76 protein-coding genes and 3 pseudogenes are annotated in these 90,889 nt (G+C 68.5%); 31 read left to right on the plus strand and 48 right to left on the minus strand.

All coding sequences use genetic code 11. The features are described from left to right. Positions 1-151: pseudogene (locus MKK51_RS10465) on the plus strand (TetR/AcrR family transcriptional regulator); the annotation flags it as partial. A 445-nt stretch (positions 152-596) separates the two neighbouring features. Here MKK51_RS10465 and MKK51_RS27190 read toward each other — a convergent pair. From MKK51_RS27190 to MKK51_RS10480, 4 genes are all read right to left on the minus strand, one after another. Then, positions 597-722, minus strand: a complete 126-nt coding sequence (locus MKK51_RS27190) for a hypothetical protein (RefSeq protein WP_279601069.1) — start codon at positions 720-722, stop codon at positions 597-599. 218 nt (positions 723-940) lie between these two features. Beyond that, positions 941-1,840: an NAD(P)-dependent oxidoreductase gene (locus MKK51_RS10470; RefSeq protein WP_243976918.1), complete on the minus strand. Its 900-nt coding sequence runs from the start codon at positions 1,838-1,840 to the stop codon at positions 941-943. Between the two features lie 46 nt (positions 1,841-1,886). Beyond that, positions 1,887-5,069: an FAD-binding and (Fe-S)-binding domain-containing protein gene (locus tag MKK51_RS10475; protein WP_243976920.1), complete on the minus strand. Its 3,183-nt coding sequence runs from the start codon at positions 5,067-5,069 to the stop codon at positions 1,887-1,889. Positions 5,070-5,270: 201 nt separating this feature from the next. Continuing rightward, positions 5,271-6,704: an MFS transporter gene (locus MKK51_RS10480; protein WP_243976922.1), complete on the minus strand. Its 1,434-nt coding sequence runs from the start codon at positions 6,702-6,704 to the stop codon at positions 5,271-5,273. Between the two features lie 501 nt (positions 6,705-7,205). On the opposite strand from MKK51_RS10480, the gene MKK51_RS10485 reads away from it, so the two are divergent. Beyond that, complete coding sequence (locus MKK51_RS10485) at positions 7,206-7,940, plus strand: GntR family transcriptional regulator (protein ID WP_243976923.1); 735 nt, start codon at positions 7,206-7,208, stop codon at positions 7,938-7,940. 168 nt (positions 7,941-8,108) lie between these two features. Here MKK51_RS10485 and MKK51_RS10490 read toward each other — a convergent pair whose 3' ends face one another. The 3 genes from MKK51_RS10490 to MKK51_RS10500 all read right to left on the minus strand — a co-directional run bounded on the left by MKK51_RS10490 (position 8,109) and on the right by MKK51_RS10500 (position 10,987). Then, positions 8,109-9,014 (minus strand): amino acid ABC transporter substrate-binding protein, encoded by a 906-nt coding sequence (locus tag MKK51_RS10490; RefSeq protein ID WP_243976925.1) that lies wholly within the window; start codon positions 9,012-9,014, stop codon positions 8,109-8,111. 65 nt (positions 9,015-9,079) lie between these two features. Beyond that, positions 9,080-10,288 (minus strand): aminotransferase class I/II-fold pyridoxal phosphate-dependent enzyme, encoded by a 1,209-nt coding sequence (locus MKK51_RS10495; RefSeq protein ID WP_243976927.1) that lies wholly within the window; start codon positions 10,286-10,288, stop codon positions 9,080-9,082. Between the two features lie 27 nt (positions 10,289-10,315). Further along, complete coding sequence (locus MKK51_RS10500; protein ID WP_243976929.1) at positions 10,316-10,987, minus strand: RraA family protein; 672 nt, start codon at positions 10,985-10,987, stop codon at positions 10,316-10,318. Between the two features lie 93 nt (positions 10,988-11,080). Between MKK51_RS10500 and MKK51_RS10505 the strand changes: the two genes are divergently transcribed. Beyond that, complete coding sequence (locus tag MKK51_RS10505) at positions 11,081-11,983, plus strand: LysR family transcriptional regulator (protein WP_243976931.1); 903 nt, start codon at positions 11,081-11,083, stop codon at positions 11,981-11,983. 424 nt (positions 11,984-12,407) lie between these two features. On the opposite strand, the gene MKK51_RS27545 is transcribed toward MKK51_RS10505, so the two are convergent. The 5 genes and pseudogenes from MKK51_RS27545 to MKK51_RS10525 all read right to left on the minus strand — a co-directional run bounded on the left by MKK51_RS27545 (position 12,408) and on the right by MKK51_RS10525 (position 17,573). Next, the gene (locus MKK51_RS27545) at positions 12,408-12,590 is read right to left on the minus strand and encodes a hypothetical protein (protein WP_409565658.1); all 183 of its coding nucleotides are present in this window, start codon (positions 12,588-12,590) and stop codon (positions 12,408-12,410) included. Between the two features lie 44 nt (positions 12,591-12,634). Continuing rightward, positions 12,635-13,222 (minus strand): annotated as a pseudogene (locus MKK51_RS10510) (helix-turn-helix domain-containing protein); the annotation flags it as partial. Positions 13,223-13,710: 488 nt separating this feature from the next. Further along, the gene (gene gyrB / locus MKK51_RS10515) at positions 13,711-16,164 is read right to left on the minus strand and encodes a DNA topoisomerase (ATP-hydrolyzing) subunit B (RefSeq protein WP_409565660.1); all 2,454 of its coding nucleotides are present in this window, start codon (positions 16,162-16,164) and stop codon (positions 13,711-13,713) included. Between the two features lie 340 nt (positions 16,165-16,504). Continuing rightward, a complete protein-coding gene (locus MKK51_RS10520) occupies positions 16,505-16,774 on the minus strand; it encodes a hypothetical protein (RefSeq protein WP_243976935.1) in 270 nt (89 codons plus the stop codon). 154 nt (positions 16,775-16,928) lie between these two features. Continuing rightward, positions 16,929-17,573 carry an MBL fold metallo-hydrolase gene (locus MKK51_RS10525; protein WP_243976937.1) on the minus strand — a complete coding sequence of 215 codons (645 nt, stop codon included), beginning with the start codon at positions 17,571-17,573 and terminating at the stop codon, positions 16,929-16,931. Between the two features lie 332 nt (positions 17,574-17,905). Between MKK51_RS10525 and MKK51_RS10530 the strand changes: the two genes are divergently transcribed. Then, a complete protein-coding gene (locus MKK51_RS10530) occupies positions 17,906-19,540 on the plus strand; it encodes an AarF/ABC1/UbiB kinase family protein (RefSeq protein ID WP_147829494.1) in 1,635 nt (544 codons plus the stop codon). Between the two features lie 18 nt (positions 19,541-19,558). Here MKK51_RS10530 and MKK51_RS10535 read toward each other — a convergent pair whose 3' ends face one another. Next, positions 19,559-19,858, minus strand: a complete 300-nt coding sequence (locus tag MKK51_RS10535; RefSeq protein ID WP_243977008.1) for a HigA family addiction module antitoxin — start codon at positions 19,856-19,858, stop codon at positions 19,559-19,561. A 26-nt stretch (positions 19,859-19,884) separates the two neighbouring features. Then, positions 19,885-20,034: pseudogene (locus MKK51_RS10540) on the minus strand (type II toxin-antitoxin system RelE/ParE family toxin); the annotation flags it as partial. Between the two features lie 143 nt (positions 20,035-20,177). Here MKK51_RS10540 and MKK51_RS10545 point away from each other — a divergent pair. Together MKK51_RS10545 and MKK51_RS10550 are read left to right on the plus strand one after the other, a co-directional pair. Continuing rightward, positions 20,178-23,225 carry a penicillin-binding protein 1A gene (locus MKK51_RS10545; RefSeq protein WP_243976939.1) on the plus strand — a complete coding sequence of 1,016 codons (3,048 nt, stop codon included), beginning with the start codon at positions 20,178-20,180 and terminating at the stop codon, positions 23,223-23,225. A 41-nt stretch (positions 23,226-23,266) separates the two neighbouring features. Further along, positions 23,267-24,334 carry a hypothetical protein gene (locus MKK51_RS10550; protein ID WP_243976941.1) on the plus strand — a complete coding sequence of 356 codons (1,068 nt, stop codon included), beginning with the start codon at positions 23,267-23,269 and terminating at the stop codon, positions 24,332-24,334. 10 nt (positions 24,335-24,344) lie between these two features. On the opposite strand, the gene MKK51_RS10555 is transcribed toward MKK51_RS10550, so the two are convergent. Continuing rightward, a complete protein-coding gene (locus MKK51_RS10555; protein WP_243976943.1) occupies positions 24,345-24,551 on the minus strand; it encodes a hypothetical protein in 207 nt (68 codons plus the stop codon). 238 nt (positions 24,552-24,789) lie between these two features. Here MKK51_RS10555 and MKK51_RS10560 point away from each other — a divergent pair, with 238 nt between their 5' ends. From MKK51_RS10560 to MKK51_RS10595, 8 genes are all read left to right on the plus strand, one after another. Beyond that, positions 24,790-25,038: a hypothetical protein gene (locus MKK51_RS10560; RefSeq protein ID WP_026175816.1), complete on the plus strand. Its 249-nt coding sequence runs from the start codon at positions 24,790-24,792 to the stop codon at positions 25,036-25,038. 272 nt (positions 25,039-25,310) lie between these two features. Then, positions 25,311-26,111, plus strand: a complete 801-nt coding sequence (locus MKK51_RS10565) for a Crp/Fnr family transcriptional regulator (protein WP_243976944.1) — start codon at positions 25,311-25,313, stop codon at positions 26,109-26,111. Positions 26,112-26,365: 254 nt separating this feature from the next. Further along, positions 26,366-28,267, plus strand: coding sequence for a PAS domain S-box protein (locus MKK51_RS10570; RefSeq protein ID WP_243976945.1), 1,902 nt, complete (start codon positions 26,366-26,368; stop codon positions 28,265-28,267). A 318-nt stretch (positions 28,268-28,585) separates the two neighbouring features. Beyond that, positions 28,586-29,908 carry a S8 family serine peptidase gene (locus MKK51_RS10575; RefSeq protein WP_243976946.1) on the plus strand — a complete coding sequence of 441 codons (1,323 nt, stop codon included), beginning with the start codon at positions 28,586-28,588 and terminating at the stop codon, positions 29,906-29,908. Between the two features lie 7 nt (positions 29,909-29,915). Then, positions 29,916-30,173, plus strand: coding sequence for a hypothetical protein (locus MKK51_RS10580; RefSeq protein WP_243976947.1), 258 nt, complete (start codon positions 29,916-29,918; stop codon positions 30,171-30,173). A 208-nt stretch (positions 30,174-30,381) separates the two neighbouring features. After that, on the plus strand, positions 30,382-33,345 hold the full coding sequence (uvrA, locus tag MKK51_RS10585; protein WP_243976948.1) for an excinuclease ABC subunit UvrA: 2,964 nt from the start codon (positions 30,382-30,384) through the stop codon (positions 33,343-33,345). A 486-nt stretch (positions 33,346-33,831) separates the two neighbouring features. Next, positions 33,832-34,803: a transporter gene (locus MKK51_RS10590; protein WP_243976949.1), complete on the plus strand. Its 972-nt coding sequence runs from the start codon at positions 33,832-33,834 to the stop codon at positions 34,801-34,803. A gap of 314 nt (positions 34,804-35,117) precedes the next feature. Beyond that, entirely contained in the window at positions 35,118-35,630 is a 513-nt protein-coding gene (locus MKK51_RS10595) for a fasciclin domain-containing protein (RefSeq protein ID WP_243977010.1), read from the plus strand. Between the two features lie 191 nt (positions 35,631-35,821). Here the strand turns inward: MKK51_RS10595 and hflX are convergent, their stop codons facing one another. The 4 genes from hflX to MKK51_RS10615 all read right to left on the minus strand — a co-directional run bounded on the left by hflX (position 35,822) and on the right by MKK51_RS10615 (position 41,467). After that, positions 35,822-37,231: a GTPase HflX gene (gene hflX, locus MKK51_RS10600; RefSeq protein ID WP_243976950.1), complete on the minus strand. Its 1,410-nt coding sequence runs from the start codon at positions 37,229-37,231 to the stop codon at positions 35,822-35,824. A 143-nt stretch (positions 37,232-37,374) separates the two neighbouring features. Continuing rightward, on the minus strand, positions 37,375-37,629 hold the full coding sequence (gene hfq, locus MKK51_RS10605; protein ID WP_003600267.1) for an RNA chaperone Hfq: 255 nt from the start codon (positions 37,627-37,629) through the stop codon (positions 37,375-37,377). 149 nt (positions 37,630-37,778) lie between these two features. Beyond that, complete coding sequence (locus MKK51_RS10610) at positions 37,779-39,149, minus strand: sigma-54-dependent transcriptional regulator (RefSeq protein ID WP_243976951.1); 1,371 nt, start codon at positions 39,147-39,149, stop codon at positions 37,779-37,781. After that, on the minus strand, positions 39,146-41,467 hold the full coding sequence (locus tag MKK51_RS10615) for a sensor histidine kinase NtrY-like (protein ID WP_243976952.1): 2,322 nt from the start codon (positions 41,465-41,467) through the stop codon (positions 39,146-39,148). The genes MKK51_RS10610 and MKK51_RS10615 overlap by 4 nt, the downstream gene beginning before the upstream one ends. A gap of 215 nt (positions 41,468-41,682) precedes the next feature. Here MKK51_RS10615 and MKK51_RS10620 point away from each other — a divergent pair, with 215 nt between their 5' ends. The 3 genes from MKK51_RS10620 to oxlT all read left to right on the plus strand — a co-directional run bounded on the left by MKK51_RS10620 (position 41,683) and on the right by oxlT (position 45,546). Then, positions 41,683-43,281 carry a gamma-glutamyltransferase family protein gene (locus MKK51_RS10620; RefSeq protein WP_243976953.1) on the plus strand — a complete coding sequence of 533 codons (1,599 nt, stop codon included), beginning with the start codon at positions 41,683-41,685 and terminating at the stop codon, positions 43,279-43,281. A 52-nt stretch (positions 43,282-43,333) separates the two neighbouring features. Further along, positions 43,334-44,209 carry a class I SAM-dependent methyltransferase gene (locus MKK51_RS10625; RefSeq protein WP_243976954.1) on the plus strand — a complete coding sequence of 292 codons (876 nt, stop codon included), beginning with the start codon at positions 43,334-43,336 and terminating at the stop codon, positions 44,207-44,209. A 62-nt stretch (positions 44,210-44,271) separates the two neighbouring features. Next, entirely contained in the window at positions 44,272-45,546 is a 1,275-nt protein-coding gene (oxlT, locus tag MKK51_RS10630) for an oxalate/formate MFS antiporter (protein WP_243976955.1), read from the plus strand. Between the two features lie 90 nt (positions 45,547-45,636). Here the strand turns inward: oxlT and MKK51_RS10635 are convergent, their stop codons facing one another. Genes MKK51_RS10635 through dusB form a run of 4 tightly spaced genes read right to left on the minus strand, consistent with a single transcriptional unit; the run spans position 45,637 to position 49,897 of the window. Then, positions 45,637-46,245 carry a DUF6886 family protein gene (locus tag MKK51_RS10635; protein WP_243976956.1) on the minus strand — a complete coding sequence of 203 codons (609 nt, stop codon included), beginning with the start codon at positions 46,243-46,245 and terminating at the stop codon, positions 45,637-45,639. Then, entirely contained in the window at positions 46,242-47,705 is a 1,464-nt protein-coding gene (gene ntrC / locus MKK51_RS10640) for a nitrogen regulation protein NR(I) (protein ID WP_243976957.1), read from the minus strand. The genes MKK51_RS10635 and ntrC overlap by 4 nt, the downstream gene beginning before the upstream one ends. A gap of 9 nt (positions 47,706-47,714) precedes the next feature. Continuing rightward, positions 47,715-48,854 carry a two-component system sensor histidine kinase NtrB gene (locus MKK51_RS10645; RefSeq protein WP_243976958.1) on the minus strand — a complete coding sequence of 380 codons (1,140 nt, stop codon included), beginning with the start codon at positions 48,852-48,854 and terminating at the stop codon, positions 47,715-47,717. After that, positions 48,851-49,897 (minus strand): tRNA dihydrouridine synthase DusB, encoded by a 1,047-nt coding sequence (gene dusB, locus MKK51_RS10650; protein WP_243976959.1) that lies wholly within the window; start codon positions 49,895-49,897, stop codon positions 48,851-48,853. Before dusB ends, MKK51_RS10645 begins: the two co-directional genes overlap by 4 nt. A 134-nt stretch (positions 49,898-50,031) precedes the next feature. Here dusB and MKK51_RS10655 point away from each other — a divergent pair, with 134 nt between their 5' ends. The 4 genes from MKK51_RS10655 to MKK51_RS10670 all read left to right on the plus strand — a co-directional run bounded on the left by MKK51_RS10655 (position 50,032) and on the right by MKK51_RS10670 (position 54,241). Beyond that, positions 50,032-51,318, plus strand: a complete 1,287-nt coding sequence (locus MKK51_RS10655) for a bifunctional 2-C-methyl-D-erythritol 4-phosphate cytidylyltransferase/2-C-methyl-D-erythritol 2,4-cyclodiphosphate synthase (protein WP_243976960.1) — start codon at positions 50,032-50,034, stop codon at positions 51,316-51,318. Continuing rightward, a complete protein-coding gene (locus MKK51_RS10660) occupies positions 51,315-51,824 on the plus strand; it encodes a CinA family protein (protein WP_243976961.1) in 510 nt (169 codons plus the stop codon). Before MKK51_RS10655 ends, MKK51_RS10660 begins: the two co-directional genes overlap by 4 nt. Positions 51,825-52,127: 303 nt before the next feature. After that, positions 52,128-53,915, plus strand: a complete 1,788-nt coding sequence (locus tag MKK51_RS10665; RefSeq protein WP_243976962.1) for an ABC transporter ATP-binding protein — start codon at positions 52,128-52,130, stop codon at positions 53,913-53,915. Then, a complete protein-coding gene (locus MKK51_RS10670; RefSeq protein ID WP_243976964.1) occupies positions 53,912-54,241 on the plus strand; it encodes a low molecular weight protein tyrosine phosphatase family protein in 330 nt (109 codons plus the stop codon). The genes MKK51_RS10665 and MKK51_RS10670 overlap by 4 nt, the downstream gene beginning before the upstream one ends. Before the next feature lie 41 nt (positions 54,242-54,282). Here the strand turns inward: MKK51_RS10670 and MKK51_RS10675 are convergent, their stop codons facing one another. From MKK51_RS10675 to MKK51_RS10685, 3 genes are all read right to left on the minus strand, one after another. Then, a complete protein-coding gene (locus MKK51_RS10675; RefSeq protein ID WP_243976966.1) occupies positions 54,283-54,738 on the minus strand; it encodes a type II toxin-antitoxin system RatA family toxin in 456 nt (151 codons plus the stop codon). A 6-nt stretch (positions 54,739-54,744) separates the two neighbouring features. After that, entirely contained in the window at positions 54,745-55,713 is a 969-nt protein-coding gene (gene lipA / locus MKK51_RS10680) for a lipoyl synthase (protein WP_243977011.1), read from the minus strand. Between the two features lie 104 nt (positions 55,714-55,817). Next, the gene (locus MKK51_RS10685) at positions 55,818-56,108 is read right to left on the minus strand and encodes a GlsB/YeaQ/YmgE family stress response membrane protein (RefSeq protein WP_018043105.1); all 291 of its coding nucleotides are present in this window, start codon (positions 56,106-56,108) and stop codon (positions 55,818-55,820) included. A gap of 401 nt (positions 56,109-56,509) precedes the next feature. Between MKK51_RS10685 and MKK51_RS10690 the strand changes: the two genes are divergently transcribed. After that, positions 56,510-57,721 (plus strand): SDR family oxidoreductase, encoded by a 1,212-nt coding sequence (locus MKK51_RS10690; RefSeq protein ID WP_243976968.1) that lies wholly within the window; start codon positions 56,510-56,512, stop codon positions 57,719-57,721. Between the two features lie 87 nt (positions 57,722-57,808). Next, positions 57,809-59,155 carry a PQQ-dependent sugar dehydrogenase gene (locus tag MKK51_RS10695; RefSeq protein ID WP_243976970.1) on the plus strand — a complete coding sequence of 449 codons (1,347 nt, stop codon included), beginning with the start codon at positions 57,809-57,811 and terminating at the stop codon, positions 59,153-59,155. Positions 59,156-59,210: 55 nt separating this feature from the next. Here the strand turns inward: MKK51_RS10695 and MKK51_RS10700 are convergent, their stop codons facing one another. From MKK51_RS10700 to MKK51_RS10735, 8 genes are all read right to left on the minus strand, one after another. Next, positions 59,211-59,852, minus strand: coding sequence for a L,D-transpeptidase (locus MKK51_RS10700; RefSeq protein ID WP_243976972.1), 642 nt, complete (start codon positions 59,850-59,852; stop codon positions 59,211-59,213). 79 nt (positions 59,853-59,931) lie between these two features. Then, positions 59,932-60,171, minus strand: a complete 240-nt coding sequence (locus tag MKK51_RS10705) for a hypothetical protein (RefSeq protein WP_243976973.1) — start codon at positions 60,169-60,171, stop codon at positions 59,932-59,934. 223 nt (positions 60,172-60,394) lie between these two features. Next, a complete protein-coding gene (lpdA, locus tag MKK51_RS10710) occupies positions 60,395-61,834 on the minus strand; it encodes a dihydrolipoyl dehydrogenase (protein ID WP_243976974.1) in 1,440 nt (479 codons plus the stop codon). 464 nt (positions 61,835-62,298) lie between these two features. Further along, positions 62,299-63,723: a pyruvate dehydrogenase complex dihydrolipoamide acetyltransferase gene (locus MKK51_RS10715; RefSeq protein WP_243976975.1), complete on the minus strand. Its 1,425-nt coding sequence runs from the start codon at positions 63,721-63,723 to the stop codon at positions 62,299-62,301. 44 nt (positions 63,724-63,767) lie between these two features. Further along, entirely contained in the window at positions 63,768-64,058 is a 291-nt protein-coding gene (locus MKK51_RS10720; protein WP_018043098.1) for a DUF5076 domain-containing protein, read from the minus strand. Between the two features lie 142 nt (positions 64,059-64,200). Next, positions 64,201-65,646, minus strand: a complete 1,446-nt coding sequence (locus tag MKK51_RS10725) for a pyruvate dehydrogenase complex E1 component subunit beta (RefSeq protein ID WP_243976976.1) — start codon at positions 65,644-65,646, stop codon at positions 64,201-64,203. A 135-nt stretch (positions 65,647-65,781) separates the two neighbouring features. Further along, a complete protein-coding gene (gene pdhA / locus MKK51_RS10730; RefSeq protein WP_243976977.1) occupies positions 65,782-66,867 on the minus strand; it encodes a pyruvate dehydrogenase (acetyl-transferring) E1 component subunit alpha in 1,086 nt (361 codons plus the stop codon). A gap of 134 nt (positions 66,868-67,001) precedes the next feature. Then, positions 67,002-67,313, minus strand: a complete 312-nt coding sequence (locus MKK51_RS10735; protein ID WP_243977014.1) for an FtsB family cell division protein — start codon at positions 67,311-67,313, stop codon at positions 67,002-67,004. Between the two features lie 69 nt (positions 67,314-67,382). Between MKK51_RS10735 and MKK51_RS10740 the strand changes: the two genes are divergently transcribed. Both MKK51_RS10740 and mntR read left to right on the plus strand, forming a co-directional pair. After that, a complete protein-coding gene (locus MKK51_RS10740; RefSeq protein ID WP_243976978.1) occupies positions 67,383-68,318 on the plus strand; it encodes a LysR family transcriptional regulator in 936 nt (311 codons plus the stop codon). A 66-nt stretch (positions 68,319-68,384) separates the two neighbouring features. Then, entirely contained in the window at positions 68,385-68,837 is a 453-nt protein-coding gene (gene mntR, locus MKK51_RS10745) for a manganese-binding transcriptional regulator MntR (RefSeq protein WP_243977016.1), read from the plus strand. Positions 68,838-68,940: 103 nt separating this feature from the next. On the opposite strand, the gene MKK51_RS10750 is transcribed toward mntR, so the two are convergent. From MKK51_RS10750 to MKK51_RS10780, 7 genes are all read right to left on the minus strand, one after another. Continuing rightward, positions 68,941-69,516 carry a hypothetical protein gene (locus tag MKK51_RS10750; RefSeq protein ID WP_243976979.1) on the minus strand — a complete coding sequence of 192 codons (576 nt, stop codon included), beginning with the start codon at positions 69,514-69,516 and terminating at the stop codon, positions 68,941-68,943. A gap of 122 nt (positions 69,517-69,638) precedes the next feature. Next, positions 69,639-70,937 (minus strand): type III PLP-dependent enzyme, encoded by a 1,299-nt coding sequence (locus tag MKK51_RS10755; protein WP_243976980.1) that lies wholly within the window; start codon positions 70,935-70,937, stop codon positions 69,639-69,641. Then, positions 70,930-72,420: an AMP-binding protein gene (locus MKK51_RS10760; protein ID WP_243976982.1), complete on the minus strand. Its 1,491-nt coding sequence runs from the start codon at positions 72,418-72,420 to the stop codon at positions 70,930-70,932. Before MKK51_RS10760 ends, MKK51_RS10755 begins: the two co-directional genes overlap by 8 nt. Positions 72,421-72,423: 3 nt before the next feature. Continuing rightward, entirely contained in the window at positions 72,424-72,693 is a 270-nt protein-coding gene (locus MKK51_RS10765; RefSeq protein ID WP_243976984.1) for an acyl carrier protein, read from the minus strand. Positions 72,694-72,792: 99 nt separating this feature from the next. Further along, the gene (locus tag MKK51_RS10770) at positions 72,793-73,710 is read right to left on the minus strand and encodes a transglutaminase family protein (RefSeq protein WP_243976986.1); all 918 of its coding nucleotides are present in this window, start codon (positions 73,708-73,710) and stop codon (positions 72,793-72,795) included. Beyond that, the gene (locus tag MKK51_RS10775; RefSeq protein ID WP_243976988.1) at positions 73,707-76,250 is read right to left on the minus strand and encodes a circularly permuted type 2 ATP-grasp protein; all 2,544 of its coding nucleotides are present in this window, start codon (positions 76,248-76,250) and stop codon (positions 73,707-73,709) included. The genes MKK51_RS10770 and MKK51_RS10775 overlap by 4 nt, the downstream gene beginning before the upstream one ends. Then, complete coding sequence (locus MKK51_RS10780) at positions 76,247-79,516, minus strand: DUF2126 domain-containing protein (protein ID WP_243976990.1); 3,270 nt, start codon at positions 79,514-79,516, stop codon at positions 76,247-76,249. The genes MKK51_RS10775 and MKK51_RS10780 overlap by 4 nt, the downstream gene beginning before the upstream one ends. Before the next feature lie 372 nt (positions 79,517-79,888). Between MKK51_RS10780 and MKK51_RS10785 the strand changes: the two genes are divergently transcribed. Further along, the gene (locus tag MKK51_RS10785) at positions 79,889-81,037 is read left to right on the plus strand and encodes a putative zinc-binding metallopeptidase (RefSeq protein WP_243976991.1); all 1,149 of its coding nucleotides are present in this window, start codon (positions 79,889-79,891) and stop codon (positions 81,035-81,037) included. A 9-nt stretch (positions 81,038-81,046) separates the two neighbouring features. Here MKK51_RS10785 and MKK51_RS10790 read toward each other — a convergent pair whose 3' ends face one another. The 6 genes from MKK51_RS10790 to MKK51_RS10815 form a co-directional block, all read right to left on the minus strand. Further along, on the minus strand, positions 81,047-81,457 hold the full coding sequence (locus MKK51_RS10790; protein WP_243976992.1) for an acyl-CoA thioesterase: 411 nt from the start codon (positions 81,455-81,457) through the stop codon (positions 81,047-81,049). A 169-nt stretch (positions 81,458-81,626) separates the two neighbouring features. Beyond that, positions 81,627-81,926 (minus strand): hypothetical protein, encoded by a 300-nt coding sequence (locus tag MKK51_RS10795; RefSeq protein WP_243976993.1) that lies wholly within the window; start codon positions 81,924-81,926, stop codon positions 81,627-81,629. Positions 81,927-82,105: 179 nt separating this feature from the next. Continuing rightward, a complete protein-coding gene (locus MKK51_RS10800; protein WP_243976994.1) occupies positions 82,106-82,291 on the minus strand; it encodes a YegP family protein in 186 nt (61 codons plus the stop codon). 164 nt (positions 82,292-82,455) lie between these two features. Beyond that, positions 82,456-83,946 (minus strand): DEAD/DEAH box helicase, encoded by a 1,491-nt coding sequence (locus tag MKK51_RS10805; RefSeq protein ID WP_243976995.1) that lies wholly within the window; start codon positions 83,944-83,946, stop codon positions 82,456-82,458. 290 nt (positions 83,947-84,236) lie between these two features. After that, complete coding sequence (locus tag MKK51_RS10810; RefSeq protein ID WP_243976996.1) at positions 84,237-84,590, minus strand: hypothetical protein; 354 nt, start codon at positions 84,588-84,590, stop codon at positions 84,237-84,239. Positions 84,591-84,592: 2 nt separating this feature from the next. Continuing rightward, a complete protein-coding gene (locus MKK51_RS10815) occupies positions 84,593-84,835 on the minus strand; it encodes a hypothetical protein (RefSeq protein ID WP_243976997.1) in 243 nt (80 codons plus the stop codon). Positions 84,836-84,969: 134 nt separating this feature from the next. On the opposite strand from MKK51_RS10815, the gene sseA reads away from it, so the two are divergent. Together sseA and MKK51_RS10825 are read left to right on the plus strand one after the other, a co-directional pair. Further along, positions 84,970-85,818 carry a 3-mercaptopyruvate sulfurtransferase gene (gene sseA, locus MKK51_RS10820; protein WP_243976999.1) on the plus strand — a complete coding sequence of 283 codons (849 nt, stop codon included), beginning with the start codon at positions 84,970-84,972 and terminating at the stop codon, positions 85,816-85,818. Between the two features lie 28 nt (positions 85,819-85,846). Further along, positions 85,847-86,722 carry an urease accessory protein UreD gene (locus MKK51_RS10825; protein ID WP_409565659.1) on the plus strand — a complete coding sequence of 292 codons (876 nt, stop codon included), beginning with the start codon at positions 85,847-85,849 and terminating at the stop codon, positions 86,720-86,722. Positions 86,723-86,731: 9 nt separating this feature from the next. Here the strand turns inward: MKK51_RS10825 and nikR are convergent, their stop codons facing one another. Beyond that, positions 86,732-87,250, minus strand: a complete 519-nt coding sequence (gene nikR, locus MKK51_RS10830) for a nickel-responsive transcriptional regulator NikR (RefSeq protein ID WP_243977000.1) — start codon at positions 87,248-87,250, stop codon at positions 86,732-86,734. Between the two features lie 102 nt (positions 87,251-87,352). On the opposite strand from nikR, the gene MKK51_RS10835 reads away from it, so the two are divergent. Genes MKK51_RS10835 through MKK51_RS10845 form a run of 3 tightly spaced genes read left to right on the plus strand, consistent with a single transcriptional unit; the run spans position 87,353 to position 90,443 of the window. Then, positions 87,353-88,369: an ABC transporter substrate-binding protein gene (locus tag MKK51_RS10835; RefSeq protein ID WP_313898805.1), complete on the plus strand. Its 1,017-nt coding sequence runs from the start codon at positions 87,353-87,355 to the stop codon at positions 88,367-88,369. Beyond that, positions 88,366-89,517, plus strand: a complete 1,152-nt coding sequence (locus tag MKK51_RS10840) for an ABC transporter permease (RefSeq protein ID WP_243977004.1) — start codon at positions 88,366-88,368, stop codon at positions 89,515-89,517. The genes MKK51_RS10835 and MKK51_RS10840 overlap by 4 nt, the downstream gene beginning before the upstream one ends. Beyond that, positions 89,514-90,443 (plus strand): ABC transporter ATP-binding protein, encoded by a 930-nt coding sequence (locus MKK51_RS10845; RefSeq protein ID WP_243977006.1) that lies wholly within the window; start codon positions 89,514-89,516, stop codon positions 90,441-90,443. The genes MKK51_RS10840 and MKK51_RS10845 overlap by 4 nt, the downstream gene beginning before the upstream one ends. Positions 90,444-90,889: the final 446 nt, after the last annotated feature.

A 90,889-nucleotide genomic window follows, 5' to 3' on the forward strand; every position in this document is an offset into this window, starting at 1 on the left:
CCAGCCAGTCGATGCCGAGGCCGCGGCGCGCCTGATCAACGGCGCGGCTCTCAACGCCGCGCTCTGGGTCGCTGCGTCCGACGATCCGCCGGCCGTCCTCGCGAGGGCCAGCGAGGCCTTCCGGTGCTTGGCGAACGGCCTTCTGAAGTAGGCCGCCCTGCTGGCTAGGACGCGTCACCCGCAGGTGTGACGGTTTGGTCGGGGACACTCTGCAAGGTTGCCGGCGCGCAAACAGCACGAGAGGAGACGATCACGACGTCGGCTTCGATACAGTTGCCGCTCGAAAGCAGACGGTCTCGAAACCACCCAACCCGGTCGTAGAGCGGACGGACGGGTCCCGACCCAACCCAGTCATTTGGACACTCCGCCTCGGTGCCTGACAGCGGACGTTGCACGAAATCCCATGCACGGACAAAGCAACCCGAGAGGGCTACGCTTGCTTCTGGTGCCAGTAACCTGCGAAGCGCGACGCTCACCTTCTGACAGGGCGCCTGTCTGGGCGTCATTTGCCACTTGAAGGTAATAGCGGATGAACCGGGCGAGGCGGACGAGCCGGGTCATTGGCCAAAGTTCTTTCGATGATTTCGTGATCCCATTCAAAGCTCGGCGTCGTTCACGGACGTATCCACGACGGCGACGCCACGGGCATTCGCGCCGAGTTCGGCCATGCCGGCGAGCGTCACCTGATTGTTCGTCCCGTAAGCGGAGGGGGTGACGACCACGTTCCGCTGCGTGCGGATCCAGCTCTGGATCTTGCGATAATCGTCAGGGAACGCCCCGGCAGGGCCGCCGTGAGGGTCAGGCCCGCGCCGGCCGTGAGCAGCTGACGCCGACTGACGTCCGAAGCGTGATGATCAGGCATGTTTCTCTCCCGATACTTTCGTTCGATCTCAAAAAGATCCTCGGTATTCGAACCGCCTGTTCGAACGTGATCGCGAGCTCAGGCCCTTGCGAGGGCGGCCGCGACCGCATCCATCGCTTCGCGGTGGTTGGCCGGCTCGACGCCTTGCAGGGTTTCCTTCAGCCCGAGGTCGGCCTTCCAGCGCAGGCGGGCGGCGACGGCACGGGCCATGATCGGGTCGATGCCGGCGTCGGCGACGGCCTCGGCCGACATCTCCAGCTCCTCGGCACGACGCTTGGCATGGATCACGCCGGAGGGGATCAGGGCCTCGACCGTGTCCATCCACGGGCGCGCCAGCGTCTTGCAAGCGGAGGCCAGCACGATCTCGTCCACGCCGTAGTGCCGGGCGGCGAGCAGCATCTCGTCGGTCAAGGCCTCGATGCCCTTGATCAGCACCGAGCGCAGGATCTTGATGCCCGAGGCGGTACCCAGTGTCTCACCGACGCTGGTGATCTGCATGCCGAACGGCACGAGGAGGTCGCGCACGCGCTCGCCGGACGGGCCGCTGACCAGGATCGGCATCGCGTAGCCGTTCTTCGGCGTTCCCTCGATCGAGCCGTCGCCGAGGAGGGCGCCGCTCCCGGCCAGACGCGCGGCGACGCCCTGCTTGATCTTCGGGGTCGCCGAGGCGAAGTCGATGAACGTGTGCCGGTCCATGAGGCAGCCGACGAAGGCGGCGGCGCTGTCGAGTGACGCGGATCCCGGCGTGACGCTGACGATCACGTCCGCCGCATCGGCCAGCTCCTGGTTCGAGTGCACCAAGGTCACGCCGGCGTCTCGGGCTCGGTCTTGGATCAGGTTCGCGAACGGGCCGTCGAAGGCGTACTTGTCGTAGGCCGCGATGCTGTCGAGGCCCGCCCCGCGCAGGCCGCGGCCGAGTGTGCTGCCGATCTCGCCGTAACCGACGAAGCCGAGACGGAATTGTTGTTTTGCCGACATGATCTCACTTCCATGCTTCGGGTGTGTCGTGGGAGGGGGGATCCGTTCAGGCGGACTTCCGGGAAGATCGCGCCGCCGGCTCCATGGCGTCGAGCAAGGCCTGGATCGGATGGAGCAGGCCGACCCCGTCGATCAGTTTGACCTGGGACCGGCAAGAATAGCCGTCGGCCAGGAGCCGGCCGGACGATCCCGCGCGCTCCACATGCCCGGCCCAGCTCAGGCCGTAGATCCGCTTCGACATCTCCCGGTGCTCGGCCTCGTGGCCGTAGGTGCCGGCCATGCCGCAACAGCCCGACGACAGGATCGTCAGACGGTGGCCGAGGCGGCCGAAGACCGTTTGCCAGTCGCGCAGACCCGCAGCCGCGTTGGTCCGCTCGGTACAATGGGGCAGCAACAGGAAGTCCCGCGACGTGTCGGCGGTGGGTCGATCCGCGATCCGCGCCGCAAGCCATTCCTGGATGAGCCGGACCGGCGGCGCCCCGTCGGCGCCGAGGGCGGCGACGTATTCCGACCGGTAGGTCAACGTCATCGACGGATCGAGCCCGACGAGGTCGATTCCGGTGGCGGAGAGCGCCCGCAGCATGGCGGCATTGCGGGCCGCCTGCTTCTCGAAGGCGTGAAGGAAGCCATGCACGTGCAGAGGCTTGCCGTTCGGGAGGAACGGCGCCAGCCAGGGCCTGAACCCAAGCGCCTTCAGCAGGTCGACGAGGGCGAGGACCAGCGGTGTCTCGTAGTGCGTGGTGAAAGCGTCCTGCACGATGACGACGCTACGGGCGCGCTCCGATGCCGGGAGGTCGCGTAGGGTCTCGGCGTCGGCGACGGCGACACCCCGCCGGCCGGCCTCGCGGACGAGGTCGTGCCCGGACAGGGCCGGGGTGGCCGTGAGGCCGATCGCCCGGGTGAGCCGCGTGCCCAGCGCCGAACCGACGACGCCGTTCGCCAGCCCCGGCATTCGTGCGGCGAGCGGCAGCAGGCGTTCGATGGCGCCGACGACATGGTCGCGGGGACGGCGCAGGTAACGGCCGTGATAGAGTTCGAGGAACTTCGCCCGGAAGGTCGGCACGTCGACCTTGATCGGGCATTGGCCGACGCAGGACTTGCAGGCGAGGCATCCGTCCATCGCCTCCTTCACCGCGTGCGAGAAGTCCGGCTCACGCGACAGGCTCGCACGCAGGCGGGCCGGGAAGGTGCGCCAGGCGCGGGACGGGCGCCTGCGCTCCTCCAGCGGATCGATGCCCCGCGCCGCGAGCAGCCGCAGCCATTCCCGCAGCAACTGCGCCCGGCCCTTGGGCGAATGCCGCCTCTCCCGCGTCCCCTTCCAGGACGGGCACATCGCGTCGTCCGGGTCATAGTTGAAGCATGCGCCGTTGCCGTTGCAGTGCAGCGCCTCGTCGAACCCGGCGCGGACCGGGGCCGGAATGGTGCGGTCGGCCGCGCCCTTGGTCGGCACCCCGTCGACGGTCATGAGTCGACCGTCCTCGGGGGCGGCGATCTTGCCCGGGTTGAACTGGTCCCGCGGGTCGAATGCGGCCTTGATCCGCTGCAGGGCCGGGTAGAGCGGACCGAACACGGCCGGCGAGAACTCCGAGCGCACGCCCTTGCCGTGTTCGCCCCAGAGGACGCCGCCGTATTTACCGGTCAGTGCCACCACCTCCTCGGTGATCTCGCGGATCAGGCGGGCCTGGGCCTCGTCCTTCATGTCGATGGCTGGACGCACGTGGAGCACGCCCGCGTCGACGTGGCCGAACATGCCGTAGACCAAGCCGCGGCGGTCGAGGACGGCTCGAAACTCGGCGATGTAGTCGGCGAGGTTCTCGGGCGGGACGGCGGTGTCTTCGACGAAGGGGATCGGCCGCGCGTCACCCTTCATGTTGCCGAGCAGGCCCACGGCCTTCTTGCGCATGCCCCAGATGCGGGTGACGGCATCCCCAGTCCCGGCGGGCGCGAGCCGGACCCCGTCGCCGGCAGCCTCGTCCCCGTCCTCGCCGAGCCGCTGGCTGCCCTGGGCGCCGTCCCCGAACGCGCGGGCCGCCTCCCCGGGCGAGGCGACCTGATCGACCGCCGTCTGCCGCGCGACGGTGTGGCCACGACGACCTTCGCTCCGGCCCCCCTCATCCAGCAGCCGCGTCACGACCGCCAGCCGGGCGTCGAGGTCCTCGACCGTGTCGGCGAGCACTTCGACGAGGTTCACGCCTTCGGCGGGACCCTCGGGATCGTCCGGGAAGTACGCGGCGACATCGTCCCAGACGATGTCGCCGCGTGCCAACGCGAGGACGCGGGAATCCACGGTCTCGATCGAGGCCGCCTGAGCAGCGACGAGGGTCCGCGCATCGCGCAACGCCGCGTCGAAGCTGTCGTAACGCACGTTGACCAGGGCGGAGTGGCGCGGGATCGGCAGGACCGACAGAGTGGCCTCGGCGATGAGTCCGAGCGTTCCCTCGGACCCGCACAGGACGGCGTTGAGGTCGAACCGACCCTCCGCGTCCCGTACGTGGGCGAGATCGTAGCCGGTGAGGCAGCGATTGAGCTTCGGGAAGCGTTCGACGATCAGCGCCGCGTTCCGGGTGACCACGTCGTTGACGACGCGGTGGATCTCGCCGACCCGGTCCGGCCGGGCGGACACGACGGCCAGTTCCTCCTCGTCGAGGGGTCGGGACGTCCAGAGGTGGCCGTCGCTCAGGACGATGGTCAACGCGCGCACATGGTCGCGGGTCTTGCCGTAGAGGCAGGAGCCCTGGCCGCAGGCATCGGTCGAGATCATGCCGCCGATCGTCGCCCGGTTGGAGGTCGAGAGTTCGGGGGCGAAGAAGAGGCCGTGCCTGGCGAGTTCGCGGTTGAGCTGATCCTTCACCACCCCGGCCTCGACGCGCACGGTCCTGGCCGCGACGTCGATCTCCAGGATGCGGTTCATGTGGCGCGAGGTGTCGACCGTCAGGCCGCCGTTCAGCGACTGCCCGTTGGTTCCCGTTCCGCCGCCGCGCGGTGCGATCCGCACCTCGCAGAAGCGCGGATCGGCCAGGAGCGCCCCGATCCGGGCGAGGTCGTCCCGGTGTCTGGGATAAGCCACCGCCTCGGGCCGGAGCTGGTAGATCGAGTTGTCGGTGGCCAAAACTGTCCGATCCGCGATCCCGCTTTCCAACTCGCCCACGAAACCCCGGACCCTAAGTTCCGTCAGGAACGAGCCGTAAAGTGGTGCGGGAGGCGGCAGGTCGGTCAAGGCTGGGATCATGTCACTTGCTCGGCGTCGCGATTCTCTTGGAAGACGGCCGCCCGAGGGTGGGAGCCGCCGCGGCGATGATCCGGCAGGGCGACCGGCGGCACCCGCGAGCGAGAGCTGCGCCCGGCCACGTTGGGTCGGGGCCCACCTCTCGATCTTTGTTGTGCCGCACTCTCTTTCGCCGAACCGGCATCCACTTCGGCGGAGAGCGCTCTAGCGGATCGCACCCGGGTCCGCTTTCTCGACAGGCTCGACGACCAGCAGCATGATGGCCATCGCCAGCAGCGATGAGGCGCCGAGGAACAGGAACACCGCGTCCCAGCTGTAGGCGTCGAGCAAGAGCCCGGTCACGAACGGGAAGAGCGCACCGCCGGCCTGTCCGCCGGTGTTCACCACCGACACCGCCAGCGGATAGGCGTCCTTGGTCGTCAGCCCGGCTGGGTAGACGGTGAAGGACGAGTATCCGACGTTCAGCAGGAAGCCCGTGAGGAACAGGAGGACCGCGAGCGTCACCGGCTCGTTCGGCGCATGGATCAGCGCGTACATCATGAACACGGTCGAGACCGTGCTGATCAGGATGGTCGGCTTACGACGCTTGCCGACGATCCGGTCGGAGAACAGGCCGCCCGAGATGTTGCCGAGCACGCCCCCGACGAACGGGGCCGAGGCGACGAACCCGACATTCATCAGCGAGAACTGCTTGACGGTGCTGAGGTAGGTCGGCAGCCAGGCGAGGATGACGTTGATGATGCCCGTCATCATCAGGTAGCCGATGGCGAGCCCCCAGATGTTGCCAGAACGGAACGTCTCGCTGGCGGTGGCGATGAGCCGAACCGGCCGTCCCCGGATGACCCGGTCCAGGCGTGCGAACCGCGTCTTGGCGGGCGCGGTCGATACCGTTGCCGGACGCGCAGGCGCGGCGTTCGGCCGGACCGTGGGCCGGCTGCCGATATGGGCAGCCTCGGCCGGGGACACGAAGCGGCTGCGGGCCGGCTCGTCCACCACGAGGAAGTACCACAGCACGGAAAAGACCAGCCCGGGCAGAGCGCAGATGAAGAAGACATACTCCCAGCCGAAGTTGGCGATGATCAGCGCGCCGAGGGGCGGCACGATCACCGGGCCGAACTTGGCTGCGGCCAGGAACAGGCCGACCGCGGTGCCCTTCTCCTGGGCGGGGAACCACCGGTTGATGGTCGAGAGCATGGTCACCGGCAGCGGCGCCTCGGCGAAGCCGAGGGCGAGCCGGTTGAGCTTCATCGCCATCGCCGAGCCAGTGGTGCCGAGGAGTCCCGTGAACAGCGAGGTCAGGAGCATGAAGATCGGGAAGACCACCCGTGTGCCGAGGCGTTTGACCATCAGGCCCGCAGGGATCTGCATCACCGCGTAGCCCACGAAAAACAGGCTCACGACCGCGCCGGCCTCGGTGTTGGTCATCGCGAACTCCTTCTTCACGAAGGGGAGCACGATCCCGATATTGGCCCGATCCGCGGCCGCCAACGTGTAGACGATGAAGATGAGGCCCATGACGACCCAGCGATATCGGGTCATCCGCCCTGTCACGGGAACTGCTTCCGCCGTGGCTGCACCCTTGGCCATGTCCGTATCCTCCCATTGGAAGCCACGCATCGGCTGAGCATCTTTGGGCATGCTCTCGGTCCTTCGGACGGGACCATTCACTCGATACGAAACGATTATTTAAAGATGGCGTCTTTTTTGGCGTGATTTACTTGGGCCACGCCTCATCGAATGGGCTACGCCCGATGACGTCTTTTCGCCTGCAATCCCGCATCGCCCGCCGCCCCCCCTCCTGGACCTGACGATCATGCAGGGGCGGAACCGTCTCGCTCACGAGGATGTCCCGGGATCGAAAGGGGTCCGCGCGTGGTGGATCGAGCGGCTACGCTCGGGCGCCCGAGCTTACGAAAATACATGCCGAGCAAGCCTTGGCCGCACACCCTCGATCCGCAAGCCGCCCTCCAGGTGATTCGACGATATGTACAATATAAGTACAATATGTCAATATCAGGCTGCAAAACAGCATTAAACCACGGTCATATGTACAAAAATCGTACAATGCGAGAGTCGGCCTTGAACGGGCGACCTGAGGTTCGCTAGGTTCGCTGGGAAAAAGCGGTGGAGTGATCGATCATGGCGGAGGGGAAGGATCGCGCTTACGAGGTGCTGCGTCTGAGGATCGTCGGCGGACACTACGCACCGGGTTTCCATCTTCGGGAAGAACCCCTTGCGCGCGAGTTCGAAATCAGCCGCACCCCCATCCGCGCCGCCCTGCGCAGGCTCGTCGAGGACGGCCTGGCGTCCGCGGATGCCGGCCAGGGCATCCATGTCGCGGAGTGGGGCGACTCCGACGTCGAGGAGACGTTCCGGCTCCGAATCATGCTTGAAGCCCACGCGACCGAATTGGCCGTTGCGCGGGGCGGTGACGAGCTCGTGGAGCGACTGGAGGCTTGTAACCGAGATATGTCGGCGGCGATCTCGCGAGGTGGCGACGCCGCCGTTCCCACGATCCAGGCCATCAACCGCGACTTCCACCGCACCCTGCTGGCCTTCGCCGGCTCGCCGCGACTGCGCATGATCCTGGAGCCGATGATCGACATGCCCGTCGTGATACGGTCCTTCTACCTCTACACGCCGGACGAGCTTCTGCAGAGCCTCCATCACCATGAGGATCTCGTGATCGCGGCGCGACTGCGGGATGCGGAATTGGGAAAGCGTGCGATGCAGCTTCACCTCAAGATGTCGCATGCTCGCGTCCTCAAGCATCGCGAGGCGTGGCGGCAACGCGCGACGGAAGGAGGCGCGGCCCATGGTGCCGGCCCGCGACCCGGATCGAGGCGCCGGCTCGCCGCGTCGAGAGAAGGTTGACGGATCCGGGGGCCGGCAACCGACCCGAACCAGCGAGCTGGCCGGCCGGGTCCCCGGGCGATGGCGCTCGCGCGGCGTCCTTAAAATCTGATCCAGGGCGCCGCGCTAAGCTCTTGTTTCAGCATCGGCTTTTTCCGAAAGCCGGCAACCACCTTGCGAGGCGATGCTCTACTGAACGTAGGACGCTGGGTTCGGGCTATCCGTCGGGTTGGCGTAAGCGTGCTTCAGTTCCGGCGACATCGGGACGTTGTAGTTGATCCCGCGCGGCGGCGTCGGCGAGAGGAACCACTTCTCGTAGACTGCGATGATCTCGGGGCTGCGATAGAGGTCGGCCGTGGCGCGATCGGCCAGCGCCTTGAAGGCCGGGTCGCCCTTGCGCAGCATGATCCCGTACGGCTCGGGCTCGGAGAAGGTCTCCCGGCTGACCTGATAGGCGGCCGGATCCTTCGACTGGGCGATCGCGATGCTCAGCTGCACATCGTCGAGGACGAACGCCGCCGCGCGGCCGTTCTCGAGCAGCAGGAAGCCCTCGGCCACATCCTTGGCGGGCAGAATGCTGAGGCCGAGCTTACGCTCCGCGTTGACCTTGTTGAGCATGACGATGTTGGTGGAGCCCGCCACGGCCGAGACCGGCTTGCCCTTCAGCGCGTCGATCGTGTCGAGATGCTGGGCCGTCTTCGACGCGAACCGGGCGGCCGAGAGGTAGTGGGTGTTGGTGAAGGCCACCTGCCTCTGGCGCTCGACGTTGTTGGTCGTGGCGCTGCATTCGAGGTCGATCGTGCCATTGGTCATCAGCGGGATGCGGGTCGAAGAGACCACCGGCATCATCTCGACCTTGAGGTCGGGCATCTTCAGGTCCCGCTTCACCGCGTCGGCGATCCTGAGACAGAGATCGATGGCAAAGCCGATGTAGTTCTGCCGATCGTCGATGTAGCTGAACGGCGTCGCGGCATCGCGGACGCCGAGGACGATCCGGTTGTTGTCCTTGATCTTCTGCAGGGTGCCACCGAGTTCGTCGGCCATCACTGGCGAGGTCAGGAGACTGAAAGCGAGCATGGTCTTGAACAGGCGCAAGGGAAATCTCCTACCGATTTGTTGCATCACACGAAGCGTAACGGCGAAGTCAGGCAGGCAATGCGTCAGTCGAGCATTGCGACAACACGGGCAATCGCGGCGCAGCCGGCTTCGATGGTCTCCAGCGAGGTGGCGAACGAGACCCGAAGGTAAGGGCTTAGCCCGTAGGATGTGCCGTCCATGACGGAGACGTTGCCGGCGCTCAGCAGGATATGCGCAAGAGCGAGGTCGTCGGCGATGCGGGTCCCGTCCGGGGTACGGCGACCGATCAGGCCGGCCACGTTGGGATAGGCATAGAAGGCCCCGGCCGGGCGCTGGCACGCGATGCCGGGGATGGCATTGAGCAACCCGACAGCGCGGTCGCGACGAGTTTCATAGGCCGCCCGCGCCTGGACCACGAAGGTCTGGTCCCCCGACAGGGCCTTCGCTGCCGCTGCCTGACCGATCGAGGATGGACAGGTCGTGCTCTGGGACAGGAGGCCGGTCATCGTCTTGGCGAGCAGGCGCGGACCTGCGGCGTAGCCGATCCGCCAGCCGGTCATCGCATAGGCCTTGGAGACTCCGTTGATGATCAGTGTCCGCTCCCGCAGCGCCGGGACGGCCCGTCCGAACGAAACCTGGTACTGACCATCGTAGACGAAATGCTCGTAGATTTCGTCGGTCATGACGAGCACCCGCGGGTGTCGCTCGATGACTTCGCCCAGTGCTACCAGTTCCGCGGCGGTGTAGACCGCTCCGGACGGATTGTTGGGCGAGTTGAGCACCACCCATTTGGTCCGAGGCGTGATCGCGGTTTCCAGCTGTGAAGGGCTGAGCTTGAACCCCGCCTCTCCGAGGCAGGGCACCACCACCGGTACGCCGTCGTTGAGGGTCGCCAGATCGGGATAGGACACCCAGTACGGTGCAGGCACGATGACCTCGTCGCCCGGATCGAGGGTCGCCGCGAAAGCCGTCTGAATCAGTTGCTTGGCGCCGCAGCCAATCACGATATCGTCGGTGGTGTAGGCCAAGCCGTTCTCTCGGATGAGCTTGTCGGCTACGGCCTGCCGCAGGCTCAGGGTACCGTTCGAGGGCGTGTAGTGCGTGTCCCCGGCCTGCATGGCCGCCTGGGCCGCCTCCATGATGGATCGCGGGGTCACGAAATCGGGCTCGCCGACCGTCAGATCGATGATGTGCCGTCCCTCGGCGCGGAGTTGGGTGACCAGGGCCTTGGCCGCGATGCTCGGCGATGGCCGGATGCTCGCTGGCCGGCGGGCAATGAGTGTCGTGCTCATGATGGCGTCCACGTCCCGGAGATCTGATCAGACCGAGATGCCGAAGCTTTCGAGGGTGCCGTGGAGCCAGGCCTGGCGTGCCGACCCCGCGGAAATCTCGGCCATGATCGCCTGCTCCTGGCGAAGCTTCGCCCGTGCGCCCTCGATGACGGCGGGGAGCTGCTCCGGGGCGAAGGCCACCAGTCCGTCCTCGTCGCCGACGATGACGTCGCCCGGCGCGATCGGCTGACCGCCCACGCTGACCGGGACGTTGAGCAAGGCCGGCCCCGACTTGTAGGGCCCGCGGTGGACGACGCCGCGGGCGTAGCAGGGAAAATCGCCCGCCGCGAACGTCGCCACGTCGCGGATGGCGCCATCGACGACAAAGCCGGCGCAGCCGCGCGACACGGCGTAGGCGCGCATCAAGTCGCCGCAGAGTGCGTTGTTGAGATCGCCGCCACCGTCGATCACGAGGACATGGCCGGGCTGCATCACCGCCAGCGCGTGATAGAATCCGAGGTTGTCGCCGGGACGGGATTTCACCGTGAAGGCGGTGCCGACGAGCTTGCCCGAGCCGTTGTAGCGGTTGAGCCCAACCAGTCCCGCAAGGCGATGCAGATTGTCGCTGAGCAAGGGGGTGGCCAAGTCCTGCAGCGCCTCACGGTCGGCTGATGCGAGGACCGCCGGCAAGCCATCTGAATTCTTGAGCTGAGAAAGCATGGTTGGATCTCCCTGCCGAGGGACATCGCACTTGGCCGCCCCGCCGAAAAGCGATTAATCTGCCTCCATCGACATTCGGAAAAGCGATTTGATATGGCGACCCTCAAACAGTTCGAGGCACTGCGCTGGATCGCCCTGCTCGGGAGTTTCGAGCGAGCTGCGGATCGCCTGCACACCACGCAGTCGACGGTGTCGAAGCGTATCCACGAGCTTGAGACGTCCCTGGGGACGCAGCTTTTCGACCGCAGCCAGCGGGGCGCCCGACTGACGGACAAGGGCAAGAGTATCGTGGAGATCGGCGAGGAGATGCTGGGCCTTCGCGATCGCATCGTCGCCATCGCGGCGAGCCGCGCCACCATGATCCGGCACCTGCGTTTCGGGGTCACGGAGCTGACCGCCCTCACATGGCTGCCGCAACTGGTGGCGGAGTTGCGGGCGACCTATCCGAACATCGTCTTGGAACCGGAGGTCGAGCAGAGCACGACGCTGTTCGAGAACCTCAGGAACGGGGCCCTCGATTTCATCGTGACGCCCGATGTGTTCCGGCAGCCGCGCTTCCGGAGCGTGGCGCTCGCGAGCGTGAGGAGTGCCTGGATGTGCAGCCCGGTCCTGCTACGGGATCGGGGCGTCGTGGAACTGGCCGAGTTGGCGCGGTTCAGCATCCTGACACAGGGTAACCGCTCCGGATCGGGCGTGGTCTTCGACCAATGGCTGCAGGCTTGCGGCGTATCCCTGCCCCACATGATCCAGAGCAACAGTCTCGTCGCCATCGTTGGGCTGACGCTCGCCGAGATCGGCATCAGCTATCTGCCCGAACGGTGCTTCGACGGGCTGATCGAACGCGACAGATTGCGGGTGATCGAGACCAACCCGCCACCTCCCCCTATTACCTACGTGGTGACTTTTCGTGAGACGGAAGCCTCCAACACCGTTGAGTCGATTTCGAGGATTACCCGATCGGCGTGCAACTTCACCAATCCGATACAGTGGGCGTGATCACCGCCTCTGGGATTGGAGCAGGGTCGGATGCCACGTCGTATGAAAAGCGCGGTTTCGAATCTTTAGTAAAACAAGCAGGTTCGAGTCTTGAATTGGTTTGCGATCGGCATCAATTATTGCGATTTCTATCTATCTATAATATCCGATATCGCAATGCATTTATTGCAGCCACGGAAGGGCTCAGCCGTCAAAGCCACTGCACAGGCCAGGAAGGGTCAGGACGCCGACCTCCGCTTCAGCGGACTTGCGTCCAACAGAGGATAGTATCCATACCACCCTGAGCAGTCGATCCGAGATCGACCCGCAGCTGCCGTCCGAACGGCGTGAGGAATCACCCGGAAGCGGACATCACGTCATGTCGGACCGAGCCTGTCATCACGATCCATCGACACTTCCGAGCCACGTGCAGAAGATGCCCGCGTCAGTGGCGTCCGCCATGCGGAGCGGGACGTAGGCTCGATAGGCGGCGATATTCAGCCGGGGCGTCGAGTGGTACGAGCAACCGCCCGCTGCTCACGTCTTCGGCCACCAGCGGCAGGGAACTGAGGGCTAGACCGAGCCCTGCCTGCGTGGCCTGCAGTGCTTGGTAGCTGTGCTCGAACACGAGCGAACCCTGCGGCTGGATGTGAGCTGGTTGGGCGCGGTGGTCTTGTCGCGGATTTCCGCAGGGAGACGGTTCCGGACCCGGCTCGGCCGCGAGGGATGATCATGCAACGCCTGGGGGCCGCCGCGCTGGTCAGCGTCGTACCAGCGGTAGAACGTCGAGCGCGTGATGCCGAGCCTGTCCAGGGTGGCACGCACCGGCAGGTGGGATTGCTCAACCAGCCGGATGATCTCCAGCTTCTCGGGGGCCGGGTACCTCATGCCTCGTCGCCCCCAGCCCCGCTCATGCTTTTTTTAAGCAGACGGTGCTCCAGGACGAGATCGGCTACGACCTCCTTCAAGCGCCCCCGCTTCGCGACGTAGATCCCACACCTCATCCGTGGTGGCCGCACGAGCCGTGTCTCCCGACAGGCGCGTCTTACCAGCCTCCAGGAACTCCTTGGACCAGCCGTAGTACGTCGAGGCGGCGATCCCCTCACGTCGGCACAACTCGGCGATGCTGTCCTCGCCACGCAAGCCTTCCAGCACCACGCGGATCTTCTCCTCGGAGGAGAACTGACGACGGGTGGCCCGACGGATGTCCTTGATCACCGCTTCTGCCGGCATCTTGGCCGGTCCGGATGTCTGCTTCATCTTCGCTCCTCAGGGGCTACGATGAACCAGCCATCCTCCATTCGTGACGACCCTCAATCTGTCCCACAGGTGCTGACGTCGGACAGTTACGTCCCATGAACCGGCGCAGCACCGGCTCAATGTCCAGGAGGTCCCTCCACTCCGAAGACGTGGGCGGTGTCTCGCCGGTGACCTCGCGGATCGCCCCGACCCAGGCCGCCCGGCTCCTCCTGTGAAAACCATCATCGGTCACGCTTCCACCCTCTCCCCCCGCTCATCACCTGTCTTGTCGGAATTGGGCCGATGCCTTTGGCACTTTTTTGGGGTGCCCAAGAGCAGGATAGGCCAGCGTCACCATGTCCTGGCCGAGGGTTGATGGAAGCGGCTTCCACGCCGGACCACCGTCGCTCACCCCATCGCCATCAACGAGTTGCTTTTGGTTCAATCGCTTTGAACGGTGGGCTTATTCGCTTTATTTGTTCGCTCGATCGCTTTTTCCCAGAATTCGTTCAGACGTCGAGGTTGGCGACGCTGAGGGCGTTGTCCTGGATGAATTCCCGGCGGGGCTCCACCACGTCGCCCATCAGCTTCACGAACAGGTCGTCGGCATCCTGCGTGTCCTTGATCCGAACCTGCAGGAGCGAGCGGACCTCGCTGTCGAGGGTCGTCTCCCAGAGCTGCTGCGGGTTCATCTCGCCCAGCCCCTTGTAGCGCTGGAGCTGGAGGCCCTTGCGGCCGAAGGCCATCACCGCCTCGAACAGGCCGACGGGGCCGTGCAGCACGGTCTCCTCGCCCTTGCGGGCGTAGGTCACCGGCTCGCCGTAGATCTCGCGCAGGGCCTCGGCCCGGTCGGCGAGGCGGCGCGCCTCCTGCGAGGCGATGAGCGAGGCGTCCAGGGTCACCACCTGGCGCACCCCGCGCAGGGTCCGGCTCAGGACGTAGCCGCCCTCGCTGACCGAGCCTTCCCAGCCCTGTTCGATATCGTCGGCGATGACGTCCATGCGCCGGGCGATCTCGGCGGCGAGGCGGGTCGCCTCGGCGTGGTTCTCGTCCACGTTGGTGCGGAAGCCTCCGGCGATCATCGCCTGTTCCACGGTGGCGCGGTCGTAGCGGGTGTGGAGCGCCTGCATCAGGCCGCGGAACTGGCGCGCCTCCTCCACCAGGACCTTCAATTGTGGGCCGCCGAACTCGGCGCCCGAGGCGAGGCGCAGCACCGCCCCGTCGACGCCGGCATCGATGAGGTAATCCTCCAGCGCCCGCTCGTCCTTGAGGTAGATCGCGGTCTTGCCCTTGGCGGCCTTATAGAGCGGCGGCTGGGCGATGTAGACGTAGCCGCGCTCGATCAGCTCCGGCATCTGCCGGAAGAAGAACGTCAGGAGCAGGGTGCGGATGTGGGAGCCGTCCACGTCCGCGTCGGTCATGATGATGATGCGGTGATAGCGCAGCTTGTCCGGGTTGAAGCCTTCGCGGTCGGTGGAGGACCGGCCGATGCCGGCGCCGAGCGCCGTGATCAGCGTGCCGATCTCGGCCGAGGACAGCATCCGGTCCGCGCGCACGCGCTCCACGTTGAGGATCTTTCCGCGCAAGGGTAGCACCGCCTGGAAGTGGCGGTCGCGGCCCTGCTTGGCCGAGCCGCCGGCGGAATCGCCCTCCACCAGCAGGATCTCGCATTTCGACGGGTCGCGCTCCTGGCAATCGGCGAGCTTGCCCGGCAGGGACGCGATGTCGAGGACGCCCTTGCGGGTCACGGTCTCGCGGGCCTTGCGCGCCGCCTCGCGGGCGGAGGCCGCGAGGATGACCTTGCCCATCACGGATTTCGCCTGGGACGGGTTCTCCTCGAGCCAGTTGGAGAGGCCCTCGTTGAGGACGTTCTCCACGGCCGGGCGGACTTCCGACGAGACCAGCTTGTCCTTGGTCTGGGACGAGAATTTCGGGTCGGGCACCTGCACCGAGATGACGGCGGTGAGGCCCTCGCGGCAATCCTCGCCGGTGAGGGTGATCTTCTCGCGCTTGGTGATGCCGGTGGATTCGGCATAGCCGGTGATCTGACGGGTCATGGCGGCGCGGAAGCCCGCCATGTGGGTGCCGCCGTCGCGCTGCGGGATGTTGTTGGTGAAGGGCAGCACGGTCTCGTTGAACGAGTCGTTCCACCACAGAGCCACCTCGACGCGGATGTTGTCGCGCTCGGCCCGCACGAAGACCGGCTTCGTCATCCCCTCGATGGGTTTGCGCGAGCGGTCGAGGTAGCGCACGAAGGCCTCGATTCCGCCCTCGTAGAACAGCTCCTCGCGCTTGTGCTCGGCATGGCGCGCGTCGGTGAGCACGATGCGCACGCCCGAATTAAGGAAGGCGAGCTCGCGCAGGCGCTTCTCCAGCGTGGCGTAATCGAACTCGATCATCGTGAAGGTGTCGGTGGAGGGCAGGAACGACACCTCCGTGCCGCGCCGGCCGTTGCCGTCCCCGACGATCACCAGCGGCGAGACCGCGTCGCCGTGGCGGAACTCCATGGCGTGCTCCTTGCCGCCGCGCCAGATGCGCAAGCGGAGCCATTGCGACAGGGCGTTGACGACGGAGACGCCGACGCCGTGCAGGCCGCCGGAGACCTTGTAGGAGTTCTGGTCGAACTTACCCCCGGCATGGAGCTGGGTCATGATGACCTCGGCCGCCGAGACCCCCTCCTCCTTGTGGATGTCGGTGGGGATGCCGCGGCCGTTGTCGGACACCGTCACCGAGCCGTCGGCGTTGAGGGTACAGGTGACGATGTCGGCGTGGCCCGCCAGCGCCTCGTCGATGGCGTTGTCCACCACCTCGTAGACCATGTGATGCAGGCCCGACCCGTCGTCGGTGTCGCCGATATACATGCCGGGCCGCTTGCGCACGGCATCCAGGCCCTTGAGCACGCGGATCGATTCCGCGCCATAGGCCGTAGCCGCCAGGTTGCGGGAGGTGTCGTCGTCGGTCATGTCGGACATCAAGTTCCCCAGGCAGGCGGGTCTTTGCTTGATTTTCGTGCCCCGGCTCGAGCCCCGGGCGCGCCTGCGATTCGTTCAGTGAGCCATATATAAGCGGTGCGTCTTGAAAATGCACCGCATGAGCATAGTGGCGGCGACCCAATCCGACGGGGCGGTGGATGGTGTTCGAACGTCGGGCAGGACGCGAGAAAATCGGGCCGTTTCGGAGCCCGCACCAGAGTTGCGCCCGACCACGTTGGGTCGGGGCACACCTCTAGATCCTTGTTGTGTCGCACGCTTTTTCGCCGAACCGGCATCCACTTCGGCGGAGTGCGCTCGAGCCGAATTCACCTCACGGCCCCAGCACCTTGACGAAAGCCGCACCCGCGCCGAAGAACGCGGCTCCGGCAGCCATCCCCGACAAAGCGATCTGCCAGGGAGCGAGCATCCGATCTCGCGCCAGCTTCGATGCTTCCGCGGCCAGTTTGCTCTGCTCAGCGGCGAGCTTGCTCTGCTCGGCGATCAGTTTGTGCTGCTCGGCAACGAATTTGCGGGTCTCTTCCTGAGCCCGCTCGATTCGGGCGCGCTGCTCCTCGAGATCAAACGGCACCGTCTCCGACATCGATCATGGTCCTCGAACGAGCAGGCGATCCGAGGTCGTCCGCCGATGAGATATGAGGTGGCGCTGCGGCACGTGGCAAGAGCCGACACGCCTCTTGCGGGCCCACACCCGCGATAGGGTGCCGGTCGACGGCGACCTCCCCGATCGTCGAGCCTCACTCCTGCAGGAAAGGGTTCGTCATCCGCTCTTCGCCCAGCGTGCTCGTGGGGCCGTGGCCGGGGATGAAGGCGATGTCGTCTCCGAGCGGCAGGACCTTCTCCTTGATGGCGCGGATGAGCTGGTCGTGGTTGCCGCCGGGCAGGTCGGTGCGGCCCACCGAGCCCTTGAACACCACGTCTCCCACCAGGGCGAAACGCGCGTCGCGGCTGACGAAGACGACGCTGCCGGGGGAGTGGCCGGGCGCGTGCAGGATGTCGAAGGCGAGATCGCCGACGCTCACCGCGTCGCCCTCGACGAGCCAGCGGTCCGGCGTCACCGCGCGAGCCCCGTCGATGCCGTAATTCGCCCCCGTCTCGGGGAGGCTGTCGAGGAGGTAGCGGTCGGCCTCGTGCGGCCCTTCGATGGGGACGCCGAGCCGTTCGCGCAGCTCGTCGGCGCCCCCGGCATGGTCGATATGGCCGTGGGTCAGCAGGATCTTCTCGATGGTGATGCCCTGGTCGCGGATCGCGGCCTCGATCCGGTCGAGGTCGCCGCCGGGATCGACCACGGCGCCGACCTTGGTCTCGTCGGACCAGATCAGGGTGCAGTTCTGCTGGAAGGGCGTCACCGGGATGATGCCGGCGCGGGGCGTACCTGCCATCGGGACCGTCTCTCCGTCGATTGGGGGCGCGAGGATCGCGCGGGAACCGCCTGTCTAAGCGGGTTCGCGCCGGCACGCCAACGCTTCCCCTCGCTCGGGCTTTTGGAGCCTGGGCCATCGGGGCCAGGACCTTTCGGAGTGTCGCGGGTTCCAGGCCGCGAAACCGGTCGCCGGGACCGCCTGCCGACGATTGCCCCCGCGCCGCCAAAATTCGGCCTCGCCGGCTTCCTAGACGTGGCCTATCTGGACACCGGCACCGTCCAGGACAGGCCCGCCGGCCTGAGACGACGACGCGGCCACCCTCACGCCAGCCGGGGCAGTCCCTTGAGCACATGCTGAAAACCGCTTTCGTCGCCGCACGCGACCGGCAGCGCCTGAGCGAGATCGCCGCCGTCCTGATCGGCTACGGCGTCACCAAGGTGGTGGAACGTCTCGGCCTCGGCCATCTGGCGCGGTTCGCCAAGCGCCGCCGGCCGCAGGTGGACGTGGCGCGCCTGTCCCAGCCGCAGCGCGTGCGCCGGGCGATCGAGGCCCTGGGGCCGACCTTCATCAAGCTCGGCCAGATCCTCGCGAGCCGGCCCGACCTGCTGACGCCGGAATGGACCGAGGAGCTGGAGAAGCTCCACAGCCAGGTCCGGCCCATCGCCTGGGACAAGATCCGTCCGCAGCTGGAGGCCGATCTCGGCGCGCCGCCCTCGGAGATCTTCGCCGAGTTCGACACGGTGCCGTTGGCCGCGGCCTCCATCGCCCAGGTCTACCGGGCGCGGCTGATGTCCGGCGAGGAGGTGGTGGTGAAGGTCCTGCGCCCGGGCCTGCGCAAGATCATCGAGGCGGATCTGCGCCTCCTGGCCCATGCGACCCGGATCGTGGTTCAGGAATGGCCGGAATTCGGCCGCTACCAGCCCCACGAGCAGATGCGCCATCTCGCCAGCGGCCTCTACGGCGAGCTCGACCTCATCAACGAGGCGCGCAACTGCGAGACCATCGCGGCGATCTTCGCCGACCGGGACGACATCGTCATTCCCAAGATCCACTGGGAGTTCACCTCCGAGCGCGTCCTCGTCCAGGAATTCATCCACGGCATCCCGCCCAACGACCATGCCCGCCTGGACGCGGCCGGGGTCGACAAGGTCAAGGTCGCCCAGAAGGGCACCGACGCCTTCCTCAACATGGCCCTGATCGAGGGGGTGTTCCATGCCGACCCGCATCCCGGCAACATGCTGGTGATGCCGGGCAACCGCATCGGCTTCATCGATTTCGGCATCATCGGCCGGCTGTCCGAGCGCCGCCGCACGCAGCTCCTGATGCTCATCGGCGCGATGCTCAAGGAGGATTCCGACGGGCTGATGGCCGTGCTGCTGGACTGGACCGGGTCGAGTAACCCCGACCTCACCAAGCTCGAATCCTCGTCCCAGGCCTTCATCAACCGCCATGCCGGCTCGGTGCTGAATTTCGGCGACCTCCTCACCGACTTCATGACCATGGCCCGCGAGAACGACCTCGCCATGCCTACCGACCTCGCCATCCTGTTCAAGGGCCTGGTGACGGCGGACGGGGTGATGCGCCATCTCGATCCGAAATTCGACCTCTTCACCGCCGCCGGACCCACGGTGAAGAGCAAGCTCGCCTCGCAATTCTCGATCAAGGGCATCACCCGCAAGGTCGAGGCGGTGGGCGCCGGATTGTTCGGTGCGGCCTCGGAACTGCCGACCCTGATCCATCTCATGCTGGTGCGCCTGAAGCAGGGCCGCGTCACCGTCGAGATCGAGCTGAAGGGCATCGAGAAGCTCACCCGCGGCATCGAGCGCGCCGCCGCCCGCATCGCCGTGGCGCTCATCGTCGCCGCCTTCGCCACGCAGCTCGCCCCCCGCTTCATGGACCTCGGCACCCCGGCCTTCGTGACGGTGGGCGCCATGGTCTGCGTGATCGGAATCGGCTGGCTCGTGCTGCTGGGGCGCAACAAGTAGGGGAGCCTCGGCTCCCCACTACGGGGCCGGAACGGTCCGGGGTTCGCAGGACCGGATGGCGGAGTCGTCCATCGTCGCGCGTGCTTTGGACAGATCGTGCGCGTTCTGAAGGTTGAGCCAGAACTGGGCCGATGTCCCGAAACGGACACCGAGCCGGATCGCCGTGTCGGCACTCACGCCACGCCGCTCGCGAATGATCTCGGACAGGCGGTTAGGGGGAACACCAATCTCTGCCGCGACCTGCCGGGCGGAAAGCCCGAGTGGGGCGAGGTAGTCTTCGGCCAGAACGTTACCCGGATGCGTGAAAATGCGAGACATGTTCGATCTCTTCCGTGTCTCAATGCTCATCGACGATGTCCACCTGTTCCTGTCCCTCGGAAGCAGAGGCGCCATGGATCGTTGATGCGGATACTGTACTGCCCGGCACGATCACCCTTGAGACGTTCGCGGCGGTTCCCGGGGGGCGAGCGTAGATCGATCGGGGTCGTTGTGGCTTCGCGAGGATCGAGCGCGTCCTTAAATCAGCCGCCTTGTGCATCGCATTTCGGCTGCCGGATGGCACGCGTCCCTCCCCCTTGCGGGGAGGAGAGTGCCTCAACCGACCCTGCGTGATTGAACCTCGTGTGCCCTTCCCTCGATGAACATCATCCTGATCAAGCTGTTCGCGACGGCGCTGACGCTCAGTCAGGTGACGACGCGGCCGGATGCGGTGAAGACGCAGTTCGATCCGGTGGCCGACAGGGCGCAGGTGGTGCAGATCCTGCGCGACGGCTGCGCCCATATGCGCAAGGCCTTCGACATCGAGGACATCAACCTCGACGAGCTGATCTCCACCGCGATGGAGGACCCCTCGGCCATCGCCGGGGCCTCCGCGCCGAAACTCCTGCACGGGCTCGATATCGGCGAGCTCAACACCAGCTACCGCCAGTTCTGCAAGGGCGAGAACCCGGCGAACTCGCCCTTCGACGCGGCCGAGGTCATCGCCTTCTACAACAAGGCCGTGGCCGACCTGCCCTCGGCCCAGGACCTGAAGGACCGCAGGCTGCCCGGCGCCAGCCTGATCCTCGACGGGGCCGGCAAGCGCTACGCCGAGGCGTTCGAGGCCAACGGGCGCCGCCTCAGCGTGCCGATCTCCGACGTGCCGGTGATGGTGCAGAAGGCGTTCGTGGCCGCCGAGGACAAGCGCTTCGAGACCCACAAGGGCATCGACGAGCGCGGCGTCATCCGCGCCTTCATCGGCAACCTCGCCTCGCCGGGGCGGCCGGCGGGCGGCTCGACCATCACCCAGCAGGTGGTCAAGAACCTCTCGGTGGGCGACGACGTCACCTACGAGCGCAAGATCCGCGAGATGATCGTGGCCTCGCGCCTGGAGCGGATCCTGGGCAAGCCGCAGATCCTCGAACTCTACCTCAACGGCATCTATCTCGGCCGCGGCTCCTACGGGATCGAGATGGCCGCGAGGAGCTATTTCGGCAAATCCGTGGGCCAGCTCACGGTGCCCGAGGCGGCGCTGCTCGGCGGCATGCCGAAGGGGCCGAACTTCTACAACCCGGACAGGTATCCCGACCGCGCCAAGGAGCGTCGCGCCTACGTCCTAGCGCGGATGAAGGACGAGGGCGTCATTACCGAGGCGCAGCTGACCGAGGCGGCCAACGCCCCCCTCGGGCTGAAGCCGATCGAGACCACGCGGCGGGATTCGGGCTTCTACTTCGTCGATCACCTCACCCGCGAGGCGCGCACCTTCGCGGGCATCGACTCGCTCACCTCCGCCTCCCACGTGGTCCGCTCCACCATCAATGCCGGCCTCCAGACCGCGGTGGAATCCGCCCTGCAGGACGGGCTCGCCGCTTACGAGCGTGCCACCGGGCGGCAGCGCTACGAGGGGCCGGAATTCAACCTCGCCGACAGCATCGCGAAGCTCGGCGGGGCCGCGCCGGCGGTGGAGGGATCGGTCCAGTCGGTCCCCCTGGTCGTCGGCGGCGAGGCGAAGCCGAAGCCTGCGGCGCTCGACTCCAAGCCCGCTTCGAGCAAGCCTGCGCCGGCGGTGGCGGCCGGGCCGAAGCCGGTGACGCCGAAACCGACTTGGCAGCGCGCCCTGGAGAGCGCGCGGCCGGTGCTCTACGACGTGCATTGGCCGCTCGCCGTGGTGCTCGAATCCGGGCGCGGTCCGGTGAAGGCCGGGCTCGCCGACGGGCGGATCGTCAGCCTCGATCCCGGCATCGCCAGGGGCCGTCTCCAGGCCTACGACGTGGTGCGGGTGAAGCTGCGCGACCCGAAGGCCAAAATTCTCCGCGCGGACCTGCGCGTGCGTCCGTCGGTCCAGGGGGCGGCCGTGGTGCTGGAGAACCGCACCGGGCGCATCCTCGCCATGGACGGGGGCTTCTCCTACCCGCTGAGCCAGCTCAACCGGGTGACCCAGACCGTGCGCCAGCCCGGTTCGACCCTGAAGCCCCTGACCTATCTCGCCGCGCTCAATGCCGGCTTGCAGCCCAACACCCTGGTGATGGATGCCGGCGTGACCCTGCCGCCCATCGGCGGCGTCGGCCAGTCTTGGAGCCCGAAGAACTACGATGGCGGCGGCTCGGGCGCGACGACCCTCCGGCGCGGCCTCGAATTCTCGAAGAACCTCGTCACCGCGCGCCTGCTCCAGGGCGGCATCGCCGACACCGCGCCGGCGAGCCTCACCCGCATCTGCGACCTCGCCCTCGAAGCGCAGCTCTACGCCGAATGCGAGCGCTACTATCCCTTCGTCCTTGGCTCGCAGCCGGTCCGCATGGTCGATCTCGCCGCCTTCTACGGGGCGATCGCCAATGAGGGCGCACGCCCCGCGCCCTACGCGCTGGAGGCGGTGGAGCGCGACGGCACGGTCCTCTACAGGCGCGAGCCGAAGGAGCCGGTGCGGATCGGCTCGGCCGACAGGGTCGCCTTCTACCAGCTGAAGACCATGCTGCAGGGCGTCACCAACCACGGCACGGCGGCGGCGCTGGCCCGTTTCTCGGGCTCCATCGCCGGCAAGACCGGCACCTCGGAGAACGAGAACGACGCCTGGTTTGCCGGCTTCACCAACGAGATCACCATCGTGGTCTGGGTCGGCTACGACAATGCCGACGGCACCCGCCGGACCCTGGGACGCGGCCAGACCGGCGGGCACCTCGCCGTGCCGATCGCCGGCACGATCCTCCAGGCCGCCTGGGCCAACGGCGTGGCGCGGACCCCCCTCGCCCCGCCCTCGGCGGAGGCGAAACGCCTGCTCGCCGACCTGCCCATCGATCCCCGCAGCGGCGAGCGCGTCGCGGGCGGCGGTTTCCTCGAACATTTCCGGCTGAGCAACGGCCGCGTGGCCGACACGCAGTACCAGTTGCTGCCGCGCGAGGTGCAGACCGCCATGCGCCCGGATGCCGAGGACGGCGACAATGGCGGCCTCGACGACGGCGCCGATGCGACGGGCGACCTGTACGGCAACCTCACCACCCGGCGAGGGGCCGAGCCGGATCTTCTCGACCCCTTCGGCGAGCGGCAGCCGCAGGCACGCAGCCGCCGGGCGCAGGGGGATGGCTATGGCTCTGAGGGGTCGCGGAGCCCGTCATGGCCCGGCACCCAGCGCTCGCCCTTCGGCGAGGACGAGCCGCCCCGCGCCCGCCGCCGCGATCCCGACTACCTGTTCGGCGACGACCCGCGCTACTGAGGCGCGGATCCCTTCCCCTCATCATCAACCGAGGCCCCGACGTGAAGACGCAGCTTCCGGCGACACGCGTGCTTGCCCAGATTCTCACCTTCCTGCCCGCCCTGGCGCTCGGCGTCCCCGCCTCCGCGCAGGAGGGGATGAAGGCCCAGGTTCCCGCCGACCGGATCAAGGAGGTGGCCGCCATCGAGCCGTCGGGCCTTGCCGCCCTCAAGCCCGGCACCATCCTGTTCACCGATCACCGGGACAACCCCGCCAACCCCGAGAGCGGCCTCACGCCCTATCTCGAATGGCGCAAGCTGCGCCCGGCCGAGCAGGCGGCCCTGGCGCCCTACCCCGCCTATGCCGAGCCCGACTACACGCTGACCCTCAACGGTGTGGCCAAGCAGCGGCACGAGACCCTGAAGGTCTATGTGGCGCAGGGGAGGTTCGTGGTGGCGAGACCCGCCGAGTCCATCGACCTCTCGACCTTCGCCAACCTCGGCTTCGTCTCGAAGATGGACCCCGTCATCCGGCACAAGACCCTGAGCCCCGCCGAGGTGACGCCCACCAAGGACCCGGCCGCCGCCTTCGCCCGCCGCCCGGACCGGGCCTGGTGCGAGGGGGCGGCCGCCTGCATCGAATCCCGCTACGACCTCGAGGGCAAGCTGCCGCTGGGGGTGAAGCTCGCCAACAAGCTGGAGGACGGCGCCTCGAAGAAGGTCGCCGAGTTCGTCTCGTTCCAGAGCGAGTTGCGGACCCTGCCGGCGGCGGAAGCGGCCTCCCTCGGAGCGCTCACGCGGGTCGACACGCCCGTGGCCGGCGGCCTCGAACAGACGATCTTCTGGGTCAACCAGATCCTGCGCTTCGGCAAGTTCCTCGCCGTGTTCCAGCCGATGCCGAACGACCCCGGCAAGACGGTGGTGACGACCTACATGGCGCTGGCGATCAAGGCCGATGTCCTCGACCGCAAGCAGGAATATGCCCGCGTGCCGGTGCTGAAGAACCTGCTTCCGGCCCAGGTTCTGATGGGCAACTCGTCCTTCAACACCGGCACGTCGATCAGCGCCGGCCTGCCCACCTACGCCCGCAACCGCATGATCGCCTTCGCGGACGCCCTGGCGAAGAACTGAAGGCGCGGACTCAGTTGCCGCGGCTGACGATGGAGGGCATCGACGGGGCGGTGTAGGCGCGGTTCACGTCGCGGCGGGTCTGGGTGCCGTTGGTGTCGTTGGAGCGGCGGTAATTCTCGGTGCTGAAGCTGTCCGAGAGGCCGCTGCGGTCGGCGCTGTTGCAGGCCCCGAGGGCACAGAACAGGCCGGCGGCGACGAGGAAGGCGGTGGGACGCATCGGAGGTTCCTGGTGTGCTGATCCTGCTGGACCGATCGCCCCTGTCGTGGTGCCGGGGAGGTCGCCGCGTCAAGCATAAGGATAACGAAACGTCACGGCTTACCGGCAGAGTGATGTTCCCGCGCCACGAAAACGCTCACTACGCTCGACGACATTCGGGCATCGAAGGCGTAATCCTGCGGAATCGCCGCCCCTGGATCTGGTGCTCCGGCCCGCCTTGGGCGACACATTGTCCGACATGAGCAACGTCGTCCCCTTCTCCCGCCCCCGCGCCGTTCCGGCGCCACAGATCAGCGACGTGGTCGCGGTCGCCGACGATCTGTTCGCCGCCCTGGAGCTGCTTCAGGGCGTCACCCATCGTGCCGCCGCCATGGGTCGTCCCCGCAGGGAGATGGAGCTCACCGTCCGCAACCTGCGCGAGGCCGTCAGTGCCGTGGAGCGGGCGCTCGACTGCATCGGAGAGGGCGACGAGGCCGGCCAGGGCTGAGCCGGCACCGCGCCGGAGCCTGACGCGCTCGGGTGGCTCCTCGACCCCGGCGACGGCATTCGCGCAATGTCACGGGTTGCGCAATCTTGCCCCCCTCCCCAGAAGTGGGAGAGGGACGCGCTGCGCCCGCTGGTGCGGATGGATGAATGCCGTAGCGCGCGCCGAATCCCGCCCGGACGATCATATTTCTCTGCGCTTTCGTCTATTTGTGGACAGACGTCTCGGTGATGATACGCTATGGCGCGAGACAGAAGGTGAACATAGCGCGTCCCATGCTCTCGTCGACCGAATCCTCCTTCGAGGGCAATCTCCTGCTGAAGGCCCTGTCCCCGGAGGACCGGGGACTGCTCGTGCCGCATTTCGAGCACGTCGACGTCCGGCGTGGCGAGACCCTGTTCACCGTCGGCTCCAACGTCTCGTTCATCTCGTTTCCCTGCGAGCAGACGGTCATCAACCTGATCGTCTCCATGCGCGACGGACGGAGTGCGGAGACCGCCACGATCGGGCGGGAGGGCGCCGTGGGCGGCGTCGTCAGCCACGGCAGTCTGCCGGCCTTCAGTACGGCCCTGGTGCAGATCGGCGGTCCGGTCGTGAGGCTCGATGCCGCCAGGCTGCAGGACGCCAAGCTCCGCTCGACCACCCTGCGCAACCTCTTCACCCGGTATGCGGACTGCCTTCTGGGACAGGTGCTGCAATCCGTGGCCTGCAACGCCCTCCACCCGATCGAGGAGCGCTGCCTGCGCTGGCTGCTGACGCTGCAGGACAGGATCGGCACGGAAACGCTTCCCGTGACCCACGAACTCCTGGCCAACATGCTGGGCGTCCAGCGCACCTACCTGACCCGGATCCTGCGGACGTTGCAGATCCAGGGGCTGATCGAGGTCGGGCGCGGCCGCATCACCATCCTCGACCGGGCCGGGATCCAGGAGGCGGCCTGCGAGTGCCACGGTGCCGTGGTGAGCCATTTCGAGACCGTGCTCGGGGCCGTCTACGATGCCGACGGGCGCATGGTCTCCGTCGATCCTCCGACGCAGTCGCGCCAGGACGATCCCGCTCCGGCGGTGGCCGTCTGAGCGGTGGCGCTCAGTGGTCGCCAGGGCAAACGAGACTTTCCGGCCTCCGTCGCATGTGTTCGCTCCAGATTTCGGTTCGATTTCGACGCGGAGATGGGGGGATGATATTGCGTCATCTTGCGGCGAGACTTGTCCGCCGCCAGAACCGACTGCATCTCATGTGACGGCGATCGACGGAGTCTGACCCGCATCCGATGACCAATGCGAATACACCTCCACCGCACCGAGGACGTCGTCGCGCTCGTCCTTCGCTGGTGCTGGCGAGGGCCGGTGAGACCCGCGACGGGGCCGAGGGCGTCGGCGATGGCGAGGCGTCTTCCGCCCGGCGATCGACCGACGAGCGCTATCGGCTGGTCGCCAAGGCGACCAACGACGTCGTCTGGGACTGGGATCTGGAGCACGACACCGTCGTGTGGAACGAGGCGCTCGAGACCTCCTATGGCTGGCCGCCGGCCCATGTCGGCCCGGGCGCCGCCTGGTGGCTCGGCAACATCCATCCCGACGACCGGGCCGCGGTCTCCGCCGGTCTGAACGTCGTCCTGGAAGGGGACTCGCACCTGTGGAGCCACCAGTACCGCTTCCTCAAGGGCGGCGGCGGCTACGCGGATGTGCTGGATCGCGGGTATCTCGTCCGCGCCGCTTCGGGCACGCCGCTGCGGATGGTCGGTGCGATGCTCGACGTCACCATGCGGACCCAGCTGGAGGCTCAGTTCCGCGCGGTGTTCGAGGGCGCCAATATCGGGATCGTCCAGTTCGATCCCCGCAGTGTCCTCGCATTGAGGGTCAACGCCAAGCTCTGCGAGATCTGGGGCGCGCCGGAATCCGAGATCGTCGGCTGCTCCCTCGCCCAATGGACGCCCGCCGAGGATGCGGGCGAGCGCGAGGCCCTGCATCGGCGGCTGGCCACCGGCGAGACCCTGCAGGACCGCTTCGAGAAGCGCTACCGCAGGCGGGACGGTCGGCTCATCTGGGCGCGGGTCAACCTGGTCTCGCAGACCCTGGGCGATGAAGTCCACGCCATGGCGATGATCGAGGACATCACCGAGGAGAGACGCGCGGATGCACGCCGTGACGCCCTCCTCAGCCTGGGCGACCGCCTGCGCGAACTGCGCTCGAACGCGGATGTCGTGGCGATGACGGCGGAGATCCTGGGCCGGACCCTGGGCACCACGCGCGCCGGCTACGGCATGGTCGACCTGCCGGCCGGCCTGGTGACCGTCGCGCATTCGTGGTCGTCCGACGGACAGACCTCTCCGAGCCGGACCCTGCCGCTGGACGAGTACCCCGCGAGCGTCGCCAGCCTGCGGCGCGGCGAGGTCCTCGCCGTGGCCGATCTCGCCTCCGCGCCCGAACTCGACTCGGACGCGGCCCTCTACATCGCCCAGGGCGTCCGGGCGGTGATCTCCGTCCCCCTGCTCCAGCGCGGCCGCCTCGTCGGCGTGCTCTATGCGACGGAGGCGTCGCCGCGCGCCTGGACCCAGACCGAGGTCGATTTCGTTCGCGACGTGGCGGAGCGGGCCTGGAGCGGGCTGACCCGGATCGAGGCGGACGAGCAGCAGCGCATCCTCAACCGCGAACTCAGCCATCGCATGAAGAACACCCTGGCGATGGTTCAGGCGATCGCCTCGCAGAGCCTGCGCAACGTCACCGACATCGAGGCCGCCAAGCATGCGCTCGCCGAGCGCCTGATCGCCCTGGGCAAGGCCCACGACATCCTGCTGACGGGACAGCGGGAGAGCGCGGAGATCGCGGCGGTGCTGACGAGCGCCCTGTCGCTGCACGACGACCAGCAGCCCGGCCGGTTCCACCTGTCGGGCCCCGACATCGTCATCGGCTCGAAGGCGGCGCTGTCCCTCGCCCTGATGGTGCACGAACTCGCCACCAATGCCGCCAAGTACGGCGCCCTCTCCCGGCCGGACGGCCGCGTCACCGTGGCGTGGAGCGTCGCGGCGGACGAGGACGACACGATCCACCTCACATGGTCCGAGCGCGGCGGCCCGCCCGTGCATCCCCCGACCCGCAAGGGCTTCGGCTCGCGCCTCATCGAGCGCGGCCTTGCCGGTGCCGTCGGCGGCGAGGTCTCCCTCGCCTACGAACCGGACGGCCTGGTCTGCCGGGTCACGGCGCCACTCTCTGGGTTCCAGGGGGGGCTTTAGCGGCGGAACGCTCGGCGGCTCCGATCCTCGCAGCGCGACATCCGGCTGGAACCGGACGAGGCTGCTTCTACCCGGTGATATGTGCCGTCCGTGGTGTCCGGTGCCGGCCTCTCACCCGATCTGATCGTTGCCGCTTGCCAAGGCCGCAGGACCGGCATGTCGCGTTTCCACCGTGGCTGCGCGTCGAAAGGGTCCCGTGTCTCCCGCGTCACGGAACGCGCCCTCACTTTTCTGAGGGCCGCTCCAAGAATGTTCTGGACGTGTCCGTTTGCAACCTAGAGGATGAATTTTTATCACTCTTAGGTTGGCGAACGGTCGATGCGGGTATCGGTTCTGGTGACATTCCCGCAGGCGGATGGGTTGCGCGCTTCCGCCATTGAGGCTTTCGCTGCTGGGGCGGGCGGTCTGGTCTTGGAGGGAGCACCCGACAAGGGCGGCCTCATCCTGGATGAACGGTTTCCAGCCCTGCCGATCCCCGGCGCGACGTTGGCGGCCATCGATCTGGCGGCGGCCAATCCGGCGTCTGCGCCCTTGTTCGTGACACGCGGTACGATCGATGTCGACCGAATCGGGGAAGCCGAAGGGCGAGAGGATGGGGTGGGCATTTTCGCCGACCCGGAGATCGGCGCGTTCACGGTCTGCGCAGGCTCGCCGCCCCTTGGAACGACAGTCGACGTCGCTCGACACCTCGATGTCGCCGCGCTGCGGGCGAAGGGATTGGACGGCAAGGGCGTGGCTGTCGCCGTCATGGATTCCGGCATCAACATCGCGCATCTGCGCAATCGTGGACTTAAGGCGAAGTTTCGATCGTCGCTGTCCTGGTCGCCCCTCCGCGGTGGCGCTGCCCCGGGGCACCATGCCATCGGTCACGGCACCATGTGCGCCTACGATGCCTTGATCGCAGCCCCGAACGCCACGCTTCTCGATTTTCCGATCCTGACGTCGACGCGGCAGGGGGGCAACGTGATGGACGGCCTCCTCAGCAACGCGATCCTCGCTTATTCCTATCTCCTGACTAGGTTGTCGGCGCCCTCCTGGAAATTCAAAGGCCTCGTCGTCAATAACAGCTGGGGGTTGTACCATTCGAGTTGGGATTTTCCTGCGGGCCATCCGGGTCGCTATGCGAACAATCCCAATCACCCGTTCAACCTGATCGTCGGAACCTTGTCCCGCGCCGGGGCTGACCTCCTCTTCTCGGCCGGAAATTGTGGGTCGCCCTGCCCCGACCGCAGGTGTCAAGGTGTAACGGCGAACACCATCGTGGGAGCCAATGCGCATCCGGACGTCATGACGATTGCCGGCTGCGATATCCACGACGTCAGGGCGGGCTACTCATCGCAAGGCCCGGGAATTGCAGGGATGGTGCATGACAAGCCGGATGTAACGGCCTACACTCATTTTCTCGGATCCGAAGCATTCGGGACGGGTAGTCCAGATTCCGGAACCTCCGCAGCCAGTGCCGTTGCGGCAGGATGTGTGGCAGCGATGCGCACCAGACTGAACTCTTTTGCCGAACCCCCGCCCGGTTTGATGTCGGCGTTCAAGGCGAAGGCCAACGGTGTTCCTGTCCCCGGTTGGAATGCCGATTACGGGTGCGGTATCATTCGGCCGCTCGCGGTCGCGGCTCATTACGGTCTGTAGGAATCCAATGGCCGATTCCAGAATGGTGACGATGACGGTCGCGATTCCCGGGACAAAACCGGGCATAGCCCAGGCTGCCAAAGCGTTGGGCGTGAAGGCGGGAGCGATCGACCGTTCCTTCGGCGTGATCGCTGTGGATCCGCGTCGGAATCTCTACGCCGTTCAGGTTCGGGCAAGCGCCATTGCGAGCCTCCCATCGGACGGCCCGTTTCAGGGCCCCTTCTCGAATCCGAAGATTGCCCCTTTCGGACCGCCAGTCGATTGAACCGACGATCGGGGGTGGCCCGGGGCAATCCTTCACGATGAGGGACCGGTTGTTGCGGTCGTACTCTTTTCGTTCTAGCTATCGGAGCGTTTGAACGCCGCAAGTCCCGGCGAGTTGTGGAAGAGTTCCGAAACCCTCTCCGGATGGTCGGAGCGCTTTCCTGGCCATCTCGCGGCGAGCGGCCATGCCTTGCATCCGATGAGACCTCATGGCCAAAGCCAAAGTCGCCAAGAAAGCACGAGCCGAGGCCGAGAGCGTCGAGGCGCGGATCGAGAAGCTGTTCGAGGGCAGTCCCGATCGCCGCGTCATCGCCGTGCGCGGCGCGCGCGAGCACAACCTCAAGAACATCGATCTCACGATCCCGCGCGACAAGCTCGTGGTGTTCACCGGTCTCTCGGGGTCGGGCAAGTCGTCGCTGGCCTTCGACACGATCTATGCGGAAGGGCAGCGGCGCTACGTCGAATCGCTCTCGGCCTATGCCCGCCAATTCCTCGAGATGATGTCGAAGCCCGATGTCGACCAGATCGACGGGCTCTCGCCCGCCATCTCCATCGAGCAGAAGACGACGTCGAAGAACCCGCGCTCCACCGTGGGGACGGTGACCGAGATCTACGATTACATGCGCCTGCTCTGGGCGCGGGTCGGCATCCCCTACTCGCCCGCCACCGGCCTGCCGATCGAGAGCCAGACCGTGAGCCAGATGGTGGACCGGGTGCTGGCCCTGCCGGAGAAGAGCCGGCTGTATCTCCTCGCCCCCGTCGTCCGGGGCCGCAAGGGCGAGTACCGCAAGGAGATCGCCGAGTTCCAGAAGAAGGGGTTTCAGCGCCTTCGCATCGACGGCGAGTACTACCCGATCGACGATGCGCCCAAGCTCGACAAGAAGCTCAAGCACGACATCGACGTGGTGGTGGACCGCCTCGTGGTCCGCGCCGACATCGCCGCGCGGCTGGCCGATTCCTTCGAGACCGCCCTGGAACTGGCCGACGGCATCGCCCTGATCGAATTCGCCGATCCGGCCGAGGGGGAGACGATCACCTTCTCGTCGCGTTTCGCCTGCCCGGTCTCCGGCTTCACCATCGCCGAGATCGAGCCGCGCCTGTTCTCGTTCAACAACCCGTTCGGCGCCTGCCCGACCTGCGGCGGCATCGGCCACGAGATGCGGATCGATCCCGAACTGGTGATCTCCGACGCCAAGCTCAGCCTCAAGCGCGGCGCTGTCGGCCCCTGGGCGAAATCCACCTCGCCCTACTACGGCCAGACCCTCGACGCCCTGGCCAAGCATTACGGTTTCAAGACCGGCGTGCCCTGGTCCGACCTGCCCGAGACCGCCCACACGGTGATCCTCTACGGCTCCGGCCGGGAGTCGATCCGGTTTGCCTACAATGACGGCATGCGCGCCTACGAGGTGAACAAGCCGTTCGAGGGCGTGATCCCGAACCTGGAGCGGCGCTACAAGGAGACCGAAAGCGATGCGTCCCGCGACGACATCGCCCGCTTCATGAGCGAGACCCCCTGCGCCTCCTGCGGCGGCAAGCGCCTCAAGATCGAGGCCCTGGCGGTGAAGGTCGCCATGCAGGACATCGGCGACGTCACGGCGCTCTCCGTGCGCGAGGCGCACCGCTGGTTCTCCGAACTCTCCGAGAAGCTGACGCCGAAGCAGAACGAGATCGCGTTCCGCATCCTCAAGGAGATCCGCGACCGGCTCACCTTCCTGGTGGATGTGGGCCTCGACTACCTCACCCTGGCGCGCGGCTCGGGCTCGCTCTCTGGCGGCGAGAGCCAGCGCATCCGCCTCGCCTCGCAGATCGGTTCGGGGCTCACCGGCGTGCTCTACGTGCTCGACGAGCCCTCGATCGGCCTGCACCAGCGCGACAATGAACGCTTGCTCGGCACGCTGAAACGCTTACGCGACCTCGGCAATTCGGTCATCGTGGTCGAGCACGACGAGGACGCGATTCTCCAGGCCGACTACGTGGTCGATGTCGGCCCCGGTGCCGGCATCCATGGCGGCCGGATCATCGCCCAGGGCACGCCGGAGGAGGTGCTGAAGCACCCGGACTCCCTGACGGCGAAATACCTCACCGGCGAGATGAGCGTGCGGGTGCCCGCCGCCCGGCGCAAGGCGAGGAAGGGCAAGCTCACCCTCGTCGGCGCCCGGGGAAACAACCTCAAGGACGTGAGCGTCGACATCCCCCTCGGGACCTTCACCTGCGTCTCCGGGGTCTCGGGGGGCGGCAAGTCCACCCTGATCATCGACACCCTGTACAAGGCGGTGGCCAAGTCCCTCAACGGCGCCATGGAGCATCCCGCTCCGTACGAGCGCCTCGACGGGCTCGAGAATCTCGACAAGGTCATCGACATCGACCAGTCGCCGATCGGGCGCACGCCGCGCTCGAACCCGGCCACCTATACCGGCGCCTTCACCCCGATCCGCGACTGGTTCGCCGGCCTGCCCGAGGCCAAGGCGCGGGGCTATCAGGCCGGGCGCTTCTCCTTCAACGTGAAGGGCGGGCGCTGCGAGGCCTGTTCGGGCGACGGCGTCATCAAGATCGAGATGCACTTCCTGCCGGACGTCTACGTCACCTGCGACGTCTGCAAGGGCCGCCGCTACGACCGCGAGACCCTGGCGGTGAAGTACCGCAACCACTCCATCGCCGACGTCCTCGACATGACCGTCGAGGAGGCCGCCGACCTGTTCAAGGCGGTGCCCACCATCCGCGAGAAGATGGAGACTCTCGCCCGCGTCGGCCTCGGCTACGTCAAGGTCGGGCAGCAGGCCACCACCCTGTCCGGCGGCGAGGCGCAGCGGGTGAAGCTGTCGAAGGAGCTGTCCAAGCGCGCCACCGGCCGCACCCTCTACATCCTCGACGAGCCGACCACCGGCCTGCATTTCCACGACGTCGCCAAGCTCATGGAGGTGCTCCATGAGCTCGTGGACCAGGGCAACACCGTCGTGGTGATCGAGCACAACCTCGAGGTCATCAAGACCGCCGACTGGGTCATCGACATGGGTCCCGAGGGCGGCGACGGCGGTGGAATCGTCGTGGCCGAGGGCACGCCGGAGCAGATCGCCAAGTCGCGGGCGAGCCATACCGGCCGGTTCCTGCGCGACGTGCTGGCCCGCCGGCCCCTCGCCGAGGTGGCCGTCAAGAACCGGGACGCGGCGGAATAGGCGTTCCGCCCCGCCACGGCGGGGCTCGATTCGACGGTTTCGCGGAGCGAGGGCTTTGCTGCGGTGCACGGGCCGCCCGCGGCCGCGGCGTGCGATGCGCAAACCCCCTTCGGTGATTGCGCAATCATCCCGTCCCGTCGAGCGGTCGCAACAGCTTGACCATTCAGCGTTATTTTGCCGACCCGTTGCTCGTTGCGACGTCATGCCCGGCGCAATTCTGCTGAGAAAGTTAACAAAACCTTGCGCTGCACCGCGCCCAAATTGCGGCTTTTCCGCAACGGTGGATTTGGAACTGCCTCGATCCGAAGCATTGCACTGTCAATCCGGTCCGACCTGTAGAATAGTTCTCAGCGTTGAGACACGAATTCGGGCCGCAAGGGGGGCCCTACGCACCAGATGTCAGCAAGCCGCGAGAACGCGGCACTCGGCATGATGGTTCGTAGGTCTGCGCGGCGAATGCCTGAAATCCTTGGGAAGGACGAGACAATGACGAAGAACTGGCTGGCCACCGGCGCACTGGCGCTGACCTTGGGCATGAGCGCCACGGCTTCCTACGCACAGACCACCACGATTCCCGGTGAGCAGGTCGGCCTTGCCACCGGCGCGCCGCTGCCCGAGGGCATCTACGCCCTGAACACCTTCGTTTATCAGTCGCGTGACAATTCGGCTCTGGATGTCGGGATCAACATCCCCGTGCTGGTCTGGTCGACCCCGTTCGTGCCGTTCGGTGGTCGTGTTGAGCTGCTCGTCGCTCCCCCGACCGTGTTCGCCTTCGGCAACCGCGGTGGAGCTACCGGCCTGCGCGATCTCTCGATCAACGTCGGCACCTTCGTCGGCGGTATCTGGGCCTTCGACCTCGGCAACAACTTCGGCGTCAGCTTGCTCGGCGGTGTCTATCTGAACGAGCTCAACGGCGACCGCGGCGTCCTCGTGCAGAATAACGGTGTGGTCGCCTCCACGGCAGTGCTGCCCCAGCTCTCGTCGAACACCTACCGCTTCGGCGTTGCCGGCAGCTACACCGGCGACGGCTGGAACCTGACCGCCAACCTCACCGCCAACATCTACGACTCGCCCTCGTCCTTCGGCGGCGGCCGTGACCCCAACCGGGCTGGCTTTTCTACGGTTTACTCCCTCTCCGACTCCCTCAACCTCGACCTGACCGCCACCAAGAAGTTCGGCAAGTTCGAGATCGGCGCCATCGCCTACGGCACCGTCAACTTCGACACCGGCGCCAAGGCTGCCGGCATCATCAACGCCGCCCTCAACGATCGCGGCCGGTTCCTGATGGGCGGCCTCGTCGGCTACGACTTCGGCTTCGCCACCGCGCAGGTCTACGTCGCCCGCACCGTCGCGACCACCAGCTTCGACAGCACCGAGATCTCGGGCCGCCTGATCGTTCCGCTGTACTCGCCGACCCCGGTCGCCGCTGCTCCGGCCCCGATCATCCGCAAGTACTGATCTCAGGATCGGCGGCGAGGCTTGTCCTCGCCGCTCTCCGGATCACGAAAGCCCGTCCGACCTCCAGGTCGGGCGGGCTTTTGCTTTGCCGGATCTCACTATCGGCGAACGATCTTGAGTCGAAGTGAGACGCTCGATCCCCGCGTACCGCGCGGATGCACGACGTTCCGCAGCGTTCCCGAAACTTTCCTCGTCCGGGCTCCGTAACGAGCGACGACCCCCTCCGAAGGGGCTTAGCTCGAGAGGAACGCTCCATGACCAACGCCCGTCGCCCCGCAGCCTCCACCTTCGCCGCCGTCGCCCTCGCCTTCACCATGGGTGCCGCTTTCCCGGTGGCCGCCCTCGCCAAGAACCCGACCGTCGGCGGCGCTCCGATGTATGCGTCGAAGACCATCGTCGAGAACGCCGTCAACTCGAAGGACCACACCACCCTCGTCGCCGCCGTGAAAGCCGCCGGCCTCGTCGACACCCTCTCCGGCCCCGGCCCCTTCACCGTCTTCGCGCCCACCAACGCCGCCTTCGCCAAGCTGCCGGCCGGCACCGTCGAGACCCTGGTGAAGCCCGAGAACAAGGCGACGCTCACCGCGATCCTGACCTATCACGTCGTCCCCGGCACCCTGACCGCCAAGGATCTCATGAAGATCGCCAAGGACGGCGGCGGTGAAGGTCAGATCAAAACCGTGCAGGGCACCCCGCTCGTGGTCCAGACCAAGGGCAAGGCCGTGTACCTCACCGACACCAAAGGCAACACCGCCAAGGTGACCATCGCCAACGTGATGCAGTCGAACGGCGTGATCCACGTCATCAACGGCGTGCTGCAGCCGTAATACCGGACCTCACCGCCCCCGACCCATGGGTCGGGGGCGGTGAGACGCGGGACAGGACGTCTTTTCGAACCCGAAACTCTCACCCCGTCTCCCCGGAGCCGGGGTTTTTTTATGGGGCTTTCGATGAGACCCCCGCGGTCGCGGAGGGACCATCGCCCGTCCGCACCTCCACGAAAGGCCCGCTCCTCCGCCTAATCCGCGCGGCTCAGCTTGCGCGCGCTGGAGAAGCGGTTGAGGAAGCGCGGCTCCTTCTCCGGCGCCACGCGGATGGCGAGGTGGATCGTGCCGGCCTCCTCGGAGCGGCGGTCGAGGACCTCGGCATTCTCGTAGAGCCAGTTGAGCGCTGCACCGTCCTCGGGCGCGAGGGTGACGGCGAAGGTGGAACGCCGCCTGGCGATCCGCGCCTCGATCCGGCCCGACAGGGCCGCCAGGCCCTCGCCCGTGAGGGCCGAGACCAGGATCGGCACGTCGCTGTCCCGGTCGTTGCGCCCCTGGGCGCTCAGGTTGAGGAGGCGTGTCCGCTCCGAATCGTCGAGGAGGTCGGCCTTGTTCCAGACCTCGATGATCCGCTCGGCCGTGGTCTCGATCCCGAGTTCGCGCAGGACCTCGCCGACATCCTCCGCCTGCGCCTCCGAATCGACGTGGCTGACGTCGCGGACATGGAGCAGGATATCGGCCTCGATCACGTCCTCCAGGGTGGCGCGGAAGGCGGCGATGAGGGCCGTGGGCAGTTCCGAGATGAATCCCACCGTGTCGGACAGGATCACCGTCTCCCCATGCGGCAGCTTCGTCGCGCGCGCGGTCGGGTCGAGGGTGGCGAACAGCATGTCCTTGGCCATCACCTCGGCCTTGGTCAACGCGTTGAACAGCGTCGACTTGCCGGCATTGGTGTAGCCGACGAGGGCGACGATCGGATACGGCACCCGCGCCCGGCTCTCCCGGTGCAGGCCGCGCGTCCGGGTGACGCTGTCGAGCTCACGCTCGATCTTCGTCATCCGCTCCTGGATCATCCGGCGGTCGGCCTCGATCTGGGTCTCGCCGGGGCCGCCGAGGAAGCCGAAGCCGCCGCGCTGCCGTTCCAGGTGGGTCCAGGACCGCACGAGGCGGCTGCGCTGGTAGGCGAGATGGGCGTGTTCCACCTGCAGGGTGCCCTCGCGGGTCGAGGCGCGCCGGCCGAAGATTTCGAGGATGAGTCCGGTGCGGTCGATGACCTTGCAGCCGAACGCCTTCTCGAGGTTGCGCTGCTGCACGGGCGACAGGGCGCAATCCATCACCACGAGGCCGATCTCCTCGGCCTTGATCCGGCCGGCGAGCTCTTCGACCCGGCCCTTGCCGAGATAGGTGGAGGGGCGGATGCGCGAGACCGGCGCGATGATCGCCTCGGTGACGTCCAACTCGATGGCCACGGCGAGACCCGCCGCCTCGTCGATCCGTGCCTCGCTGGAGCGCGTCACGTCGGCCGGTCCGCCGCCCGTCCGGGGGCCGGCGGCACGGGTGAGATAGGGGCCGATCACCAGCGTATGGGTCGCGGCCGCGATCTCGCCTTCGGGAGCGGCCATCGCCTGGAGCCGGGCTTCGCCCGGCGTTGTCATCTGCGTCATGAAAATCGGTTCGACCCTGTCCCTTGAAGATGAGGAGAATGGGCCTTTGCCGACGTCAAACAAGGGCAGTCTTCGGTCCTCGTTCGACGTTCGGCATCAGATGTCCGGCAGCGTCTCGACGGACGGAGACTGCCGACCTCGCCTCAGGCCTTCTCGGGCGCCGTCTCGTCCGGCTCGAACAACTGAACCGGGTGGCCGGGCATGATCGTCGAAATCGCGTGCTTGTAGACGAGCTGCGAATGCCCGTCCCGTCGCAGGAGGACACAGAAGTTGTCGAACCAGGTCACGACGCCCTGAAGCTTGACGCCGTTGACGAGGAAGATCGTAAGCGGGATCTTGTTCTTGCGGACATGATTGAGAAACGTGTCCTGCAGGTTCTGAGCGCGTTCGCCCGCCATTTTTTATTAATCCTTCTTAGAAACCTGCCGCCCGCCGTGACTGGCGGGTTCTTGTTGGTTCGCATGCGAAGCAGACCGGGCGGGCCGGGCAACCTCGACCATTACACGTTCAATGCCACCCACATGCAAGAGGAAGGTCGTTCGGCCCCTCAAGGTCCGATGCCGAGGGACTTCAGCTTGCGGTGCAGGGCGGAGCGTTCCATGCCGATGAACTCGGCGGTCCGCGATATGTTTCCCGAGAATCGTGCAATCTGCGCGATCAAATACTCGCGCTCGAAGATCTCCCTCGCCTCACGCAAGGCCAGGTTCATCAGTTTCTCGCCCCCCGCCCCGTTCGGCGTCGTCGGAACCAGGGCGCCGATCTCGGTGGGCAGCATCTCCGAGGTCACCTCCTGCTCCGGGTCGGTATGGGTGAGGATCATCAGCCGCTCGACGTTGTTGCGCAGCTGACGGATGTTGCCGGGCCAGTCGTGCGATTGCAGCACCGCCATGGCGTCCTCCGCGATGCGCCGGCGGGCGAGGCCGGTGGCGGCCGAGATCTGCTCCATGAAGAAGTTGATGAGTTCGGGCACGTCCTCGCGCCGCTCGGACAGGGACGGAACCCGGATCGGCACCACCGAGAGGCGGTGGAACAGGTCCTCGCGGAAGCGGCCCGCGGAGATCTCCTCGGCCAGGTCGCGCGACGAGGAGGAGATGATGCGCACGTCCACATGGACGCGGGTGGTGCCGCCGACGCGCTGGAAGTTCTGGTCCACCAGCACCCGCAGGATGCGGTTCTGGGTTTCCCGCGGCATGTCGGCGATCTCGTCGATATAGAGGGAGCCGCCATGGGCCTCCTCCAGGGCGCCGACCCGGCGGACGCGGCCCTCGCCGGCCTCGACGCCGAACAGTTCCGCTTCCATGGTCTCGGGCGTGATCATCGCCGCGTTGATGACGACAAAGGGCCCGCTGGCGCGGGACGACGAGGCGTGGAGGGTCCGCGCCGAGAGTTCCTTGCCGGAACCCGGGGCGCCGAGGATCATCACCCGCGCATTGGTGGGTGCGACCCGCTCCACCGTCTGGCGCAGCTGGTTGACCGCCACGGACCCGCCCACGAGGCGGCTCGCCTGGCCGGAGCGCGCCTTGAGGTCGCGGACCTCGCGCTTGAGGCGGGAGGCTTCGAGGGCGCGTTCGGCCACCAGGACCAGCCGGTCGGCCTTGAACGGCTTCTCGATGAAGTCGTAGGCGCCCGCCTTGATGGCGGCCACCGCCGTCTCGATGTTGCCGTGGCCCGAGATCATCACCACCGGCAGGTCGGGATGTCCGAGCTTGATCTGGTCGAGCACCTGCAAGCCGTCGAGGCGGGAGCCCTGCAGCCAGATGTCGAGGAAGACGAGGTGGGGGCGGCGCGACTCGATGGCGGCCAACGCCTCGTCGGAGCCTCCGGCCGTCCGGGTCCGGTGGCCTTCGTCGTCGAGGATGCCGGCGACGAGGTCGCGGATGTCGGCCTCATCGTCGACGATCAGAATATCGGCGCTCATGACGTCATCTCCGCGATTGGGGGTGCCGTCGGTGCGGCAACCTTCTCTGCCTGCGCGGAGGGTTTCCCCTCCGGCGTTGTCTCCCGGGTGTCGAGGGGAACGCGCATCCGCACGCGCCCGCCCCTGCCCGCGGGATTGTCGTTCAGTTCGATGCCGCCGCCATGCTCTTCGAGCACCTTGCTGACGATGGCGAGCCCGAGGCCGGTGCCGCCCTCGCGCGTGGTCATATAGGGCTCGAGCAGCCGCTGGCGCCCCTCGACGGGAAAGCCTTTGCCGTTGTCGGTGATCTCGATCACCGCGAACCCCTCCTCGACGAGGAGGCGCAGATCGACCCGCCCCCTGCCGAGTTCGGCCTCGGGCACGGCGGAGACGGCCTCCACCGCGTTCTTGAGGATGTTGGTGATCGCCTGCGACAGGAGCCGGATGTCGAAGGCGGCGTGCAGGCGGTCCTGCCCGGCCTCGGTGAAGGCGAAATCCATGTCCGGATGCGCCACCCGCATCATGAAAAGGTTCTGCTTGGCGATCTCGCTGAGGTCGTTCCGGGCGATGGCGGGTTTCGGCATCCGCGCGAAGGACGAAAACTCGTCGACCATGCGCTTGATCTCGTCCACCTGGCGGATGATCGTCGCCGTGCACTGGTCGAACACGTCCTTGTCCGCGACGATGACCTTGCCGTATTTGCGCCGGATGCGCTCGGCCGAGAGCTGGATCGGGGTCAGCGGGTTCTTGATCTCGTGGGCGATGCGGCGGGCGACGTCCGCCCAGGCCGAGGTGCGCTGGGCCGTGACGAGATCGGTGATGTCGTCCAGGGTCACCACGAAACCGCGCGCGCCGCCTTGCGCCTGTTCGCTGGTGACGCGCACGGTGACCGTGCGCTCGCGCCCGTCGCGGGTCAGCTGGATCTGCTGCTGGAGCGCGCGCAGGCGCCCCTCGCCGCCCTCCGGGAGGATGGCCTGGAGCTCGGGCACGGCCTGGATCAGCGGCTTGCCGATGATGGTATCCGCCCTGAGCCCCAGCGTGCGCTCGATGGAGGGGTTGGCGATGGTGACGAGGCCCGCCGCGTCGACGCCGATGACGCCGGGGGAGACCCCGGCAAGGACCGCTTCCGTGAACCGGCGGCGGCGGTCGATGAGTTCGCTCGCGGCGGTCAGCCCGTCGTGCTGGCGGCGCAGCTCCTGGGTCATCTTGTTGAAGCTCTCGCCGAGATGGGCGAGGTCGCCGTCGCTCTTCCGGGCCGGCACCTGGGCGTAGAAATTGCCCGAGGCGACCTGATCGGCCGCGTTGATGAGCCGGCGGATCGGCGTCACGAACCGGTTGGCGAAGTTGAGGCCGAACCAGACCGCCGAGAGCAGGGCGATGAGGGCGATCAGCACGAAGATCGAGGCGAAGCTGATCTGGATCGAGCGCTTGAGGGAATCGTAGGTGAGGTACTCCGCCGCCGCCGCCCGCGAGACGCCGGGGAAGTCGACGGCGAGCTGGCTCACCTCGCGCTGGACCAGCAGGACGGCCCCGTCATAGGCGGGCATCTGCAGTAGGGCCGCGAAGATCCGGCCCTCGCTCGGCCGCAGGCAGATCGTCTCGTTGGATTTGGCCGCCTCCTCGAAGGCCGCGGCGGAGGGTAGCCTGCGTTCCTTCAGGATGTCGATCTTGGCCCGCGCCACCACTTCGTTGGGCCCCCGCATGATCTCGGCGACGGGCAGGCCGAGGGCGGTCGCCCGTGCGGTCAGGAAGTTCTCGAACCATTGCCGGTTCACGTCGAAATTCGGCCGCGCCCGCGTGAGGTCGTCGGTGAGGATGCGGATCTCGCGGGCGAGCGACTGGCACTGGTTCTCCTGGTAGGCGTCGGCCACCTCCACGGATTTCAGCACCACGTCGCGGACGCGGTCGGTGAAGCCCAGGGACAGGCCGCGATCGATCGTCACCGCCGCGACGACGGCCAGCAGCACGGTGGGCAGGATCGCGATGAGGCTGAACAGGCCGACGATGCGGGTATGCAGGCGCGCCACCGCCGCATTGGCCCGGCGCGCATGCAGGAAGACCCGCGCCTCCCAGGCGATGATGACGAACAGGCTGAGGACCAGGAAGACGTTGATGCCCAGCAGCGTCAGGCCGATCGTCGGCGTCGGCGTCACCCGGATCACGCCGGCGAGGATCAGGAAGGTCGCGATGGCCGAGACCAGGGCCGTGGTGACGACGAGCGCGCCGATCCAGCCGGGGCCGCGCGGCGCAGCCCGAAGGGTATGCGGTTCGACCTCGCCCTGCGGTGAGACGTCGTCTCCCGAGGCGGCCGATTGTCTGGAACGTCGAAGCCACGCCATGGCTGATGCGTCGCCACAACAGTGTGGCGAAATTAATACGAATCAGGCAGGCCTATCCGTGGAAACCGCCCCGGCGATCCGCTCTCAGACCCGGCTTCGGGCCGTGAAACCGAAGCTGCCGCAGCGGGCTGCGTCCGGTTCTTGCCAGGGCCAGGTCGCGGTCGACCGACTGAAAAATACATTATCCTCACGCTTTCCCTCACACCGAGTTCGCGATGCCCGAGACGCCCGTCTATTCCTCCGCCGCCGTTGCCGCGCCTCATCACCTGGCCGCCACCGCCGGACAGACCGTGCTGGCGCAGGGCGGCAACGCCATCGAGGCCATGGCGGCCATGGCCGCCACCATCGCCGTGGTCTATCCGCACATGAACGGGATCGGCGGCGACGGGTTCTGGCTCGTGCGCGAGCCGGGCGGGCGGGTGCGCGGCATCGAGGCCTGCGGCCCGGCCGGGTCCCTCGCCACGGTGGGCCGCTATCGCAGCCAGGGCCATGAGACGATTCCCTCCCGCGGGTCGGATGCGGCGCTCACCGTGGCCGGCGCCATCGGCGGCTGGCACCTCGCCCTCGACCTCGCCAGGGCGCTCGGCGGCCGGCTCCCCCTCGAGACCCTGCTGGCCGATGCGATCCGCCACGCGCGCCAGGGCTGTGCGGTCTCGCCCTCCGAGGCGCGCTACGTGCCGAAGGAAATCGACACGCTCCACGACCAGCCGGGGTTCGCGCAGACCTTCCTCGATGACGGCAAGCCCTTCGCCGCCGGCGCCACGCGCCGCCTGCCGGCCCTCGCCGACACCCTCGAACAGCTGGCCCATGCCGGGCTCGACGATTTCTACCGGGGCGACCTCGGACGCGAGATCGCCGCCGACCTCGACCGTCTCGGCGCGCCGGTGACGCGGGCCGACCTCGAAGCCTATGCCCCGCGCGAGCGCGCGGCCCTGTCCCTGCGCCGGCGCGACGCGGTGCTCTACAACTTCCCGCCCCCGACCCAGGGCCTCGCGGCACTCATCATCCTCGGCATCTTCGACCGGCTGAAGGTATCGCGGCCGGAGAGCACGGCCCAGTATCACGGGCTGATCGAGGCGACGAAACGCGCCTTCGCCATCCGCGACCGCACGGTGACCGATTACGACCGGCTGAGCGTCGATCCGGCGAGCTTCCTCACCCCGGAGAGTCTCGACCGCGAGGCCGCGCAGATCGACATGCGCCGGGCCGCCTCCGTGCCCCTCAGGGGACCGGGCGACGGCGACACCGTCTGGATGGGCGCCATCGACAAGGACGGCCTGGCCGTCTCCTACATCCAGTCGATCTACTGGGAATACGGTTCGGGGATCGTCCTGCCGAAGACCGGCATCCACTGGCAGAACCGCGGCACCTCGTTCTCCCTCGAGAAGGGCGCGGTGAACCCCCTGGAGCCGGGGCGCCGGCCGTTCCACACCCTGATCCCCGGACTGGCCGCCTTCGACGACGGGCGGGTGATGTCCTACGGCAGCATGGGCGGCGACGGGCAGCCGCAATTCCAGGCTCAGATTTTCACGCGGTATGCCGATTATGGCATGAGCCCGGCCGAGGCGGTGGACGCGCCGCGCCTGCTCTACGGGCGCACATGGGGGGCCGAATCCTTGAGCGTGAAGGTGGAGGACCGGTTCGATCCGGCCTGCATCGCCGAGCTGCGCTCCATGGGCCACGAGATCGAGGAACTGGGCGGCGCCTACATCGATTCCCTCGGCCATGCCGGCATGCTGGTCCGTCACCCCGGCAACGGGCGGATCGAGGCGGTCCACGATCCCCGCTCGGATGGCGGTTCGTCCGGATTGTGAGAGGCGGTCCCGTCGCGGTTCGGTGTGGAGAGGCCGAGAGGCCGGAAGGTTCATGATGGCGGATGGCGGGATCACCCAGCGCGAGTACTGGAACGGCGAGGTCGGGGCGCGCTGGGCCCGCAACCAGCGCAGGATCGACGCGGTCTTCGCGCCCCTCACCGCCGCCCTGTTCGAGGCGGCGCGCCTCCGGGTCGACGGCTCGGCGCTGGATATCGGCTGCGGCGCCGGGGATTGCGCCATCGCCGCCGCGCGCCGGCTCGGTCCCGGGGGCCGTGTGGTGGCGGCCGACCTTTCGGCCCCCCTGCTCGACGTCGCGCGCGAGCGGGCCGGGATCGAGGCCCCCGCCCTGGCGCCGATCGCCTTCGTCGAGGCGGACGCCCAGACCCACGATTTCGGCGATGTCGCGTTCGAACAGGCGATCTCCCGCTTCGGGGTGATGTTCTTCGAGGATTCCGGCGCCGCCTTCGCCAATATCCGCAAGGCCCTGGTCCCCGGTGGAGGCTTGACCTTCCTGTGCTGGCGGCGGATCGAGGACAATCCCTGGATCACCGTGCCGAGGACCCTCGTCCTGCCCCTCGTGCCGGAGCCCGAACCCGGCCCGGTCGACGCGCCGGGGCCGTTCCGCTTCGCCGAGGCGGAGACCCTCGGCGCGGTGCTCTCCGGGGCCGGCTTCCTCGACATCACCCTCGAGGCGATCGACCGGCCGCTCACCCTCGCGCGATCCGGCGACGGCACTGCCCGGGATGCGGCGGAGGCCGCCGCGGATTTCGCCACCGAGCTCGGTCCGGTGTCCCGGCTCCTGCGCGATCAGCCCGCTTCGGTCCGTGCGGAGGCCGTCAGGCGGGTGAGCGACGATTTCGCCGAGCGGGCCGTTTCCGGTGCCGTGACCCTGGATGCCGGCTGCTGGCTGGTTTCCGCGCGGCGCTGACGGCAGGCCGGCGCCGGCTGGTATACACTTTGCGTCTCCGTGCCTGCAGCATGGAGTGCATAATGGATACGAACCTTTCCCGGCAGCGCTGGATCCAGCTCGGCCTCGGCCTCGTCGCCATGATGGCGATCTCGAGCCCGCAATACGTCTGGACGCTGTTCACCAAGCCGCTGATCGCGACGACGGGCTCGAGCCTGCCGCAGCTGCAATGGACCTTCACGATCCTGATCGTGCTGCAGACCTTCTTCTCGCCGGTCCAGGGCTACCTGATCGACCGGTTCAGCCCCAAGCTGATGATCGCGCTGGGCGCCATCCTGTCGGGCCTCGGCTGGGTGCTCGCCGCCCGCGTCGACACCCTCTGGGGCGTCTATGCCACCTATGGCCTGTTCTGCGGTCTGGGCACCGGCATCGTCTATGTCGGCATCGTCGGCCTGATGGTGAAGTGGTTTCCCGATCGCCGGGGCTTCGCCGTGGGCGTGGTTGCCGCCGGCTACGGCATGGGCGCGATGCTGAGCACCTTCCCGATCAGCGACATGCTCACCGCCTCGGGCTATCGCCACACGCTGACGGTGTTCGGCATCATCCTCGGCGCCGTCGGCGCATTGGCCGCCCTCGGCCTCAGGGCGCCCCGCGCCGACGAGGTCCTGCCGGCCCCGGCCCGCAACCTCTCGACCTGCGTCCACGACACGGCCCCGAGGGAGATGCTGAAGACGCCGCTGTTCTGGCTGATGTTCGCGATGATGACGATGATGTCCACCGGCGGCCTGATGGTGGTGGCCAACTTCGCCTCCTTCGCCCGCGACTTCGGTGTGGCCGACGCGATCATCTTCGGCTTCGTCGCCCTGCCCTTCGCCCTGACCTTCGACCGCATCACCAACGGCCTCACCCGGCCCTTCTTCGGCTGGGTCTCGGACAAGATCGGCCGCGAGAACACGATGGGCATCGCGTTCGCCGCCGAGGCGGCGGCCATCGCCCTGCTCCTCGTCTTCCGCGAGAATCCTTACGCCTTCGCCCTGCTCTCCGGCGTCGTCTTCTTCGCCTGGGGCGAGATCTTCTCGCTGTTCCCCTCGATCCTCACCGACACGTTCGGCACCAAGCACGCCACGACCAATTACGGCTTCCTCTACATGGCGCAGGGCATCGGCTCGCTCTTCGGCGGACCGATCGCCGCCTGGATCTATCTCGTCCAGGGCTCCTGGCTCCCGGTCTTCGCGATCATCATCACCCTCGACGTGCTGACCGCGATCCTCGCCTACTTCGTCCTCAAGCCCATGCGCCGGACCTGGCTCGGCCTCGGCGACGAGCGCGCCATGACGGCCAAGCCCGCTTTGGCCTGACCCTCCCGAAGCGGTGAAGGCTTCGAAGCGCGGACGGGGAAACCTGTCCGCGTTTGTCGTTGGTAATTCAGGCACCTCCCGAACAGGTCTTCACCCCGCGAAACCACCTGCGATCGGCCTCGGCGGTCCGCCCTCCGGGGTCACCCAGTCCTGTGCGTTCCTGAGGCGGATGCCGCTGGCGTGCAGGGTGGAGGCCCAGATCGGCGCGAGCGGCGTGAGGCGCGGCAGGGGGCGGAGTTCGAGGCCATGCGCCGCCATCGCACCGGGCAGGTCCCGGATCGTGTCGTGGGCGGCGGGGACGACCGGGCTCTTCGAGACCCAGGTGCCGGGCTCGCCCGTGGGTTCGAAGGTCTCGGGCGGCATCCGGTAGCGCTCGATTGCGGCCGCCGCGATCCGCTCCGCCCAGGCCTCCTCCACATAGGCCACGGCGCGGCCGGTGACGTCGCCGAACCACCTGCGCCGGTCCTCCGGCGAGGTCCGTTCGGTGGGCCAGATCACGATGCGGGGGCAGTCGCGCGGAGAGAAGTAGAGCAGGCTGTGGGCTTCATCGATCGCCCAGACCAGGGGGCCGTTCAGCCAGGCCCTCTCCGGCCCGCGATCCACGCCGACGCGGACGGGGCGCGGCGCGAAGACCCGGATCGTCGGGTCCTCGCTGAAGTGGAACAGGTCGGCCGGCTTACCTGAGCGTTCCGGGCTCACCGCGCGTTGCGGAAGACCTGAAGGTCGAGGTCCCGCACCTTCTTGCGCAGGGTGTTGCGGTTGACCCCGAGCAGTTCCGCCGCCCGGATCTGGTTGCCGCGGGTGGCGGCCAAGGCCGCGCCGATGAGCGGGCCTTCGATCTCGCGCAGGATTCGGTGGTAGAGGCCCGGCGGGGGCAGGGTGTCGCGATAGCCGCCGAAATATTCGGCGAGATGCCGTTCCACCGCCGCCGACAGGGTCTCGTTCTCCGCCGCGCCGCCCTTGCGCGGGCCGGAGCCGTTGCCCTGCGGCTGCGCCAGGGGCAGCGTATCAAGCTCGGCCTCGATCACCGGGCCGGTGATCGTCTCCTGCGGGTAGAGGGCCGCCAGGCGCCGGACGAGGTTCTCCAGTTCGCGCACGTTGCCGGGCCAGCGGTAGCGCTTCAGGCGGTCCATGGCCTCGCCGTCGAGCTGTTTGCGGCTCAGCCCCTCCTTCTCCACCAGGATGAAGAAGTGGCGGATCAGGTCGGGCACGTCCTCCGAGCGCTCGCGGAGCGCGGGCAGGCGCAGCGGCACGACGTTGAGCCGGAAGAACAGGTCTTCGCGAAAGATGCCCTGCTGGATCGAGACGCGCAGGTCCTTGTTGGTGGCCGCGATGATCCGGACATTGGTCTTGATCGGCACCCGGCCGCCCACGGTGGTGTATTCGCCCTGCTGCAGCACGCGCAGGAGGCGGGTCTGCGCCTCCATCGGCATGTCGCCGATCTCGTCGAGGAACAGCGTTCCGCCCTCGGCCTGCTCGAACCGGCCGGCCGAGCGCGAGAGCGCGCCGGTGAAGGCGCCCTTCTCATGGCCGAAGAGTTCGGATTCGATGAGGTCGCGCGGGATCGCCGCCATGTTCACCGGTACAAACGGCCCGGAGCGGCGCCGGCCGTAATCGTGCAGCGCGCGGGCCACCAGCTCCTTGCCGGTACCCGACTCGCCGGTGATCATCACCGTGAGGTCGGTGGGCATCAGGCGGGCCAGCGCCCGGTAGATCTCCTGCATGGCCGGCGAGCGGCCCACCAGCGGGATGTCCTCGTTGCCGGGATCGGCACCGGGGGCGGGCGTCCCGCGCGGCCGCGACAGGGCGCGGCCGACGATGGCGATGAGCTCCTTCAGGTCGAAGGGCTTGGGCAGGTATTCGTAGGCGCCGCGCTCTGAGGCGCGGATCGCGGTCATGAACGTGTTCTGCGCGCTCATCACGATGATCGGCAGCTCCGGCCGCACCCGCTTGATGCGCGGCAGCAGGTCGAACACGTTCTCGTCCGGCATCATCACGTCGGTGATGACGAGGTCGCCCTCCCCCTGCGCGACCCAGCGCCAGAGGGTGGCGCAGTTGCCGGTGGAGCGGACCTCGTAGCCGGCCCGCGACAGGGCCTGGTTGAGGACGGTGCGGATGGCGGCGTCGTCGTCCGCGACGATGATGTGGCCGTTGGGCATGACGCGACTCTATTGCTCCGCGGCCGACTCGCGCCCGTCGCGGGCGCTCGACATGGGAAGGAGGAGACGGAAGGTGGTGCGGCGCGGCACCGGATCGCATTCGACGATGCCGCCGTGATCGCCGATGATCTTGGCCGCCAGTGCAAGTCCGAGGCCGGACCCCTGCGCCTTGGTGGTGACGAAGGGGTCGAACAGGTCGGGCAGGAGCTCGGCCGAGACCCCCGGACCGTTGTCCCGCACCGCCACTTCGATGGGCAGGCTCACCCGTTCCCGCGTGCCGGGCACCTGCATCTTCAACCCCGTGCGGAAGGCGGTGGAGAGGGTGATCTCGCCGTCCACCGCATCGGCGCCGATAGCCTCGGCGGCGTTCTTGACGAGGTTGAGGATGACCTGGATCAGCTGGTCGCGATTGCCCAGCACCGGGGGCAGCGACGGGTCGTAGGTCTCGACGAAGCGGATGTGCCGGGCAAAACCAGACTGGGCCGAGCGCTTCACCTGATCGAGGACGCCGTGGACGTTGACCGGACCGCGCTCCACCGGGCGCTCGTCGCCGAACAGCTCCATCCGCTCGACGATGCGGACGATCCGATCGGATTCGTCGCAGATCAGGCGGGTGAGCAGCCGGTCGTCCTCGCTGCCCGATTGCTCGAGGAGCTGCGCCGCCCCGCGGATGCCCGCGAGCGGGTTCTTGATCTCGTGGGCGAGCATGGCGCCGAGCGCGACCATCGAGCGCGCGGCGCCGCGATGGGTGAGCTGGCGGTTCATCTTGTCGGCGATGGTGCGCTCCTGGAGCATCATCACCACGGCATCCTCCTCGTCGCCGAGGGGGGTCGCGAAGACGTCGACGTTGCGCTCCAGGCCGGAGCGCGGCTGGACCAGTTCGACGCCGTATTCGCTGACGCTCGCCTTGCGGCGGCGCACCTCGGCCACGAGGGCGCTGATCGGGGACGAGAACGGGATGATGTCGCGCAGGTGCCGGCGCTTCATCAACCGGGCGGAATGATCGAAGAACGTCTCCGCCGCGTGGTTCACATGGAGGATGCGGTCGTCCGCACCGATGGTGATGACCGGCAGCGGTAGGGCGTTGATCACCGCCTCGCTCGTGGGCGGGGCGATGGACCGCGTGCCGTATTCCTTCTCCACGCTCACGCTGCCTCCTCGGTGACGAATGCTTCGCGCGGGTGCCGCATCGCCCTCGAGAGAAGGTCGGCTGCGATGACCGGATCGGTGGTGGTGAGAAGCCGCGTCCGGTCATCGGGGGCGAGCGCGCCGGATCCGTCGACATAGGCCGCCAGGTGCTTGCGCGCGTGACGCACGCCCATGGCGGGGCCGTAGAGCGCGAGGAGCCCCTGGTAATGCTCCAGGGCGAGGGCGGCCTTCTCCCCGGCGTCGAGGGAACGCGGTGCGAGGCCGGCGAGACCGGCGGCGATCTCGCCCACCAGCCAGGGACGGCCCAGGGCCGCGCGGCCGATCATCAGACCGGCGGCGCCCGATGCGGCGAGGCAGGCCCGCGCACCGGCGAGATCGACGACGTCGCCATTGGCGATCACCGGGATCGAGACCGCGTCCACCACGGCGCGGATGGCGGCCCAATCGGCCTGGCCCTTGTAGAATTGCTGGCGGGTGCGGCCATGCACGGTGACCGCCGCCAGACCGAGTCCCTCGGCGCGCCGGGCGAGATCGGGGGCATTCAGGGTCGCATGGTCCCAACCGAGGCGCATCTTGACGGTGACCGGGATCGCCACCGCCGCCCGGACCGCCGCGAGGATCCGTGTCGCCCCCTCGATGTCCCGCATCAGGGCCGAGCCCGCCTCCCCGCCGGTGACGGTCTTGGCCGGACAGCCCATGTTGATGTCGATGACATCCGCGCCGTTCGCCTCGGCCAGCCGCGCGGCCTCCGCCATCGATTCGGGCACGCAGCCGGCGAGCTGGACCACGTGGGGATCGACCCCGCCGCCCTCGGCGCGCAGGCGCGCCTCCTCCGCCCCCCGGGCGAATTCCGCCGCCGCCACCATTTCCGAGACGACGGCGCTTGCACCCAGGCGCCGCGCGATGCGACGCATGTGCAGATCGGTGACGCCCGACAGGGGGGCGAGCAGGACCGGCACCGGAGCCCTGGCGCCTGCCCTCTCACCCAGCTGCCCTCGGTCATCGTTCGAGCGCAGAACGCTCAAATAATCATCAGCTTTCATTGTGCCCAACAAATAGACAATCGCCGGGGCGACGCAAGCGCCTTGCGCGATTTGATTTCAGGCTATGCCCCGCTTAAACGACACACCACCCCAGCCCTTCACGCGATCTCGAACTGATGCGGGAGCATACGTCCATGTCCGGCACCGCCTGGAACGCCGCGGTGGTCGTCGCAGCCGGCCGCGGGATCCGCATCGGCGGCGACGTTCCCAAGCAATATCGCAGCGTCGGCGGACGCGCGGTCCTGACGCGGACCCTCGCCGCGCTGGCGGCGCATCCCGACCTGACCCTCATTCAGCCCGTGATCGCTGCGGATGCCGCCTCGTTCTACCATGCTTGCGTCGAGGAACTCGACCCCGTTCTGCGGGCCAAGCTCGCGGCTCCCGTCGAGGGCGGCGCCACGCGCCAGCAATCCGTCCGCGCCGGCCTCGAAGCCTTGGTTCTCGAAGCCTTGGACGCGACGTCGGCGGTCGCGGGCGCGCCGGGCCTCGTCCTCGTCCACGACGCGGCCCGCCCGCATGTGGACACGGCCTTGATCGACCGGGCCCTCGTCGCCGGTCGCGACCACGGCGCGGCGGTGCCCGGCATCGCCGTCACCGATACGATCAAGATCGTCGAGGATCTCGGGGCGGGGATCGGCCGGGTGCGCGAGACCCCTGCCCGCGAATCCCTGCGCGCTGTCCAGACCCCCCAGGCCTTCGCCTTCGCGCCCCTCCTCGCCGCCCATCGCGCGGCGGCGGAGGCGGGCCTCCACGGCTTCACCGATGACGGGGCCCTGGCCGAATGGGCCGGTCTCGACGTGGTGGTGTTCGAGGGCGACCCGCGCAACCGCAAGATCACCCAGCCCTCGGACCTGATCGAGGCCGACCGCGGCTTTTCCGGCAGCGATGCCCTGCCCTCCGAACCAGAGACCGATTCCATGACGACCTACGTGACCCGCCTCGGGACCGGCTTCGACGTCCACGCCTTCACCGAGGGCGACCATGTCTGGCTCGGCGGCGTGAAGATCCCCGCCGATCGCGGCGTGCTGGCCCATTCCGACGGGGACGTGGCGCTGCACGCCCTCACCGACGCCCTCCTCGGGGCGATCGCGGATGGCGATATCGGCACGCATTTCCCGCCCAGCGACGAGCAATGGCGCGGTGCCTCGTCCGACCGGTTCCTGGCCCATGCGGTGAAGCTCGTCCGCGACCGGGGCGGCCGGATCGACCATCTCGACATCACCGTCCTGGCCGAAGCCCCGCGCATCGGCGCCCACCGCGAGGCCATCCGCGCCCGCATCGCCGAGATCTGCGGCGTGCCGCTGAGCTCGGTCTCGATCAAGGCGACGACCACCGAGAAGCTCGGCTTCGTCGGCCGGGCCGAAGGCCTCGCGGCCCAGGCGGCGGCGACGATCCGCCTGCCGGAAGACGACGCGGCGTGATCGACGACCCGGCGCTCCTCGCCCGCGCCGAGGCGCTGGTGGCGGCCTATGCCGCCGCCGGCCTCCGTGCCGCCTGCGCCGAATCCTGCACCGGGGGCCTCGTCGCCGGGCTGCTCACGTCCGTGCCCGGCTCCTCGGCGGTGCTGGAGCGCGGCTTCGTCACCTATTCCAACGACGCCAAATCCGAGATGCTCGGCGTGCCCGCCGATCTCATCGCGACCCATGGGGCGGTGAGCAAATCCGTGGCCCGCGCCATGGCGGAGGGGACCCTTGCCCATTCGCACGCGGATGTGGCGGTCTCGATCACCGGCATCGCCGGTCCGGGCGGCGGCAGCGCGGCGAAGCCCGTGGGCCTGGTGCATTTCGGCCTCGCCCGCCGGGGCGCCGCGACCCGGCATATCGAGCGCCGCTACGGCGATCCCGGCCGCACCGAGATCCGCCGGCTCGCCGTGGCAGAGGCCCTGGAGCTGTTCGGCAGGGCCGTGGAGCCGGTCGGGTCGGACTGAGCGTCCTCCGACCCGATCGTCTGCTTCGATCGTCGGAACGGAGCGTTTGCGAATCACCTCCTGCTCTGCTACCTGCACTCTCCGGTTGTTCTCGAACCTGTGGGGAGGCTGCATGATCACTGCATTTATCGTCTCCCCGGCTGGCCGCCCGTAGGCCGCTCAGCCTGAGACCGCGATGGGCCCGAGGGCGCCACGCGGTCGTTTCGATCGTCTTCCCGAAGAATTCAGACCGCCGTCGCCGGCCCCTGGCCCTGCGTGCCGGTCCCCGGATCCGACGCCGATCCCGCGTCGCATGAGGCAGCCATGACTCCCGTCCGTCCCCGGCGCGCTCAAGCCTATCGCGACGTGCTGGCCTTCGTCCTCCGCCATTGGCGCGCCCGGCTCGGCCTCGTGTCGGGCCTCGTCGCCGCCATCACCGCCGCCACCCTCGCCGACGTCTTCCTGCCGCTCTATGCCGGCCGGCTCGTGGATGCCCTGTCGAACGCCGACCGGGCGGCCGCCCTCCATGCGGCGCTGTCCGCCTTCGCCGCGATGGTGGCGCTCGGCCTCGTCACCCTGGGCCTGCGCCACGTCGCCTGGGCTCTCGTGGTTCCCCTGACCCTCGGCACCATGGCGGACGTGGCGCGGTCGGGCTTCCACCGGGTCCAGCGCCTGTCCACCGATTGGCACGCCAACAGCTTCTCGGGCTCGACCGTGCGCAAGATCTCGCGCGGGATGTGGGCGCTCGACGGACTCAACGACACGCTGCTCCTGTCGCTGCTGCCCTCCCTCGTGGTGCTCCTCGGTACGATGGTCCTGCTCGGCCTGCATTGGCCCGCCATGGGCGCGGTGATCGGGCTCGGGACGCTGCTCTATGTCGGCACCACGGTGGTGCTCGCCACACGGGTGATCGCACCGGCGGCGCAGCTCTCCAATGGCTGGGATACGAAGCTCGGCGGCACCCTCAGCGATGCCATCGGCAACAACGCCGTGGTCAAGGCCTTCGGCGCGGAGGCCCGCGAGGACGCCCGCCTGTCCCGCATCCTCGACAAATGGGCCAGGCGCACGCGCCGGACCTGGATGCGGGTGACCTGGAGCGGCACCGGCCAGCTCGGGCTGCTGCTCGGCCTGCGCAGTGCCATCGTCGGGGTCGCCCTGTGGCTGTGGTGGACGAAGGCCGCGACGCCGGGCGACGTCGCCTACGTGCTCACCACCTACTTCGTGGTGCACGGCTATCTCCGCGACATCGGCGGGCACATCAATCACCTGCAACGGGCGGTGAACGAGATGGAGGAGCTCGTGGCCCTCGAATCCGAACCCGTCGGCGTGGCCGATCGCCCGGATGCCACGGCGCTTTGCGTCGCCGGCGGGGCGCTGCGTTTCGAGGACGTGACCTTCCACTATGCCGGCCACGAGACGCCGCTCTACCGGGATCTCTGCGTGAGCATCCCGGCGGGCCAGCGGGTCGGTCTCGTCGGCCGCTCGGGTTCGGGCAAGACCACCTTCGTCAAGCTCGTCCAGCGGCTCTACGACGTGACGGGCGGGCGCGTGCTCATCGACGGCACCGATGTGGCCGGCGTGCGCCAGGACTCCCTGCGCCGCTCCCTCGCCATCGTCCCGCAGGAGCCGGTGCTGTTCCACCGGTCGCTCGCCGAGAACATTGCCTATGCGCGGCCCGAGGCGACGATGGCGGAGATCGAGCGCGCGGCGCGTCTCGCCAACGCGCACGACTTCATCGCGCGGCTGCCGAAGGGCTACGCCACCCTGGTGGGCGAGCGCGGGGTGAAGCTGTCCGGCGGCGAACGCCAGCGGGTGGCGTTGGCCCGCGCCTTCCTGGCCGATGCGCCGATCCTGATCCTCGACGAGGCCACGTCGAGCCTCGATTCGGAATCGGAGGCGCTGATCCAGGAGGCGATGGAGCGGCTGATGCGGGGCCGCACCGCCATCGTCATCGCGCACCGCCTCTCCACCGTGCGCGCCCTGGACCGCATACTCGTCTTCGACCGGGGCCGCATCGTCGAGGACGGCAGCCATGCCGCCCTCATGCGCCGTCCCGCCGGCCGGTATCGGGGGCTGTTCGAGACGCAGATGCCGATGGCGGAGAGCGCATGAGGCGAAACCTGCTGTTCGTCTGCGGCCGGAACCGCCTGCGCAGCCCGACCGCCGAACAGGTCTTCTCCGGCCGGAGCGAGTGCGAGGTCGCCTCGGCCGGGATCGACCACGATGCCGACGAGCCGGTGACGGCCGAATGGCTGGAATGGGCCGACATCGTCTTCGTGATGGAGCGTCGCCACCGCACCAAGCTCCGGCACCGCTACGGGGCCGCGTTGAAGCACGCCCGGGTGATCTGCCTCGATATTCCGGACGATTACGGGTTCATGGACCCGGATCTGGTCCGCCTCCTGGACAAGAGGGTGACGCCGCATCTCAGGGGATGATGCGAGCGCGACCGCCAGCTCCCCCGACCCCGTGCGCCGCCTCACGCCACCCCGTAGACCCGGTCCGCCCTGCCCTCGAACGCGTCGGTGAACTTGCGGAAGGCGCGGTCGAACATCGTGCCCATCAGCAGGCCGAGGGTGCGGCTCTTGAACTCGTAGGTGATGAAGAAGTCGACGTCGCAGCCGCCGGAAGACCTGTCCTTGAAACCCCAGCGGTTCTCGAGGTGCCGGAACGGTCCGTCGATGTATTCGGCGACGATCCTCCGGTTCTTGGGGTCGAGGGTCACGCGGGTGGTGAAGCGCTCGCGGATCGCCTTGTAGCCCACCCCCATCTCGGCCACGAGGATCTCGGTGCCGTCCGGGCCGGGCTGGCGGCGCAGGACGCGCAGGGATTCGCAGAGCGGCAGGAATTCGGGATAGCGTTCCACGTCGGCCACGAGGTCGTACATCTGCTGCGGCGAGTGGCGCACCGCACGGTTGATCCGGAAGGAAGGCATCGGCCCTCAGGCGTTGGCAGGCGCGAGGCGAGCGAGCCGGGCGGCCTTCAATCGGGAAAAATCCTCGCCCGCATGGTGCGAGGAGCGGGTCAGGGGCGTCGCCGAGACGAGGAGGAAACCCTTGGAATAGGCGGTGGTTTCAAGGGTCTTGAACTCGTCGGGCGGGACGAAGCGCTTCACCTCGTGGTGCTTCTTCGTCGGCTGCAGGTACTGGCCGATGGTGAGGAAGTCCACATCCGCCGAGCGCAGGTCGTCCATGAGCTGGACGATCTCGTTCCGCTCCTCGCCGAGGCCGACCATGATGCCGGACTTGGTGAAGATGGTGGGGTCGAGCTCCTTCACCCGCTGCAGCAGGCGCACCGAATGGAAGTAGCGCGCGCCGGGGCGCACGGTGAGGTAGTTGCCCGGCACCGTCTCCATGTTGTGGTTGAACACGTCGGGGCGCGCCTCCACCACCAGTTCCAGCGCGCCGTCCTTGCGCAGGAAATCGGGGGTGAGCACCTCGATCGTCGTGGCGGGGCTGCGCTCGCGGATGGCCCGGATGGTGCGGAAGAAATGCATGGCCCCGCCATCGGCGAGGTCGTCCCGGTCCACCGAGGTGATGACCACGTGGTGCAGGCCGAGCTTGGCCACGGAATCGGCGATCTTGGCCGGCTCGTCCCCGTCGAGGGCGTTGGGCATGCCGGTGCGCACGTTGCAGAAGGCGCAGGCCCGCGTGCAGGTGTCGCCCATGATCATGAAGGTGGCGTGCTTCTTCTCCCAGCACTCGCCGATATTCGGGCAGCCCGCCTCCTCGCAGACGGTGACGAGGCCGTGCTCCTTCACGATGGCGCGGGTGGCGTTCCAGCCCGGCGAACCCGGTGCCTTCACCCGGATCCAGTCGGGCTTGCGCTGGATCGGATTGTCGGGGCGATGCGCCTTTTCCGGATGCCGGGGGCGCTGGTCGTTTCGCAGGAGGTCGAGGACGACGGCCATGGCATACCGGGCAAGCTGCGCCGGCAACGGGCCGGCGCTCGGATCGAAACGTAATGACTCGGCTCCCGCATCGCAAACGATCGGGAAACGATCCGCCGAACCTGTCAGTAGCTCATGCCGCGCCCGCGGATCGCCCTGTAGATGGTGATGATGATCACCGCCCCCGCCGTGGCCGAGAGCAGGTTGCGCCAGAAGCCGTAGACCGGGATGTGGAGCTTGGCGGCCAGGTAGTTGCCGAGAAGGCCGCCGAGGATGCCCATCGCGATGTTGGCGAAGAGGCCCATGTTCGCCGAGGTGAACTGTTCCGCGAGCCAGCCCGCCAGGGCGCCGATGACGATCGCCATGAACAATCCCACGCCCGGCTGCCCAAGCGCGCCGTAGACTTCTCCATTCATACCCGTCGCTCCTTCGCAGGGATCGGGGCGTGCCGGTCGCCCCGCTACGGATCCTACCTGTGATGCTCTCGCCCGCGACGCAAGTCGCTGCGGCACGGGGCAGGACGGGAGCTCCCGTGCCGGATGGCCCATGGCACTGCGGAACGCCGATCCTCCGGCGGGTTCGGCGCGGATCGAGGGGCATGAAACATGTCCGTGCCGCCCCTGGTCACCGATGGATAGAAACGGGCTGCTCGAAGTTAATTATTAATATTAACTATATCATCAATGATGTCGTCATATACCCGTAAGATTCTACGTATGGATTTCCATCGACTTGTCAGTATGTCGTTAACGATCTCTTAACTATCTCCAGGTTGCCGCAACGTCGTTCGGGATGTGCGGGCTTTGGAGCGAGTGCCGTGAGTCGAATTCTTTTGACAGGGGCGACGGGGCTCATCGGTGGTGCCGTCCTGCACCATGCCCTGATGGCCAAGACGGATGCGGAATGGGTCTGCCTGGTGCGGGCCTCGGACGAGGAGGCCGGGCGTCAGCGCATCGCGGCGCGTCTCGGCCGTTTCACCAGCGCCCTGAACGCCCAGCGCCTGGCGCAGCGCGTGGACATCGTGGCGGGGGATTTCACCAAGGCCGACCAGATCGCCGATCCGCGACTCGATTCGGTGACGCAGATCCTGCATCTGGCCGCCGATACGTCGTGGTGGGCGCAGGAGAAGGTCCACCGGACCAACCATGACGGCACCCTGGCCCTCGCCCGCCGCGCGGCGCGGATGGCGCGGCTCGACCGGTTCCTGCATGTGAGCACGGCGATGATCTGCGGCGGCAGGCCCCCCGCCATGGTGGACGAGACCCGCTACCCCGACCCGGACGCCACGCATCTCGTGCCCTACAGCGCCTCGAAAGCCGCAGCCGAGTCGTCGCTGGCCGCCCGTTTCGCCGACCTGCCCCTGGTCGTGGCGCGCCCCTCCATCGTCCTCGGCCATTCGACGCTGGGCGCCCGGCCGGGATCGAGCATCCTCTGGGTGATCCGCGCCTGCGACCGGCTGCGGCTCGTCGCCGGCGACCGCGACGGGACCGTGGACATCGTCCCCATCGACTGGGTGGCCGACACCCTGGTGGAGATGCTGGCAAGATCCGACCTCGCCCACCGGACCTATCACCTCTCCGCCGGAACCGGCAGCCGCACCCGCTGGAGCGACCTCGGCCGCACCCTCGACCGCGTCGACCCGGCCGACGGCCCGCGCCATTACGACGAGTTTTCCGCCCGCGACCGGGCGACCCTGCACAGGCGCTTCACCGAGGTCTTCGGCATGGACGAGGCCATCAAGGTGGCGATGTTCCGGGCGCTGCAGGCCTATTACCGGTTCTGCGAACTCGACGTGACCTTCGACAATGCGCGCCTCCTGGCGGAAGGTTTTCCCCCTCCCCCCGCGCTCACGCAGTACATCGGCCGCTGCATCGAGACCTCCGGCGAGATCATCGACCAGTTCCGCGAGGATTTCGCCGGATTTGCCGGGGCGCCCGTGCGGGGCGAACCGACCGCGCGTCCGAGGCCGTCCCAGCCCGATGGCGCCACGAACCGGGTTGTGGCGAGACGCGGATCCGCCCCAGGCTGATCCGTCCGTCGCCGGAGCCAAATCTCACCTCGGCCATTGACCCGAGCGAAGGGCGTCCGGCTCGGGCGCGGAGTCAGGGTCACGACCATGCGGAATCGATCGAAGCTCGGCCTTGCGGCCCTGACGGTGGTGCTTCTGGGCGGAGCGGCGTTCCTCCGCTTCGTCGTCTACCCGGAAAAGGCCGGCCTCGAAGCCTCCGCGGGGGAAGGGGCCAACCCCACCCTCCCCGCGCCGAACCCGACGCTGATGCCCACCGTGAACATCGCCCGCGTCGCCCGCTGGGAGACCGGCGCGAAGCCGAAGGCCGCCGCGGGACTCCAGGTCGCGGCCTATGCGGAGGGATTCGAGCATCCGCGCTGGATGTACCTCCTGCCCAATGGCGACGTGCTGGTGGCGGAGGCGAACAAGCCCAAGACCGACGACCCCTCCACCGGCATCGCCGATTGGGTGGCGGACAAGGTGAAGAGCATGGCCGGCGCCGGGGTGCCGAGCCCGGACCGGATCGTCCTCCTGCGCGACGCGAACGGCGACGGGATCGCCGAGGAGCGCCACGTCTTCCTCACCGGCCTTCACTCGCCCTTCGGCATGGCTCTGGTGGGCGGCGACCTCTACGTCGCCAATGCCGACGCCCTGGTGAAAGTGCCCTATGCACCGGGGCAGACCGAGATCGCGGCCAAGCCCGAGACGGTGGTCGACCTGCCGTCCGGCATCAATCACCATTGGACGAAGAACGTCATCGCGAGCCCGGACGGTACGAGGCTCTACGTCACCGTGGGCTCGAACAGCAATGTCGGCGAGAACGGCCTCGACAAGGAGATCGGCCGCGCCGCGATCTGGGAATACACCCTCGCCACGAAGCAGATGCGCGAATTCGCCACCGGTCTGCGCAACCCCAACGGCCTCGCCTTCGAGCCCGCCGGCGGTGCCCTCTGGACCGCGGTCAACGAGCGCGACGAGATCGGCAGCGACCTCGTGCCCGATTACGTCACCTCGGTGAAGGAGGGCGGCTTCTACGGCTGGCCCTACAGCTACTGGGGCAAGCACGTGGACGACCGGGTCCAGCCGCAGAAGCCCGACCTCGTCGCGAAGGCCATCGCCCCGGACTACGCGGTGGGCACCCACACGGCGTCGCTGGGCATCGCCTTCTCCAACGGCTCGACCCTGCCGGCGGCGTGGACGAGCGGCCTCTTCGTCGCCCAGCACGGCTCATGGAACCGCCGCCCGAAGAGCGGCTACAAGGTGATCTACGTCCCCTTCAAGGACGGCAAACCCACGGGCCAGCCGGTGGACGCCCTCACCGGCTTCCTCGACGCCGACGAGAAGGCGCAGGGACGGCCCGTCGGCGTGATCCTCGACAGGACCGGGGCGCTGCTGGTGTCTGACGATGTGGGGAAGGTGATCTGGCGGGTGAGTGGGGCATCGCGAACGCAGTGATGCCGAGCCGGGATAAGGGGCAGCGGTGGAGCGTCGAACCGGAGTTGCCCCGGCGCTAGTACCCGTCATCGTAGACGACGATCGTCCCATACTCCTCTCGTCCGTCGAGGCGATCGCGAGACACGCGCGAGATCGGATTGCCGTAGTAGTTTTCCTGCTCCCACGCCCTGTCTCGCGAGCTTTGGGAGCCATCGCGACGCGTACGCCCCACAGATCGCGCCAACCGCTGCGGATCATGCCGGCGCAGGGCGGCCACGGGTGCCGCGACGCCACCCTCCACGGTGATGCGTGTCCCGCCCATCCCCTGCTGCTTCACCAGGGCGAACAGCGTCGCGGCGTTGCGCGGGGAGAGGCGGACGCAGCCATGCGAGGCCGGGCGGCCGAGATGGCGGGTCTGGTTGGTGGCGTGAATGGCGTGCCCGGCCTGGGTGAAGAAGATCGCGTGCGGCATCGGTGCGTTGTCCCATTCCCGGGAAAAATACGTCCTCTCCATCCGGAACGGCCGGTAGCCGCCATTCGGCGTGTCGTAGCGGGCGAGCCCCGTGGAGACCGGCCAGACATGCCGGGTCGCACCGTCCACCGCCACGCTCATGCGCTGCGTATCCTTGTCGATGGTCACGCGCATCTCGGCCGAGGCGGGATGCGCCAGAGCCGCGAGGGCGAGGCCGGACAGGAGGGTGGCGAGTCGTCGGCGCATGATCGTCCTCGTTGCGATGCGAGGGAACATGCATCCGCACGGTGGCGCTTCAAGCGATGCGGTCTGCTTAGAGCCCGCCTCAGGCTCTCGCACCGGCGCGGACATAGCCCCGCGAGATCAGGCGGCTGGTCTCGCGAGCCCGGCGCTCAGCCTGCATCAGGTCGGACAGGGCGTCGGTGATGGCGCAGCGCAAAGCGATCTCCGCATCCCCCGCCGTGCTCGTCAGATAGGCCTGGGCGATCTCCTCCACCGGGCAGTGGAGGCCCGGCGCCGCCTCATCCTCGTCCCTGGTCCTGGTCCTGGTCAGCGTCTTCGGCATGGCCCGTCTCCGACTCGCGTTGAGAACGAAGACAGAACACGCCGCGAGAGTTAATGGATCCTTAACGGGGTCGCGAGAAGGCTGTGGATATCCGCGCGATGGAGCCTGGGCTCATGCCGGACGACGACGAGGAGACATCGTCGTCGTCCGCCCGCGCGGGGACTTGCATCCGCCGACCGCCCTGAGGACCGCCATCGGTGGGGACCGGCACTGCCCTCCGGTATCAGCTGTGGATCACCTTGCCGTAGGCGTCGAGCACGCTCTCGTGCATCATCTCGCTCAGGGTCGGGTGCGGGAAGACCGTGTGCATCAGATCTTCCTCCGTCGTCTCCAGGTTCATCGCCACGACGTAGCCCTGGATCAGCTCGGTGACTTCCGCCCCCACCATGTGGGCGCCGAGCAACTGGCCGGTCTTGGCGTCGAACACCGTCTTCACCAGCCCGTCCGGCTCGCCGAGCGCGATGGCCTTGCCGTTGCCGGCGAAGGGGAACCGGCCGACCTTCACGGAGAAGCCCTGTTCCTTGGCCTTGGCCTCGGTGAGGCCGACGCTGGCGATCTGCGGCTGGCAATAGGTGCAGCCGGGGATCTTGGCCTTGTCCATGGCATGGGTGTGCAGGCCCTTGATCGTCTCGACGCAGAGCACGCCCTCGTGCTCGGCCTTGTGGGCGAGCATCGGCGGTCCGGCGACGTCGCCGATGGCATAGACGCCCGGCACGTTGGTGTTGCCCAGCCCGTCGGTGACGACGATGCCGCGCTCGATGCCGATGCCGAGCTTTTCGAGCCCCAGCCCTTCGATGTTGCCGACGACGCCCACCGCCGAGATCAGCTTCTCCGCCGTCAGCTGCTGGCTCTTGCCGTCCGTGGTCTCAATGGTGGCGGTGACGGAGTCGGCCGCCTTCTCCACCTTCGTCACCTTGGCGCCGGTGAGGATCTTGATCCCCTGCTTCTCGAAGCGTTTGCGGGCGAGGCCGGCGATCTCGGCATCCTCCACGGGGAGGATCTGCGGCAGCAGCTCGATCACCGTCACCTCGGCGCCCATGGTGCGGTAGAACGAGGCGAACTCGATGCCGATGGCGCCCGAGCCCATGACGAGCAGGCTTTTCGGCATCGTCTCCGGCACCATGGCCTCGTAATAGGTCCAGATCTGCTTTTTGTCCGGCTCGATGCCGGGGATCGCGCGGGGGCGGGCGCCGGTGGCGACGATGATGTGCCTGGCCGAATATGAGCCGGCGGCGAGCGCCCCCTTCGGCGCGGGGGCGCGGCTCGTCTCCTTCACGGTGACCTTGCCGGGCTCGTTGCCCTTGGCCGCGGCCTCGATGGTGGCCTCGCCCCAGATCACGTCGACCTTGTTCTTCTTCAACAGCATGCCGACGCCGCCATTGAGCCGGGACGAGACCCCGCGCGAGCGCTTGACGATGGCGGCGGTGTCGAACCCGACCTTCTCGGCCGACAGGCCGTAATCGGAGGCGTGCTGCATGTAATGGTAGATCTCGGCCGAGCGCAGCAGCGCCTTCGTCGGGATGCAGCCCCAGTTCAGGCAGATGCCGCCGAGATGCTCGCGGTCCACCACCGCGGTCTTGAACCCGAGCTGCGCCGCCCGGATCGCGGCCACGTAGCCGCCGGGGCCGGCGCCGATGATGAGGATGTCATAGGTGTCGACCATGGGTGGCTCCTACGCCCCGCATTCGGCGGGGTCCTGGATGGAGGATGAGGTGGTGACGGCAGCGAGGACCGTGTCTATCCGCATACCGTTTTAGCCTGATCGCTGCGGTGGTTGCGGCCTCAACAGGCCCCCTCTCCCGTTTGGGAGAGGGTTGGGGTGAGGGGCGTGAACTTTCCGGAGATGTCACACACCTCACCCTGTCCCTCTCCTTCCAGGAGAGGGGACCCGCGCGCGCAACCACCGAACGGAGGGATCGGAGATGGGGTCAGATGCCGCCACAACCGCCGCTCCGCCTCCGTCATGGACCTGCGCAGAACATTGGCATGGGTCGCGGCGCGCGGCGAAGCGGATTGCCGGGGCGGTTCTGTCCAGGGCATCGGCCGTTGCCTCCCGTGAAACCTATCAGGCTCCTGCGCCTCCCTCCCCACAAGGGGGAGGAGGGCCGGTTTAGCCTTCCACAACGATCACACCAGCATCCCCATCGGGTTCTCGATCAGGCTCTTGAAGGCCGAGATCAGTTCGGCGCCGAGCGCCCCGTCGAGGACGCGGTGGTCGCAGGAGAGGGTGGCGGTCATCACCTGGACCACCGCCGGGGCGCCGTCCTTCACCACCACGCGCTTCTCGCCGGCACCCACCGCCAGGATCGAGGATTGCGGCGGGTTGATCACCGCCGTGAAGTGCTTGATGCCGAACATGCCGAGATTCGAGACCGAGGTGACGCCGCCCTGGTACTCCTCCGGCTTCAGCTTCTTGGCCCGCGCCCGGCCGGCGAAATCCTTCATCTCGTTGGAGATGGTGGACAGCGTCTTCTGGTCGGCCTTGCGGATCACGGGCGTGAACAGCCCGCCGTCGATGGCCACGGCCACGCCGACCTCGGCATTGTCGAAGCGCAGGATCCGGTCCTCGGCCCAGACCGCGTTGGCGGCAGGCACCCGCATCAGGGCGAGGCCCATGGCCTTGATGACGAAGTCGTTCACCGAGAGCTTGAACAGCGGCTTGCCGTCCTTGGTGGTGCCGGCGCTCTTGTTGAGCTGTTCGCGCAGGGCCATCAGCGCGTCGAGCTCGCAATCGACGGTGAGGTAGAAGTGCGGTGCCACCTGCATCGCCTCGGTGAGGCGCTTGGCGATGGTCTTGCGCATGCCGTCGAGGGGAACCTCCTCGAAGGTGCCCTTCTGGTAGAAGCCGCGCACCTGATCGGTGGTGAGGCCCTGGGCGGCGGCCTTCGGCGCGGGCGCGGCGGGAGCCGGAGCGGCTGCGGGCGCCGCGGCGGGGGCCGCCGCCTTCGGAGCCCCGGCCTTGGCCGAGCCGCCGGCGATGGCCGCGCGCACGTCGCGCTCGATCACCCGGCCATGCGGGCCGGAGCCCGAGACGGCGGCGAGGTCGATGCCTTCGAGCTTGGCGATGCGGCGCGCCAGGGGCGAGGCGACGATGCGGCCGCCCTGCCCGGCCTGGGGCGCGGCGGCCCCATCGGGCTTGGCGCCGTCCGGCGCCGCGTCGACGCGCGCATAGGATTTGTGGCCGTCGCCGGGGGTGGTGTTCAGCGCCGGCGTGTCGCTCTTCGGAGTATCGGCCTTGGGAGCCTCCGCCTTGGGAGCCTCCGCTTTGGCACCGCCATCGCCCGCCGCCCCGACGGTCTTCGGGTCCTCGCCCTCGGAGGCGATGATGGCGATGAGGTCGTTCACCGGCACGTCGGCGGTGCCCTCGGCGACGATGATCTTGGCCAGGATGCCCTCGTCGATGGCCTCGACCTCCATCGTCGCCTTGTCGGTCTCGATCTCGGCGAGGACGTCGCCGGATTTGACCGCGTCACCCTCCTTCTTCAGCCATTTGGCGAGGTTGCCCTTCTCCATCGTCGGCGACAGGGCGGGCATCAGGACGTTGATGGGCATCGGTGTGAATCCTGATCGTCAGCGAAGGGGCGTGGGCGGGGCGGTCAGTTCAGGGTGCCGCCGGGCGGCAAGTCCGGGTCGAAGCTCTCGGAGTCGAGGCCGGCGCGGATGCGCTCGAACGCCTCCTCCTCCGACATCTCCGTCTCCAGCGCGTAGACCCGCGCGGCCTGGCGGGCGAGATCGATGAGAAGGCGGCCCCAGGTATAGGGATCGTCGAAGGAGCGGCGCAGGGCCACGCTCACCGCGCCGTCCACGACGCTGGCGCGCACGACCTCGATGCCGCCGTTGTTCAGGGCGTCGGGGGGAGCGGAGAGTTCCTGGAACTTGTCGGTCATGGTGCTGCCCTGCTCTCCTCCCCCTTGTGGGGAGGAGTTGGAGGTGGGGGTGGTCGGGCGACCCTCGACGCGCGGAGGCTGGGGGAGCCACCCCCGCCCTCGATCCCGCCCCGCAAGGGAGAGGGAAGCGGGCGCCACCGGGTCACCGGTAGCAGACCGCCTTCACCGCCTGGATCACCTCGGCGACGTTGGGCAGGGCGAGCTTCTCGAGATTGGCGGCGTAGGGCATCGGCACGTCCTTGCCGGTGACCCGCAGGACGGGTGCATCGAGGAAGTCGAAGGCATCGGCCATCAGGCGGGCGATGATCTCGGCGCCGATGCCCGATTGCGGGAAGCCCTCCTCCACCGTGACGCAGCGGCCGGTCTTCTTCACCGATTCCACGATCGTGTCGGTATCCATCGGACGGAGCGTGCGCAGGTCGATGACCTCCGCCTCGATGCCCTCTTCGGCCAGCGCCTGCGCCGCCTTCAGCGCGTAGGTCATGCCGATGGAGAAGGAGACGATGGTCACGTCCTTGCCGGTGCGGTGGATGCGCGCCTTGCCGATGGGGAGCACGAAATCGTCGAGCTTCGGCACCGGGAAGCTCTGGCCGTAGAGGATCTCGTTCTCGAGGAAGATCACCGGGTTCGGGTCGCGGATCGCGGCCTTGAGCAGGCCCTTGGCGTCCGAGGCGGTGTAGGGGGCGATCACCTTGAGGCCGGGGACGTTGGAGTACCAGGCGGAGTAATCGTGGCTGTGCTGGGCGCCGACGCGGGCGGCGGCACCGTTGGGGCCGCGGAACACGATGGGACAGCCGAGCTGGCCGCCGGACATGTACAGGGTCTTGGCCGCCGAGTTGATGATGTGGTCGATCGCCTGCATGGCGAAGTTGAAGGTCATGAACTCGACGATGGGGCGCAGGCCGGTGAAGGCGGCACCGGCCGCGATGCCGGCAAAGCCATGCTCGGTGATCGGCGTATCGACCACGCGGCGGGCGCCGAATTCCTGCAGCAGGCCCTGGGTGACCTTGTAGGCGCCCTGGTATTCGGCCACTTCCTCGCCCATCACGAAGACCGAATCCTCGCGGCGCATCTCCTCGGCCATGGCGTCGCGCAGCGACTCGCGCACGGTCATGGTCACCATCTCGGTGCCGGCCGGGAACTCCTCCATCACCGGCGCGGGCGCTTTGTTGGTGATGACGGCCGGAGCCGCCGGAGCGTTCGCCTTGTCGTCGCCGGACTTCGCCGTGGCGGCCGGCGCCGAGGCCTGGCCCTCAGCCTGCATCGTCGGGGTGGGGGCCGATTGCGCCGGGGCCGAAGCCTCCGGCTTCGCACCGCCTCCCGCCGCCGCCGCGGCCACGTCCTCGCCCTCACCGGCGATGATGGCGATCGGCGTGTTGACCTTCACGCCCTCGGTGCCTTCCTCGATGAGGATCTTGGCGAGGATGCCCTCGTCGATGGCCTCGACCTCCATCGTGGCCTTGTCGGTCTCGATCTCGGCGAGGACATCGCCGGATTTGACCGCGTCACCCTCCTTCTTCAGCCATTTGGCGAGGTTGCCCTTCTCCATCGTGGGGGACAGCGCGGGCATCAGGATGTCGGTCGCCATGAGGTTTTTGATCCGTAGGTTGGCGGGCGGCCTTCTGGAGAGGAAGCAGCGGCGTCTCGGTCCCTCGCTGCGGCTCTCCCCGTGCCGGCATGGCACGGGAGATGTCCCGGTGGGGGGAGCGTCGCGAGGTCGGCCTTAAGCGCGGGCTTCCAGCAGGATGTCGGTCCAGAGTTCGGACGGATCCGGCTCGGGATCGTGCGTGGCGAACTCGGCCGCGTCGTTGACGGTCTCGCGGACCTTGGCGTCGGTGGCCTTGAGGTCGGCTTCCGGCACCCCGTGCATCTCGATCAGGCGCTTGCGCACCATCTCGATCGGGTCGTGCTCGTCGCGCATCTTGGAGACTTCGTCCTTGGTCCGGTATTTCGCCGGATCGGACATGGAGTGGCCGCGATAGCGGTAGGTCTGCATCTCGAGGATATAGGGGCCCTGGCCGGAGCGGGCATGCTCCACCGCACGGCTCGCCGCTTCGCGAACGGTTCGGACGTCCATGCCGTCCACCTGCTCGCCGGGGATGCCGAACGAGACGCCGCGCTTGGAGAAGTCGGTCTGCGCCGAGGCGCGGGCCACCGACGTGCCCATGGCGTAGCGGTTGTTCTCGATCACGTAGACCACGGGCAGCTTCCACAGCTGCGCCATGTTGAAGCTCTCGTAGACCTGGCCCTGGTTGGCCGCGCCGTCACCCATATAGGTCAGGCTGACCTTGCCGTTCTTCTTGTAGGCATCGGCGAATCCGAGGCCGGTTCCGAGGGAGACCTGCGCGCCGACGATGCCGTGGCCGCCGAAGAACTGCTTCTCCTTGGAGAACATGTGCATCGAGCCGCCCTTGCCGCGGGAATACCCGCCGCGCCGGCCGGTCAGCTCGGCCATCACGCCCTTCGGGTCCATGCCGCAGGCGAGCATGTGGCCGTGGTCGCGGTATCCGGTGATGGTCTGGTCGCCCTCGACCGAGGCCATCTGCATGCCGATGACGACCGCTTCCTGGCCGATATAGAGGTGGCAGAATCCGCCGATCAGGCCCATGCCGTAGAGCTGGCCCGCCTTCTCCTCGAAACGCCGGATCAGCAGCATCTCGTGATAGGCGTGGAGGTCTTCCTCCCGGGTGAACTGGGGCGTGTTCGGTGCGGGAGCATGCGTCGGGGCGTCACCGCCCCCCGTCCCCAACTGAGCCGAACCCTTGGCCGAATCGGCTTTCGCCTGACCCGCTTCGTTGGCGGCATCCATCGGCTTTCCTCCCGTGAACGGCTTTTCAGAAACCGTTTCTAGGACAGGGTTTTGCGGAAAGCGAGGCCGACGCGTCGACAGATCGGCCGAGTTGTCAGGCAGAACGCGACGGGACAAACACGATCAGGCCACGATCAGGGATTGATGATGACGACGTCGTTCGCGTGGACGCGGCCGAGGACGATGCGGGCGCGTTCCTCCAGCAGATCCCGGTCAATCTGCTCGCTGCGCAGGAGCGCCACCCGGTGCTCCCAGACCGCCCGGTCGGCCTTGGCCGCCGTGAGCTCCTGCTTCAGGCCAAAGGCCTGGATCTTGAGCGCGCGCTTGGCCTCCAGGCCGCGATTGCCGCTCTCGGCCTGATGCACGAAATAGCCGACCACGAGCGCGGACACGGCGTAGAGGCCGAGCGGCATGAGAACGGAACGGACGCGACGACGGACCACCATGTCCGGACCATCGCGCCACAGGGTTAAGGATGTGTTGCCGATGCCGGTCTTCGTCTCCATGGCGGCCCGATGATGCGGTTCGACCTCGTCGATCTCGGCCTGTTCCGCCACGTGGCGGAGGCGGGGTCGATCACGCACGGGGCGGCCCGGGCCAATCTCGCGCTCGCCGCCGCGTCGAGCCGGATCCGGGCGATGGAGGTCTCCCTCGGGGCGGCCCTCCTCAGCCGGAGCCGCCAGGGTGTCGTCCTGACGCCCGCCGGGCGTGCGCTCCTCGCCCATGCCCGCACCCTGCTGGAGGGCGTCGACCGGATGCAGGGGGATCTCGCCGCCTATGCCGGCGGCGCCATCGGCCAGATCAAGGTGCTGTCGAACACCCACGCGCTCACCGAGTTCCTGCCGGAGGCCCTGAGCGCCTACCTCGCCCTCCATACCGGCGTCAGCGTCGATATCGTCGAGCGCACCTCGGACGAGATCGTCGGCCTCGTGGCGGAAGGAGGCGCCGATCTCGGCATCGTTTCCGGCACGGTGGATACCGGCACCCTGGAGACCCATCCGTTCCGTGAGGACAGGTTCGTGGCGGTGCTGCCCGCCGGCCATCCCCTGGGAGAACGGGAGGGCGTGCCCTTCGCCGAGGTCCTGGATTACGACCTCGTCGGCCTCGACAGGGCGAGCGCCATCACCCGCTTCCTCGCCGACAAGGCCATGCGCACCGGGCGGCCGCCCATGCGGCTGCGGGTCCAGCTGCGCGGCTTCGATGCGGTGTGCCGGCTGGTGGAATGCGGCGTCGGCCTCGGAATCGTCCCGGAGACGACGGCCCGGCGCGCCGCGCGCTCCATGGGCCTCGAAATCGTCCCGCTCCTCGACCCCTGGGCCGCGCGCGACCTCACCATCTGCCTGCGGTCCCTCGAAGGGCTGCCGGTTTTCGCGCGGGAGTTCGTCGCCCATCTGCGCGAGGGGGCCGGCCGGCCCGGTTTAGGGCTCCCCTCCGGCGCCCGCCTTGGCTAAACACGGGCTCGGGGCACCGGATGGTCCGTGTCCGTCACACCGGTGAAGCAAGGGTTGCCCGGCATCATGCAGGATTCGTCGCGATCCATGCCCGACGCGCCGCTGGTCGATCCGGACGTCCATGTGGAGAGCTTCCGGCAGGCGCGCGAGGCGCGCCGCCTCGAACTCGTGGAAGATTATGTCGAGCTGATCGCCGACCTCATCGGCGATGGCGGCGAAGCGCGGCAGGTGGATATCGCCGCGCGCCTCGGCGTCGCCCAGCCCACCGTCGCCAAGATGCTGAAGCGCCTGGCCGAGGACGGCCTCGTGCAGCAGCGCCCCTATCGTGGCGTCTTCCTCACCGAGAGCGGGCGCATGCTCGCGGTCCAGAGCCGCGAGCGCCATCGCATCGTCGAGCACTTCCTCTGTGCGCTCGGCGTCAGCGCCGAGACCGCGCGGCGCGATGCGGAGGGGATCGAGCATCACGTCAGCGCCGAGACCCTCGAGGCGTTTCGCGCCTTCACCGAGCGCAAGGGCTGATACCCGCCCCCGAAGAGCCTGACTCATCGAGGTCTGCCCGCGCGACGGCGTTCGCGCTTCGACACCTGTCCGCCGGCTCCAGAATCCCGACTCCGATCGGGCTCTACGGTTTTCGCGCCGAGACATGCCGCGTCGAACGGCTCGACGGCAGCGACGAGGAGCGTGCGAGCCCGCCGAGGTCGCCCCATCCGCCCAATCCGGTTCCCCTGGCATGGAGCGGGGATGCCTCGATGACGCCATCCGCCACGGCGAGGTGGCCGGTGGCGACGCCGCGGATCATCTCGGGGGCGTGTTGCCGGGCCGCGATCCCGAAGAGGGACATGCCTTTGCTGCCGGGCGCCAGAAGCGTTCCGAGGGCGCCCTCCGGTGGGCCGCCGGCAAGGCGCATGACGCCTCCGGCAGCATCGAGGACAGCCGCTGCCGCCTCGATCTCGCCGAACGCCAGGAGCTTGCCGGCGCGGGTGATGCGCACCTCGTAGCCGTATCCCTCCCGGTCCCGATAAAGGCGGGTCAGGCCGAGCTGAAGCGATTCGCAGATCATCTGGACGTGGTCGCGCGCGTAATCGTCGCTCGTCATGACGGTCGCGAAGACGTCCGGCCTCGACTGCGTGCTGGCGACGATGTGCTTGAGAAATTCGAGCTTGGTCGATTTCTGAATGACGACGAGACCGCGTCTCAATCGATCGCCTCCCGCATCGCGTCCGAACGCCGCGACATCTAACGGCGGGAGGGTTTCCGGTCCGTTGCGAAACCCGGTCGCCTTGGAACGATCTCGTGGTCCAGGGCGAGCAGGCCGCGTCGTCAGTCGCCCGGTCGCGCCATGCCGATCTCCCGCGCCGTGCCCCCATCCACCAGGAGTTCCGCCGGTCGCGGATGACTGAGAAAGCCGGTGGGGCTCGCCGTCAGGCCATAGGCGCCCGATTGCAGGACGGCGACGAGGTCGCCCGCCGCGAGGTCCGGCAGCGGGGTGGCGCGGGCGAGCATGTCGAGGGGCGTGCAGAGCGGGCCGACCACGGCGCAGGGCGAGCGCGGGCCGCCGCGATCCACCACGCCCGTCACGGGATAGTCGCGCTTGACCACCTGTCCGAGATTGCCCGACGCGGCGAGATGGTGGTGCATCCCGCCATCGGTGATGACGAAGCGGCTGCCCCGCGAGACTTTCACCGCCCTCACCCGCGCCACGTAGAGGCCCGCCGGCCCGGCGAGGAACCGCCCGGGTTCGAGCACGATCCGCGCCTCCCGGAGGCGGGGATCTGACGTCACACGGGTGATCAGCGCCGGCATCCCGTCGCGAAGGGCGCCAAGGTCGAGGGCCGCGTCGGCGGAGAAATAGGGAATGCCGAGGCCGCCGCCGAGGTCGATCGTCTCCAGCGGGCGGGCGATCCGCTCGGCCACCCGCTCCGCCAGGGACAGGCCGTAGGCCCATTGCGAGAGGAGGGTCGCGGCGGCGAGCCCCTGCGTTCCGGCAAAGAGGTGGATGCCGGCCAGATGCAGGCGCGGTTCGGCCTCCACCGCATCGACGATGGCATCGAGCTCCTCCTCGTCGAAGCCGAAGGGCGAGGGCTTGCCGCCCATCCGCATGGCGCCGCCCTGCGCGTCGGGCCCCGGATTGATCCGGATCGCCACCCGCTGGACGACGCCGTGGCGTCCGGCCGCCTCGGCGACGCGGCGCATCTCTTCGCCGTTCTCCAGATGGATCTCGCCGATCCCGCCGGCGACCGTGGCCTCGATGTCGGCGTCGCTCTTGCCCGGCCCGGCGAACAGGATGTGGCGCGGATCGACGCCGGCCGCCCAGGAGGCGGCGAATTCCGCACCGGACGCGATCTCGGCCCCCGCCCCCTCGTCGCGGAAGACGCGGATGATTGCGGGGGCCGGGTTGGCCTTCACCGAGTAATCCACCACCGCGAAGCCGGCGACCGCCCGCGCGAGGTCGCGATAGGCGCGGCGGAAGAGGTCGGCGTCGTAGACGAAGAACGGCGTACCGTGAGCCTCGGCGAGGCCGCGGAGATCGAGGCCGCCCACATGCAGCACGCCGTCGCGCCGCGAAAAGTTCGCCGCGACGAGGCGGTCCGCGAGGCTGTCGCCGAACGTGTCAGACATAGCTCGTCCGTTCCGCCACGAGGCGCTTGTAATCGACCTTGCCGTTGGGCGTCGTCGGCAGGGCCGGGACGGTCTCGACGGCGCGCGGAACCATGTGCGGGGGCAGCGTCCGCCGCACGGCCTGAAGGACCTCCTCCGGCGCGGGGCCGCTCCCGGCCGGCACGGCGACGGCGTGGATGCGCTGCCCGAGGCCGGCATCGGCCAGACCGATGACCGCCACCGCCCGGAAGGCGCCGGTCTCCATCAGCGCTTCCTCCACCTCGGTGGGGCTCACGCGGAAGCCGGCGCTCTTGATCATCGCATCCTCGCGGCCGAGGAAGCGGAAATAGCCGTCCCCGTCCTCCACAACGAGGTCGCCGGAGCGGCAGACGGGGGTGCCGTCCTGCGGGAAACGCGGGTCCGGCACCAGGACGCGCGCCGTATCCTCGGGCCGGTTCCAGTAGCCGAGGGACACGGTGGGACCGCGATGGTGGAGGATGCCCGGCTCGCCGGGCCGGGTCCGCCTTCCGTCGGCCGTCACGGCGAAGATCTCGGTCTCGGGGATGGCGCGGCCCATGGAGCCCGGCCGCGCGTCGATCTCGCCCGGCGGCAGGTAGGTGGAGCGGAAGGCTTCGGTGAGGCCGTACATCAGCACGATGTCGGTGTGCGGCAGCGCCCGGCGCAGGCGCGCCACGGTCTCCTGCGGCACCGCGCCGCCCGAATTGGTGAGGATGCGCAGGCTCGCGAGATCCGCCTTGCCGAGCCTCGGCGCCGCGCGGGTCAGCAGGGTCCAGAGGGTCGGGACGCCGGCCAGGATCGTGATCCGATGCCGTTCGATGGCCCGCACCACCTCGTCGCCGAAGCGGAATTCCAGCAGGACGAGGCAGGCGCCCTGCTCGATGCTCGTGAGGAGCTGGTTGAGGCCGTAATCGAACGAGAACGGCAGGACCGAGAGGATGCGGTCCTCCGGCCCGATGGCGAGATAGGTCCGCACGATCCGCGTGCCGGCCAGGAGATTGGCGTGGCTCAGCATCACGCCCTTCGGCCTCCCGGTGGAGCCGGACGTGTAGAGGATCGCCGCGAGGCCGGGCGGCGGAGTGGTGACGGTGTCGGGGGCGAGCCGGACGATCAGCGGGGCGGCGAGCCCTCCCCCCTCTGCGGGGAGAGGGTTGAGGGTGGCGTCCGTGATGAGGAACCGCGCCCCGCAATCGGACAGGATGTGCCGCACCTGGCGCGGGCGCAGGCTCGGATGGATCGGTACGAACACCGCGCCGGCGCGGCTGATCGCGACGATCGCGACGCATTCGGGAAGCGATTTCGGCAGCAGGATCGCGACGCGGTCGCCGGGCGCGATCCCCGCCTCCGTCAGGCGCCGTGCCAGGGCCGCGACCCTGACGCGCAGCTCGCCGTAGCTCAGCCGTTCGTCGCTGCAGACGAGCGCGATCCGCTCGGGCGCGCAGGCGGCTCCGTCGAGGAGGTCGTGAAGCAGGGCGGGCGTGGTCATGGACTAGGGCTGCGGTCGTGTCCGCTTGGCCTCGACGAAGGCGGCCAAGGCGTCGACGCTCTCGAAATGCGCGAGTTCGAACGCGTCCTCCTCGATCTCGAAGCCGAACCGGTCGCCGAGCTCCATCATCAGGTCGAGCACGCCGATGGAATCGAGGGCATCGCTGGTGACGAGGGAGGTCGATCCGGTCACCGCACCCGGCGCGAGGCCGGGATTGCGACCGGCGATGAAGGCGAGGATCGCCTCGCGCGCGGCGGCATGTGCTTCAGCCAAGACCTGATCCCCCAGACAACGCGTACCGCCGCCGCGCTTACGCCATCGTCGGTCTCGAAGTCCATGACCGTGCCGTGGGCCCGTCGCGGATGCCGGTTCTCAGGCCGTTTCGGCCTGCGCTTCGCCCGCCGCCTCCGGCATCGCCTCGCCGTCGGGGATCACGTCCACCTCGACCTTGAGCTTCTGCGGGCCGGAGGAGGAGACGATGCCGTCGATGGGGGAGACGTCGGTGTAGTCGCGGCCCCGCGCCACCACGATGTGGTCGTCGCAGGCGCCGATGTTGTTGGTGGGGTCGAGGCCGATCCAGCCGTCCCCGCACCAGACCGAGACCCAGGCATGGCTGGCATCGGCGCCCCTCAGGCGCGGCCGGCCGGCGGGCGGGATGGTGCGGATGTAGCCGCTGACATAGGCGGCCGGCAGGCCGAGGCCGCGCAGGCCGGCGATCATGATATGCGCGAAATCCTGGCACACCCCCGCCCTGAGGGCGAAGGCCTCGGCCAGCGGCGTGTGGACGGTGGTCGCCTTGGCGTCGAACGTGAAGTCGGTGCGGATGCGCCGCATCAGGTCGACGGCTCCGCCATAGGCGCTCCGGCCGGGGGTGAAGCTCGCCCGGGCATAATCGGTCACGTCCGGGTCGAGGGGAACCCTGACGCTCGGGAACACGAAATGGACGGGGGCGTCGGGCGCCATGGAGCGGCCGGAGATCGCGGTGTCGCGCACCGTCTCCCAGGGCATGCCGGATTCGGGCTCCGGCAGCGGCGGACGTGTCACCTGCACCCGCGAGAGGGCTTCCACCCGCAACTCGCTATGCGGCGTGTCGATCAGGAAGGTCACCACGTCGAGGCCGAAATAGTCGCGCCGCACGGTGCGGGTCCGCGGCGTCGGCGAGATGGTCAGCGCGCTCGACAGAACGCTCTGCCCCTCCCCGTCGCGCGGCTGCAGCCTGAGGGCGCAGCGGGCGTAGCGGACGGGCTTGCCGTAGCGGTAGGTGGTGAGGTGGCGCAGCGTATAGATCACGCGAGACCCACCAGCTTTTCCGGCCGCATGGCATGCGGTCCGTTGGGGAAGTAGCGGGTGACGATCGCGTCGGCTAGGCCCTCGAAGGTGTTCTCGAGGCGGGCCACCGCCGCCCCGTCGAGTTCCGACGCCTCGGCGGTGGTGAATTCGGCGGCGAGCTTGAGGGCGAGGCGCCGGTGCGATTCGGGCAGGCCGTCGACGCGGAGCGCCGGCAGGTCGGCGAGATGCCGGCAGATCGCCTCGATCTGGAAGGCGACGGAGCGCGGGTTGAAGGGATCGAGGAGCACCATGTCGCGCACCGGGTCGATGGCCACGCCCTGCATGTAGCGCGCGCCGAACGAGACGTGCGAGTCGCAGAGGGACAGCACCACGCCGAGATCCTCGGCCGTCGCCTCGTCCCCCGCGAAACGGGCGGCGAAGGAGCAGGTGTTGATCGCCCGTTCGATCCGGCGGCCGAGATCAACGAAGTGCCAGCCCGCCGTGCGATTCATGTTCTCCTGCGCCAGACCTGCGAGGGCGGCGATATGGCCGAGCGCCCGCTCCGCCAGGCCGAGGAGCTCGGCCTCGGCCAGCTCCCTGGCCCCGTCGAGGTCGAGGAGGTCCCTCAGGTCGGCCAGGGCGCGCCAGGCCTCGCTCGAGAGTCGTTCGCGCAGGGACGCCGCGTTGTGGCGCGCGGACAGGCTGTGGGACAGGGCCGACCCGTAGGCCGCGCGCCCGCTCAGAGCCTCCTGCGCGAGTTTGGCCGTGGGCAGGTCGGGCGCTTCGATGGCGCCCCATTCATCCAGCAGGGCGCGGATGCGCAGGGCCGTCGGGGCGCTCTCGGTGCCGGCCATGTCGGCGATCACCGCGTTCCCGACGCTGCCGAGATGGGCGATGACGAGGCGGATCACCGCCTCCGCCCGCTCGACGTAGCGGCCGAACCAGAACAGGTTGTCGGCCGCCCTCGACGGCAGGTGGCCGGCGATGCGGCGCACGCGGGGGGCGCCCGGATGCATCAGCGAGACGGGCTCCACCGGCCCGTCCGAGAGCACCCACACATCCGCCGACTTGATCCCGGCCCGCATCTCGATGGGGTTCACGTCGGGGCGCTCGGAGATGCGGCAGAAGCCGCCGGGCATCACCCGCCAGCCGTCGGGCGTCGCCGCCGCGAAGACCCGCAGCACGAAGGGACGGGGCACGAGGCGCATCCCGTCGGGGCCGCGCTCCCAGCCGGGCATCGTCGAGAGAGGGGCGTGCTCCTGCGCCACGTAGTCGAACGGCCGGTCGCGCAGGGCGGCCACCACGCGCTCGCGCTCGGCGCCGATGGCATGCGGCCCGAGGATGGCGTCGCGCCCCATGCCCTTGGTCGGGGTCGCCACCGGCCGCAGGTTCAGGTGTTCGAGGTTGTCGCGGACATGGGCCAGGGATTCGGGGTCGCCACACCACCAGCTCTTCGGCCCCTGAAGGCTGAGATCGGTGCCGAGGAAGTAGCGGGCGATGCGCGGCAGGTAGGCGCTGAGCGCCCCCGATTCGAGGATGCCGGAGCCCGGCATGTTGCCGACGACGAGGCTGCCGTCGCGCAGGGCCTCCAGCACGCCCGACACGCCGAGGCGCGAGGCGGGGTTGAGTTCGAGCGGGTCGAGATAGTCGGAATCGATGCGCCGCCACAGGGCGTCGATGCGCTTGAGGCCGGAGACGGTGCGCACGTGCAGCACCCCGTCCTGCATCACCAGGTCGTCGCCCTCCACCAGGAGCAGGCCGAGATAGCGCGCCAGCGCCGCCTGCTCCACGTAGGTCGAGCTCAGGGGGCCGGAGGTGAGCAGGCCGATGCGCGGGTCGCTGCGCTGCGCACCCATGACGAGCCCGTCGCGAAACGCCTGGAAGAACGGGGCGAGGCGTTCCACATGGAGGTCGGCATAGAGGTCCGGGAAGGCGCGGGTCAGCACCATCCGGTTCTCCAGGGCGTAGCCGGGGCCGGACGGAGCCTGGGTCCGGTCAGCGAGCACCCGCCAGCGCCCGTCGGGCCCCCGGCCGATATCGGCGGCATAGAGCTTGAGCCAGCGCCCGCCGGGGGGCGTCACCCCCGAGAGCGGGCGCAGGAATTCCGGCGCTCCCGCCACCAGGGCCGCCGGCAGCACCCCTTCCGACACCATCCGGCCGGCGCCGTAGATGTCGGAGACGATGGATTCCATCAGTCCGGCGCGCTGGACGATGCCGGCGCTGAGGGCGCGCCATTCGGCGCCCTCGATCACCAGGGGCAGGGAACTCAGCGGCCAGGCATGCTCGCGCTGGTCGCCGTAGATCCGATACGAGATGCCGGTATCGCGGATGTGCCGCTCGGCCGAGGCGAAGCGGGCGGTGATCTCGGCTCCGCTCAGGGCCCCGAGGCGGTCGAGCAGCCGTGGCCAAGCCCCTTTACAGGCCCCTTCGCGAGCCCCGCCGCGAGGGCCGTCGGGCCCCGCGAACTCGTCCGGAATTCCGGGCCGAGGTCGGTAGTCCGAGGTCCAGCGCGCGACACGCGACGCCGTTCCTCCGGCTTGCGCCTCGGCCAGGTGGGTCATCTGGGTGCTGGCGTCCTGAGATCGAGGGTGAGCGGGAACTCGCGGCTGATCTCCTCGGCCGGCATCTCGACCTTGCCGGGGGTGTGGCCGTGGGCCTGGAAGCGCGCGAGACGGCGTCCCTCGGCTTCGTAGGTGTTCACCGGGAAGGTCTCGTAGTTGCGCCCGCCGGGATGGCTGACATGGTAGCGGCAGCCGCCGATCGAGCGTCCGCTCCACGCATCGAGGATGTCGATGGTGAGGGGCGAATGCGCGGGGATCGTCGGATGCATCGAGGAGGCCGGCTGCCACGCCTTGAAGCGCAGGCCCGCCACCGCTTCGCCCACCGTGCCGGTGCTCGTCATCGGAAGGCGCCGGCCGTTGCAGCTGATGATGTGGCGGCCGGGGACGAAGCCCTCGACCTTGACCTGCAGACGCTCCACCGAGCTGTCCACGTACCGCACGGTTCCACCGATCGCCCCCTCTTCGCCCAGGACGTGCCAGGGCTCCAATGCCTGCCGCAGTTCCAGCTTGACGCCGCCCTGCTCCACCGTCCCGAAGACCGGGAAGCGGAACTCGTACTGCGCCTGGAATGCCGCCGGGTCGAAGTCGTAACCGGCTTGGCGGAGGTCTTCCAGCACGCCGAGGAAGTCCGTCCAGAGGAAGTGGGGCAGCATGAAGCGATCGTGCAGGCCCGTGCCCCAACGGACACAGCCGCCCTCCTGCGGTTCGCGCCAGGCCCAGGCGACGATGGCCCGCAGCAGCAATTGCTGGGCGAGGCTCATGCGCGGGTCCGGCGGCATCTCGAAGGAGCGGAACTCCAGCAGGCCGAGGCGGCCGGTGGGGCCGTCCGGCGAGTAGAGCTTGTCGATGCAGATCTCGGAGCGGTGGGTGTTGCCGGTGACGTCCACGAGGATGTTGCGGAAGATCCGGTCCACCAGCCAGCGCGGGATATTCGGCTCGTCGGGTTTGGGCACTTGCGCCAGGGCGATCTCGAGCTCGTAGAGCCCGTCGTGGCGGGCCTCGTCCATGCGCGGGGCCTGGCTCGTCGGGCCGATATAGAGGCCGGCGAACAGGTAGGAGAGCGAGGGGTGGCGCTGCCAGTAGAGCACGAGGCTCTTCAGCAGGTCCGGCCGGCGCAGGAACGGGGAATCGTTGGGGGTCGCGCCGCCGAGCACCACGTGGTTGCCGCCGCCGGTGCCGGTATGGCGGCCGTCGGTCATGAATTTTTGCGCGCCCAGGCGGATCTGGCGGGCATCCTCGTAGAGCTCGCTGGTGATGGTCACGGCCTCGCGCCAGGAGGTGGCGGGATGCACGTTCACCTCGATCACGCCGGGATCGGGCGTGACCTTGATGACGTTCAGGCGCGGATCGAACGGCGGCTCGTAGCCCTCGATATGCAGGGGCTGCTTCAGCTCGGCGGCGACGATTTCGAGATGGCCGATGAGTTCGAGATACTCGTCCACCCGCTGGAGCGGCGGCATGAACACGCGCAGCACCCCGTCCCGCGGCTCGACGGCGAGGGCCGTGCGCACGGCGACGCCGGTGACGCCCGAACCGTTCTCGGTCTTCGTGCCGGGATGGCCCTCGGGGAGCGCGCCCCGGTCCTCCAGGGGATCCTGGGGCTGGTAATAGGGGTAGTGCTCCGGCGGCACGAAGGGCAGCGAGCTCAGGGGCAGGCGATACCCCACCGGGGAATCGCCCGGCGTCAGGAAGGCGTGGCTGCGGCGGAACTGCCAGGCTTCCGAGATCCAGCGGCGGTCGTCGGGATCGTCCTTGCCCAGCGGCAGGCTCGCCAGGGGCAGGGCATAGCCGGCGGCCTCGCCGAGGCCGCGCTCGAACACCCGCGCGATGCGGGCGTTGGTCTCCGGGTTCGGGAACTTGGCGTCCGAGGTGGTGACGTTGACCGGCAGTTCGTCCCGCTTCTCCTCCCAGTAGATGGGATCCTCGAAGGCGGGGAACACGTAGGCGTCGAGGCCGAGGCGCCTGGCGACGCCGTCGATCAGCGCCTTCGCCTTGCTGGAGGTGGCGTCACGCGGGCCGTCCTCCTTGGCGACGAGGTCGGGGTTGCTCCAGATCGGCTTGCCGTCCCGGCGCCAGTACAGGGCGAAGGCCCAGCGCGGCAGGCTCTCGCCCGGATACCACTTGCCCTGGCCGTAATGCAGCATGCCGCCGGGTCCGAAGCGGGTGTGCAGGCGCCGGATCAGCTTGTCGGCGAGGCCGCGCTTCGTCGGCCCCACGGCGGCGGCGTTCCACTCGGCCGATTCGAAATCGTCGATGGAGACGAAGGTCGGCTCGCCGCCCATGGTCAGGCGCACGTCCTGCTCGGTGAGATCGACGTCGATCCGCTCGCCGAGCGCATCCATCTTGGCCCAGACCTCGTCCGAGAAGGGCTTCGTGATGCGCGGGGCCTCGGCCACGCGGGTCACCGTCATCTCGAAGCCGAACTCCACTCCGGCGGGTTCGGCGAGGCCGGAGATCGGCGCGGCCGACTGGTAGTGCGGGGTGGCGGCGAGCGGGATGTGGCCCTCGCCGCAGAGGAGGCCGGAGGTGGCGTCGAGGCCGATCCAGCCGGCGCCCGGCAGGTAGACCTCGGCCCAGGCGTGCAGGTCGGTGAAGTCGGTGGAGGTGCCGGCCGGGCCGTCCACCGCCGTCGTGTCGGGAATGAGCTGGATCAGGTAGCCGGAGACGAAGCGTGCGGCGAGACCGATGCGGCGCAGCACCTGGACCAGGAGCCACGCGGAATCGCGGCACGAGCCGCTCTTCAGGGTCAGCGTCTCGGCCGGCGTCTGGACGCCCGGCTCCATGCGGACGCCGTAGGTGATCTCCGAGGCGATCATGGCGTTGAGGGCCACGAGGAAGAGCACGGTGTTGGGCTGTTCGGGCAACCGCTCGAGGAGCGCGTCGATCTCCGGTCCCGTGGCGTCGTCGGTGACGAGATAGGGCTTCAGCTCCGCCGTGAGGTCGCTCTCGTAGGCGAAGGGGCGGGTCTGGGCGTAGTCCTCCACGAAGAAGTCGAACGGGTTGATCACCGCCATCTCGGCGGTCAGATCGACCTCGATCTTCAATTCGGTGGTCCGCTCGGGGAAGACCAGGCGGGCGAGCCAGTTCCCGTTCGGGTCCTGCTGCCAGTTGATGAAGTGGTTCTCCGGCAGGATCTTCAGGGAGTAGGCCGGCACGATCGAGCGCGTATGCGGCGCCGGGCGCAGGCGGATCACCTGCGGTCCGAGCTGGATCGGCCGGTCGTACTTGTAGTGGGTGACGTGGTGGAGGGCGGCTTTGATGGACACGGGGACTCCCGCTGGTTCAGACGTGGTGCCGGGCGCGCGAGGTGCGCGCGCCGGCGGCGGGAAGCCGGGGCGCATCACCGAAACGCCTCCGAGCTGTCATCGGCGTTTCGAGGCCGAATGACCATAGGCCGGGAACAGCGCCGACGGCAGTCGAATTCGGTGCTAGTCTACAGCGACGTTGCCCGACCGGGCGGTGGAAGGCGAAGACGTTCATCGCGTGAGGATCGTGGCCCTGGCAGTTCAGACATACGGCGTGGCGATGCGGCCCGTCGCCGAGCGCGAAGCAAATTCCGTGCATCGTGGCGCGGGACGCCGCCGCGCCGCGCTCCCGCGCGCTCGGCCCGGCGACCGTCCGGCGGGCACGGCCGGCCGATGAAGGTCTTCCAGTGCCAGGCCTGCGACCAGCCGGTGAGCTTCGAGAGCACGGAATGCGACAGCTGCCAGCGGCGGCTCGGCTATGTCTGCCAGTCGCATGAGATGTCGGCCCTCGAACCCTCCGGTTCGGTCTGGCACGCCTATGCCGACCCGGCCCGGAAATACCGCTTCTGCGCCAATGCCGATTACCATGCGTGCAACTGGCTGGTGCCAGAGGACAGCCCGGACCGCTACTGTACCTCCTGCCGGCACAACCGCGTCGTCCCGGACCTGACCCTCGACTGGAACCTCACCCGCTGGCGCCAGATCGAGGCGGCCAAGCATCGGTTGTTCTACTCGCTCCTGCGCCTGGACCTGCCCCTGATGACCCGGGAGGAGAACCCGGCCACGGGCCTCGCCTTCGATTTCCTGGTCGATCCGGCCGAGAATTACAGCGTCGGCGCGCCCGTCCTCACCGGGCATCGCAGCGGCCTCATCACCCTCAACATCGCCGAGGCCGACGACGTCGAGCGCGAGCGCCGGCGGATGCTGTTCGGCGAGTATTACCGCACGCTGCTCGGGCATTTCCGCCACGAGATCGGGCATTATTTCTGGAACGTCCTGGTCCGCTACGACCAGAGCATCTGGGCGTTCCGCGACCTGTTCGGCGACGAGCGCGCCAGCTACGGCATGGCCCTGCAGCGCTACTACGGCCAGGGCGCGCCGCCGGACTGGCAGGAATCCTACGTCAGCGCCTACGCCACCAGCCACCCGTGGGAGGATTTCGCCGAGACCTGGGCGCATTACCTCCACATCGTCGACACGGTGGAGACGGCGAGCGCCTTCGAGCTCCATCTGCGGCCGCGCCTGCGCAGCAGCACGCCGGAACCCGTGGTGATCGATTTCGATCCGTATCAATCCCCCGACCTCGACCGTCTGGTCTCGGTCTGGCTGCCGCTGACCTACGCGGTGAATTCCCTCAGCCGGAGCATGGGGCAGCCGGCGCTGTATCCGTTCAAGCTGACCCCGGCCGTGATCGCCAAGCTCGCCTTCGTCCACGACCGGATCGACGCCGTCCGCTCGGCCACGGGCCACCAGCTCGATTCCGACGTCCTGAAGGCCGTCATCACCGGCCTGCGCCAGCGCGTGGCCCCTCCGAACGTTTGACCTCCGCTCTCACGGCTCCGGCGACGTCTCCGGCTCCGGCTTGGGGAGGGGGCGCGGGCGTCCGTCGTCGTCGATGGCGACGAAGGTGAAGGTCGCCTCGGTCACCTTCTCGCGCAGCTTGGTGCGGAAGCGCCGGGCCCAGGCCTCGACCTGGATCTTCATGGAGGTGCGGCCGACGCTCTCCACCCGGGTATAGACGCAGAGCACGTCGCCCACCCGCACCGGGCGGATGAAGGTCATCGCATCGACGGCCACCGTCACCACGCGCCCCTGCGCCCGGTCGACGCCGGCGATGCCCCCGGCCTGGTCCATCTGCGACATCACCCAGCCGCCGAAGATATCGCCGTTGGCGTTGGTGTCGGCCGGCATCGCGATGGTGCGCACCGTGAGGTCCCCACGCGGATCGCTGGTCTCGCCCATTGCGGTCTCCACCCTGATCGCCACCGGCCTTCATTCGTTCGAGGTGCGGCTTGGCCTCCATGCATCGGCCGACAGGGGGCGTCCGGTCAAGGAAAAGGCCCGGATGTCCCCCTCGGGACATCCGGGCCTCGGCAGAGATCGGCCGTGTCGGCTCGGTCGTATGAGCGGCTCAGTAGTAGAACCGGCGCGGGCCGTAGAACCGGCGCGGGCCGTAATACGGACGGCGGTAGAACGGACGCGGCGCGAAGTACGGACGGCGATAGTAGGGACGGGCGTAATAGGGGCGACGGTAGAACGGGCGACGGTAATACGGCCGGCGGTAGTAGTACTGCGCCTTCTCGGCGACGGCCGGGGCGGCCTCGCTCTGAAGCGCGGAAACCGGGCCGATGGGCGCGGCCGAAGCGCCCTGGGGGGGCAGGGCGGCGAAGCCCAGGGCCAGCAAGGCGGCCAGAAGGAGTTTCCTCAACACGTTCATGACTCCTCGGATGATCGAACGATGGTGACGCGATGACGGCATGCGCGGAACTGCATGCTTGGCCGTCACTCGAACGCACGGACCCGGCAAACCGTTTCATGCCCTCCGCCGGCAAGCTTAACGGTTTGGCGCGCCGGGAACGGCCTTCGTTCGAGGGGGACGGCGTAAACGGGTCAGGCGATCTTCAGCGTCATGTCGACCACGCTGGCCTCGGACGAGCCCTTCACCAGGGTGATGCCGTGCTCGCAATCTTCCCTGCGGGCATAGCCCTCGGCCGAATCGGCGATGACGTTTCCGTTCGTGACCCGGAGGCGCCAGCGCCACTCGCCGCCCGAATCCCGGTAGAGTTCGAAACGCATATCCACGCCTCCTCGCGGCGATGACCGCCATAGGGTCAGATGGCGCGGGATCGTCCGTCGGCAATGCCCGTCCCGGCGGCGGGCCGGACACGACAACGCCGCCCCGGACAGGTCCGGGGCGGCGCCGGGCCGGGCGAACCCGACCGTCGAAGCGTCAAGTGAGATCAGGAACGCGGGAAGCGATCGAGCCAGCCGATGGCACGGCCTTCGCCGCCGGCATTGCCGCCGCCGCCGCTGCGCGGGCGCTCGCCCTGGCGCGGCGCGCGGTTGTCGCCGCGCTGGTCGGGACGGGGGCCGCGGCCCTGCCCGTCGGACGGACGATCGCCGCGGCCTTCCTGGGGACGGCCGGACCGGGCCTGCCCGGCGGGCTGGCCACCACGACCGCCGCCCGGACGGGCACCGGCGCCGGGACGACCGCCGCCGGGACGCTGGCCCTGGCGCTGGCCGGGACGCTGGCCCTGGGGCGCCGGACGGCGCTCCTCGGCCTGGGCGGCCTCGGCCGCTTCCTGGCGGGTCGGCGGGTTGAAGCCCTCGGGGAAGGCGCCGACGGGGATCTTCTGGCGCGTGGTGCGCTCGATATCCCGCAGGTAGGCCTTCTCCTCGTCGTTGCAGAACGAGATGGCGAGCCCGTTCGCCCCGGCGCGCGCGGTGCGGCCGATGCGGTGGACGTAGCTCTCCGGCACGTTGGGCAGGTCGTAGTTGATGACGTGGCTCACCGCCTCGACATCGATGCCGCGGGCGGCGATGTCGGTGGCGACCAGCACGCGGCAGGACCCGTCCTTGAACGCGGCGAGCGCCCGCTCGCGCTGCGGCTGGGACTTGTTGCCGTGGATGGCCGAGGCGTTGATCGCGACCTTCTCCAGGCCGCGCACCACGCGGTCGGCGCCGTGCTTGGTCCGGGTGAAGACGAGCACGCGCTCGATCTTCGGGTCGCGCAGGATGTGGTTGAGCAGGGCCTGCTTCGCGCCGGTATGGGCGAAGATGACCTCCTGGGTGACGCGCTCGGCCGTCGTCGCCACCGGCGTGACGGCGACCTGGACGGGATCGCGGAGGTACTGGTCGGCGAGGCCGGCGATGTTCTTCGGCATGGTGGCCGAGAAGAACAGGCTCTGGCGCTCCTTCGGCAGCATCTTCACGATGCGCTTGAGGGCGTGGATGAAGCCGAGGTCGAGCATCTGGTCGGCCTCGTCGAGGACGAGGATCTCGACGGCCTCGAGGGTCAGCGAGCGGCGCTCGATGAGGTCCATGAGGCGGCCCGGCGTGGCGACGAGGATGTCGACGCCGTTGGCGAGCGCCTTCTCCTGGCGGGAGATGGTGACGCCGCCGAACACCACGGTGTTGGTGAACGACAGGTGTTTTCCGTAATCGGAAAAGCTCTCGGCGATCTGGTTGGCGAGCTCGCGGGTGGGCGAGAGCACCAGCACGCGGCAGCCGCGACGGATGGCCTTGCGCGGGTTCTGGGCGAGGCGGTGCAGGATCGGCAGCGCGAAGGCCGCGGTCTTGCCGGTGCCGGTCTGGGCGATGCCGCAGAGGTCGCGGCCTTCCATGGCCGGGCGCAGGGCCTGGGCCTGGATCGGGGTCGGGGTCTTGTAGCCGGCCTCGTCCAGGGCGCGCAGCACGGGCTCTGCGAGTCCGAAATCGGTGAATTGGGTCAAGGGTAGACTTTCAGGCAGCGGGACCGGCCGGACGCCACCGAAACGATGGCCGTCTTGTCGAAGGGGCTGGTCCGTTGAGCTGGAGGTCGCCCGCGTGATGGGGCGATCCGGGTGCATGCACGTTGAAGAGAGGGGCTCAGGTCGCTTGGGCCGCGCTGACGCGCAATCGGCGATCCGTCACGCAGCCCTCTCAAGCGAACCTGTCACGGCCGCTGACGCTGCAACTGCGATATGCGCTTTCGCGCCTGCGAAGTCAACGTGGTGCCCGAGCCATTCGCCCAGCGCGGGGCCTACCACCCGTATCGCGCCATCTGGTCGAGCTTGGCCCGGACTGCATTCTCGTCGCGGCCGAGGGTGGCGAGGCTCTGGGACAGGCCGTAGCAGGTGCCGCAGAACGGGAGCTGGACGAGGGGCATCGTCTCGGCGCGGAACCGGGACACGGAGCCGATCAGGCAGGCGATGACCACCTCGTCCGGGGGCGTGCCGACGCAATCCCCGCGCGGGCTGCCGAACAGAGCGCGGTTGGGATAGGCCAGGGCCAGGGTGGTGCCGCCCCGCCGGTCGGGAGCCGGCGGCAGGGTATAGCTGCGCACGAACAGGCCGGCGAACAGCACCGCCGCGCCGAGGGCCGCGAGGAGGCGCATGGTCAGGCGGTCTCGTCGAAGCGGGTCCGGTGGAACACCTCCGTCCCGGCTCCGTCGATGACGCGCACCGCCTCGGCGGGCCCCCCCGAGCGCTGCGGCGCCCGCGCCCGCGCGAACAGGAGGAGCGCGCGCTCCGTGGCGCTCTCCGCTCCGCTCGCGCGGATCGAGAGGCGCTGGCGCACGCGATCCTCGCCCTCGTCGTCGGAGCCGAGGATCTCGATGTGGAACGTCTCGCGGGCACTCACGATCGTGTCCGCTCCGGACGGGGGTCGAGGCTTGGGCTCGTCATGCCCGGAGCTTTCGCCTCAACGGACCGACTGTGCAAGCCGGGGGCGGATGTGGTTGAGTGGCGCTGACCCTCATTGCGGACAGAGAGACCATGGCGCCTTCGCACTTCGTCACGACCGACTGGCTCAAGGAGCGCCTCGGCGCACCCGGCATCATCGTGCTCGATGCGTCGTGGTACCTGCCCGCCCAGGGGCGCGATGCCGCAGCCGAATACCAGGCCGCCCACATCCCCGGCGCGATCCGCTTCGACATCGATGCCATGAGCGACGAGACCTCGTCCCTGCCGCACATGATGCCCCGGCCGGAGGTCTTCGCCTCGCGCATGCGCGAACTCGGTATCGGCGACGGCATGCACATCGTCGTCTATGACGGGATGGGCCTGTTCTCGGCGCCCCGCGTCTGGTGGATGCTGCGCACCTTCGGCGTGCGCGACGTGCAGATCCTGGAGGGCGGCTTCCCGGCATGGCTCGCCGCCGGCGGACCCACCGAGGATGGCGACGGCCCCCGCCGCGACCGGCGCCATTTCTCCGCGCGCCTCGACCACGGGGCCGTGGCCGATGCCGACGACGTGGCCCGCGCCCTGGAGACCGGCTCGGCCCAGGTCGTCGATGCCCGATCCGCCCCGCGTTTCCGCGGCGAGGAGGCCGAGCCGCGCCCCGGCGTGCGCCCCGGCCACATGCCGGGCGCCCGGAACGTCCATTATTCCGCGCTCCAGGCCGGCGGCCGGCTGAAGGACGCGGAGTCCCTGCGCAAGGTCTTCGCCGATGCCGGCGTCGATCCGGCCCGGCCCGTGGTCACCACCTGCGGCTCGGGGGTGACGGCGGCCATCGTCGCCCTGGCTCTCGAGACCCTCGGTCATCCGCCCCGCGCGCTCTATGACGGCTCCTGGTCCGAATGGGGCGTCGACCCCGCGCGGCCCGTGGCCACCGGACCGGCCTGAGGCGACGGAAGACCGAGCCCGCACGCGCGTGGCCCCCGACGGATCGAGCGTGGAGCGACCGGCCATCGCCGTGCCGTCCCCCGACGCCGCGCCGGCGCGGCAGCGCTCCGACGGACGCGTCCGCGTGCGCGTCGTCCGCCACGGAATCGGTACGCACGTGGCCGACCTGTCCGAATCCGGACCGCTGCGCCTGCGGCTCCCGCGCCACCCTGCGGGGGCCTGCGAGGCGGTCCTCCTCAACACGGCGGGCGGCATCGCCTGCGGCGACGGGTTCCGGGTCGAGGCGGAGGTCGGCGCGGGCGCCCACCTCGTCCTCACCACTACCGCCGCCGAGAAGATCTACAAATCCGACGGAGTGTCGAGCCATGTGGGCACGCGGGCGGTGCTCGCCGGGGGGGCACGCCTCGACTGGCTGCCGCAGGAGACCATCCTGTTCGAACGGGCTCGGCTGGAGCGGCGGTTCGAGGCCGATCTCGCCCCGGATGCGCGCCTGCTCGCTTTCGAGGCCGTGGTCTTCGGGCGCACGGCCCGCCACGAGCGCCTGGACTCCGGCCTGTTCCGGGATGCGTGGCGCATCCGCCGGGGCGGGCGCCTGGCCTATGCCGAATCCCTCGCCCTCGACGGTCCGATCACGGCGCTGCTGGAGCGGGCCGCCCTCGGCGGCGGCGCCCGGGCCATGGCGACCCTCCTCGACGTCTCGCCCGATGCCGAGGGGCGGCTGGAGGCCTTCCGCAGCCTCGTGGACACGCTCGCGTCACCGGGGGTCGACGTCGCCGCCAGTGCCTGGAACGGGCATCTCGTTGCCCGATTCCTGAGCAGCGCCCCCGATGCCATGCGGGCGACCGCCGCCCGCGTTCTGGTGGCCTACCGGGGCACGCCGATGCCGCGGGTCTGGCAGAGCTGAGGCCCGTCCTCAGCCGCCTCCCTCCCCCTGGAACGGATGGATCGGCGGGATCAGGGCGGCGGCCAGTTCCAGCCGCCCCGAGATGACGCCGCGCTCGGTGATCATCGTGTCGGCGATGGTCTGCAGCGTCGCCGCCGGCCCCTGGACCAGCACCACTTCGAGGGTCTGGTTGTTCATCAGGTGGACGTGGAGCGAGGAGATCACCTCGGCGATGTAGCGCCGCTGCAGGTCGGCCAGACGCTGCTGCACGCCGGGCGCCAGGTGGTCGTAGAACAGCGTGATCGTGCCGACCATCACCCGGTCGCCGACCTTGTGCCGGTGCTCCACCAGGGAGCGGTGCAGGATCGTCGCCACCGCCTGGGAGCGGCTGGCGAAGCCCCGTTCCCCCACCATGGTGTCGAGCTCGCAGAGCAGGTCCTCGGACAGCGACAGGCTGATCCGGCTCACCGGCTTGCGCCGGCCGCCCGCGCCCTCCTCCGGGACCGTCCCGTCGTCAGTCCTCGCCTCGATCTCGTCGCCACCGGCCATCGGGCCTCTCCTGAATGCCGGGCCAGCCCTGGCACATGTCTTGTATGGGTGAAAAGCAATCGGTATTACGATTTCCAGCGATCGTACTACGCGGTTCGGAGAATGCAGATGCACCTTTCCACGATCCTGACCGCCGGACGCAAGGCAGTCGCGGGCTGCGCCCTCGCCCTCGGCCTCCTCACGGCCTCCGCCTCCATCCCGGCGGCGCACGCCGCCGAGCCCCTGCGCATCGGCTACAGCGACTGGCCCGGCTGGGTGGCCTGGCAGGTCGCCATCGAGAAGGGCTGGCTGAAGGAGGCCGGACTCGACGCGAAGTTCGAGTGGTTCGACTACTCGGCCTCCATGGACGCGTTCTCCGCCGGCAAGCTCGACGCCGTCACCTGCACCAACGGCGACGCCCTGGTGATGGGCGGCAACGGCGCCAAGAACGTCATGATCATGCTCACCGACTATTCCAACGGCAACGACATGATCGTCGGCAAGCCGGGCGTGAAGACGCTGGCGGATCTCAAGGGCAAGAAGGTCGGCCTCGAAGTCGGCCTCGTGGAGCACCTGCTCCTCATCAACGGCCTGACCAAGCTCGGCCTCAAGGAGACCGACGTCACCCTGGTCAACGCCAAGACCAACGAGACCCCGCAGGTGCTCGCCTCCGGCGACGTCTCGGCCATCGGCGCCTGGCAGCCCATCGCCGGCCAGGCCATGAAGGGCGCGGCCGGCGCGAAGCCCCTCTACACCTCCGCCGACGAGCCGGGCCTGATCTACGACGTGGTCGCGGTCTCCCCCGCGAGCCTGTCGGCGCGCCGGGCGGAGTGGATCAAGTTCGTGGGCGTCTGGGACAAGGTCGTCGCCTACATCCAGGATCCGAAGACGCAGGGCGACGCCGTGGCGATCATGGCGGCCAAGGTCGGCATCGACGCGCCCACCTTCACCCGCTTCCTCAAGGGCACCAAGCTCCTCACCCTCGCCGAGGGTGCCAAGGTGATGAAGGACGCCGACGGGTTCGGCTCCCTCTACGGGTCCAGCCGCTACGCCGACGCCTTCAACGTGAAGTACGAGGTCTACAAGACCGCCCAGGACGTGAAGAGCACCATCGACCCCGCGCTGACCGACGGTAAATGAGCGCCGAGATGCGCCAGGGTGCTGCCCCTCTCCCCGCTGCCCCTCTCCCCCCTGCGGGAGAGGGTGCCTGCGGAGCAGGCGGGAGAGGGGGCGACCTCTCCGGAGATGGCGCTCCCCTCTCCCGACCCGCTTCGCGGGCCACCCTCCCCCGCGAAGGGGGGAGGGACGCGCCGGCCCTGCGGCCGACATCCCGCCGGCGTTCCTGGGTCGGCGTCGCCCGGCCGCTCTCGCCGCGCCGCCGGACGACGCTCGCCGTCCTCTCGTTCCTGATCCCCCTCCTCGCCTGGGCGGCGTTCTCCTACGTGCCGTTCCTGTGGCATCCCCTGGTGGAGGTGACCGAGCCCGGCGACATCGCCTGGATGGAGCCGGGGATGCGCGTGCCCAAGGCCGCCTTCGCCGAGGAGGTCGCCTCCGCCAGGGCCGCCGGCACCGCCGAGCCGGCGGGCAGGCCCGCCAACCCGGTCTACCTCCCCGCCCCGCATGAGGTGGCGACCGCGTTCTGGACCTCGCTGACGGCCCAGCCGACCCAGCGCGACGCCATCCGCCTGCCCTTGAGCCTGTGGCACTCGATCCAGATCATCGCCTTCGGCTTCCTGCTGTCGTCGCTGATCGGCGTGCCCCTGGGCATCCTCTGCGGCGCCCAGCCGACCCTGGCGCGTCTCACCGAGCCGGTCATCGAGTTCGTGCGCTACATGCCGGCGCCCGCCTTCGGCGCGCTGATGGTGGCCATCCTCGGCATCTATGACGGGCCGAAGATCGCGATCATCGTCATCGGCACCTTCTTCCAGCAGGTCCTGGTCATCGCCAACACCACCCGGCGGATCGAGCCCCTGCTGATCGAGGCGGCGCTGACGCTCGGCGCGCGCAACCTGCGCCTCATCCGCCGGGTGATCGTGCCGGCGATGCTGCCGCAGCTCTACCGCGACCAGCGCATCCTCCTCGGCTGGGCCTGGACCTACCTCATCGTCGCCGAACTCATCGGCACCTCGTCGGGCATCACCTTCTTCATCACGCAGCAGGCCCGCTACCAGCATTTCGACAACGTCTACGCCGCGATCCTCATCATCGGCCTCGTCGGCTCGATCACCGATCTCGCCCTCGCCTGGCTCGGCCGCCGGCTGTTCCCCTACGACAGGAGCGAAGCGTGAACTCGGTTTCCCCCGTCGTCCTGCCGATCGAGGCCTGCGACTACCGCACCCAATGCGAGCCGGTCCGCGCCCGCTTCGAGAAACTCAAGGGCCGCGAGGTCGCCCTCCGGGTCGAAAAGCTCACGAAGACCTTCGCCAAGCCGGACGGCGGCGTGACGGTGGCGCTCAAGGACATCGACCTCGTCACCCACCGGCGCGAGTTCCTCTGCGTCGTCGGGCCTTCGGGCTGCGGCAAGTCCACCTTCGTGCGCATCCTGGCCGGGCTGGAGACCTCGACCTCGGGCGTGGTCAGCGTCGAGGGCGTGCCGGTCACGGGGCCGGGCGCCGACCGGGGCATGGTGTTCCAGGGCTACACCCTGTTCCCCTGGCTCAGCGTCCTGCGCAACGTCGCCTTCGGCCTGGAGGAGAACGGCACGCCGCGCCGTGAAGCGGAGCGCGAGGCCCGGCAATGGCTGGCGCTCATCGGCCTGGAGGCCTTCGCCGACAGCTACCCGCACCAGCTCTCCGGCGGCATGAAGCAGCGGGTGGCCATCGCCCGCGCTCTCGCGACCCGGCCGCGCATCCTGCTGATGGACGAGCCGTTCTCGGCCCTCGACACCCAGTCGCGCGCCCGGATGCAGGCCTATCTCATCGAGATCTGGAAGAAGATCGACATCACCATCGTCTTCATCACCCACGACCTCGACGAGGCGGTGCATCTGGCCGACCGCATCCTCGTCCTCAGCGCCCATCCGGGCGAGGTCGCCGAACTCATCGAGGTGCCGGTGCCGCGCCCGCGCAGCCACAACCAGGCGCTCACCCCCGAATTCCACGCCACGCGCGCCCGCCTCGACGCGCTGATCCACCCGCCGAAGGACGAGGCCGAGGACGCCGTGGCGCCGGATGTGGTGACGCGCATGACCTCGGCCGGGGACGAGGTGGAATGATCGCCCCGTCTCGCACCACCGGCTCCGGCTTGCCTGACGGCAATCTTCCGCATGCCGACGTTCACGCATCGGGGGCGTTCGCGCTCGGCCCTCCCCCCTCTGCGGGGGAGGGTGGTCGCGGAGCGACCGGGAGAGGGGGCGACCTGTCCGGAGATGGCGCTCCCCTCATCCGACCCGCTTCGCGGGCCACCTTCTCCCGCACAGGGGCGAAGGGGTCGTCTCACCCCGACCCCTGCATGGGCCGACTGAGGTCTTCATGACCCCCCCCCCCCCCCTCCCCTGGGCCAACCGCCCCCGGGACCAACACCCCGGCGAGCCCCCCCCCGACCCGCCCGCCCCCATCCTGCCCAGGCGCGCCACCCCGCGACCCCGGCGTCATCCCCCGCCCCGCCTAGGTATCGGTCTCACCTGTGTCCTGACCCCTTCGTTCCCGACGCGGCCCCCCC

This window comes from Methylobacterium sp. E-045 (assembly GCF_022829685.1).
Lineage (GTDB): Bacteria > Pseudomonadota > Alphaproteobacteria > Rhizobiales > Beijerinckiaceae > Methylobacterium.

Excerpts from the sequence above, each read along its gene's own strand:
- lpdA (WP_243976974.1), bottom strand. The coding sequence starts at position 61,834 with ATGGTCGACACCTATGACATCCTCATCATCGGCGCCGGCCCCGGCGGC.
- MKK51_RS10525 (WP_243976937.1), bottom strand. The coding sequence starts at position 17,573 with ATGGCAGGTACGCCCCGCGCCGGCATCATCCCGGTGACGCCCTTCCAG.
- MKK51_RS10610 (WP_243976951.1), bottom strand. The coding sequence starts at position 39,149 with ATGAGCGCCGATATTCTGATCGTCGACGATGAGGCCGACATCCGCGAC.
- MKK51_RS10715 (WP_243976975.1), bottom strand. The coding sequence starts at position 63,723 with ATGCCCATCAACGTCCTGATGCCCGCCCTGTCGCCGACGATGGAGAAG.
- MKK51_RS10665 (WP_243976962.1), top strand. The coding sequence starts at position 52,128 with ATGACTCCCGTCCGTCCCCGGCGCGCTCAAGCCTATCGCGACGTGCTG.
- lipA (WP_243977011.1), bottom strand. The coding sequence starts at position 55,713 with ATGGCCGTCGTCCTCGACCTCCTGCGAAACGACCAGCGCCCCCGGCAT.
- MKK51_RS10740 (WP_243976978.1), top strand. The coding sequence starts at position 67,383 with ATGATGCGGTTCGACCTCGTCGATCTCGGCCTGTTCCGCCACGTGGCG.
- MKK51_RS10785 (WP_243976991.1), top strand. The coding sequence starts at position 79,889 with ATGAAGGTCTTCCAGTGCCAGGCCTGCGACCAGCCGGTGAGCTTCGAG.
- MKK51_RS10480 (WP_243976922.1), bottom strand. The coding sequence starts at position 6,704 with ATGCCCAAAGATGCTCAGCCGATGCGTGGCTTCCAATGGGAGGATACG.
- sseA (WP_243976999.1), top strand. The coding sequence starts at position 84,970 with ATGGCGCCTTCGCACTTCGTCACGACCGACTGGCTCAAGGAGCGCCTC.
- MKK51_RS10500 (WP_243976929.1), bottom strand. The coding sequence starts at position 10,987 with ATGCTTTCTCAGCTCAAGAATTCAGATGGCTTGCCGGCGGTCCTCGCA.
- MKK51_RS10700 (WP_243976972.1), bottom strand. The coding sequence starts at position 59,852 with ATGCGCCGACGACTCGCCACCCTCCTGTCCGGCCTCGCCCTCGCGGCT.
- MKK51_RS10495 (WP_243976927.1), bottom strand. The coding sequence starts at position 10,288 with ATGAGCACGACACTCATTGCCCGCCGGCCAGCGAGCATCCGGCCATCG.
- MKK51_RS10835 (WP_313898805.1), top strand. The coding sequence starts at position 87,353 with ATGCAGATGCACCTTTCCACGATCCTGACCGCCGGACGCAAGGCAGTC.
- ntrC (WP_243976957.1), bottom strand. The coding sequence starts at position 47,705 with ATGCCCAACGGCCACATCATCGTCGCGGACGACGACGCCGCCATCCGC.
- nikR (WP_243977000.1), bottom strand. The coding sequence starts at position 87,250 with ATGGCCGGTGGCGACGAGATCGAGGCGAGGACTGACGACGGGACGGTC.
- MKK51_RS10485 (WP_243976923.1), top strand. The coding sequence starts at position 7,206 with ATGGCGGAGGGGAAGGATCGCGCTTACGAGGTGCTGCGTCTGAGGATC.
- MKK51_RS10695 (WP_243976970.1), top strand. The coding sequence starts at position 57,809 with ATGCGGAATCGATCGAAGCTCGGCCTTGCGGCCCTGACGGTGGTGCTT.
- MKK51_RS10590 (WP_243976949.1), top strand. The coding sequence starts at position 33,832 with ATGACGAAGAACTGGCTGGCCACCGGCGCACTGGCGCTGACCTTGGGC.
- MKK51_RS10575 (WP_243976946.1), top strand. The coding sequence starts at position 28,586 with ATGCGGGTATCGGTTCTGGTGACATTCCCGCAGGCGGATGGGTTGCGC.
- MKK51_RS10840 (WP_243977004.1), top strand. The coding sequence starts at position 88,366 with ATGAGCGCCGAGATGCGCCAGGGTGCTGCCCCTCTCCCCGCTGCCCCT.
- MKK51_RS10705 (WP_243976973.1), bottom strand. The coding sequence starts at position 60,171 with ATGCCGAAGACGCTGACCAGGACCAGGACCAGGGACGAGGATGAGGCG.
- hflX (WP_243976950.1), bottom strand. The coding sequence starts at position 37,231 with ATGACGCAGATGACAACGCCGGGCGAAGCCCGGCTCCAGGCGATGGCC.
- MKK51_RS10775 (WP_243976988.1), bottom strand. The coding sequence starts at position 76,250 with ATGACCCACCTGGCCGAGGCGCAAGCCGGAGGAACGGCGTCGCGTGTC.
- MKK51_RS10790 (WP_243976992.1), bottom strand. The coding sequence starts at position 81,457 with ATGGGCGAGACCAGCGATCCGCGTGGGGACCTCACGGTGCGCACCATC.
- MKK51_RS10580 (WP_243976947.1), top strand. The coding sequence starts at position 29,916 with ATGGCCGATTCCAGAATGGTGACGATGACGGTCGCGATTCCCGGGACA.
- MKK51_RS10475 (WP_243976920.1), bottom strand. The coding sequence starts at position 5,069 with ATGATCCCAGCCTTGACCGACCTGCCGCCTCCCGCACCACTTTACGGC.
- MKK51_RS10720 (WP_018043098.1), bottom strand. The coding sequence starts at position 64,058 with ATGACCGACAAGTTCCAGGAACTCTCCGCTCCCCCCGACGCCCTGAAC.
- MKK51_RS10810 (WP_243976996.1), bottom strand. The coding sequence starts at position 84,590 with ATGCGCCTCCTCGCGGCCCTCGGCGCGGCGGTGCTGTTCGCCGGCCTG.
- MKK51_RS10595 (WP_243977010.1), top strand. The coding sequence starts at position 35,118 with ATGGGTGCCGCTTTCCCGGTGGCCGCCCTCGCCAAGAACCCGACCGTC.
- MKK51_RS10505 (WP_243976931.1), top strand. The coding sequence starts at position 11,081 with ATGGCGACCCTCAAACAGTTCGAGGCACTGCGCTGGATCGCCCTGCTC.
- MKK51_RS10545 (WP_243976939.1), top strand. The coding sequence starts at position 20,178 with ATGAACATCATCCTGATCAAGCTGTTCGCGACGGCGCTGACGCTCAGT.
- MKK51_RS10725 (WP_243976976.1), bottom strand. The coding sequence starts at position 65,646 with ATGGCGACCGACATCCTGATGCCCGCGCTGTCCCCCACGATGGAGAAG.
- MKK51_RS10520 (WP_243976935.1), bottom strand. The coding sequence starts at position 16,774 with ATGTCGGAGACGGTGCCGTTTGATCTCGAGGAGCAGCGCGCCCGAATC.
- gyrB (WP_409565660.1), bottom strand. The coding sequence starts at position 16,164 with ATGACCGACGACGACACCTCCCGCAACCTGGCGGCTACGGCCTATGGC.
- MKK51_RS10760 (WP_243976982.1), bottom strand. The coding sequence starts at position 72,420 with ATGACCACGCCCGCCCTGCTTCACGACCTCCTCGACGGAGCCGCCTGC.
- MKK51_RS10620 (WP_243976953.1), top strand. The coding sequence starts at position 41,683 with ATGCCCGAGACGCCCGTCTATTCCTCCGCCGCCGTTGCCGCGCCTCAT.
- uvrA (WP_243976948.1), top strand. The coding sequence starts at position 30,382 with ATGGCCAAAGCCAAAGTCGCCAAGAAAGCACGAGCCGAGGCCGAGAGC.
- MKK51_RS10535 (WP_243977008.1), bottom strand. The coding sequence starts at position 19,858 with ATGTCTCGCATTTTCACGCATCCGGGTAACGTTCTGGCCGAAGACTAC.
- hfq (WP_003600267.1), bottom strand. The coding sequence starts at position 37,629 with ATGGCGGGCGAACGCGCTCAGAACCTGCAGGACACGTTTCTCAATCAT.
- MKK51_RS10565 (WP_243976944.1), top strand. The coding sequence starts at position 25,311 with ATGCTCTCGTCGACCGAATCCTCCTTCGAGGGCAATCTCCTGCTGAAG.
- dusB (WP_243976959.1), bottom strand. The coding sequence starts at position 49,897 with ATGAAAGCTGATGATTATTTGAGCGTTCTGCGCTCGAACGATGACCGA.
- MKK51_RS10755 (WP_243976980.1), bottom strand. The coding sequence starts at position 70,937 with ATGTCTGACACGTTCGGCGACAGCCTCGCGGACCGCCTCGTCGCGGCG.
- MKK51_RS10530 (WP_147829494.1), top strand. The coding sequence starts at position 17,906 with ATGCTGAAAACCGCTTTCGTCGCCGCACGCGACCGGCAGCGCCTGAGC.
- MKK51_RS10555 (WP_243976943.1), bottom strand. The coding sequence starts at position 24,551 with ATGCGTCCCACCGCCTTCCTCGTCGCCGCCGGCCTGTTCTGTGCCCTC.
- MKK51_RS10685 (WP_018043105.1), bottom strand. The coding sequence starts at position 56,108 with ATGAATGGAGAAGTCTACGGCGCGCTTGGGCAGCCGGGCGTGGGATTG.
- MKK51_RS10800 (WP_243976994.1), bottom strand. The coding sequence starts at position 82,291 with ATGCGTTTCGAACTCTACCGGGATTCGGGCGGCGAGTGGCGCTGGCGC.
- MKK51_RS10560 (WP_026175816.1), top strand. The coding sequence starts at position 24,790 with ATGAGCAACGTCGTCCCCTTCTCCCGCCCCCGCGCCGTTCCGGCGCCA.
- MKK51_RS10470 (WP_243976918.1), bottom strand. The coding sequence starts at position 1,840 with ATGTCGGCAAAACAACAATTCCGTCTCGGCTTCGTCGGTTACGGCGAG.
- pdhA (WP_243976977.1), bottom strand. The coding sequence starts at position 66,867 with ATGGATGCCGCCAACGAAGCGGGTCAGGCGAAAGCCGATTCGGCCAAG.
- MKK51_RS10625 (WP_243976954.1), top strand. The coding sequence starts at position 43,334 with ATGATGGCGGATGGCGGGATCACCCAGCGCGAGTACTGGAACGGCGAG.
- MKK51_RS10735 (WP_243977014.1), bottom strand. The coding sequence starts at position 67,313 with ATGGTGGTCCGTCGTCGCGTCCGTTCCGTTCTCATGCCGCTCGGCCTC.
- MKK51_RS10670 (WP_243976964.1), top strand. The coding sequence starts at position 53,912 with ATGAGGCGAAACCTGCTGTTCGTCTGCGGCCGGAACCGCCTGCGCAGC.
- MKK51_RS10655 (WP_243976960.1), top strand. The coding sequence starts at position 50,032 with ATGTCCGGCACCGCCTGGAACGCCGCGGTGGTCGTCGCAGCCGGCCGC.
- oxlT (WP_243976955.1), top strand. The coding sequence starts at position 44,272 with ATGGATACGAACCTTTCCCGGCAGCGCTGGATCCAGCTCGGCCTCGGC.
- MKK51_RS10675 (WP_243976966.1), bottom strand. The coding sequence starts at position 54,738 with ATGCCTTCCTTCCGGATCAACCGTGCGGTGCGCCACTCGCCGCAGCAG.
- MKK51_RS10615 (WP_243976952.1), bottom strand. The coding sequence starts at position 41,467 with ATGGCGTGGCTTCGACGTTCCAGACAATCGGCCGCCTCGGGAGACGAC.
- mntR (WP_243977016.1), top strand. The coding sequence starts at position 68,385 with ATGCAGGATTCGTCGCGATCCATGCCCGACGCGCCGCTGGTCGATCCG.